This is a genomic window from Streptomyces sp. RLA131, from assembly GCF_056270125.1.
The window spans coordinates 6,307,844-6,420,999 of the sequence record NZ_JBWDOQ010000002.1; the positions used below are offsets into that span (position 1 = coordinate 6,307,844).

The following is a 113,156-nucleotide window of genomic DNA, read 5'->3' on the forward strand; positions in this document are numbered from 1 at the left end:
AGCGCACCCGTAAGAGCGTCGCAGCCAAGAGCCCGGCGAAGCGTACTGCCACCAAGACCGTCGCCACCAAGGCCGCACCGGTGAAGAAGACCGTCGCTGCCAAGACCGCCGCGTCACCTGTGGCGGCCGTGGAGACCGAAGCCGTGGGGGAGGTGGCCGACGAGGCTGCGGCTCCCGCGAGGAAGACCGTCGCCAAGAAGGCGGCGGCGAAGAAGACCACCGCCAAGAAGACCGCGGCGAAGAAGACCACCGCGGCCAAGGGCAAGGGCGACGACGCCGCGGGCGGCGAGGCCGAGGGCGACGAACTGCTCGAGGACGCCGCCCCCGGCAAGGAAGAGGAAGGCCCCGACAAGCCGGAGGCCGAGAGCTTCGTCCTGTCCGACGACGACGAGGACGACGCCCCGGCGCAGCAGGTCGCCGCGGCCGGCGCCACCGCCGACCCGGTCAAGGACTACCTCAAGCAGATCGGCAAGGTCCCCCTCCTCAACGCCGAGCAGGAGGTCGAGCTCGCCAAGCGCATCGAGGCCGGCCTGTTCGCCGAGGACAAGCTGGCCGCGGCCGACAAGCTGGCCCCCAAGCTCAAGCGTGAGCTGGAGATCATCGCCGAGGACGGCCGCTGGGCCAAGAACCACCTCCTGGAGGCCAACCTCCGTCTGGTGGTCTCGCTGGCCAAGCGCTACACCGGTCGCGGCATGCTCTTCCTGGACCTGATCCAGGAGGGCAACCTGGGCCTGATCCGTGCGGTCGAGAAGTTCGACTACACCAAGGGCTTCAAGTTCTCCACGTACGCGACCTGGTGGATCCGTCAGGCCATCACCCGAGCCATGGCCGACCAGGCCCGCACCATCCGTATCCCGGTGCACATGGTCGAGGTCATCAACAAGCTGGCCCGCGTCCAGCGCCAGATGCTCCAGGACCTGGGCCGCGAGCCCACCCCGGAGGAGCTGGCCAAGGAACTCGACATGACCCCCGAGAAGGTCATCGAGGTCCAGAAGTACGGCCGCGAGCCCATCTCCCTGCACACCCCGCTCGGCGAGGACGGTGACAGCGAGTTCGGTGACCTCATCGAGGACTCCGAGGCGGTCGTCCCGGCCGACGCGGTGAGCTTCACCCTTCTGCAGGAGCAGCTGCACTCGGTGCTGGACACGCTCAGTGAGCGTGAGGCGGGCGTGGTCTCGATGCGCTTCGGCCTCACCGACGGCCAGCCGAAGACGCTGGACGAGATCGGCAAGGTCTACGGGGTCACCCGTGAGCGGATCCGCCAGATCGAGTCCAAGACCATGTCCAAACTGCGCCATCCGTCGCGCTCGCAGGTTCTGCGTGACTACCTGGACTGATCTCCGGGCTTCCCGATACGGGCCCGTACCCGCCGTTCACCGGCGGGTACGGGCCCGTATCGTCTTTCCGCTCGGGATGCGTACTTCGGCGGCCTGTATGACTCTGGGTACACAGGCATACTCGCAGGGTCGGATTCCCCGGTGTCAGGAGAGAGTGCATGCGTTACGCGTTCCGCGCACTGCTCGGCGGGCTGGTGGCGCTGCTGCCTGCCCTGGCTCTGCCGCCGGCGGCCCATGCCGGGGAGTCGGACGGATCCGTCATCGGCGGCATCCCGGTGTCGGCGGAGCAGTATCCCTGGGCGGTGGCGATCGCCAGCAGGACCCGGTTCGGCCCGACCCGGTCGGGCCAGTTCTGCGGCGGGGCGCTGGTCGGGCCCACGACCGTGGTCACCGCGGCGCACTGCTTCGGCGAGACGGCTCTCGGCGTGCCCTGGCAGCGGGTGCCCGACCTCCGCGTGATCGCGGGGCGTACGGATCTCCGCGGCGTGGAGGGCCATGAGATCGCGCTGAGCCGGGTCTGGGTGAACCCGGGCTACGACGCGGTGACCAACAGCGGGGATGTGGCGGTCGTCACACTTTCCGAGCCACTGGCGGCTGCCTCAGCGATCCGGATGGCCGGGACCGACGATCCGCAGGACTACCTGGCGGGCACCACGGCCCATGTGTACGGCTGGGGCGACATCACGGGATACGGCGCCTACTCGTCGGTGCTGCGGGCCGCGCCTGTCACGGTGCTGGCGGACGAGGTCTGTGAGCATGCCTACCCGGGCGCCGCCGACGGCGCGTACGGACGCGGGGACATGGTCTGCGCCGGGGATCAGACGGGCGCCCACGACGCCTGTCAGGGCGACAGTGGCGGCCCCCTGGTGGCCGGGGGCAGGCTGGTCGGTCTGGTCTCCTGGGGGGCGGGCTGCGCTGACCCCTCGCATCCGGGGGTCTACACCCGTGTGGCGGCCGTGGCCGGGCTGGTCGCGGCTCATTCCTGAGGCGATCGGCGTACGCGTGAGGGCGGCCTCCACCTGGGAGACCGCCCTCACGTACGTACCGAGCTCGTCGCAGGGGCTATTCGCCGGTGCCAGGGGCGTCAGTGATCGTCGTCGGCTGTCAGGGCAGCAGGGGAGTCGGTCAGTCGACCGGTCTCGTCCTGTATTTCCGCGGCGATCTTCTTCAGTTCAGGCTCGAACTTACGCCCGTGGTGAGCGCAGAAGAGCAGCTCGCCGCCGTTGATCAGAACGACGCGCAGGTAGGCCTGGGCGCCGCAACGGTCGCAGCGGTCTGCCGCGGTCAGCGGGCTTGCGGGGGTCAGAACAGTAGTCACGTCGCCTCTTCTCTAGCTCGACGAGCTGTCGTACCAGGGTCAACATCCAACCAGGCCGAAAACGTTCCCGCTCGTGGCTTTTCCTTGAAAACAGTTCTCGTATGTGTTGGATGCTACCGATTGGCGGCGAATAGGTCTCTGGTGCGCTCGTTGTCGTTTTTGGGTTGATCTGTCCAGCTTTGTCGCCCCGGCTGGCTTGCCGGTCGATGATGAGGACGTGCCCGGAGCCTAAATGGTTCATGCCTCCAGGGGAACGTGACATGTGTATCACTCGAAAGAGGGATCGAACGTGCGATCGATCGAGGGCTAGCATGGGGCCGGAAAACCGGGTCGTGGCGAACCCGCCGCGCCGGGCCTCGGTACCCTCTCACCGAAACGGCTGAAGAACTTCATCGAGGAGACGTCCGCGTGACCGCCGAAACATCCGTGCCGTCCACCGCGCTGCTGAGCGGCGCGGACCGCGACGGTTCCAACTACACCGCGCGGCACCTCCTGGTTCTCGAAGGTCTTGAGGCGGTCCGCAAGCGTCCCGGTATGTACATCGGCTCGACCGACAGTCGCGGCCTGATGCACTGCGTGTGGGAGATCATCGACAACTCGGTCGACGAGGCGCTGGGCGGGCACTGCGACCGCATCGAGGTCGTCCTGCGCGAGGACGGCTCCGTGGAGGTCCGTGACAACGGGCGGGGCATCCCGGTCGACATCGAGCCCAAGACCGGGCTGTCCGGCATCGAGGTCGTCATGACCAAGCTGCACGCCGGCGGCAAGTTCGGCGGTGGCTCCTACGCCGCCTCCGGCGGTCTGCACGGCGTCGGCGCCTCCGTGGTCAACGCGCTCTCCGCCCGGCTCGACGTGGAGGTGGACCGCAGCGGCCACACCCACGCCATCAGCTTCCGGCGTGGCGTCCCCGGCGCCTTCACCGGAAACGGCCCGGACGCCGCCTTCGACGCCGCCAGCGGCCTCGCCAGGACCAAGAAGGTCCCCCGGGCCCGCACCGGCACCCGCGTCCGCTACTGGGCCGACCGCCAGATCTTCCTCAAGGACGCCAAGCTCTCCCTGGACCACCTTCACCAGCGGGCCCGCCAGACCGCCTTCCTGGTGCCGGGCCTGACCATCGTCGTACGCGACGAGAGGGGACCGGCGGGGGAGGGAACGGGCGGCGCAGGCGCGGACGCCCCGCTCGAAGAGGTCTTCCGCTTCGACGGCGGCATCAGCGAGTTCTGCGACTACCTGGCCCAGGACAAGCCGATCTGCGACATCCAGCGGCTGACCGGCAGCGGCACCTTCAAGGAGACCGTCCCCGTCCTCGACGACCGGGGCCACATGACCCCCACCGAGGTCACCCGTGAGCTCGGCGTCGACATCGCCCTGCGCTGGGGCACCGGATACGACTCCCTGCTGCGCTCGTTCGTCAACATCATCGCCACCCCCAAGGGCGGCACCCACGTCCGCGGCTTCGAGAGTGCCGTCACCAAGACCGTCAACGAGGTGCTGCGCGCCGGCAAGCTGCTGCGCGTAGCCGAGGACGACATCGTCAAGGACGACGCGCTGGAGGGCCTGACGGCCGTTGTCACCGTCCGGCTCGCCGAGCCGCAGTTCGAGGGCCAGACCAAGGAGGTGCTCGGCACCTCGGCGGCCAACCGCATCGTCGCCGCCGTGGTCTCCCGCGAGCTCAAGGCCTTCCTGACCTCCACCAAGCGCGACGACAAGCAGCAGGCCCGCGCGGTCCTGGAGAAGACGGTCGCCGCCGCCCGTACGCGCATCGCCGCCCGGCAGCACAAGGAGGCGCAGCGCCGTAAGACCGCCCTGGAGTCCTCGTCGCTGCCCGCCAAGCTCGCGGACTGCCGCAGTGACGACGTGGACCGCAGCGAACTCTTCATCGTGGAGGGCGACTCGGCGCTCGGCACCGCCAAGCTCGCGCGCAATTCGGAGTTCCAGGCGCTCCTGCCGATCCGCGGAAAGATTCTGAACGTCCAGAAGTCGTCCGTCTCCGACATGTTGAAGAACGCCGAATGCGGCGCGATCATCCAGGTGATAGGAGCCGGTTCCGGCCGGACCTTCGATATCGACCAGGCGCGTTACGGGAAGGTCATCTTCCTTGCGGACGCCGATGTCGACGGCGCGCACATCCGTACTCTCCTGCTCACCTTGTTCCAGCGGTACATGCGGCCGATGATCGAGGAGGGACGGGTCTTCTCGGCGGTGCCGCCCCTGCACCGGATCGAGCTGACCAACCCCCGCAAGGGTCAGGACAAGTACATCTACACCTATTCCGACAACGAGCTGCGCCAGGCCCTGATGGACCTCCAGCGCCGGAACGTCCGCTACAAGGACGGCATCCAGCGTTACAAGGGCCTCGGTGAGATGGACGCCGACCAGCTCGCGGAGACCACGATGGATCCCCGCCACCGCAGTCTGCGGCGTATCAACATCGGTGATCTGGAGGCCGCGGAGAAGGCCTTCGACCTCCTCATGGGCAATGATGTCGCGCCCCGGAAGGAATTCATCACCAATTCCGCCGCGACGCTCGACCGTTCGCGTATCGACGCCTGAACAAGCCACGCGGGGCGGTTTCTCCACACCAGGGTGCGGAGAAACCGCCCCGCTCGTTCTTCACCCCGGGGGGTCACCTGATGGGGTGAACGTTTGGGGTTGATGTACCCAAATCTTCCCGATCTGTCCATGCTGGGGCGCACGGTCAACCGGCTCCGCAGCGAGGCCGGCAGAACGAGGAGAGTCTGTGAACGAGCACGACGGGGCCGAACCGGGGGCGCTCCAGATGGACGACCCCTGGGACGACGCCTCGGCCACCGGGGGATGGCCGCAGGACGACGCCGTCCTCCTGGCGCCACCGGGCGAGGCCGCCGCGCCCGCGGCCCGTGCGGGGCACCTGGACCGGACGGCGGTCTATCTGGAGGTCCAGCGCAGCGCCGCCTTCCAGGAAGTACGCGGCCGCTACCGGCGGTTCGTGTTCCCCGCGACGGCCGCGTTTCTCGCCTGGTACCTGCTCTACGTCGTCCTGGCGACGACGGCGCCCCGGCTGATGGCCCGGCCGGTGGCAGGCGGGCTCAATGTCGCGATGATGGCCGGACTGGCGCAGTTCGCCTCGACCTTCCTGCTCACCTGGGCCTATGCGCGGCATGCGCGGCTGCGCCGGGACCGGGCCGCGCTGGAACTGCGCTGGGACACCCAGGAGCGGATGCGGTGACGGGCAACCACCAGGGCCTGGCACTGGTCCTGTTCACGGTCTTCGTCTCCGTCACCCTGGCGATCACCGCGTGGGCGGGGCGACGGCGCAGCTCGTCCGTCGAGTTCTTCGCCGGCGGCAGGCTCTTCTCGCCGATGGAGAACGGTTTCGCCATCACCGGCGACTACATCTCGGCCGGATCGCTGCTCGGGGTCTCCGGGCTGGTCGCCCTGGTCGGCTACGACGGGGTGCTGTACTGCGTGGGCTTCCTCGTGGGCTTCCTCGTGGTGCTCATGCTGATCGCCGAACTGGTGCGCAACTGCGGGCGTTTCACCATCGCCGATGTGCTCGCGGTGCGGATGCGCCAGCGGCCGGTGCGGATCGCGGTCGGTACCTCCTCGGTCGTCGTCTCCGTCATCTACCTGGTCGCGCAGATGGTGGGCGCCGGGAGCCTGGTGGCGCTGCTGCTGGGTGGTCAGGGAGCGGCCGCGCGCACCTGGACGGTGATCGGTGTGGGCGGCCTGATGGTCTTCTACGTCTCCTTCGGCGGGATGCGCGCCACGACCTGGATCCAGATCGTCAAGGCCGTTCTGCTGATGGCCGGTTCGGTCACGCTCACCGTGCTCGTCCTGATGCGTTTCCACGGCGACCCGGGCGCCCTGCTGCGCTCGGCGGCGGCGGGCAGCGGCAGCGGCGCCCGGTTCCTCGTGCCGGGTCTGAAGTACGGCGGGACGTGGACCGCCCGGCTCGACTTCATGAGCCTGGGCCTGGCGCTGGTGCTGGGCACGGCAGGGCTGCCGCACATCCTGTCGCGCTTCTACACCGTGCCGACCGCCCGTTCGGCACGCCGGTCGGTGGTGTGGGCGATCGGCCTGATCGGCTCGTTCTACCTGATGACGATCGTGCTCGGCTTCGGCGCCGCCGCGCTGGTCGGCTCGGACGCGGTGCGCAGTTCCAACCCGGCGGGCAACACCGCTATCCCGCTGCTGGCCATGCATCTGGGCGGTGGAGCGGGGTCCACAGGCGGCACAATTCTGTTCGCGGTCGTCGGCGCGGTGGCCTTCGCCACCATCCTGGCGGTCGTCGCCGGGGTCACGCTGGCCTCCTCGGCCTCGGTCGCCCACGACCTGTACGCGACGGTGCGCGGGCGCGGCGGCAGGCGCCGTGGGACGAACGAGCCCAAGTCCGGGGAGTCCAAGGAATCCAAGGAGTCCAAGGAGTCCAGGGAGTCCAAGGAACGCGAGGAGGTGCGGGTGGCGCGGCTCGCGGCCTTCGGAATCGGCGCGGTGTCGATCGCGCTCAGCCTGTTCGCGCAGGGGCAGAACGTCGCCTTCCTGGTCGGGCTGGCCTTCGCGGTCGCGGCTTCCGCCAATCTCCCGGCGCTGGTCTACACGCTGTTCTGGCGGCGCTTCACCACCCGCGGCACGCTCTGGGCGGTCTACGGCGGCCTGGGCCCGGCGGTGTTGCTCGTCATCGTCTCGCCGGTGGTCTCCGGCAGTCCCGACGCGATCTTCCCCGGTGTCGACTTCCACGTTTTCCCGCTGCAGAACCCGGGCCTGGTCTCCATCCCGCTGGGATTCCTGGCCGGCTGGCTCGGCACGGTGCTGTCGCCGGAGCCGGCCGACGCCGGCAAGCACGCCGAGGCGGAGGTCCGTTCACTGACCGGAGCGGGCGCCGTATAACCGTTCGGCCGTCCGTTCCATGTGACGGAACGGACGCGTTGCCGTCGCCGCTCGCCGGCCCGATGCTGTCCCGACACCGGACAAGGGCGGGAGCCGACGGTCATGCAGTTGTCGTCACTCACAGCGTCGTTGCGCCGCCGGGACGGAGCACCGCCGGCAGTGCGGCACCTGCTGCGTGACGAGACCGGGGTGGCCGCGGTCCTGGTGCTGCTGGTGCTCGCGGTCGGCATCGCGCACCCCGGCTTCCTGACCCGGTCCAATCTCACCGGCACCGTCCACAACGCCGCCTATGTGGGGCTGATGGCCGCCGGGATGGTCTTCGCGCTCGCCATGCGGGAGGTCGATCTGTCCGTCGGCGGGGTGTACGCGCTCGGGGTGACCGTCGGCGCGGTCTGCGTCCGCGACGGCTGGTCGCCCTGGGCCGCGGCCCTCGCCGTACTCGCCATGTCGGCGGCCCTCGGCGCGGGCAACGCGGTCATCGCGACCTCGCTGGGCCTGCCCACCTTCATCACCACTCTCGCCACCGCCATGCTCTTCCGGGGTATCGCCCTCGCGCTCGCCGAGGGCAGACAGATCAGCGGCATGCCCCAGGACCACGCCTTCTTCCGGGTCGTCGGCGGGGACGTCGCCGGGCTGCCGACCGCCGTGTGGGTGCTGCTCTTCGCGACCGCCGCGCTGGCCGTGCTGCTCACCCGTACCCGGTTCGGTGCCCAGGTCCGGGCGGTCGGCTCCAATCCCGACGCGGCGCACTTCACCGGCCTGCCGATCGTGCGCACCCGGATCAAGGCGATGGCGCTGTCCGCGTCGATGGCCGGGCTGGCCTCGGTGCTGGCACTGGCCTTCTTCATCTCCGGCGACCCGACCATCGGCCAGGGGTACGAGCTGAGCGCCATCGCCGCCGCGATCATCGGCGGCACCCCGCTCGCGGGCGGGCGGGGCTCGGTGCCGGGGGCGGTGATCGGGGCGCTGATCCTGGCGGTGGTGGCGTCGGCCCTGGTGTTCTTCAGCGTCCCGATCAACTGGACGACCTTCGCGACCGGAGCGGTGATCCTCGCCGCCGTCGCGGCCGACAGCGCACTGCGCCGCCTGCGCGAGCGGCGCGCCACCTGACCGTCCCCGTCCACCTGGAGGGCACCATGGCTCAATCCGCACGGCCGGGCCCCACCCGGAGGTTCGTCCTGATGGCCGGAGCGGCCGTCCCGCTCGGGCTGGTCGCCGCCTGCGGCGACGACAACGCCCCGGACGGCGGGAACGGCACGCTCGACATGGGCATAGCCGTCGCCAACATCGGCCTCAACTTCGCCGTGGAGATGGTCAACGGCGCCAAGACCGCCGCCGGCCACCTGGGCGGCGTGAACCTCAAGGCGGTCGGCCCGGCGAGCACCGACGGGCCGGCCGAGGTGACGCTGTTCCAGAACCTCACGCACACCGCCAGGGACGGCATCATCCTGTTCAACCTGAACCCGCCGCTGTTCGTCCGGCCCGCCGCCACCGCCATCGACTCCGGCATCCCCGTCGTGGCCCTGGACACCGCCCCGCCGGCCGGCAGCAAGATCACCTTCTATGTCGGCAACGACAACTACGAACTCGGCGTCAGACTCGCCCAGGAGGCCGTCAGGCGCCTCCCCGCCGACCCCACCGGCACCGTCGTCGTCGGCGTGCCCAACCCCGGCACCCCGGTGCTCGACAGCCGGGCCAAGGGCATCAAGGACACTTTCGCTCAGAAGGCCCCCGGGGTGAAGGTGCTCGGCCCGTACCAGACCTACAGCGACCCGGCGGAGAACTTCGGCGCCTGGCAGAGCCAGGTGCACGCCCACCCCGGGGCGCTCGCCTTCCTCGGTGTCGGGGACGCCGACAGCTACAACCTCGGCAAGATCAAGGAGAAGGAGGGCGGCGACTACCTCGTCGCCGCCGCCGACGTCGACCCCAAGACCCTCGAATACGTCAGGAGCGGCGCGAACTTCTGCACCGTGTCACCCGAGCACTTCCTCAAGGGCTATGTCTGCACCGCCCTGTTCGTCGACGCGCTGAAGAAGGGCGGGGACCTGCCCAAGGGCTGGTTCAAGACCCCCAGCCTGGTCGTCGACAAGAGCAACGTGGACGAGGTGATCACCCGTCAGAAGAGCACCAAGGCGTCGTACGCGTTCTTCAGGAGCCGGATCGACCAGCTCCTCGCCAGCCCCGAGGACAGCATCAGACCGCTGAAGGACCAGCGCTGACATGGTTCCCGTGCTGGCCGCCCACGGCCTCGTCAAGACCTACGGCGGCGTGCTCGCCCTCGACGGCGCCGGCATCGCCCTGGCGCCGGGAGAGGTGCACGCCCTGGCCGGGGAGAACGGCGCGGGCAAGTCGACCCTCGTCAGGCTGCTGCTCGGTATCGAGCGGCCCGACGCGGGCGTCGTGCGGCTGGAGGGCGAACCGCTGCCCTTCGCCGGGACGCGCAGGGCAGCGGCCGCGGGGATCGCCGTCGTCGCGCAGGAGCTCAGTCTCTTCCCGGACCTGTCCGTCCTGGAGAACCTCTTCCCCTACGGGCCGCCCCGTCGCGCCGGCCTCACCAGCTGGTCCCGGGCCCGCGACCGGGCGGGTGCCGTCCTCGACGAACTCGGCCTGTCCGGTGTCCCCCTGCGCACGCCGCTGGGCCGCCTCGACCTCGCGGACCAGCAGCTCGTCGAGATCAGCCGGGCGCTGCTGGAACGCCCCCGCGTCCTGATCCTCGACGAACCCACCTCCGCGCTGCCCGTCGACGCCGTCGAACGGCTCTTCACGGTCGTCCGCCGTCTGGTGGGCCAGGGGCTGGCCGTGCTCTACATCTCGCACTTCCTCGAAGAGGTCCGCAGCCTCGCCGACCGGATCAGCGTGCTGCGCGACGGCCGCAACGTCATGGACGGCACCCCCGTCGCGCAGGTCGGGCTCGACGCCCTGGTCGGGGCGATGCTCGGCGACACCCCACGAACGGCTGCCGCGCCCGTGGCCACTCCCGCCCCCTCGCGGACGCGGCAGCTCGGCTCCACCCAGGTCGGCTCCACCCGACTCGGCTCCACCCAGGTCGGCTTCGTCCAGGTCAGTGTCGGCCGCCGGCTGCGCGAGGTGAGCTTCGAGGCACCCGCCGGGCGGATCACCGGTTTCGCCGGGCTCCAGGGCGCCGGACACCTCGCCGCTCTGGAGGTCGTGTGCGGCAGGGCGCGCCCCACCTCCGGCGTGGTGACGCTGCCCGGCGGGGAGCCCGCGCCACGGGACGTACGCCGGGCGGTCAGGGCCGGGGTGGCATTCGTACCCAGCGACCGCAAGCGCTACGGACTGATGCTGGACCGCACGGTCTGGGAGAACACCTCGGCCGTCTCCTGGCTGGCCCGCGGTGAGGGCTCGCCGTGGCTGGACCGGGGCCGCCACCTCGCCCGCGCCGCCGTGCACGCCGAGCGGCTGCGGCTGCACGGTCACGCCCGCAGCCCCGTGGCGTCGCTGTCCGGTGGCAACCAGCAGAAGGTCGTGTTCGCCAAGTGGCTGGACATCGAGCCGCGGGTGGTCGTCCTGGACGATCCGACGCGCGGCGTGGACATCGGGGCCCGGGCCGAGATGCACGGGATCGTACGGGAGCTCGGGGCGGCCGGGAAGGCCGTCCTGGTCGCCTCGACCGACCTGGCCGAACTGGTCGAGCTGTGCGACCGGGTGCTGGTCTTCCAGCGCGGACGGATCGTCGGGGAACTGTCCGGGCCACGGCTCACCGAACGGGACCTGAGCCTCGCCATGAACGCCGGCTTCGCCGGCACGGCCGACACTTGAGGAGTCCGCGCATGGGACGTCTGGACGGAAGGGTCGCGCTGATCACGGGCGGCGGGAGCGGCATCGGGCTCGCCACCGCCCGGCTGTTCGCGGCGGAGGGCGCGTGCGTGCACCTGGTGGGCATCGACGAAGCCGCGCTGCGCGACGCGGCCGTGTCGATCGGAGCCGGCCGCTGCGCGACGTCGGTCGCCGACGTCACCCGCGCCGGCGAGGTGGAGAACGCCGTCCGGGAGTGCCTTGACCGCTTCGGCCGGCTCGACGTCGTTTTCAGCAACGCCGGTGTCGGCGGCGGGGTCGCCGCCATCGAGGACTACCCGGAGGAGGTCTTCCGGCGCGTCCTGGACGTTCATGTGGTCGGTGCCTTCCTCGTCCTCAAGCACACCCTGCCCCACCTCGGACCGGGCGCCTCCGTGATCATCAACTCCAGTGTCGTCGGCCTCACCGCCGACCCGGGGATCAGCGGCTACGCCGTCGCCAAGCACGCGCAGGTGGGGCTGATGCGGGTGGCCGCGCGGGAGGCCGCCACCCGCGGGATCCGCGTCAACAGCATCCATCCCGGGCCCACCGACACCCCGTTCATGCACCGTCTGGAGACCGCCGCCACCGGCCAGCCGGCCGAACGCGCCGCCAAGGTCTTCAACGAGGCGATCCCGCTCGGCAGGCACGCCACACCGGAGGAGATTGCCCGCACGGTGCTGTACCTGGCCGGGGACGAGTCGAGTTTCACCACGGGTGCCACGATCGCTGTCGACGGCGGAATGAGCGTATGAGCGTATGAGCACGAGAACGACGACCGCGTTGCGCGCGCTGCTGGAGATCCTGGACGACGAGGGCGTCGACCGGGTCTTCGGCAATCCCGGCACCACCGAACTGCCCCTGCTCGACGCGCTCGCCGACCCGGCGGCCCCCGAATACGTCCTGGGGGTGCAGGAGGCCTCCGTCGTCGCGATGGCCGACGGCTACGCCCGTGCCACCCGCCGGCCCGCCTTCGTGAGTCTGCACGTCGCCGCCGGTACCGCCAACGGGCTCGTCGGCATGCTCAACGCCCGCCGCTCCCGTACGCCGTTGGTCATCGTCGCCGGCCAGCAGGACCAGCGGCACCTGCTCCAGGACCCGATGCTCGCCGGTGATCTCGTGGCGCTGGCGTCGGGGGCCGTCAAGCACGCCGTGCAGGTGCACCGCCCGCAGGATCTGCCGCTCGTGCTGCGCAGGGCCTTCGCGCTGGCCCAGCGGCCGCCCCAGGGGCCGGTGTTCGTGTCGGTCCCCATGGACGTCCTGATGGACGACACGCCGGTGGAGGTGCCGGTACGGTCCCGCATGGCGCCGGCGGGAACACCGGCCGGCCTCGACCGGGCGGCGGCGCTGCTCGCGGGGGCGCGGCGGCCCGCGATCGTGGCCGGGGACGGGATCGGCCGGGACGGAGCCGTGTGCGCGCTGGTCCGGGTCGCGGAGGCACTGGGCGCGGTGACGTACCACCAGCCGATGAACGACTGCCTCGACTTCCCCGGCGGCCACCCCCTGCACGCCGGGCCGCTGCCGCCGGTCAACGCCGGTATCCACCGGGAACTGGCCGCCTACGACGCCCTGCTGATCGCCGGGTGCCGGGCCTTCACCCCGCACCACTACAGCCCCGGCCCGCCCGTCCCCGGCCACCTCACCGTCGTCCAGCTCGACACCGATCCCGCCGAGCCCGGCCGCAACTTCCCGGTCAGCCTGGGCCTGACCGGGCCGCTGGAGCCCTCGCTGGCCGCGCTCGCCGGGCATCTGCGGCAGCAGGTCCCCGAGAGCGCCGCCCGGGAGCGCACGCGGGCCGCCGAGGCCCGCCACGCCGCCGCGCGGGCCGCCGCCGACCGCGAGGCTCTCGCCGCCTACGGCCGTGCCCCGCTCGACCCGCTCGCCGCCGCGCACGCGCTCGCCGCAGCGCTGCCCGCGCAGGCCGTGCTGGTCGAGGAGGCCATCACGGTCGGGGTCCACCTGCGCCGGGTCCTGCGCCGTGACAGCCCGGGCGGTTTCGTCCACACCGTCGGCGGCGGCCTGGGCTGGGGCATCGGCGCCGCCGTCGGGCACCGGCTGGGCGCCCCGGACCGGCCGGTGGTGGCGGTGCTGGGCGACGGCTGCGCCATGTTCGGCCTGCAGGGACTGTGGACGGCGGCGCGGCTGCGGGTGCCGGTGCTCTTCGTGGTGATGGCCAACGGCGAGTACCGCACCCTGAAGGACACCCTGGACGCCGGCGGCGGCCGCTCCACCGCCCTGAACCGCTACCCCGGGCTGGACCTGGGAGAGCTGGACTGGCGCGACGCCGCGCGCTTCTTCGGGATCCCGTCGCTGCGGGCCGGCACCACCGAGGAACTGGCGTCGGCCGTCGCGTCGGTGGCCGGCCTCGACGGGCCGCTGCTGGTCGAAGTGCCCTTGCGGGGGTACGGATGAGCGGCCAGGATGCGGGCATGAGCGGTGACCCCGGTCCTCCTGGTGCCCCCGGCCTTCCCGGCGCGTCCGACGTGCCCGGTCATCCGGGCGTGTCCGGTGTACGCGGTGAATCCGGCGTATCCGATATGCCCGGTGCCCGGTCCATGCTGGCGCGCGGCGCCGCGCTGCTCCAGGCCTTCGGGGCGGGCGAGGACGAGGTCGCCCTGGCCACCCTGGCCGCCCGGACCCGGCTGCCCAAGCCCACCGTGCACCGCCTCCTGGGCCAGCTCACCGACCTCGGCCTCGTCGAGCGCGCCGAAGGCGGCGGCTACCGGCTCGGCCTCGCCCTGTTCGAGCTGGGCCAGCGGGTACCGTACCGGCGGCTGCGCGAGCAGGCGTTACCGTACCTGGAGGAGATGTACGAGGCGACGCACGAGAATGTGCACCTGGCCGTCGCGGAGGGCACCGACTCGCTCTTCCTGGACAAACTCACCGGCCACCGCTCCATGCGCATCCCCACCCACGCCGGGGCCCGGCTGCCCGCCTACTGCACCGCCACCGGCAAGGCCCTGCTGGCCTACGGCCCCGAGCGCGGTCTGGCCGGCGTCCTCGACCAGGGGCTGCGGCGCCTCACCCCCCGCACCATCGTGCTGCCCCGGCTCCTGCACGAGGACCTGGTCCGCACCCGGGCCCGCGGCTACGCCGTCAACTGGGAGGAGGCCGAGGCCGGGGTCTCCGCCGTGGCCGCCCCGGTCTTCGGGACCGGCTCCGTGCCGGTCGCCGCGATCTCCGTCACCGGGGCCACCCGGGGGCTGCGGCTGGACCGGATCGCGCCCGTGGTGTGCGCGGCGGCCCGCGCACTGTCGCATCAGCTCGCGCGCGCCCAGGCGTAGCGGTGCTCGGGGCGGCCGGTGTCGCCGTACTTGAGGGTGAGGCTGATCCGGCCCGCGCGCTCCAGATACTTCAGATAGCGCTGCGCGGTGGAGCGGCTGATGCCGGCCCGCTCGGCGACCTCGTGCGCGGACAACGGCTGTCCGGCCTCGTTGAGGACCCGGCGGATGAGGTCGGCGGTGGGCGCCGAGTGGCCCTTGGGCAGCCCGGCGGCCGGTGAGGTCTCCGTCGTGCGCAGCGCGCCGAAGATCCGGTCGACCTGCTCCTGGCCGGCCTCGCCGCGGCCGCCGCCCACGCCGTCGAGGGTGCGGCGCAGCGCCGCGTAGCCGTCGAGCTTGGCGCGCAGGCCGCCGAAGCTGAAGGGCTTGACCAGATACTGCAGTGCCCCGTAGCGCATCGCGGTCTGTACGGTCGTCACGTCCCGGGCGGCCGTCACCATGATCACGTCGGCGGTGTGCCCGAGCTGCCGCATCCGCCGCACCAGGGTGAGCCCGGTCTCGTCCGGCAGGTAGTGGTCGAGCAGGACCAGGTCGACATGGACGCGCTCCAGGGTGGCCAGCGCCTGCGCGGTGGTGTGGGCGCGGGCGGTGACCCGGAAGCCGGGGACCTTGGCCACATAGGCCGCGTTGATCTCGGCGACGCGGAAGTCGTCGTCCACGACCAGGACATCGATCATCGTGACTCTCCCACTCGTGACTCTCCCGCCGCGGCCAGTTCGGGGACGGCCAGTGCCTCCGGCAGGACGACGGTGAAGACCGCGCCGCCGCCGGCCCGGGCGGTGACCCGGGCCATGCCGCCGTACCGCTGTGCCAGTCTGCGCACCAGCGCCAGCCCCAGACCGCGGCCGCGGTGCGCGGGGGGCGCCTTGGTGGACCAGCCCTCGGCGAAGATCTGCTCGCGCATGCCGGGCGGCACCCCCGGGCCGTTGTCGCTGACCCGCAGCACGGCGGTGGTGCCCTCCGCGATCAGCTCGACCTCCACGAACGAGGCCACGTCCAGGGCGTTGTCGATCAGATTGCCCAGAACGGTGACCAGGTCGCGCGGGTCCACCACCTGGTCGGGCAGCAGCGTGTCGGGGGAGATGCGCAGCGACGCGCCCCGCTCCGCCGCGATCGCCGACTTGCCGACCAGCAGGGCCGACAGCAGCGGGTCGTGGACCCGCTCGGCGATCTGCTCGGCGGAGGCGCGATGGCCGTCCGCGACCTCGTTGACGAAGTCCACGGCCTCGTCGTGCAGGCCGAGTTCGAGCAGCCCGAGCAGGGTGTGCAGACGGTTGGCGTGTTCGTGGTCCTGCGCGCGCAGCGCGTCGAGCAGTCCGTGCGTGGAGTCCAGCTCGCGGCCCAGCAGTTCGAGTTCGGTGCGGTCGCGCAGGGTGGCCACGGCCCCGCCGTCACCGGTCGGCATGCGGTTGGCGACCAGCACGCGGCCCCCGCTGACGGTGAGCAGATCGGTGCCGCAGGTCCGGCCGGTCAGTACGTCGGTGGTGCGGCCCGGCGGCAGCACGTCGTCCAGGGCGCGCCCGGTGGCGTCCGGGCCCAGCCCCAGCAGCCGCTGAGCCTCGTCGTTGAGCAGCCGGATCCGGCCGCCCGCGTCGAGGGCGACGACGCCTTCGCGGATGCCGTGCAGCATGGCCTCGCGCTCGTCGAGCAGGGCCGAGATGTCGGCGAAGGCCAGACCGTGGGTGCGCCGCTGGAGCCGCCGTGACACCCCGAGGGCGGCCACGATGCCGACGGCCAGCGCGGCGCCCGCGTACAGCAGCAGGCTGGGCACGGTGCCCAGCAGCCGCTCGCGCACGCTGTCGTAGGCGATTCCCACCGAGACCGCGCCGACGATCCGCCCGGCGGCGTCGCGCAGCGGCACCTTGGCGCGGGCGGAGCGGCCGAGGGTGCCGTTGTCGATCTGCATGATGTCCCGGCCGGACAGGGCGACGCTGGGGTCGGTGGAGACGTGCCGGCCGATCTCGGCGGTGTTGGTGTGCGACCAGCGCGTTCCCCGGGTGTCCATGACCACGACGTAGAGCGCGCCGGTGGCTCTGCGGATCCGCTCGGCCTCGTCCTGGACCGGGCCGTGCGGCGTGGGCCGCGTGCTCACCAGGTTGCGCGCGACGGCGGGCTCGGCGGCGGTGGTCTCGGCGATGGCCAGGGCCCGCCGCATCGCCTGATCGTCGAGCTGGGCGCCGAGCGGGGCCAGGAAGAGCCCGGTCGCCAGCATGATCACGCCGGTGGTGATCGCCAGCTGCACCAGCAGGACCTGGGCGAAGACACGGCGCGGCCATCGGATCCGCATGTGTCACCCCTGCCTTCCGACGCCGGTACTCCGCCGTGCCGCGGAATGAGCTGCTCCGTTTGCTTCCCTGTGAACGCAACGTAAACGCCTGTGAGGCCCTTGCCCACCCCTCGTGGCTCTTTCGTTGTGCGACAGCGAGCAAAACGAGCAGAACGACCGGCTGTGGGCAGAAGCCGGACTTGTGACCGCAAGACTGCCGCTGTGGTCCGGGCCACACCTAGCGTCCCGCTCCATGAACAGCCAAACGAGCAGCCCCGCGATCGAGCTGCGGGGAGCGAGCAAAGCGTTCCGGACCCCGTCCGGGGCGCTCCACACCGCCGTACGGGACCTGGACCTGACCGTCGGCCGCGGCGAGTTCGTCGCGGTGGTCGGCCCCACCGGATGCGGCAAGTCGACGACCCTGACCCTGGTCAGCGGCCTGGAGGAGCCCACCGAGGGCGAGGTGCTGGTGGCCGGGGAGCCGGTCCGCGGCATCGGCGACAAGGTCGGCTTCGTCTTCCAGCAGGACGCCGTCTTCCCCTGGCGCACCGTCCTGTCCAATGTGATGGCCGGGCCCCGCTTCCGCGGTGTGGCCAAGGCCGAGGCCAGGGAACGGGCCCGTGAGTGGCTGGCCCGGGTCGGCCTGTCCTCCTTCGAGGACCGCTACCCCCACCAGCTCTCCGGCGGCCAGCGCAAGCGCGTCGCGCTCGCGGCCACCTTCGTCAACGACCCCGAGATCCTGCTCATGGACGAGCCCTTCTCGGCGCTCGACGTGCAGACCCGGGCACTGATGTCGGACGAGCTGCTGGAGCTGTGGGCCGGCACCGGCGCCTCCGTCGTCTTCGTCACCCACGACCTGGAGGAGTCCATCGCGCTCGCCGACAAGGTCGTGGTCATGACGGCCGGCCCGGCGACCGTCAAGGAGGTCTTCGAGATCGACCTGCCCCGGCCGCGCAAGGTCGAGCAGGTCCGGCTGGAGCCCCGGTTCCTGGAGATCTACCGGGAGATCTGGTCCTCGCTCGGCGAGGAAGTCCGCATCACCCGTGAGAGGGGTGCCGCCAATGCCGCCTGAGACAACGTCGCCCGAAGGGGCGGTGGCCGCCCCGGCCGTCACCGCGCCCGTCACCAGGACCGAACGTACCCAGGCCAGGGCGCGGGCCGCCCGTAACCGCAGCTTCCTGGTCTACGGCAGCCGGGTCGCCCTGCTCCTGGCCGTCATCGGCCTGTGGGAGTGGCTGGCCAGGGCCGCGGTCATCGACCCCTTCAACTTCTCGATGCCGTCGAAGATCTGGGACCAGATCCACACCTGGGTGGTGGACGGCACCGCCCAGGGCTCCCTGTGGGAGCAGATCTGGTACACCCTCTACGAGGCGCTGCTCGGCTGGATCATCGGCGTGATCGGCGGCGTGCTGCTGGGGATCGCGCTGGGCCGGATCCGCTTCCTGGCCGACGTCCTGGGGCCCTATATCAAGGTGCTCAACGCGCTGCCGCGCATCGTGCTGGCCCCGATCTTCCTGATCTGGTTCGGCCTGGGACCGGCCTCGAAGGTCGCCTCGGCGGTCGTCCTGGTCTTCTTCCCGGTCTTCTTCAACGCCTTCCAGGGCGCCCGCGAGGTCGACCGCAACCTGGTCGCCAACTCCCGCATCCTGGGCGCCAGCAACCGCCAGGTCACCTTCCAGGTGGTCATCCCCTCGGCCACCTCGTGGATCTTCACCAGCCTGCATGTGAGCTTCGGCTTCGCGCTCATCGGCGCCATCGTCGGCGAGTACATCGGCGCCACCAAGGGCCTCGGCCTGCTGGTCGCCGCCTCCCAGGGCACCTTCAACGCGGCCGGTGTCTACGCCGCCATGGTGATCCTCGCGGTCGTCGCCCTGCTCGCCGAGGGGCTGCTCACCTTCCTGGAGAAGCGGCTCTTCCGCTGGAAGCCCGCCGACGCGGGCTCCGCCCGCTGACCCCTCCGTAACCCCACTTTTCACAAGGACGTGAACAAGATGCGCGCGATCACCAGAATCTCCGCGGCCGTCGTCACCGGCACGCTCGCCCTGACCACCCTCACCGCCTGCGGCGGCGACTCCTCCGCCTCCGGCTCCTCCGGCGGCAAGGCCGGCAAGGTCAAGATCATGGTGGGCGGCCTGGACAAGGTCATCTACCTTCCGGCGATGCTCACCCAGCGGCTCGGCTACTTCGAGGACGAGGGCGTCGACGTCCAGCTGCTGACCGAGCCGGCCGGTGTGCAGGCGGAGACCGCGCTCGTCTCCGGCGACGTCCAGGGCACCGTCGGCTTCTACGACCACACGCTGGACCTGCAGGTCAAGGGCAAGCAGGTCGAATCGGTCGTGCAGTTCTCGCAGGCCCCCGGCGAGGTCGAGATCGTCTCGAACAAGGCGGCCGGCGACATCAGCACGGCCAAGGACTTCAAGGGCAAGAAGCTCGGCGTGACGGGCATCGGCTCCTCCACCGACTTCCTGACCAAGTACCTCGCGGTCAACAGCGGTGTGCAGACCAGCCAGTTCACCCCGGTCGCCGTCGGCGCGGGCCAGACCTTCATCTCCGCGCTCCAGCAGGGCTCCATCGAGGGCGGTATGACCACCGACCCGACCGTCGCCACGATCCTGGACAAGAAGCTCGGCAAGGTGCTGATCGACATGCGCACGCCGGAGGGCTCCAAGGCCGCGCTCGGCGGGCTGTATCCGTCGTCCAGCCTCTACATGCAGACCGGGTGGGTGAACAGCCACAAGGACACCGTGCAGAAGCTGGCCAACGCCTTCGTCAAGACCCTCAAGTGGATGTCCACCCACAGCGCCGACGAGATCGCCGCGAAGATGCCGTCCGACTACGCGCAGGGCGGCGGCACGAAGCTCTACGCCCAGGCGATCAAGAGCACGCTGCCGATGTTCACCACCGACGGCGTCATGCCGGCGGACGGTCCGGCCACGGTGGAGCGGGTCCTGAAGTCCTTCAACCCGAACCTGAAGAACGCCAAGGTGGACCTGGACAAGACCTACACCACGGAGTTCGTCAAGAAGGCGGGCTGACGGCCCGCACGCCGGTCACGTCCATCCGGACCGGCGTCCCAGGAGCCGCCCCGCAGCTCTCCGGCCGGGGCGGCTCCGCCGCGCGCTCGACGACGTCCACCTCCCAGACCCGGCCGTCGGTGTGCGTCACGCGGGTGCCCTCGACACCGAGCGCGTCGGCCCGGTCCTCGCCGGTCAGCGCCCGCACCGCGAGGTCCGCCGCCTGGCCGGGCCGGTCGTACGAGGACCGGCCCCGGCAGCCGTCCAGGGCCACCCGCCCCTCGCGGGCCGCGTGCAGGATCTCCTTGGCCCGGTGCGGATCCACCCGCCCGTACGCGTAGCCGTGGGGCAGCACCAGCATCGTCGGCGCGAAGCGGTGGCCGCCCAGATGTGTGGTCTCCCAGACCTCGCCCGCCCCGCCCGCCGCCAGCTCGGCCGCGAGCGGCCTGCCGTACAGCGCACAGCAGCGGTCCCGCCTGCCATTGGTGCACACCAGGGCCAGCGGTTCGCCGTCGTAGGGCTCGCCCAGTTCCCGCGGCGCCGTCAGGTCCCAGCCGAGCAGTTCGGCCGGATCGTCCACCACGGCCGTCCGCACCCAGGACCGCCCCGCCAGGAACACCCTCCGGGGCTGCGGCTGGTGGTGGTCGGCGTGCCGCCCCGGCCGCCGGATCAGCCCCGGCCGCACACCGGCCGCCCCCGCCAGCCGTTCCAGCGCGCGCCCCACCCGGGGGTCCAGGTGGCTGGCGGTCAGGTCCCTGGCGCCCCAGGGACCTGGCTGCTCCACCAGCAGCCAGGTCCGGGCGGTGGCCGCGGTGGCGCCGACGGGTTCGCCCAGTCCGGCGGAGGCGATGGCGCACATGCTCATACGGGCGAGCCTAACGGCGGCCCCGCGCGTGGCTGATCACCCCCGCCGCGCCCCGGGCCGGGGTGCGGGCCCGACTTGGAGGAGGGCCCGCCGACGCCTGCTGCGGCGGGCCACCCCATGTCCTTCCGCTCCGGCGGCACCGACCCGGGGCGCGACGGCTGCCGCGCCCCGCTGCCCTGGTCCAAGACGGCGCCCCCGTCAGGCTTCGGCGCCCCCGTACGGCTCCGGCGGCCCGGCCGCGGCCGGCCGGCGCGGTGAACGCTCACGTCCACCGCGCTGCTGAGCGACCGCCGTACGGACCGTCACACCGGTCCGGCGACCACCGCGACCGGCTTGGTCAGCGCCACGCCCGAACCGTCGCGGCGCGGGTCTTTCGGCGGCAGGTCGGCCGGCAGGCCCGTGGCGCCGGCGGCGCGGGCCGGTGTCGGGCCGGCCCAGGCCAGGACCAGCCCGGTCTCGCCGCGCAGGAAGCGCTGGCACCGGACGCCACCGGTGGCCCGGCCCTTGCGCGGGTACTGCTCGAAGGGGGTGAGCTTGGCGGTGCCCTGCTCACCGTCGAGGGTGTCCTCGGAGCGGGCCACCGTCACCACGACGGCGTCCACGGCGGGGTCGACGGCGGTGAAGGAGATCACCTTGGCACCGTCGGCCAGCTTGATGCCGGCCATGCCGCCCGCCGGACGCCCCTGGGGACGGACCTGGGAGGCCGGGTACCGCAGCAGCTGGGCGTCGTCGGTGACGAAGACCAGGTCCTCCTCGCCGGTGCGCAGCTCGACCGCGCCGACCACCGTGTCGCCGTCCCTGAGGCCGATGACCTCCAGGTCGTCCTTGTTGGCCGGGTAGTCGGGCACGACCCGCTTGACCACGCCCTGCTCGGTGCCCAGGGCCAGACCCGGCGAGGACTCGTCCAGGGTGGTCAGGCACAGCACCCGCTCACCGGTCTCCAGCGACAGGAACTCCGAGAGAGGTGCGCCGCCCGCCAGGTTCGGCGCCCCGGCGGTGTCGGGCAGCTGCGGCAGATCGATCACCGTGAGCCGCAGCAGGCGCCCGGCACTGGTGACCGCGCCGATGTCGGCCCGGGCGGTGGTGGGGACGGCGGAGACGATCACATCGTGCTTGGAGCGCTTGCCGTCGCCCGCCTCGAAGGCCACCCCGTTCATCGTGCGGGCCAGCAGCCCGGTCGAGGACAGCAGCACCCGGCACGGGTCGTCGGCGACCTCCAGCGGTACGGCGGCCACCGGCGCGCCGGCCGACTCCAGCAGGACGGTGCGCCGCTCGGTGCCGTACTTCTTCGCGACGGCGGCCAGTTCGGCCGAGACCAGCTTGCGCAGCTCCGCGTCGGAGTCGAGGATCCGGGTCAGCTCCTCGATCTCGGCGTTGAGCCGCTCGCGTTCGGACTCCAGCTCGATGCGGTCGAAGCGGGTGAGCCGCCGCAGCGGGGTGTCCAGGATGTACTGCGTCTGGATCTCCGACAGCGAGAAGCGCTCCATGAGCCGCTCCTTGGCCGCCGCCGCGTTGTCGCTGGAGCGGATGATCGCGATGACCTCGTCGATGCCGACGAGCGCCACCAGCAGGCCCTCCACCAGGTGCAGCCGGTCCTGCCGCTTGCGGCGGCGGAACTCGCTGCGCCTGCGGACCACCTCGAAGCGGTGGTCGACGTAGACCTCCAGCATCTCCTTCAGGCCCAGCGTGAGCGGCTGACCGTCCACCAGCGCCACGTTGTTGATGCCGAAGGAGTCCTCCATCGGCGTCAGCTTGTAGAGCTGCTCCAGCACCGCCTCGGGGTTGAAGCCGTTCTTGATCTCGATGACCAGCCGCAGCCCGTGCGCGCGGTCGGTCAGGTCCTTCACATCGGCGATGCCCTGCAGCCGCTTGGACCCGACCAGGTCCTTGATCTTGGAGATGACCTTCTCCGGGCCGACCGTGAACGGCAGCTCGGTGACGATCAGTCCCTTGCGCCGGGGGGTCACGTCCTCCACCGACACCGTCGCGCGGATCTTGAAGGTGCCGCGGCCGTTCTCGTACGCGTCCCGGATCCCGCCGAGCCCGATGATCCGGCCGCCGGTGGGCAGATCGGGGCCGGGCACGAAGCGCATCAGGGCGTCCAGATCCGCGTTCGGATAGCGGATGAGGTGCCGGGCCGCGGCGATGACCTCGTTCAGGTTGTGCGGCGGCATGTTGGTCGCCATCCCGACCGCGATCCCGGAGGCGCCGTTGACCAGCAGATTGGGATACGCGGCCGGAAGGACCCCCGGCTCCTGCTCCTGGCCGTCGTAGTTGGGCGAGAAGTCGACCGTGTCCTCGTCGATGGACTCGACCATCAGCTGGGCGGCGCCCGACATCCGCGCCTCGGTGTACCGCATGGCGGCGGGCAGATCGTCCAGCGAACCGAAGTTGCCGTGACCGTCGACCAGGGGCAGCCGCATCGAGAACGGCTGGGCCATGCGCACCATGGCGTCGTAGATGGAGGCGTCACCGTGCGGGTGCAGTTTGCCCATCACCTCGCCGACCACACGGGCACATTTGACGTACCCGCGCTCGGGCCGCAGGCCCATCTCGTTCATCTGGTAGACGATGCGGCGGTGGACGGGCTTGAGCCCGTCGCGGGCGTCGGGCAGCGCACGCGAGTAGATGACCGAGTAGGCGTATTCGAGGAAGGAACCCTGCATCTCGTCGACGACGTCGATATCGAGGATGCGCTCCTCGAAATCGTCCGGTGGCGGGGTCTTCGTGGTGCGGCGGGCCATCTCGGCGCTGCTCCTTCGGCTGGACCTGGGCGGGTTGTGCGGGTCGAACAGCGACCGGTGTCGGGCGGCCGGCGTCAACCGATGCGGTCCATTGTGGACCGCCCCGCTGACACCGCCGACCACACCCCCGGTCCGGTTATGCCCTGAGCGGGAACTTCGCACCGGGTCGGCACGCTGCCTAGAGTGGCAGGAGCTCAGCACCACCCGCACAGTGAACCGCTCAGCACAACGCAGAGCGCGCGACCGGAAGGACAGCTTGCCCATGGGTCACACGGCCACGCCGGAGGCACAATCCGGCGGCCTCACCGCGACCGAGCACCGCCTGGCCAACGGCCTGCGCGTGGTGCTCTCGGAGGACCACCTCACCCCGGTCGCCGCGGTCTGCCTCTGGTACGACGTCGGTTCCCGGCACGAGGTCAAGGGCCGTACCGGACTCGCCCACCTCTTCGAGCACTTGATGTTCCAGGGCTCGGGCAGCGTCAAGGGCAACGGACACTTCGAGCTCGTCCAGGGTGCCGGCGGCTCGCTCAACGGCACCACGAGCTTCGAGCGCACCAACTACTTCGAGACCATGCCGGCCCACCAGTTGGAGCTCGCGCTCTGGCTGGAGGCCGACCGCATGGGCAGCCTGCTCGCCGCGCTCGACCAGGAGAGCCTGGACAACCAGCGCGACGTCGTCAAGAACGAGCGCCGCCAGCGCTACGACAACGTCCCCTACGGCACGGCCTTCGAGCGGCTGACCGCCCTGGCCTACCCCGACGGCCACCCGTACCACCACACGCCCATCGGCTCGATGGCCGACCTGGACGCGGCCTCGCTGGAGGACGCCCAGGCCTTCTTCCGTACGTACTACGCGCCCAACAACGCGGTGCTCGCGGTCGTCGGCGACATCGACCCGGAGCAGACGCTGGCCTGGGTCGAGAAGTACTTCGGTTCCATCCCGGGCCACGACGGCAAGCCCGCGCCTCGCGACGGGTCACTCCCCGGAGTGATCGGCGGGCAGCTGCGCGAGGTGCTGGAGGAGGACGTGCCGTCCCGGGCGCTGATGGCCGCGTACCGGCTGCCGCACGACGGCACCGAGGAGGCCGACGCCGCCGACCTGGCGCTGACCATCCTGGGCGGCGGAGAGTCCTCACGGCTCCACAACCGCCTGGTGCGGCGGGACCGCTCGGCCGTCGCGGCCGGCTTCGGCCTGCTGCGGCTCGCGGGGGCGCCCTCGCTGGGCTGGCTGGACGTGAAGACCTCCAGCGGTGTCGAGGTGCCCGCCATCGAGGCGGCGGTCGACGAGGAGCTGGCCCGCTTCGCGCAGGACGGCCCCACGCCGGAGGAAATGGAGCGTGCGCAGGCCCAGCTCGAACGCGAGTGGCTGGACCGGCTGGCCACCGTCGGCGGACGCGCGGACGAGCTGTGCCGCTTCGCCGTGCTCTTCGGCGACCCCCAACTGGCGCTCAGCGCCGTACAGCGGGTCCTGGCGATCACCCCGGAGCAGGTCCAGCAGGTCGCGGCGGCGACGCTGCGGCCCGACAACCGGGCGGTGCTCGTCTACGAGCCGACCGGTGGCGCCAACGACAACGATGAGGCCCAGGACGAGGAAGGCGCCGACCAGTGACCGACGTCGCACCCACCATGACGTTCCACCCGCAGCCGCAGGCCGGCGACCCCAGGCCCTGGGACTTCCCCGCCCCCGGCCGCGGAACCCTGCCCAACGGCCTGACCGTGCTGCGCAGCCACCGCCCCGGCCAGAAGGTCGTCGCCGTCGAGGTGCTGCTCGCGGCGCCGCTCGACGCCGAGCCCGAGGGCCTGGACGGCGTGGCCACCATCATGGCCCGCGCCTTCTCCGAGGGCACCGACAAGCACAGCGCCGAGGAGTTCGCCGCCGAGCTGGAGCGCTGCGGGGCCACGCTCGACGCCGCCGCCGACCACCCCGGCGTACGGGTCTCCCTGGAGGTCCCCGCCTCCCGGCTGGACAAGGCCCTGGGCCTGCTCTCCGACGCCCTGCGCGCGCCGGCCTTCCCCGACAGCGAGGTCGAGCGGCTGGTCAACAACCGCCTCGACGAGATCCCGCACGAGCTGGCCAACCCGGCCCGGCGCGCCGCCATGGCGCTGTCCAAGGAGCTGTTCGCCCCCGCGCTGCGCTGCTCCCGGCCGCGCCAGGGCACCGAGGAGACGGTCGCCCGGATCGACGCGGCGGCGGTGCGCTCCTTCTACGACACGCATGTGCGGCCCTCCACGTCGACCGTCGTGGTCGTCGGCGACCTCACCGGCATCGACCTCGACGCGCTGCTCACCGAGACGCTGGGGGAGTGGACCGGCAAGCCCGCCGAACGCCGGCCGCTGCCGCAGATCACCTCCGACGACCACGCCCGCGTCGTCGTCGTCGACCGCCCCGGCGCCGTCCAGACCCAGGTCCTCATCGGCCGCACCGGCTCCGACCGCCACGACCCGGTCTGGGCCGCACAGGTCCTCGGCACGTACTGCCTGGGCGGCACGCTCACCTCGCGGCTCGACCGCGTCCTGCGTGAGGAGAAGGGCTACACGTACGGCGTGCGGGCCTTCGGGCAGGTCCTGCTCTCCACCCCGGAGGGCACGGGTGCCTCGCTGATCGGCATCAGCGGTTCGGTGGCCACCGACGTCACCGCCCCGGCACTGGCCGACACCTGGCAGGTGCTGAGGACGCTCCGCGAGGACGGCCTCACCGACGAGGAGCGTGACGTCGCCGTCCAGAACCTCGTGGGTGTCGCGCCGCTGCGCTACGAGACGGCTTCCGCCGTCGCCGGCACGCTCGCCGACCAGGTCGAGCAGTACCTGCCCGACGACTACCAGGCCCAGCTGTACGCCCGCCTCGCGGCCACGGGCACGGTCGAGGCCACGGCGGCCGCGGTCAGCGCCTTCCCGCTGGACCGGCTCGTCGTCGTCCTCGTCGGGGACGCGGCGGCCATCGCCGAGCCCGTCAAGGCCCTCGGTATCGGCCCGGTGACGGTCTCCACGGCCCTCTGACGGGGCCCGCTCGTCCTCGGTCGCCGGACCGGCCGATCTTCGGCCGGTCCGGACCGAGGACGACCCGGCGGACCCGGCGGACCGACCCTGAGCCTGCCCACAACCGGGTCCCGCGGGGGTTATGTGGCATCGGGCACAATTGGGGCGTTTTATTTGGTGGGGGCCGGGGGGCGCGGTTAGCGTCGTCGCTCGTTGTCCGTAAGACAAGCCGCGTCCGGCGGCACCGGAGCAACGATCGCCGAGTCCCCGCAGGGCGTGAGCCTGGGGAGCCGGGGACCCACGTCGCGTAGTCCCCCTGGGGTGAATCGGGCGAGCCGCCCGTAGGAGACCTTCCTGCTCCGAACCCGTCAGCTAACCCGGTAGGCGAGAGGGAAGGAAAGGACTCCGCCTGCCATGGCGCTCACGTTCAGCATTCGCACGACCCTGGCCTGCGCCGCCGTGCTCGCGGCGACCACCACCGCCGGAGCCGCCGAGGCGGGAGCGGCCGGGACGGCGGCTCCCGGCACCGCGTTCAGCCGGTGCGCGGCCGTGACGGACACCCTGGTCACGCAGATCGCCGCGCAGGCGGACGCCCAGCACAAGGCGGCCGACGCGGCGCGCAAGAAGGCCGAGCAGGCCCGCGCCGAGCAGGCCCGCGAGAAGGCCAGGGCGAAGGCCAGGGCCCAGGCCGCGGCGAAGGAGCGGGCGAAGAGGTCGGCGGCGGCCGGGCAGCGCGCGGCCCGGTCGGTGCCGGGTGCCCGGGGGAGTCTGACGGGCTGGATGAAGCCGGTCGCCTCGTCGATATCCACGCCGTACCACGCCACGAGCAGCCTGTGGTCCTCCGGCTATCACACCGGTTCGGACTTCGCGGCCGCGACGGGCACCCCGGTGCACGCGATCGGTCCGGCCACCGTGGTGGAGGCGGGCTGGGGCGGCTCGTACGGCAACAACGTGATCCTGCGGATGTCCGACGGGATGTACGTGCTGTACGGCCATCTGTCCTCGATCGGCGTCTCCGTCGGCGAGACGGTGACCGCCGGCCGTCAGCTCGGTCTGTCCGGCGCCACCGGCAACGTCACCGGGCCGCATCTGCACCTTGAGGTGCGCACCAGCCAGAGCTACGGCTCCGACGTCGACCCCGTCGCGTATCTGCGCAAGCACGGCGTGGCGGTCTGACCGGGCGCGTCCCCCACCGCGTCCCCCCACGGCGTCCCCACGGCGTCTCCCACGGCGTTCCCCCGCGGCGAAGGCCCCGGCTCCCCCGGCCGGGGCCTTCGTGTGTCCAAAAATACTTGCTGAATTAGGGACTCCCGTCGGAATCCCGACTGTGCTGGAATAGAGTCGCCGAAGAAACACCGATCTTCGCGTTACGCGGGGATTAAACCGGACGGGGAATGAAGGGACCGGCGATGTGGGATCGGACGTGAACGGGACGGGCGGCGCAGGGCGTCGTATTTCCGCCCAAGCGGTGTGCACGGCGATCCGTGACGACATCATCAGCGGCTTCTATCCGCCGGGCGGCCGGCTGACCGAGGAGCTGCTGGCCAAGCGCTACGGCGTGTCACGGGTCCCGGTCCGTGAGGCGCTGCGCACGCTGGAGTCCGAGGGGTTCGTGCGCACCCGCAGACACGCCGGGGCCTCGGTCGCGGAGCCCACCGAGCAGGAGGCGGCGGACCTGCTGGAGATCCGCGGTCTGCTGGAGCCGCTGGGCGCGGCGCGTGCCGCGCAGCGGCGTACGGAGGCGCACATCAAGGTGCTGCGCGGTCTGGTGCGGCTCGGGCAGGAACGTTCCCTGCAGGGGCAGTTGTCCGATCTGCCCTCGTTGGACGGCTGGTTCCACGAGACGCTGGCGCAGGCCTCCGGCAGTCCCACCCTGGTGGCTCTGCTCACGCAGCTGCGGCACAAGATCGCGTGGGTGTACGCGGTGGACTCGCCGGGGCGCGCCGTGGAGTCCTGGGAGGAGCACGGGGCGATCGTGGACGCGGTGGCCCGCGGTGACTCCGAGCGGGCCCGCAAGCTGGCGACGGCGCACGTGGAGCGGTCGGCCGGGGTGCACCGGCTGCGGCGTTCGGCGCGGGGCGCGACCGTGCGGTGAGGAACTGGAAACACGGCGTACACACGACGGGCGGCCGCGTTTAACAGAAGTGCCGTATACAACTGAGAAGAATTGCGCCGGAGCTTGCCGGAGATATTCTGATGCGTAATTCCGCTGTGCCCTGCGCGGATTTCCGGGCCGAATGACGCCCGAAAGGCGAAGTGGCGGGGCTGCGAAATCCGGACGGATTTTCGCGGCCCCGCCACCATTCGCGGAAGGCCGGGTCAGACGGTCTCCGGCAGCTCGTCGAGCCCCTTGGTGACGAGCTCGGCCAGCTGGTCGAGCGCCGCCTCGGCGCCCTCGGCGTCGGAGGCCAGCACGATCTCCTCGCCGCCCTGCGCGCCGAGGCCGAGGACGGCCAGCATGGACGCGGCGTTGGCCGGGGTGCCGCCGGGCTTGGCGATCGTCACGGGCACGCCGAGGCCCGTCACCGAACGGACGAAGATCGAAGCGGGGCGTGCGTGCAGGCCCTCCGGCCAGCCGACGGTGACGTGGCGCTCAGCCATGGTGGTGTCCTCCGGGTCGTTCCAGGTTGTCTAGACCAGTCTCCCACGAGGCGCAGCCGCGCCGGAGACCGCTTCGTCATATCGTCGCACTGATCCGGTACGTCCCCTTACGCTTGGCCCATGACCACTCCGCCGCTCTCGCGGCCGTACCCGGTGCACTGGGAGGCGGACGTCGTGCTCCGCGACGGCGGCATCGCCCATGTGCGCCCGATCACCCCGGACGACGCGGAGCGGCTGGTCAGCTTCTACGAGCAGGTCTCCGACGAGTCCAAGTACTACCGATTCTTCGCCCCCTACCCCCGGCTGTCCGACCGCGACGTGCACCGCTTCACCCACCACGACTACGACGACCGGGTCGGCCTGGCCGCCACCGTCGGCGGTGAGTTCATCGCGACCGTCCGCTACGACCGTACGGAGGAGGGCCAGGCCGAGGTCGCCTTCCTGGTCCAGGACGCGCACCAGGGGCGGGGTGTGGCATCGGCCCTGATGGAGCATGTCGCGGCGGTGGCCCGGGAGCGGGGGATCCGCCGCTTCGTCGCCGAGGTGCTGCCCGCCAACCGCAAGATGATCAAGGTCTTCACGGACGCCGGCTACACCCAGCACCGCAGCTTCACCGACGGCGTCGTACGCCTCGAACTCGACCTGCAGCCCACCGACGCCTCGCTGGCCGTCATGCGGGCCCGTGAGCAGCGCGCCGAGGCCCGTTCCGTACAGCGGCTGCTGGCCCCCCAGTCCGTCGTCGTGATCGGCGCCGGCCGCCGCCCCGGCGGGGTCGGCCGCACCCTGCTGCGCAACATCGCCGCCGCCGGCTTCACGGGCCGGCTGCACGCCGTCAACCACTCCTTCCCCGACGACCAGGGCACCGTCGACGGCGCCCCCGCCTACCGCTCGATCACCGAGATCCCCGAGCCGGTCGACCTCGCCGTGATCGCCGTGCCCGCCGAACGGGTCCCCGAGGCCGTCGCCGACTGCGGCGAGCACGGCGTGCAGGGCCTGCTGGTGGTCACCTCCGGCTACGCCGAGTCCGGCAGCCTCGAAGGACGCGAACGGCAGCGCGCCCTCGTACGGCAGGCCCGCTCGTACGGCATGCGGGTGATCGGCCCCAACGCGCTGGGCATCCTCAACACCTCGCCCGTCGTACGGCTCAACGCCTCGCTCTCGCCCGAACTGCCCCCCACCGGGCGGCTCGGGCTGTTCACCCAGTCCGGGGCGATCGGCATCGCCGTGCTGAGCAGTCTGCACCGGCGCGGCGCCGGGCTGTCGTCCTTCGTCTCGGCGGGCAACCGCGCCGACGTCTCCGGCAACGACATCCTCCAGTACTGGCACGACGACCCGTCGACGGACGCCGTGCTGATGTACCTGGAGACCATCGGCAACCCGCGCAAGTTCAACCGCCTCGCCAAGCGCACCGCCGCCGCCAAGCCGGTGGTCGTGGTCAAGGGCGCCCTGCACTCCGGCGCCGTGCCGCCCGGCCAGCTGGTCGCGCCGGCCCGGATCCCCGACAGCACGGTCTCCGCGCTCTTCCGGCAGGCCGGCGTCATCCGCGTCGACACCGTCACCGAACTGGCCGACGTCGGTCTGCTGCTGTCCTCCCAGCCCCTTCCGGCCGGCGACCGGATCGCCATCATCGGCAACTCCGAGTCCCTCGCCCTGCTGACGTACGACGCCTGCCTGACCGCCGGGCTGGCCCCCGCCGCCCCGGCCGACCTGACCACCGCCGCGACGCCCGGGCACTTCCACGACGCCCTCGCCGCCGCCCTGGAGGACCCGGACCGCGACGCCGTCGTCATCACCGCCATCCCCCGGGTCGGCTCCGAGGACAGCCCCGACCCGGAGTCCGGCGACGACCCGGCACTCGCCGAGGCACTGCGCAGGGCGGTCGTCGACACCACCAAGCCGGTGGCCGTGGTCCACCTCGCCCTGGACGGCATGGCCAAGCGCCTGGCCGCACCCGGCGCGGGCGCGCGCATCCCCGCCTTTCCCTCCGCCGAACGGGCCGCCCGGGCCCTGGCCGAGGCGGCCGCCTACGCCAAGTGGCGCCGGGACTCCGCGCAGCCCGGCAGGGTGCCCGACTTCGAGGACACCGAGGAGGGCGCCGCCCGGCAGGACGTCGCCCGGCTCCTCTCCGGCACCGGCGAGGAGGCCATCACCCTGGACGACACGGCCGCAGCGGCTCTGCTCGCGCGCTACGGCATCGTCGTACGTACCGCCCTGCCCGCCCCCGACATCGACGCCGCCTGCGATGCCGCCGTCCGGCTCGGCTACCCCGTCGCCCTGAAGACCACCGCCCCCCACCTGCGGCACCGGGCCGACCTGGGCGGCGTACGTCTCGACCTCGCCGACGAGGACGACCTGCGGCGGTCCTACGACGAGCTCACCGCCCGCCTGGGCAAGCCCGAGGAACTGCGGCCGGTCGTCCAGCCGATGGCGCCGCGCGGCGTCGACACCGTCGTACGTGCCACCGTCGACCCGGCCGCCGGAGCGGTGCTGTCCTTCGGGCTCGCCGGGGCCCCGTCCGAGCTGCTCGGCGACATGGCCCACCGGCTCGTCCCCGCCACCGACCGGGACGCGGCCGAGCTGGTCCGCTCCATCAAGGCGGCGCCGCTGCTCTTCGGCTGGCGCGGCTCCGAGCCGGTGGACACCGCCGCCCTCGAACAGCTCCTGCTCCGGGTCTCCCTTCTCGCCGACGACCTCCCCGAGGTCGTGTCGGTGGACCTCGAACCGGTGGTCGTCGCCCCGCGGGGGCTCACGGTGCTCGGCGCGACCGTGCGGCTGGCGCGGCCGCCCGCCCGTACGGACCTGGGGCCGCGGGCCCTGTCTTCGTTCTGACCGGAGTGCTGACCGGAGTGCTGACCGGAGTGCTGACCGGCGTTCCGACCGGCGTTCCGACCGGCGTTCCGACGGGGGTCCCGACCGGCGTCCCGGCCCCGGGTCCCGGCCCGGGCTTGGGGAGAACGTTCCGCACGGCGGAAGGGGCCGGGTCCGGGGCGGAGCCCCCATGCCGCGCGCCGCACTAGGATGGTGCGCATGGCGAAGACCGGTACGACGACCCAGGGGCTGCGCGCGGCGATCGAGCGCAGCGGCTACTACCCGGCCCTCGTGGCCGAGGCCGTGGAGGCCGCGGTCGGAGGGGAGCCGGTCGCGTCGTACCTGGTGCACCAGGAGACCACGTTCGACGCCAACGAGGTCCGCCGCCATGTCACCGTCCTGGTACTGACCTCGACGCGCTTCATCGTGAGCCACACCGACGAGCAGGCCGCCGACGACACCTCCCCGTCGCCGTACGCCACCACCTCCACCGAGTCGGTCAAGCTCGCCCGGATCTCCTCGGTCGTGCTGAGCCGTGTCGTGGCCAACCCCGAGTCGTACACGCCGGGCACGCTGCCCCGCGAGGTCGTGCTGACCATCGGCTGGGGCGCCGTCAGCCGCCTCGACCTGGAGCCCGCGGCCTGCGGCGACCCGAACTGCGAGGCGGACCACGGCTACACCGGCTCCTCCACCGCGGACGACCTCAGCCTGCGGGTCAGCGAGGCCGGCGACGGCCCGGAGACCGTCCGGCAGGCCCTGGCCTTCGCGCAGGCGCTGTCCGAGGCGACCGCGGCGACCCCCGCGTCCGCCGGCTGATGGTCCAGCACGTACCGGCCTACGATCCCGCGCCGCTCGACCCCCGTACCGCCCCCGCCCCGCGCTACGGCAGCGCGTCCCTCAGCGACCTGCTGCCCGCCGTCAGCGCCGGGTTCGGCCTGACCGCCGCGCCGCCGACCGGGCTCGGCCTGGCCCCCGCCGACCGGGTGTGCGTGTTCCTGGTCGACGGCATGGGCTGGGAACTGCTGCGCGCGCACCCGGACGAGGCGCCGTTCCTCAACTCCCTGCTCGGCAGCTCGCTGGGCGCCACCGGGCAGCCGCTCACCGCGGGCTTCCCGTCCACCACCGCGACCTCGCTCGCCTCGGTGGGCACCGGCCTGCCGCCCGGCGCGCACGGGTTGGCCGGCTACACCGTGCGCGACCCGGCGAGCGGCGCCCTGATGAACCAGCTGCGCTGGCAGCCGTGGACGGACCCGTACGCCTGGCAGCCGCACCCGACCGTCTTCCAACTCGCCGACGCCGCCGGGATCGAGACCTGCCAGGTCACCTCCCCGGCCTTCCAGAACACCCCGCTCACCAGGATCGCGCTCAGCGGCGGCACCTTCCACGGCCGCCTCACCGGGGACGAGCGGATGGACCTGGCCGCCGACCGGCTCGGCGCCGCCGACCGCACGCTGGTCTACACGTACTACAGCGAACTCGACGCCATGGGCCACCGGCACGGCGTCGACTCCGACGCCTGGCGCGGCCAGCTGATGATGGCCGACCGGCTCGCGCAGCGCCTCGCCGAGCAGCTGCCGCCGCGCTCGGTGCTGTACGTCACCGCCGACCACGGCATGATCGACATCCCCTTCGACCCCGAGTCTCGGATCGACTTCGACGAGGACTGGGAGCTCGGCGCCGGTGTCGCCCTCCTGGGCGGCGAGGCCCGCGCCCGCCATGTCTACGCGGTACCGGGCGCCGCCGCCGACGTGTACACCGTCTGGAGCGAGGTGCTCGGCGAGCAGATGTGGGTCGCCACCCGCGACGAGGCGATCGCGGCCGGCTGGTTCGGCCGGCCCGGCGACGGCGTCGCCGACCGGGTCCGGGACCGTATCGGCGACGTGGTCGCCGTCGCCCGTGACGACATCGCGATCGTCGCCACCCGCACCGAACCGGGGGAGTCCTCCATGGTCGGCCTGCACGGCTCGATGGCCCCCGGGGAGCAGCTCGTGCCCCTGCTCGAAGTACGCTCCTGAGACCCACCGACCCCTGCCGACCCGACTCCCGCTGTCCGAAAGGCCGCCGCCCCCTCATGCCCGAGCTCGTGTTCTTCTCCGGAACCATGGACTGCGGAAAGAGCACCCTCGCTCTGCAGATCGAGCACAACCGCTCGGCCCGCGACCTCCAGGGAATGATCTTCACCCGCAACGACCGGGCCGGTGAGGGCGTCCTGTCCTCCCGCCTGGGCCTGGAGACCCGGGCCGTCGAGGCCACCGGCGACTTCGACTTCTACGCCTACCTCGTCGCGCACCTGTCCGGCGGCGCCCGGGCCGACTACGTCCTCGTCGACGAGGCCCAGTTCTTCGCCCCCGCGCAGATCGACCAGCTGGCCCGCATCGTCGACGACCTCCGCCTGGACGTCTTCGCCTTCGGCATCACCACCGACTTCCGCACCGAACTCTTCCCCGGCTCGCGGCGCCTGGTGGAGATGGCCGACCGTATCGAGGTCCTCCAGGTCGAGGCCCTGTGCTGGTGCGGCGCCCGCGCCACCCACAACGCCCGCACGGTGGGCGGGGTGATGGTCGTCGAGGGCCGGCAGGTCGTCGTCGGCGACGTCAACGGCCAGAGCGGCGAGGTCGGTTACGAGGTGCTGTGCCGCCGGCACCACATTCGCCGGATGACCGCGGAGACGGCCGGCGCCGGCGCGCTCTCCCCGGACGTGCTGCCGGTCGGCCAGTGAGCCGCGCCACCGCCCGCCGACGGAGCCGTCAACGGGGGGTGTGGATCACGGTGAAGACCGCGCCCTCCGGATCGGCCACCGTGGCCAGCCGCCCGTACGCCGAGTCGTGCGGCGCCCGCAGCACCCGGCCGCCCAGCTCCACGGCCCGCCGGGCCGCCGCGTCGGTGTCGGCCACCGCGAAGTAGGCCATCCAGTGCGCACCGCGATCACGCGGCAGCGCCTGGCCCACACCGTGGATCCCGGCCACCGGCTGCCCCTCCAGACGCAGGGTCAGATAGTCGAGGTCGGCCGACACCACGGCCTCGGACTCGAAGCAGAACACCGCGGTGTAGAACTTCCCCACCATCGAGGACTCCCGGGTCACCAGCTCGTTCCAGGCCATCGAGCCCGGCTCGCCCAGTACCTCCGCGCCGGTGTAGCGCAGCGGCTGCCAGATCCCGAACACGGCGCCCAGCGGATCCGAGGCGATCGCCATCCGGCCGGCGTCCGAGGCGTCCAGCGGCCCGACCCCCACCGTGCCGCCGTAGTCCCTGATCCGCTCGGCGGTGGAGTCCGCGTCCGCGGTGCCGAAGTAGGTCGTCCAGGCGATCGGCATGTGGCGGTCCCGGGGCAGCTCGCCGATCCCGGCCACCGCACGGCCGTTCAGCGTGGCCCGTACGTACGGCCCGAAGGGTTGTGGCGTGGACTCGAATTCCCAGCCGAACAACTGGCTGTAGAAGTCCTGGATCGCCTCCAGGCCGTGGACCAGCAGACTGACCCAGCACGGTGCGCCCTGGGGGCGACGGGGCGGTACCTCGGTCATCGGTTCTCTCCCGGGGAGCAGCGCTCATGGCTGTGAGGTGTGTGGAGGAGGTGCCAGACTCGATGGTTCCACCACCGGGCGCCAGGTGCGCCCCGGCCGCGCCGCAAGGAACGGCTTCCCCCGGGAGAATGCCCGTTTTGATGTTTCGGGTCCGTTTCGTGATCGCGGTCGGACACGCACAATGCGCAGAAGGCTGTGGTCGGGGCGACCACAATGGGCGTATGCAGCCCATCATCACCGTGGCCGAACTGGCGCGCGAACTCCCCGATGTCGTCCTGCTGGACGTCCGTTACCGACTCGGCGGCCCGCCCGGCCGACCGGAGTACGAGGCCGGCCACATCCCCGGCGCGGTCTATGTGGACCTGGAGTCCGAACTCGCGGGCCCGCCAGGCCCGGACGGCAGGCATCCGCTCCCCGGTCCCGATGTCCTGACCGCCGCGATGCGCCGCGCGGGGGTCGGCGCCGGGCGCGAGGTCGTCACCTACGACGGCGGCCCCGGCTGGGCCGCGGCCCGCGCCTGGTGGCTGCTGCGCTGGGCCGGTCACGAACGCGTCCGGGTCCTGGACGGCGGTCTCCCCGCCTGGCTCGCCGCCGGCCACGACCTGGCCAAAGACAGCCCGGAGCCGGTCCCCGGCGACTTCACCGCGGCCCCGGGCGGGCTGCCGCTGCTGTCGGCGGACGACGCCGCCGCGCTGGCCCGGCGTGGTGTCCTGCTCGACGCGCGCGCCGGTGAGCGCTACCGCGGGGAGGTCGAGCCCATCGATCCTGTCGCGGGCCACATCCCCGGCGCGCTCAGTGCGCCCACCACGGACAACCTCGACCCCGACGGCCGTTTCCTCCCGCCCGGGGCGCTCGCCCGGCGCTTCGCGGACCTGGGTGTCGCGGCCGGTTCCGAGGTCGGGGTCTACTGCGGCTCCGGCGTCTCGGCCGCGCAGCAGATCCTCGCCCTGGCGGTGGCGGGCATCCCGGACGCGGCGCTTTACGTAGGCTCCTGGAGTGCCTGGTCCGCCGACCCGGCCCGGCCGGTGGCCACCGGCGAACACCCCGGCTGAGCCCGAGCGGGCCCAGGGGGTGTCGCCGCGCGTTACTCCTGTTTCTTGCGGCGGGAGCCGAAGACGATCTCGTCCCAGCTGGGCACCGTGGCCCTGCGGCCGGGGCGGACACCGTCCGCCTCGGCCTGGCGGTCCGTGGTGCCGACCAGCCGGTCGCGATGGCCGGCGACGGCCCGGGGCATGAGGACGTCGGCGTAGGCGGAACCGGCTCCCGCGCTGGCCGCCGGCGCGGCCGGGGCCTCCTCGGCGGCTTCGTCGTCGTCGGCGGGCTCGGTGACCGGCACCGCGTCCGGCACGGAGCCGGGGACCGGGGCGGGGGCCGGGACGACCATGTCGCCACGGAAGCTCGGCACGGCCTCCAGCAGGCTGGTGAGCGAGTCGCGCTCGTCCTCGGCCGCCGCCGGGGGCCCCGCGTCGAGCTGACGGTCCAGCGCGCGGTCCAGCGGCCGGTCGCGCGGCAGCCGCGCGATCCGGGGCACGAACGGGAAGCTCGGCTCCTTGGTGTCCGGCGCGGTCTCGCCGATCAGCGCGCGGGCCTCGTCGTCGACGGCCTGCACGAGGCGGCGCGGCGGGTCGTACGTCCAGCTCGCCGAGTGCGGCTCACCGGCGACCCGGTAGACCAGGAGCACTTCCCAGGTGCCGTCGTCACGCCGCCAGGAGTCCCACAGGACGGTGTCCTTCTCGGCGCCGCGCAGCAGCAGGCGCTCCGCCACCGCCTCACCGAGCTGCGGCCCGGTGCTCTCGCCCTGGCGCCGCACGGGTGTCTTGCGGGCCCGCTCGGCCATGAAGGCGCGCTCGGCGAGCACCGGCCCCTCGAAGCGGCGGACCCGCTCCACGGGGATGCCGGCCATCTGGGCGACCTCCTCGGCGGAGGCACCGGCTCGTATCCGCGCCTGGATGTCACGGGGCCGCAGATGACTCTCGACCTCGATCTCGATCTGCCCCAGGCGCGCACGGTCGTTGCGCACGGCGGCCCGCAGCCGCTCGTCGATGGGCAGCGTGTATTCCGTGCTGTCGGCAGCCTTGAGCACCAGACGTGTGCCGTCGTTGCTGACGGCCACGACACGCAGTTCGGGCACGGTTACCTCCCGGGTGGTGCCTGCCGACGTCACGTGCGTCGCTGCTCCCGATGGACGAGTCTGAACCTGCCCGGGTGCAGCCTGCCACAACCTTGCTGAGTTTTCCGGCGTGTCGGGCATGTGCCGTGACTCGCCGTTATGGCACGGTTACCTTTTGCAACTCTGCGTGACCAACCGAATCACCCAGTGTTACGAGCGCCGACTGAGGTCCCCTCGGACTGCCCGGGCGACCGGGGGGTTCCCGGAGCCAGGATTTGTCACAGTACTCCATTTGGGCCACGTGGGTGGGGTGCCGCGCCGCCGAACTTCTCCCGTTCCGGGGGAGTTGACCCGCGATCTTCACAGGTCCCCCGGAAGCGGGGCGACGTGACACCCCGACCGCGCTATTCGCCCAGTACGCGCCGCAGGTAGTCGTTGGCGAACAGCCGCTGCGGATCGAGCCGGTCGCGCAGCGCCGTGAACTCGCCGAAGCGCGGGTAGACCTTCGCGAGGTAGGCCGCGTCACGGGTGTGGATCTTCCCCCAGTGCGGGCGTCCCTGATGCGCGGTCATGATCCTCTCGACGTCCGTGAAGTACTCCTGATGGCGCGTGCCCCGGTACATGTGCACGGCGACGTAGGCGGTGTCCCGGGCCGAGGCCGTCGACAGCGCGATGTCGTCCGCCGGGGCGGTCCGCACCTCGACCGGGAAGCTGATCCGGAAGTCGGAGGCCTCCACCATCGCCTTGAGTTCGCGCAGCACGGTCACCGCGGCCCCCCTCGGCACCGCGTACTCCATCTCCACGAAGCGGACCCGGCGCGGGTGCGTGAAGACCTTGTACGGGATGTCGGTGTACGTACGCGCGGACAGCGCGCGGCTGCTGATCTGCGCGATCCCGGGGATGGCCGACGGCACCGCGCGGCCGACCGTGCAGGCCGCCTGGAAGACCCCGTTGGACAGCAACTCGTCGTCGATCCAGCCCCGTACGGCGGGGACCGGCGCGGCCGGGCCCTGACTGCGGTTGTTGCGCTTGGTGTTGCAGCTGTCGGTGTGCGGGAACCAGTAGAACTCGAAGTGCTCGTTCTCGGCCGCGAGCCGGTCGAACTCGCCGACGACCCGGTCGAAGGGCATCGGCTCCTCGCGGGCGTTCAGCAGGAACAGCGGCTCGACGGCGAAGGTGAGCGCGCTGATCACGCCCAGCGCGCCGATGCCGACCCGGGCCGCGGCGAAGACGTCGGGATGCTCCGTGGCCGAGCAGGTGAGCACCGAGCCGTCGGCCAGGACCAGTTCGAGTTCCTTGATCTGGGCGGCGATCGAGCCCGAGTCACGGCCGGTGCCGTGCGTTCCGGTGCTCGTGGCGCCGGCCACGGTCTGCTCCATGATGTCGCCCATATTGGTGAGCGACAGGCCCTCGGCGGCCAGTACGGCGTTCAGTTGCTTGAGCGGGACGCCGGCCTCCACCGTGATCGTCCCCGCCTCGCGGTCGATCCCCCGTATCGCGCTGAGCCGCTCCGGGCGGATCAGCACGCCGCCGGTGGCGGCGGCCGCGGTGAAGGAGTGCCCGGTCCCCACCGCCTTGGCGGTCAGCCCGTCCGCGGCGGCCTTGCGGACCTCCGCGGCCAGCTCGTCCACCGAGGCCGGGGAGACGGTCCGCCGCGGCCGGGCGACGACGTTGCCCGCCCAGTTACGCCACGCGGCCTCCCCGGCGGTCCCGCTCCTCGTGCTCCTCGTGCTCTGGGTACTGCTCATCACTGCGAGGCCCTTCCAGCTCCGGCGCCGGCCGCAGCCGGCGGTACCCCAGGAAGGCCACCACCGCGGCGAGCGCCGCTGCGGAGGCCGGTACCGCGAACGCCGCCCGGGCACCGGACGCGTCGGTGACCCAGCCGGCCAGCGAGGCGCCCAGCGCCACACCCACCGACAGTCCCGTGGTCACCCACGTCATGCCCTCGGTGAGTTTCGCGCGCGGTACCAACTGCTCGACCAGGCCCATGGCGGTGACCATCGTCGGTGCGATGGACAGGCCCGAGACGAACAGCGCCACGGCCAGGAACCACAAGTTTCCGACCAGTAGTGGCGGGATCATACTCACCGCCATGGCCGCTACGCCCAGCAGGAACCTGTGAGATGGCGGACGTTTGGGACGGAGCAGCCCGAAGATCAGTCCGGCCGCGCACGATCCGGCCGCGTACGTCGCCAGCACCAGGCTCGCGGCGGCCTTGAGCCCCAGCCCGTCGGCGAACGCCACCGTGGCGACGTCCACCGCGCCGAAGACCGCCCCGGTCGCCACGAAGGTCGCCACCAGCACCCGCAGACCCCGGGAGTCCAGCGCGGAACCGCCGCCGTCGCGCTCGCGCGGATGCGGGGGCGGCTCGGTGGAGCGCTGGGCGGTGAGCAGATACGTACCGGCGGCCAGGAAGACCGCGGCGAGCAGCGGCCCGGCCTCGGGGAACCAGACGGTGCACAGCCCGATGGACAGGATCGGGCCGAGCATGAAGCACACCTCGTCCACGACCGATTCGAGGGCGTACGCGGTGTGCAGCAGCTCCGGGGAGCCGCCGTGGATTAGCGCCCAGCGGGCCCGCACACTCGCCCCCAGGCTCGGGGCCGTCCCCGCGGCGACCGTGCACACGTACAGCGTCCAGTCCGGCGCCCCGGTCCGTACGCACACCAGCAGCGCCGCGACGGCGGCCACCGTGACCGCCGCCGCCGGGCGCAGCACGCGCCGCTGGCCGTGGCGGTCGACCAGACGGGAGACCTGCACGCCCAGCGGCGAGCCGGCCAGCGCGAGCGTCGCGGCCAGCGCCCCGGCGAGACCGTAGCGGCCGGTGACCTGGGAGATCATCGTCACGATGCCGATGCCCAGCATCGACAGCGGCATCCGTCCGACGAATCCGGCGGCGGAGAAGCCCTTCGTGCCGGGGGTCGCGAAGATCGCGCGATAGGGGCTGGGCAAGGGATCTCCACGGCATCGTCGCCGAAGGGCGGTAAGGAATGTAGCTGGCACATACAGCTTACGAAGCGCGGCAAGCGCTTTTCCCGCCCGGGTGCGGCCGGGGGCCGACACGCAAGGGTCACCGCCCGGCCGTCACCGCCGGGTGGCAGGATCGAGGACATGTCCGATCACCACGCAGCCGGTCCCTACGACGCCCTGCTCCTGCTGTCCTTCGGCGGCCCCGAAGGGCCCGACGACGTCGTGCCGTTCCTGGAGAACGTCACACGCGGCCGAGGCATCCCGCGGGAGCGACTGAAGGAGGTGGGGCAGCACTACTTCCTCTTCGGCGGCGTCAGCCCGATCAACGCGCAGAACCGCGAACTGCTCGACGCGCTGCGCAAGGACTTCTCCGAGCACGGCCTCGACCTGCCCGTCTACTGGGGCAACCGCAACTGGGCGCCCCTGGTGACCGACACCCTGCGGCAGATGACCGACGACGGCCACCGCCGCGTCCTCGTCCTCGCCACCAGTGCCTACGCCTCCTACTCCGGCTGCCGCCAGTACCGCGAGAACCTCGCCGACTCCCTCGCCGCACTGGAGGCCGAAGGCCGCCCCGTGCCGCGGGTGGACAAGCTGCGGCACTACTTCAACCACCCCGGCTTCGTGCGGCCGATGACGGACGCGGTGCTCACCGCGCTCGCCGCGCTGCCGGAGGGCGTACGGGACGGCGCGCGTCTCGCCTTCACCACCCACTCCGTCCCGACCGCGTCCGCCGACACCTCGGGCCCGCCGGAGCTGCACACGGACAACGGCGAGGGCGGCGCCTATGTCGCCCAGCACCTGGACACCGCCCGGGTGATCGCCGACGCCGTGCGCGAGGCCACCGGCGTCGACCACCCCTGGAAGCTGGTCTACCAGTCGCGCAGCGGCGCCCCCCACATCCCCTGGCTGGAGCCCGACATCTGCGACCACCTCGAGGAGCTGCACGCCGACGGCGCCCCGGCCGCCGTCATGGTGCCGATCGGCTTCGTCTCCGACCACATGGAGGTCAAGTACGACCTCGACACCGAGGCCGCCGCCAAGGCGGCCGAACTCGGCCTGCCGGTCGCCCGCGCCGCCACCGTCGGGGCCGATCCGCGGTTCGCGGCGGCCGTACGGGAACTGGTGCTGGAACGCGCCGCCGTCGAACAGGGGCTGGAGACCCGGCGCTGCGCACTGGGCTCGCTGGGCCCGAGCCACGACGTCTGCCCGGCCGGCTGCTGCCCCGCGCGCAGCCCGCGCCCCGCCGCGGCAGGTGCCGAATGATCACCACCGAGCTGACCGGCGAACTCCTGGCCATCGCCCTGGAGGCGGCCCGCCGGGCGGGCGCGCTGCTGCGCGACGGCAGACCCGCGGACCTGGGCGTCGCCGCGACCAAGAGCAGTCCGATCGACGTCGTCACCGAGATGGACATCGCCGCCGAGAAGCTGATCACCGGCTACATCCTCGGCCGCCGGCCGGACGACGGCCTGCTGGGCGAGGAGGGCGCCAGCGTCGAGGGCGTCAGCGGGGTGCGCTGGATCGTCGACCCGCTGGACGGCACCGTCAACTACCTCTACGGCCTGCCGTCGTGGTCCGTCAGCATCGCCGCCGAGGTCGACGGCGAGACCGTGGCCGGCGTCGTCGAGGCCCCGATGCGCGGCGAGACCTACCGGGCCGTGCTCGGCGGGGGTGCCCATGTCAACGCCGACCGGGCCCGGGTCCGCCCCGCGCCCGCCTTCGAGCAGGCCCTGGTCGGCACCGGATTCGGGTACCTCACCGACCGCCGCGCCGCCCAGGCCGAGATCGTCCGCGTCCTGCTGCCGAAGGTCCGCGACATCCGGCGGGCCGGCTCGGCCGCGATCGACCTGTGCGACGTGGGCTGCGGCCGGCTGGACGCGTACTACGAACGCGGGCTCAACCCGTGGGACTTCGCGGCCGGCGCGCTCTTCGCCCGTGAGGCCGGCGCCCTGACCGGCGGCCGCCCGGGCGACCCGCCCTCCGGCCGCCTCACCGTCGCCGCCCCGACCGGCCTCTTCGAGCCGCTCCAGCGCCTCCTGGACGACCTCGGCGCCTGGCACGACTGATCTACGGGCGTAGACGCGGGCACACGAACGCCCCGGCACCAGAAGGTGTCCGGGGCGGGTGGCCGGGGTGCTCCGTCAGGCGATCTTCGGAAGCACCTCGACGCCGTGCTCGGCGGCAAGGCGGCGCAGATCCTCGAGCTCGGCCTGCTCGACCTCGGCCAGGAAGTCGTCCCCCGACTCCCGGGCGAAGTGCAGGTCGGACTCAGTGCTGTGTATGCGCTGCAGGATTCCGGTGGTGAACGCGTCCATATGGCGCCCCCTCGTCGTCGTGGGTGACACAGGGTGTGTCCGAGGTGATGAAACTGTGGGGTGGTCCGTACCCCTCGGATCACGCGGCTCAGGCAGCGGCTCTGCCAAGAGACGATGACGGGACGCCTCAGGAGAGGCGCGATCGGGGGTTGCAGTCGTCCTCCCCAAGCCGGCCGGAGGGGAAACCTCAACCCGGCGAGAACTTCGGAGGAATCTCCTCCGCCTGCCCCTTACCGCTGTTTTACGGGGGTCCGGTGCAGGATGGAGGGACATTCAGCCTGCACACAGCTGACTTCGAAGTTCTGAAGAAGTGCTCAGGGAAGGAACAGCGCCTTGCGCGTACTGGTCGTCGAGGACGAGCAGCTGCTCGCCGATGCGGTAGCCACCGGACTGCGACGCGAGGCCATGGCCGTCGATGTCGTCTACGACGGAGGCGCCGCCCTGGAGCGGATCGGGGTCAACGACTACGACGTCGTGGTCCTGGACCGCGACCTTCCGGTGATCCACGGGGACGAGGTCTGCCGCAAGGTGGTGGAGCTCGGGCTGCCCGCCCGGGTGCTGATGCTGACCGCCGCCGGCGACGTCAGCGACCGCGTCGAGGGCCTGGAACTGGGCGCGGACGACTACCTGCCCAAGCCCTTCGCCTTCAGCGAGCTGACCGCCCGGGTCAGGGCGCTGGGCCGGCGTACGACGGCCCCGCTGCCGCCGGTGCTGGAGCGCTCGGGGATCCGGCTGGACCCCAACCGCCGGGAGGTGTTCCGGGACGGCAAGGAGGTGCACCTGGCGCCCAAGGAGTTCGCGGTGCTGGAGGTGCTGATGCGCAGCGAGGGTTCCGTGGTGTCGGCCGAGCAGCTGCTGGAGAAGGCCTGGGACGAGAACACCGATCCCTTCACCAACGTCGTGCGGGTCACGGTCATGACGCTGCGCCGCAAGCTCGGCGAGCCCGCCGTGATCGTCACCGTCCCCGGCTCCGGATACCGGATCTGATCCGCCGTGGCAGCCTCCGCGACCCCGCCCTCCCAGCCGTCGCCGTCGCCGGCCGCGTCGCCGTCCTCGGCCGCCGTACCGCCCAGGCCGACCTGGGACCCGCCGCCGTCGGTGCGGCAGGTCCCCCTGCTGCGGCCCACGATCCGGATACGGCTCACCGTGCTCTACGGGGGCATGTTCCTGATCGCGGGCGTCGTCCTGCTGTGGATCATCTACCTGATCGCGGCCGAGGCCCTCAGACAGGGCAGCGAGCTGCCCTTCCGGATCATCAGCGCCGAGTTCCAGGGCACCAGCGGCTCCTGCGACCTGCCCAGCGGCAACAGCGCGCTGTTCAACCAGGCGGTGGCCGCCTGTATGCAGCATCAGCGCGAGCTGGCGCTGAACACACTGCTCAGGCGGGCCCTGATGGCCCTCATCGGGCTGGCGGTACTGGCCTTCGCCGTCGGGTACCTCCTCGCCGGGCGAGTGCTGTCGCCGCTGGGGCGGATCACCCGCACCGCGCGTGCCGTCGCCGGTGCCGACCTGAAGCGCCGGATCGAGATGGAAGGCCCGGACGACGAGCTGAAGGAGCTGGCCGACACCTTCGACGAGATGCTCGAACGGCTGGACCGCTCCTTCGACGCGCAGCGCCGCTTCGTGTCCAACGCCTCGCACGAGCTGCGCACGCCGCTGGCCATCAACCGCACCCTGCTGGAGGTCCAGCTCTCCGATCCGGAGGCGTCCCTGGACCTCCAGCAGCTCGGCAGGACCCTGCTGGCCACCAACGAGCGCAGCGAGCAGCTCGTGGAGGGCCTGCTGCTGCTCGCGCGCAGCGACAACGAGCTCATGGACCGCAAGGCCGTGGACGTCGCCGAGGCGGCCTCCCAGGCCCTGGAACAGACCCGTGCGGAGGCCACCGCCAAGGGCGTGGAGCTGCGCAGCGCGCTGGAGCCCGCCGTGGTGCAGGGCAACGGGGTGCTGCTGGAGCGGATCGCGCTGAACCTGGTGCAGAACGCCGTGCGCTACAACGTCGCCGAGGACGGCTGGGTGGAGGTGACCAGCGGGGCCGAGGGCGGGCACGCGGTGCTGATTGTCTCCAACACCGGGCCGGTCGTCCCGGCGTACGAGATCGACAACCTCTTCGAGCCGTTCCGCCGGCTGCGCACCGAGCGCACCGGCAGCGACAAGGGCGTCGGGCTGGGCCTGTCGATCGCCCGTTCCGTGGCGCGGGCGCACGGCGGGTCGATCTCGGCGGTGCCGCGCGAGGGCGGCGGCCTGGTCATGAGGGTCGCGATCCCCATGTGATCCCCATGTGATCCGCAGTGATCCGCAGGTGGTCCCGCACGCGGTCAGCAGGTGGTCCCGCATGTGATCCATGTCGCACCGGAATCCGGCAGGGCCCGGGCCCTGTTCGCTTTGCGCGGAATTTTGGGGTCTGGGCACCCCTGAGGAGCCTTGTGGGCGATCACACATGCGATTTCCGCGGCGTGTACACTCCGTGATCAAGAAGATCGGAAAAAGTTCCGAAAAATCCATGTTTCCGCAGGTCATGATCACGGGAAGTACACGAGGTGGCGTGAGGAAGACGCGACAAGAGGACCGTTTCCGGCCGTGAGCGGCACCCGATGCGATCGCCTCGTCGGAGGTTCGGTTGGGTGTCGATTGAGTAACGGCACTTGATGTAAGGCAAAATCTCCGCTTCGGGTCGGGCACAAGACCGGCCTCCCACGCGTTACGTGCGCTGGAGACACCGCAGACACCCAGAGGGGGAGAGCGACACATGGCAACTGATTACGACACACCACGCAAGACCGACGATGACGTCAACGAGGACAGCATCGAGGAACTCAAGGCCAGGAGGAACGAGAAGTCCACGTCCGCAGTGGACGTCGACGAGTTCGACCAGGCCGAGTCCCTGGAACTGCCCGGGGCCGACCTGTCCGGCGAGGAACTGTCGGTCCGGGTACTGCCCCGGCAGGCCGACGAGTTCACCTGCATGAGCTGCTTCCTCGTCCATCACCGCAGCCAGCTGGCCATGGAGAAGAAGAACGGCGACCCGATCTGCCGCGACTGCGCGGCCTGAGGGGCATGGCAGGCGACGACGAGCGAGGCCGCGCGGCCTCGCTCGCGGGCGCGGCGGTCGGGGCCGGCCGCAGGGGCCTCAGCGGCCTCTCGGGCCTCGCCGAGCGGCTGATCGACGTGGCCCCGAGGATCCCCGTCCGCGACCTGCGGACGCTTCGGCGGCACTTCCCCGGCCTCGGCCCCGAGGAGATCGCCGACAAGCTGGTCAGCGGCGCCGTGCTGGGCACCGCGACCGTCGGCGCGGGCATCGGGGCGGCGGCGATGCTGCCCACACCGCCCGCGATGCCGGCGGAGCTGGCGGCGGAGACCTTCGCGGTCGCCGTCCTGGAGTACAAGCTCATCGCCGAGCTGCACGAGGTGTACGGGCTGCGCGTGCCCGGTTCCGTACGCCGGCGGGCGACCGTCTACCTCGCCGAGTGGACGGACCGGCGGGGCATCGACGTCACCAAGCCGTCCACCGTCGACATCGCGCTCGGCGGGAAGATGAAGAAGGAGCTGCGTCAGCAGCTCCTCAAGCGCAGTATGCGCAACCTCCCCAGCCTGACCCCGTTCATGGTGGGCGCGGCCATCGGTGCCGTCATGAACCGGCGGGACACCCGCAGACTCGCCGAGCGGGTCCGCAAGGACCTGCGGGCCGGGGCCGTCCCCTGGGACGAGCTGCCGCCGTCCGGCAGCCCCGCCGTGGCGCCGCCCGACGAGGCCGAGGCCCTCGACGAGGCACCCGGCGAGCCGCCCGCTATCGGACCCTGACCGCCTCCAGCGCGGCCACCAGCCGCTGCGGGGAGCGCGTGGACAGATAGGCGTACGGGGTCGGGTCGGCCGGGTCCGTGATCTCGACCTTCACCGCCGTGGGGACGTAGGCCCGCAGCAGCATGAACGCCCTCGCGTCCGCCTTGTGCCGGCGCCAGGCCAGCGCCTCGTCGGCGTCCAGCACGGTCGCCTCGCCCAGCGCCTCGACGGGGATCCGCGCGTCGCCCGCCACCAGCGAACCCGCGACCACGCGGATCCGCGCCGACCCGTACGAACTCACCGCCGCGGCGCCCAGCGCCCCACCGCCGACCAGGCCGGCCAGCATCGGCAGGGTGCCCAGCGGCAGCAGGATCAGCGCCAGCGAGACGCCCGCCCCGGCGGCCAGGAACCACCAGGAACGCGGCACGGTGAGTCGTTCGTCGTAAGGCTGCATGGCCTCAGCTTTTCACGCGTGCCCCGTCACGCGCGCCCGAGGCGGCCCCGCACCCGCTCCACGGCCCGTGACACCCGCAGCCCGGTGGCGACCTGCTTGGCCCAGTCGGTGGCGGCGGTGGGCAGCGCGGCGTCCAGGGCCGCCGCCTGACGGGCGCTGCCGCCCACCAGGTAGCGCGGCAGGGGCCGCCGCGCGGTGAGGGCCCGCAGCACGGCCAGAGCGACCGGACGGGGCCCCGGGAGGTCGCGGCGGAGCATCTCCCCGACCGCCTCGTACTGGTCGGCGTACGCGGACGCCTGCGCGTCCGGCAGCAACCCGGCGGACTGCTGCCAGATCCCGCTGGCGTACGACCCCGGTTCGACCAGCACCACCTTCACGCCGAAGGGCGCGGTCTCCATGCGCAGCGCGTCGGTCACCGCCTCCAGTCCCTGCTTGCTGGCGCAGTACCAGCCCATCATCGGCATGGAGACCCGCCCCGAGATCGACGAGATGTTGACGATCCGGCCCGAACGCCGCTCGCGCATCGCGGGCAGCACCAGCCGCGCGATCCGGGCCGGGGCGACCAGGTTGGTCTCCAGCTGCCGCCGCACCTGCTCGTCGTCCACGTCCTCGATCGCGCCGGGCTGGGCGAAACCCGCGTTGTTGACCACAGCCCAGGGCCCGCCGCCGGTCATCGTGGCGATCTCGGTGAACGCCTTCACCGTGGACGTCGCGTCGGCCACGTCCAGCAGGACGGTGCGCACCGCGGCGCCCGCCCGCTCCACCGCGGCGCGCAGCGCCCGCGCCTTGTCCTCGCTGCGCGCGGTGGCGATCACGTCGAATCCGCAGTGGGCCAGCTCCTGGGTCACCGCGAGGCCGATCCCGCTGCTGGCACCTGTGACGACGACGGACTTGAGAGTCATGGAATGACCAACGGACACCCGGCGGGAAAGGATCCCGCAGCGGGGTAGGGTCTCCCGCGTGAGTGCAGTGACCTCCCTCAGCCCGCCACCGGACGCGACCGCGCCGGTGCGGCATCCCGACGCCCCCGCGCCCGGTGAGCTCCTCGGGGCGCACTATGACCAGTGTTTCGGTTGTGGCGACTCCCAGACCCATGGACTGCACCTGGCGTCACGGGCCGGCGAAGGGGTCGAGGTCACCGCCGAGTTCACCGTCCGGCCCGCCCACCAGGGCGCGCCCGGCCTGGCCCACGGCGGGGTGCTGGCCACCGCGCTGGACGAGACGCTGGGCTCGCTCAGCTGGCTGCTGCACACCATCGCCGTCACCGGCCGCCTGGAGACCGACTTCGTACGCCCGGTACCGGTCGGCACCACCCTGCACCTGGCCGCCCGGGTCACCGCCGTCGCCGGACGCAAGATCTACGCCAGCGGCGTGGGCCGGATCGGCGGCCCCGACGGCCCGGTGGCGGTGCGCGCGGACGCCCTCTTCATCGAGGTCAAGCTCGAACACTTCACGGAGAACGGCCGAGCGGAAGAGGTCGCCGCCGCCATGGCCGACCCCGACCAGGTGCGGGTCGCCCGCGCCTTCGAGGTGAACCCGTGAGCGCGGACGGCGGGCGGCCCCCGCTCGACGTCCTGCTGCGCCGTCTCCACGACAGCGTCCCGGTTCCCTCGTACGGGCAGCCGGGGGACGCGGGCGCGGATCTGATCACCACCGAGGCCGCCGAACTCGCCCCCGGCGAGCGCGCGGTACTGCCCACCGGGGTGTCCATCGCGCTCCCCGACGGGTATGCGGCCTTCGTACATCCGCGCAGCGGACTCGCCGCCCGGTGCGGCGTCGCCATGGTGAATGCCCCGGGAACGATTGATGCCGGGTACCGTGGGGAGATCAAGGTGATCGTGGTCAACCTGGACCCGCGTGAGAGCGTGCGGTTCGAGCCGGGCGACCGGATCGCCCAGCTGGTCGTCCAGCAGGTCGAGCGGGTCCGCTTCCGGGAGGTGGCGGAGCTGCCAGGCTCTGCCAGGGGCACGGGGGGCTTCGGCTCCACCGGGGGACATCCCTCGGTTGTGGGCCGGTCGGCCACCCCTGAGACCAGCAATGGATACGCTTCGGTCATTGCAGACCGGGAAGGAAAGTGACGTGTTCCGTCGTCGTCGCAAGGAGCGCGCAGACGCCCTCGACGAGCTCGAGGCCGAGAGCCCTGACGAGCTGGCCGAAGACGCCGAGGAGTCGGACGACTCCATGGAGTCCCGTCGGTACAACCTTCCGCCCGCCCCCAGGCCCGACGGGCCCTGGGACCTGAGCGAGGTCAGGGACCCGGCCGAGGGCCGTGTCGACCTCGGCGGCCTCTTCGTACCCGGGGTCGAGGGCATGGAGCTGCGGGTCGAGGTGGCCGGTGATTCCATCGTCGCCGCGACCGTGGTGCTGAAGGACAGCGCCGTCCAGCTGCAGGCCTTCGCCGCCCCCAAGTCCGAGGGCATCTGGGGCGAGGTACGGGACGAGATCGCCGCCGGCATCACCAAGCAGGGCGGCATCGTCGACCTGGTCGAGGGACCGCTGGGCTGGGAGCTGCGGGCGCAGGTGCCCGTCCAGCTGCCGGACGGCACCAACGGCGTCCAGCTGGTGCGTTTCGTCGGTGTGGACGGCCCCCGCTGGTTCCTGCGCGGAGTCATCTCCGGCCAGGGTGCGGTCCAGCCGCAGGCCGCCGGACTGCTGGAGCAGGTCTTCCGGGACACCGTGGTGGTACGCGGCGATTCGCCGATGGCGCCCCGCGACCCGGTCGTCCTCAAGCTGCCGAACGACGCGCAGATGGTGCCCGAGGGCGTCGCCCAGGACGGCGACGGCCGGTTCTCGGACGGCATCGACCCGATGCGCCGTGGCCCGGAGATCACCGAGGTCCACTGACCGGCTGATCAGTCGTACGCCTCGGCCCCGGACCTGCGGACAGGTCCGGGGCCGAGGCGCGTCAGCGCCGGGGTACCCCGGGCGGGTGATCTCCTGGTGCGGCACGCGGCACGCGGCACGCGGCACGCAGAACGCGAAACAGGCACCGGACTAGCGGTAGTCCGTGATCTCCGGGGCGAAGACGGTCCCCAGCGGCTCGGGGCCGATGTACTGCTGGCAGCTGCAGGGGCGGGCCTCGAACTGCACGGGCTTGCGGTCGGCGTCCCACGCGGTGGGGGCCTCGACGACCTCATGGCACTTGCCCTGCTTGTCGTGCTTGGCCAGATGGTGGGTACAGCCGCAGACCGGCTCGGGCGGGCGGCCCGCCGCGTCGAGGGCGAGCTGTTTGCGCTCGGCTGCCTTGAGCAGCTCCAACTTCCGCTTGTGACGCGTCTTGAGCGCCCCGCGTACGCCTTCGGTGACCCGGCCCCCGGCGATCAGCACAACGGGAATCAGCCACCACATCCAGCCACCCATGCCGCAACCCCCATTCGACGGCTGTCCGTACCTTACCAACCCCCGGGGCCCTGGGAGCAGGGCCGGACGCCTCAGGCGTGCCCGCGGGCGGCCAGCATCGCGCACACGGCGTCCGCGCGCTGCCCCACCGTCAGGCCGCCGGTCGTGAGCCGCAGATCCGGCTCCTGCGGCTCCTGCGGCTCCTGCGGCTCCTGTGGCTCCTGTGGCTCCGGCTGCCCCTGTGGCTCGTCTGCCGCGACGTACACCTCGAAGTAGCCGGCGCCGCTCGCGCCGTGCCGGGCGCGCACCGCGCCCCGGCAGCCCGCGCAGGACGCGGCGACCGGGACGATCGCCAGGATGCCGTTGCGGGCGAGGATCTCGGCGACCAGGCCGATACGGCCGGTGCCGGTGCCGGGGTCCGCCGGGAGGAAGCGGCGGATCTCCTCGCCGTCCAGCACCTCCACCCGGCGGCCCGCGGCGCGCAGCCGCGCCGCCACGGCCCGCGCGAGGGTGGTCCTGCCGGCCCCCGGCGGCCCGGTGAGCCAGACGGTGGCGCTCATCGGCTCCCGCTCCCGTCCAGCAGTCCGGTGAAGAGGGCGGCCCACAGCGGGTGCACCGCGTCGGGCCCGAAGCCGGCGGCGGTCCTCAGGGCCGCCGCGCCCATCGAGGCGCGCAGCCGCTCGTCGCCGACGAGCCGGAGCATGGCGGCGGCCAGAGCGTCGATGTCCTCCGGCGGTACCAGGAGGCCGTCGACGCCGTCGGTGATGACGTCGGCGGGCCCGGTCGGGCAGTCGAAACTCACCACCGGCAGGGCGTGGCTCATCGCCTCGATCATCACCATGGGCAGGCCCTCGAAGCGCGAACTGAGCACGAACACGGAGGCCTTGGCCAGTTCGTCGTCGAAGCTGCGGCTGTGGCCCATGAGCAACACGTTGTTGTAGAGGTGGTGTTCCTCGATGTACTCGCGCAACTCGGCCTTCTTCTCGCCGGTGCCGTAGATCCGCAGCTGCCAGTCGGGGTGTTTGTCCGCCACCTGCCGGAAGGCGGGCAGCAGCAGGTCGAAGCCCTTCTGGGCGAAGAGCCGGCCGGCCGCCACCACGGTCCGGCTGCCGGGGGTGGCGGGCCGCTGGTCCAGGGAGTGGACGGCGTTGGGGATCCGCAGCACCCGGGAGCGGGGAAGGAGCGCCTGGTAGTCCTGCCGGTCGCGGTGGGTGAGGACCACGACGGCGTCGAAACGCGGGTAGTACCGGGCGATGGCGGCCCGTACGTCCTTGCGGTGCGTCGCCAGGTTCATGTGTTCCTGGGCGACCCGCACCACGCCGGAGGTCGCGTGGCGCGCGGCGAGGATGTTGAGGGCGGGGCGGGTGGTGACCAGGATGCCGTCGCGCAGCCGGGACAGGTAGCGGACGACCTCGGTCTCGACGTACCGGTTGAAGTAGCGGATGCCGAACTCGCCCTGCGGGATGTCCTTCGGCGGGCGCCGCTCCAGCCTGGGCCGCCGCCACGCCCGCAGCCGGCTCTCGCTGCGGTGCGGGGCGGCCGCGGCCTCCGGACGCTCGTCGACCAGTGCCGTGATCCGGATCCGGGGATCGACGGCGAACTGCGGCTCGTCCTTGCGCCGGATGACGCTGACCAGTTCCACGTCGTGCCCGGCCCCGGCCATGGCGTTGGCCTGGTTGACCACCGTACGGATCGTGCCGCCGGTGCCGTACGCGTGCAGCAGCAGATAGCGGACCTTCACGAGGCGGCCTCTTCCCGGCCTGCCGCGGGATCGGGGGCGCAGGCCACGGAGAGGTTGTTGTTGACCGTGTAGAAGGGGCGCAGCCGGGCGCGGATGCCGTCCCGGGTGGCGTACTGGGCCGGGAAGACCATGATGTTCTTCTTGCTCCGGATGTCGTCGAGGTGACGCCCGGCGCGCAACCGGCTCTCGGCCGTGCCGCGTGCCATGGCCAGATGCAGGTCCCACTTCTGCGGGCCGGACAGCCCGGCCGGCACCAGCTCGGCGACGGGGAAGGTCACCTCGAACCGCCGGGTGTCCGGGTCGGGTTCGGTGTCGTAGCGCAGCAGTACGTCCTCGCGGGCCCGCAGCACCAGCAGCAGCCGCCAGCGGGCGGGGCGGGCGGGGGGGGGGGGAGGTCGCCGTGGATGTGTCCGGTGAGCCGGATGTGTCCGTCGCGCGGCCAGATCCGCGCGATCTCTGCGTGGGCCCTCATATGCCGTAGCCCCAGGCCGTACAGATCTCCCTGAGGACGTCCGGCACGTCGTCCGGGCCGGGCAGCGGGCGGGCCTGCTGGACGCTGCCGCTGCGGATCTTGTCCGTCCAGTCGCCCAGGCCCTTCTGGAAGGAGTCCTCGGACTTGTGCTCCCAGTTCAGCATGCCCGGCTCGAACTCCAGGCCCAGGTGCTCGCACACGCGCCGCAGTTCGGCCTCGGGGTCGGCGGTGAGGTCCTCGTAGCGGACCGTGAGACCGGTCAGCCCCTTGCGGGCGCCCTCGACGGCCTTCATGTAGCGCAGGGCGTCGGCGGCGGCCTCCTCGCGGTCGCGCTTGGCGGGGTGGGCCTCGTACCAGGACTGTGCGATGGAGACCGGGTGACGCAGCAGGAAGACATAGCGGGCGTCGGGCCAGCAGGCGGAGATCCGTTGCCAGGCGAAGGCGTTGCTCGGGGTCTTCTCGACGATGTACGGCTTCTTGGCCCTGACCAGTTCGCGGTGCATGACCCGGTCCCAGAGCAGATGCTCCAGGTCTCCGCGCTCCAGGTCCAGGGCGGCCATCGACTGCTCGGCGAGCCTGGTGGAGTGGCCGACGGTCAGCCGGCGGATGTGCAGCTCGTGCGGGGCGTGCAGCTGGGAGTGCCCGTCGAGCAGCACGCGCAGCAACGTGGAGCCGGACCGTACGGGTGACATCACGAAGACCGGCCGTTGCAGCAGCCGGTCCACGCCGGGGTCGGCGGGCTCGCGGAAGGGCACCGCCTCGGGCCCGGACTTCGGCCCGGACTTCGGCCCGGACGTCGACCGGGTCTTCGGCGCGCCCTGTGGCATCGGTTTCGCCGCGGATTTCCCGGACGGGGCGGGCGCGGTGGCCCCGGCCGCGCGCTTCACCTCGAAACCAGTGGTTCTGCGCAGTGCTGTGTTGACGTTGCCGAGAAATCCCATGGATGGGGAGTTTGTTACGAGCGCATGAGGAAATATGGAGACGATCGTGAGGAATTCATTAATCCGCTTTGACCTGTCCGGCTTTGTTCGCGGGGGTGGTCCGGTGATCACGGCGGTGATCCTGTCCGCGCCGCCGGGTAGGCTTCAGGCATGAGTGGTGCCACCCGTTCGGACCGACCTGCCAGCCGCTTCCGCCGGATGCTGGACCGGCTGTCCTCCACCCAGGAGGAGCTGCACTCCGAGGAGCTGCAGGAGGACACCCTGGCGGCGGGCTGCACAAGGATCTGCGACTGCCACGACCGGCAGATCGTCAGCGTGACCGGTACACTACGCGCGGTCACCCTGCGGCCGCGTGCCGGTGTTCCGGCGCTGGAGGCGGAGCTCTTCGACGGCTCCGCCGCGCTGGACGTGGTGTGGCTGGGCCGGCGCAGCATCGTGGGCATAGAGCCGGGCCGCAGGATCATCGCGTCGGGGCGGATCTCCATGAACCGTGGCCGCCCGGTGCTGTTCAACCCCAAATACGAGTTGCGTCCGCTCGGACAGGAGTAGCCGGTGGTGTCGATCGACAAGCAGACGGACGAGTCGACGGAGGAGTCCAGGGCCGTCACCGAAGCGGCGCTCTTCGAGGCCTTCGGCGGTGTGCGCGGCATGGTGGAGACCACCGTGCCCGGTCTGGTCTTCGTCGCGATCTACACGGTCGATCGCGACATCCACATCTCCGCGATCGTCGCCCTCGGCCTGTCCCTGGTGCTGGGCCTGGCCAGACTGGCCCGCAAGGACACCCTCAAGCACGCCTTCAGCGGTGTCTTCGGGGTCGCCTTCGGCGCGGTCTTCGCGATGATGTCCGGCAACGCCAAGAACTTCTACCTGCCGGGCATGCTCTACACCCTCGGCCTCGCCGTCGCGTACTGCGTCTCGGCGCTGGCCGGCTTTCCGCTGCTGGGCCTCATCCTCGGCCCGGTCTTCAAGGAGAACCTCTCCTGGCGGGACCGCAACCCAGGCCGCCGGGTCGCCTACACCAAGGCCAGCTGGGCCTGGGGCATCATCCTGCTCGCCAAGTCCGCGATCCTCTTCCCGCTCTACCTGTGGGGCAACGCCACCCAGCTGGGCTGGGTCAAGGTCGCCCTCGGCATCCCGCCGTTCCTGCTGTGCGTCTACCTGACCTGGATCTTCCTGGCCAAGGCGCCGCCGCCGATCGACGTGATCGCCGAGATGGAGGCGGAGGAGGCGGCCGAGAAGGAGGCCGAGCGCATCCGCAAGGAAGCCGCGCAGAGCTGAGAGCAGTACGGACATGTGACGAAGGGCGGCCCGGAACCGTGACGGTTCCGGGCCGCCCTTCGTCGTGACGTGTCCGCGATCAGCTCTCGGCGGCCCCGGTCCGTACCGACAGCAGGTCCTCCAGCTGCTCCTCCCGGTGCGGAGCCGCCACGAACAGCAGCTCGTCACCGGCTTCCAGGGCGTCGTCCTTGGAGGGGGTGAGCACCCGGTGGCCGCGGATGATGGTGCACAACGAGGTGTCCTGCGGCCACTCCACGTCGCCGACCCGGGTGCCGACCAGGGCCGCCTCGGGCGGCAGCGTCAGCTCCACCAGGTTGGCGTCGCCCTGGCTGAAGCGCATCAGCCGGACCAGGTCGCCGACGCTGACGGCCTCCTCGACCAGGGCCGACATCAGACGCGGGGTGGAGACCGCGACGTCCACGCCCCAGGCCTCGTTGAACAGCCACTCGTTCTTGGGGTTGTTGACCCGGGCGACGACCCGGGGCACCCCGTACTCGGTCTTGGCCAGCAGCGAGACGACCAGATTCACCTTGTCGTCGCCGGTGGCGGCGATGACGACGTTGCAGCGCTGCAACGCGGCCTCGTCCAGCGAGGTGATCTCACAGGCGTCGGCCAGCAGCCACTCGGCCTGCGGGACCCGTTCCACCGAGATCGAGCTGGGGTTCTTGTCCACGAGGAGCACCTCGTGGCCGTTCTCCAGGAGTTCGCCCGCGATCGAACGTCCCACCGCGCCGGCTCCGGCGATAGCGACTCGCATCAGTGACCCTCCTCCGGGCCCTTGGCGAAGACCGCCTCGACCTGCTCGACCTCGTCGGTGCGCATCATGACATGCACCAGGTCGCCTTCCTGGAGCACCGTCTGTGAGGTCGGCAGCATCGCCTCGCCCAGCCGGGTGAGGAATGCCACACGCACTCCGGTCTCCTCCTGCAGTTTGCTGACCTTGTGGCCGATCCAGGCCGACGCGGTGTGCACCTCGGCGAGTTGCACACCACCGCTCGGGTCGCGCCACAGGGGCTCGGCCCCGGACGGCAGCAGCCTCCGGAGCATCTGGTCCGCGGTCCACCGCACGGTGGCCACGGTCGGGATGCCGAGGCGCTGGTAGACCTCGGCTCGTCGCGGGTCGTAGATACGGGCCGCGACGTTCTCGATGCCGAACATCTCGCGGGCCACCCGGGCGGCGATGATGTTGGAGTTGTCGCCGCTGCTGACCGCCGCGAAGGCTCCCGCCTCCTCGATTCCGGCCTCGCGCAGTGTGTCCTGGTCGAACCCGATGCCGGTCACCCGGCGCCCGCTGAACCCGGCGCCCAGGCGGCGGAACGCCGTCGGGTCCTGGTCGATCACGGCCACCGTATGACCTTGCTGTTCGAGGGAGTGCGCGAGAGTGGAACCCACTCGCCCGCATCCCATGATGACGACGTGCACGACCGTCCTTCCGGCTGTCAACTGTTCCGCTGAGCTCTTTACAGAGTCTCAGACCAGGGCCCAAGCTACACACGGAGGTAGTTCCGGGGGAGTCCCCGGTAAGTGCTCATCTTGACGAAGCCTTAACATCCAAGCGTGTCCAAACTGACCGACTTGCCGAAACGGATCCTGATCGGCCGGGCTTTGCGCAGCGACAAGCTTGGAGAAACGCTTCTCCCCAAGCGGCTCGCGCTCCCCGTCTTCGCCTCAGACCCACTGTCCTCCGTCGCGTACGCACCGGGTGAGGTCCTGCTGGTCCTGTCCATCGCCGGTGTGTCGGCCTACCGGTTCAGCCCCTGGATCGCGGTCGCCGTCGTCGTACTGATGTTCACCGTGGTGGCGTCGTACCGGCAGAACGTGCACGCGTATCCCTCCGGCGGCGGTGACTACGAGGTGGCGACCACCAACCTCGGGCCCCGCGCCGGACTGACCGTCGCCAGCGCCCTGCTCGTGGACTACGTCCTGACCGTCGCGGTCTCCGTGGCCTCGGGTGTGGAGAACCTCGGCTCGGCGGTGCCGTTCTTCGTCGAGCACAAGGTGCTGGGCGCGATCAGCATGATCGTGGTCCTGATGCTGATGAACCTGCGCGGGGTCCGGGAGTCGGGTACGGTCTTCGCCATCCCGACCTACGCCTTCGTCGTGGGCGTCTTCGCCATGATCGCCTGGGGCGTCTTCCGGATCGCCACCGGCGACGAGATGCGCGCCCCCACCGCCGGCTACACCATCCACGCCGAGCACACCGGGCTGGCCGGCTTCGCGCTGCTCTTCCTGCTGCTGCGGGCCTTCTCCTCCGGCTGTGCGGCCCTGACCGGTGTCGAGGCGATCAGCAACGGCGTACCGGCCTTCCGCAAGCCGAAGTCCAAGAACGCCGCCACGACGCTCGCCGCGATGGGCCTGCTCGCCGTCACCATGTTCTGCGGCATCATCGCCCTGGCCATGAACACCGGCGTCAGGATGGCCGAGAACCCGGCCACCGACCTGCTCCTGAACGGCAAGCCGGTCGGTGCCTCCTTCACCCAGGACCCGGTGATCGCCCAGGTCGCCGCCGCGGTCTTCGGCAGCGGCTCCATCCCGTTCGTCTTCCTGGCCGCCGTCACCGCACTGGTGCTCTTCCTGGCCGCCAACACCGCCTACAACGGCTTCCCGGTGCTCGGCTCCATCCTCGCCCAGGACCGCTACCTGCCGCGCCAGCTGCACACCCGCGGCGACCGGCTCGCCTTCAGCAACGGCATCGTGCTGCTGGCCGCCTTCGCCGCCGTGCTCGTCTACCTCTACGGCGCCGACTCGACCCGGCTGATCCAGCTCTACATCGTCGGCGTCTTCGTCTCCTTCACCCTCAGCCAGACCGGCATGGTCCGGCACTGGAACCGGCACCTGCGCGACGAGACCGACACCGCCAAGCGCCGCCGCATGATCCGCTCCCGCGCGATCAACACCTTCGGCGCCTTCTTCACCGGCCTGGTGCTGATCATCGTGCTCCTCACCAAGTTCACCCACGGCGCCTGGGTCGCGGTCCTGGGCATGGTCGGCTTCTACGCGATCATGACCGCCATCCGCCGCCACTACGACCGCGTCGCCGGCGAGCTCGCGGCGCAGGACGAGCCGGGCGAGGAGACCGTCCTGCCCTCCCGGGTGCACTCCATCGTGCTGGTCTCCAAGGTCCACAAGCCGACGCTGCGCGCGCTGTCGTACGCCAAGCTCATCCGCTCGGACACCCTGGAGGCGCTCAGCATCAACGTCGACCCCGCCGACACCAAGGCCCTCCAGGCCGAATGGCACCGGCGCGGCATCGACGTACCGCTGAAGGTCCTGGACTCGCCCTACCGCGAGATCACCCGGCCGATCGTCGAGTACGTCAAGAGCCTGCGGCGGGCCAGCCCGCGCGACGTCGTCTCCGTCTACATCCCGGAGTACGTGGTGGGCCACTGGTACGAGCACCTCCTGCACAACCAGAGCGCCCTGCGGCTCAAGGGCCGGCTGCTGTTCACGCCGGGCGTCATGGTCACCTCGGTGCCCTGGCAGCTGGAATCCTCCGAGCGCGCCAAACTGCGGCAGCGCAGGGGCGCCGAGTGGAGCGCCCCCGGGTCGGTGCGGCGCGGCGAGATCGGCCGGCCGGCCAGGCCCAAGGAGCCCAGCGCCAAGCAGTGACCGGGCGGAGCCGGCGGGACGTAGACTGGTGAGCTGTCGTCCCGCCGCTCACCCCATGCTTGGAGCCTGTTCCGTCATGCAGCACCGAACGAAGGACCAGGCTGACGTACTCGTCGGCGAGCGCTACGAGGTCGAGGTCGGCGCGGTGGCGCACGGCGGCCACTGCATCGCCAGGACCGTCCTTCCGGGACACGACCGGCCCCAGGTGCTCTTCGTCCGGCACGCGCTGCCCGGTGAGCGGGTGATCGCCGAGATCACCGAGGGCGGCCCCGACTCGCGCTTTCTGCGCGCCGACGCCGTCGAGGTCCTCCAGGCCTCCCCGGACCGGGTCGAGGCACCCTGCCCGTTCTCCGGCCCCGGCAGGTGCGGCGGCTGCGACTGGCAGCACGCGGCGCCGGGCGCCCAGCGGCGCTTCAAGGTGCAGGTCATCACCGAGCAGCTCCAGCGGCTGGCCGGGCTCACCCCCGAGGAAGCCGGCTGGGACGGCACCGTGGAGCCGGCCCCGGGCGACAAGGTCGCCAAGGGCGAGGTCCCGGCCTGGCGCACCCGCGTCCAGTACGCCGTCGACGCCGACGGGCACGCCGGACTGCGCCGCCACCGCTCGCACGAGGTCGAGCGCGTCGACCACTGCCTGATCGCCGCGCCCGGCGTGAGCGAGCTGGGCGTCGAGTCCCGTGAGTGGCCCGGCATCGCCTCGGTCGAGGCCATCGCCGCCACCGGTTCCTCCGACCGCCAGGTCATCATCACCCCGCGTCCGGGCGGCCGGCTGCCCCTCGTCGAGCTTGACCGGCCGGTCTCCGTCCTGCGCGTCGACGAGCAGGACGGCGTCCACCGCGTCCACGGCCGCGGTTTCGTCCGCGAGCGTGCCGTCGACCGCACCTGGCGGGTCGGCTCCGGCGGCTTCTGGCAGGTCCACCCGGCGGCACCGGACCTCCTGGTCGAGGCCGTCATGCAGGGGCTGATGCCGAAGAAGGGCCACACCGCCCTCGACCTGTACTGCGGCGTCGGCCTGTTCGCCGGCGCCCTGGCCGAACGGGTCGGCGAGACCGGCGCGGTGCTGGGCATCGAGTCCGGCAAGCGCGCCGTGGAGGACGCCCGCCACAACCTCGCCGACTTCGACCGCGTCCGGATCGAACACGGCAAGGTCGAATCCGTCCTCCCGCGCACCGGCATCACCGAGGTCGACCTGATCGTCCTCGACCCGCCCCGCACCGGCGCCGGCAAGACCATCGTCCGGCACCTGGCCTCGCTCGGCGCCCGTCGCATCGCCTACGTCGCCTGCGACCCGGCCGCCCTCGCCCGCGACCTCGCCTACTTCCGCGACGCCGGCTATGTGCCGCGCAGGATGCGGGCGTTCGACCTCTTCCCTATGACGCACCACGTGGAGTGCGTGGCGATCCTTGAGCCTGCGGCAAAGGCCGCCTGACCTGCGGTTTTAGCCGATGTGCATTATGTGCGTTGTGGGCGTTACGGGCGATATCTTGACGCGTATTCGACGCACGTGACGCACGTTTGACGCACGTTCTGATAGGTCGTCAGGTGACCTGAGGTACAGGTCAGGCGGCACTGAAGGCAGCTGCGTCGCGGGGGAGGCGGTCAGCGCAATGCTGGCCCCGCATCGGTGCCGGAACCTGGTCCTGGCCGACTGGAGAGGATTGTGGGGCCTGGTTCGCTGGTACCGCTTAGGCGACCGGGGTACCCACTTGCTGTGGAGGATCGAGCAGTGCAAGACCCGCAGGGTCGAAGGCGTCCCGCCCGGCGGCTGTGTATTGCATGCATCGAGGAGGACGGGCGCAGCAAGGTAGCCGGGACGGTCAAGGCTGAATCGCCCCGGGTTCGGCGTCGGGTGCTGGCTGGGAAGGGCGATCCGGAGTGCCACTCAGGATTCAAACTTGCGCACACGGCTCCGGAGGCCGTCAGCTTCCCGCGCGTTTTCGCAAAGACCCCCCGGCCGGCCAGCCGCGACGAGGTCCCCCTCAAGATCCGCATCGGACCCGTCCTGTCCGGCGACCTCGGCAAGCTGATGCTCGCCGTGGCCGCGTTCGAGGTCGGCAACGTCGCCGCGACCCTGCTGATCCTGCGCGCCTCCGACCTGCTCGCCCCCGACCACGGCACGAAGAGCGCGACCACGATCGCGCTCGCCCTCTACACCGCGTACAACGTGGCCGCCACGATCGCCTCGGTCCCGGCCGGGCGCCTGTCCGACCGGCTCGGTGCCCGCGGCCCGATCCTGGTGCTGGCCGGCGGCGTCGCGGCGTTCGCCGCCGCCTACAGCCTGTTCACCGTGGACACCACCGCGATCGCACTGCCGGCGGTGCCGTTCGTCTTGGCCGGGATCGGCATCGGCGCGGTGGAGACCGCCCAGCACTCCGCTGTCGCCGCCCTGGCCCCCAACGACCTGCGCGGCTCCGCGTTCGGCATGCTCGCCACCGTCCAGTCCCTCGGCAACCTCGCCGCCTCCACGGTGGCCGGTGTGCTGTGGAGCGCAGGCCGACGGCCGCGTTCGCCTATCTGACGGTGTGGATGGTCCTGGCGCTGGGCGGGCTACTGGTCGCGGCCCGCCCGTCGCTGTCGCGCACCGTGCAGGTCACCACGTCCTGACCCTCGGCGAGATGGGCGGCCGATCACACCGGTCAGCGAGTTCCTTCGGGAGCTACTGGCTTGTGGCAACACCCCGGCCTCCTGTCGCTCCTACGCCTATGACCTGCTGCGCTGGTTCCGGTTTCTGGCTGCGGCGGACATCGACTGGAGTCGCGCCAGGCACGTGGATGTACGCGACTTCGTACTGTGGCTGCGGACGTGCCACAACCCGGCGCGGGACCGGCGCCGCCGGGACGTACCTGCGCCGGGATCGTTGAACGCGCGCACCGGCAAGCCGTACCTGAAAGCTGGTTACGCCCCGGCGACGATCAACCATGCGGTGTCGGTGCTGGCGGCGTTCTACGACCATCACCTGCAGACCGGGCAGGGACCGCTGGTCTCGCCGGTGCCGCCGCAGTCTCGTGACGGGCGTCGGCTGGAGGCCCATCACAACCCGCTGGAGCCGTTCCGGCTGCACCGCCGGGGCGCCTACCGGCAAAAGCAGGTCGACCGTGAGCCCCGCGCGGTTCCCGTTGATGTCGTCGAGGACCTGTTCCACTCGGTGGGCTGTCACCGGGACCGGGCACTGCTCGCCATGTTCTTGTCCAGCGGCGCGCGGGCCGCCGAGATGCTGGGTATGACGATCAGCGACGTCCACCCGGGCGAGGGACGGATCTACGTGCAGACCAAGGGCCTGGGCGGAGCCAAGGAGGCGTGCCCCGCCTCCTTGGCTCCGCCTGGCTGGCGCTCTACCTCTGCGAACTGGCCCAGGACGGACACTAACCCGCCCCCGACGAGCCGGTGTGGTGGACCCTGCGCGGCCCGACGCGTCCGTTGACCTACACCGCGCTGCGGGCCGTGCTGAACCGGATCAACGCCCGGATCGGGGCGAACATCACGCTGCACGACCTGCGGCACACTCTGTGTCTGCGCCTGATCAACGACCCGGGCACCGCCCTGGCCGACACCCAGCAGGTGATGCGCCACCGGCGGATCACCACGACCAGTACCTACCTGCGGCCGAGGATCGACGAGGTCATGTCCAAGGTCCACGAGCACTACACGCGCCTCAAGCCGCCACCGCGGCCGCTGACCGGCTGGACCTACGATCCGGACGACCTCGCCGACGTGTTCGGCGGCAACTGATGGCCCGGCACGGCGGCACCGGGCGCACACCGGTCAGCCCCCGTGACCCCGCCCTGCTCGCGGACGCCCGGATACCCGGGCCGAGACCGTCCACCGGCATCAGCAACGAGCGGGCGGCTGCGCCGCGGGACGAGCTCGCGCTGCTGGCCAATTGCCTGCTCAGCGAGCCGACCGACCGCGATCTGTGGCGTCAGCAGCTGTCGCTGACCCGGGTGCTCGACTGGCTGGAGGGGTTCCCCGCCGACACCTGGCAGGACCGCTGGCTGCTGAGCGGTTCCGACGACCAGGGCTCGGCCTGGGGACCGCAGGGCCTGAGCGCCGGAACACGCTCGCGATTCACCACGGGTCTGGGCATTCTGATTGTCCTTCAGGTGGTCCGGCCCTCCTACGGGTGGCTGTTCGGCAGTCGGCTGCTGGGTGTCTACGACGCCTACCGGCGCCACAACCAGGCAGCCCTGTTCTCCGAGCTTCGGGAGCGTGCCAGCGGACGCGAGGGCTGCGACGAGCACGCGACCGACGCCCTGAACGTGCTGACTCGCATAAGCATCGTCACCGGCCAAGACCTGCTGGACCTATAGCTCGAGGACCTCACCGACTACGCCCAGACCCGTCGGGCGACCGGCTGTCGGCGTACGACCTAAGTCTTGATCCACCGATTCGATGTCTGTGGATAACTCTTCTTGAAACGAGGAAGCGCCTTGTGACCTGCGATGATGGGAGTTCTTCAGGCTTCCAGCACGCACAATCAGCAAGGCACTTCCGAGACGCGAGTTTCCCATACGCTGGCGGCGGTCTCCGTTCTGTTCGATGATCCGAATCTGATCGCGCAGGCCGGGCTGGTCCCGGTGCTGCGGCTGGCCGAGCGGTGCGGGCTGTCGCGGTTGGTGACAAAGAAGGTGAAGCTGGCCGGGGCGAAGAACGGGGCGGGTGCGGCGGCAGACGCCAAGGTCACCAGCATCGTCGCGGGTATGGCCGCGGGTGCGGACAGCATCGACGACCTGGCGATGTCGCGTCACGGGGCGATGCCGGTCGTGTTCGGCGGCATTCGCGCCCCGTCCACGCTGGGTACGTTCCTGCGTGCGTTCTCCCACGGACACGCTCTCCAACTCCACGCCGTGCACCGCAGGTTCCTTGCGGAACTGGCCGCGCACACCCCACTGCTGCCCGGCTCGGACACGATGGCGTTCATCGACGTCGACTCCACCCACAAACGCGTCTACGGCCGGACCAAGCAGGGCGCCGAGTACGGCCGGTTCAAGGGCATCCGCACCCTGCACCCCCTCCTCGCCACATTCTGCACCGCCAACTCCAGGCCTGTGATCGCCACGGTCCGGATGCGACGCGGCAAGGCAGCAGACTCCCGGGGCGCCCCGAAATTCGTGAGCGAGGCCCTGGCCACCGCCCGAGAGGCCGGCTGCTCCGGGACCCGCATCCTGCGGGCCGACTCGCAGTTCTACAACGCCGGGGTCATCTGAGCAAGGACGAGTGGCCACGTGTGAAGCCGTATCTGCCGAAGAATGGCAGGCGCGATGGTCGCTGGGTCAGCCATCGGCGGGTGGTCAACGGGATCCTGCACCGGGCGCGCACCGGTGTTCCGTGGCGGGATCTACCAGCGCGTTTCGGGCCGTGGAGCACGGTCTACAGTCGGCATCGGCGTTGGTGTGCCGACGGCACGTGGAACCGGATTCTGAGGGCCGTCCAGGCTTGCGCCGACGCCGAGGGGCGACTGGACTGGAGCCTGGCGAGCATCGACTCGACCTCCTGCCGGGCCCGTCAGCACACAGCCGGACCGTAAGGCCCCACCGCGAATCCCGGTAAAAGGGGGATCCCGAAGCAGCACCGTACCGATGAGGGGCTGGGGCGCTCGCGAGGCGGGCTGACCAGCAAGATTCACCTGGCATGTGAGGGCCGCCGTCGGCCACTGGTCCTCCTCGTCACTCCCGGACAGACTGGCGACTCAACCCAGTTCGAGGCCGTCATGGAGCGGATCAGCGTCCCCCGCCCTGCCGGCGGCAGGCCACGCACCCGTCCGGACCACGTGAGCGCCGATAAGGCCTACGGCGCCCGCAGGATCCGCGTCTACCTGCGCAAACGCGGAATCAGCCACACCATTCCCGAACCACGCGACCAGCGGGCCAACCGTCACAGACGCGGCAGCAAGGGCGGTCGGCCCACCGGCTTCGACAAGGAGATCTACAAGCGCCGCAATGAAGTCGAGCGCACGATCCATGGACTCAAAGGCTTCCGTGCGGTCGCCACTCGGTATGACAAGCGCGCCTGTGTATTCCACGGCACCGTCACCATCGCAGCGATCCGCCTGTGGCTCCGACCATGATCCGTCGCACAGAATCCAGGGCAGGTCCAGGGCCCGTCCGGCGGACAGGCCCTGGTCCGTCCGCGGTCCGGGGCGGTTTCCCGCGCGGGCTCGTGGAGCGTGGCCGGGACATTCCCGCTGGCCGAAGCCTTTCTTCCCCGCCGTGCCGGGAGCGGGCAGTCACGGGTCAACGCCCCGCGAGTCCCGGCGCAGCGGCGATGGGCGCGTCGTGGACCTCCACGGCCGCGTAGTCCGAGCCGTTGATGATGTTGCGGACGTAGGAGCTGACCCGCTCGCTGTAGAGCACCGAGGTCTTCTGGAACCAGAGCGGGATGATCGCCATGTCCTCCAGCGCGACGTCCTCCGCCGCCTGGTAGAAGCTCACGCCCTCGGCCTGGCTCCCGGCCCGGTCCCCCGCGGACACCAGCTCGTCGAAGGCCGGGTTGTCATAGAACTGCTGGTTGGCCGAGCCGCCCCGCCCGAGGATCGGGCGCAGGTAGCTCTCGGCCCAGGCGTAGTCCGGTGCCCAGGCCCGCCGGAACAGCCCGGTGTAGCCCTTCTCCTTCGCCTGGGCGAAGTAGCCGGCGAACGGCAGGTCCACCCGCAGCTCGCAGACGATGCCCAGGTGCTCCCGCAGCTGTTCGGCCACCAGAGCCAGCCACGGCTCGTGACCGCCCCCGATGTTGGAGTGCAGCGCGAGCGTGCCGCCCTGCCAGCCGCCGGCCTCCGCCAGCAGCTTCCGGGCCCGCTGCGGGTCGAAGTGGCAGTACGCGCCCGCGCCCTCCCGGTAACCGGGGAAGTTGGGGCTGAGCACGGTGCTCGCGGCCAGGTACTGGCCATCGTAGACCGTGTCGATGATCGCCTGGCGGTCGATGGCGAGCGAAAGCGCCTGGCGGAGGAACTTGTCCTGGAACTCCGGGCGGTAGAGCGGAACTCCGAGGTAGCTGAAGCTGTTGCTGGCCTGCTCGAAGATCAGGCCGGCGAACCGGGACCGGGCCTCGGAGTACCGCTCCGCCGGGATGTTGTCCATCATGTCGTGCTCCCCGGCCTCGAAGCCCGCGTAGCCGGCCTCCAGCGTCGGGTACATCCGGAACACCACCCGGTCCGTCCTCGCGGCGGGGCCGCCCCAGGCATCGAAACGGCTGAGCACGAGCCGGATCCCGCGCTGCCACTCCTCCAGCCGGTAGGGGCCGTTGCCGATCGGATGCGCCTGGAAGGCGGCGATGTCGTCGAAGGCGGCCCTGGGCAGCGGGGCGAAAGCGGAGTAGCAGAGCATGGCGGGGAAGCCCGAGTAGGGCTCGGTGAGGGTGACCTCGAAGCCGAGGTCATCGAGCTTCCGCAGGCCGGTCAGGCTCTCGCCCCCGTATCCGGCTATGCGGTGGAAGAAGCCGCGGTTGGTCTGTCCGTTGGCCTCGGCGGCGGCGAAGTTCCACGCGTCGATGAAGGAGCCGGACGTGACCGGTTCACCGTTGTGGAACTGGAAGCCCGGCCTGAGCGTCACCGCCCAGACCCGGTTGTCCTCGGAGACGGCCGACTCGGCGATCTGCGGCACCGGTGCCCCGGTGTCCCTGTCGGACTCGAAGAGGCCCTTGAAGAGCTGGCGGATGACGATGATCGCGTTCTGGTCGCCGCCCTCCGCGGGCGTGATGCCGGGCGGTTCGTAGTTGTAGACCCGCAGTTCGGTGGGCTCGACGGCCTCGGCGGGCCGCTGGGAAGGCATGGTCATGGGTCGGCTCCGCTCAGGCCACAGTGTAGGGGGCACCGACGATCCAGCCGCCGGGTCGGGGGGCGGGCAGGTCTCCGTCGACGATCTCGGCCTCGTCGCCGACCCGGATCACGCCCGGGGTGGCGACCCAGCAGTCCAGCGCGAAGCGCCCGTCGTACTTGCGGTGTATGTCGCGCAGCACGTCGAGGTCCTGCTCGCCGGTGTCCGGGTCGATGGTGGTGACGATGCAGCGGGCGCGGAGTTTGAGCATGCCGATCATCACCTCGCCGATCCGCAGAACCCGTCCTGGCCACTCCCGCTCGGCCAGCCCCGGCACACCGCCGAGCAGGATGTTGGGCCGCAACCGCCGGCCGTTGTGGCCGAGTTCGGCGATCGCCCCGTCCGTCGCGACGAGCAGGTTCAGAACGTCGAAGCGCTCCGGACCGGTGTAGCGGACCGGCTCGGCGTCCGGGCCCGCCACCGCGCGGACGGCCGCGGCGGTCTTCGGGTCGTCCCAGGGGTTGCCGTCGATCATGACCTGACCGTCCGGCCCGGTCGTGGCGGCCAGGCCCAGCAGACCGTGCCGGGTGCGGGCGGTCAGTGGGCCGAACGTCCCACGGATGTGGATCTGCCGGTCGCCCGGCACCCCGTCCCCGGTCAGCCCGACGCTGTCGAGCTGCTCCCCGCGCATCGACTTGACGGGGAAGCGCCACAGCTCCTTGACGTACATTCAGTTCTCTCCTTCGGCCGCGGAATCGGCTGCGGAGTCCACCGCCGCCGCTAAGGCCGGCTCCACCGCCGCCGGAGGCAGCTGCTTGAGCCTGCTCACCGGCGATACCGCCAGGGCGATCAGCACCGCCGCCGAACCAATCGCCGCCCAGGTCAGGGCGGACTTCGCGCCGATTCCCCCGGCCAGCAGGCCCGCGAACAGTCCGCCCAGCGAGCCGCCGCCGAAAAGCAGGGTCCGGAAGCAGGCGCTCATCCGGCCCATCATCGTCTGCGGAGTGCAGGTCTGACGCAGACTCACCATGACCACGCCGGCCACGCCCAGGCCTAGGTAGCTGACGAAGAAGGAGAGGATGAACATCGCGACCATCACCGGCCGCGGCCCGGCCGCGAACGGGAGCAGCAGCGGGCCCGCGAAGACGCCGCCCATCGAGAAAGCGTAGACCAGGCCCAGCGGGAACCGGTCGATCACCTTCCGGGACACGGTTGCCCCGATGAGTCCGCCCACCGAGGACGCCGCGAAGACGAGACCCAGCGTCGCCGCGTTCAGCTCCAGCTCCCTGGTGGCGTAGAGCAGGAACATCGTCCAGACCGTGACCAGGGAGAAGTTGCAGAATGGCGCGACCAGTGCCAGCGGCCGCAGAATCCGGTCGCCGAAGACGAACGCGACACCTTCGCGCAGCTCGGTCCACAGGTGGCGCTTGGTGCCCGCGGGCTGCGGGGCCGGTTCATCGGTGCGGATCAGCACCAGTGAGACGACCGAGACCAGGTAGGAGAAGGCGTCGACCAGCAGCGCCACCGGCGCGGTCAGCGCGCTGATCAGCACACCGGCGAGGCCGGGCCCGGCCACGTCGGCGGCCGAGGAGCTGATGCCCATCTTCGAGCTGGCCTCGACGTAGTGCTTGGGGTCCTTGACCAGGGTCGGCACGAACGACATCCAGCTCACGTCGAAGAGCACCGACGCGACGCCGATCGCACAGGCGATCACCAGCAGCGGCGCCATACTGAGGGCGTGCATCCAGTGCAGCACCGGGATCAGGGCGATCAGCACCAGCCGGGAGATGTTGGCCACCAGCATGATCGGGCGGCGACGCACCCGGTCGACCCACACGCCGAAGAGCAGGGCCAGGCCGAGGTACGGCACGAGCTGGAGGAACCGCAGCAGGCCGACCTGCTCGTCGCTGGCCCCGAAGGCGAGGATGGCCGTCAGCGGGAGGGCGAGGTTGGTGACCTGCGTGCCCAGCAGCGACAGCGACTCGCCCAGCCAGAATTTGAGGAAATCGTTGTTGTGCCACAGGGACGGGAGAGGCGGAGCCTCTTCCTCCACGAGTTGTTCGGCGCCTGTCACTGCTCTGCTCCCTGACGGTTCGAGGGTCGGCTGCCGGCGGACTGGCCGCCGCTGAGGTCCCGGGCGCGGGCGAGCGCCCGGCGGACGAGCCCCCCCATCGCGATGAGGCTGTCGCCGGTCCAGATCGAGTGGTGGGTTCCGGGCAGGGTGTGCTCGTCGAGGTCGGTGGCCACCCGGTCCCACCGCATGTACTCCGGCGGCGACTCCGCCGAGAGGATGTGCGTGACCCGGCCGTGGTACGGCTCGGCGACCTCGAAGGCGAAGAGCGCCTCGATATGCGCCCGGAACACCGCGTACCGGTCGCCGAGCAGGTCGGCGTCGAGCTCCTCGGGCAGGATGCCCGACTCCTCGACCGCCGCGAAGACCTCGCCGGAGTCCACGTCGTCCGGGCGGCCCGCGAACACCGCCGTCAGCCCGGCCGCCGCCTCCGCGGTGAGGTCGGCGATGCCCACGATGTCGTTCATGAACCGCCGCTGGATCTCCCGCTCCGGCGGCAGAGGGGCCACCCAGGGCAGCCCGGAGTCGACCAGTACGACCTGCGAGACCTCGCGCCCGGCGGCGGTCAGGCGCTGGGCCATGTCGAAGGCGATCACGCCGCCCATCGACCAGCCCAGCAGCTGGACCGGGCCCTCGGGCTGGAACTTCCGCAGGGCGTCCGCGTATTCGGCGGAGAGCGCGGGCAGCGAGCGGACGGGGGTCCGGTCGTCGTCGAATCCGGGGGCCTCGAAACCGTGGACCGGCTGCTCGGGGCCGAGCAGCCGGGCCAGGCCCGCGTAGGAGTACGCGGAGCCGGAGACCGCGTGAACGCAGAGGAGCGGCGGGAGCGAGCCGCCGGTCCGCAGGGGGACGATGCGGTCGAGGTCCTCAGGCACTGGCCTGCTCCTGTGTCTTCAGCCGTACCTTCTCGTCGACCACGGCGGCGATGCCGCTGACCGTGGTGGCGTCGTACAGCAGCCGGATACTGATCTTGATCTTGAAGCTCTTGTTGATCCGGCTGACCACCCGCATCGCCTGCAAGGAGTTGCCTCCGATCCCGAAGAAGCTGTCCTCGGCCCCGACCCGCTCCTGCGCGAGCACCTCCGCGAAGACCTCGGCGACGCGCTGCTCGGTGGGGGTGCGCGGCTCGACGAAGGTGTCGCCGCCCTCGTTCCCGACCGGGTCTGGAAGCGCCTTGCGGTTGATCTTCCAGCCGGAACTCATCGGGAACTCGTCCAGCTCGACCCAGGCGGTCGGCACCATGTACTCGGGCAGCGACTCCCTCAGGTGGCCGCGCAGGTCGTCGGGTCCGGGAGCGCCGCCTGCCGCCGGGTCTGCGGTGTAGTAGCCGACCAGCCGGTTCTCGCCCTGCCGGTCCGGGCGCATCAGCACCACCGCCCGCAGCACGCCCGGGTGCGACTGCAGGGCCGCCTCGATCTCGCCCAGTTCGATCCGCAGTCCGCGCAGTTTGACCTGGTTGTCGACCCTGCCGAGGAACTCCAGCTGGCCGCCGGCGTTCCAGCGGACGAGGTCGCCGCTGCGGTAGACCGTGCGGGAGGAGTCGAAGGGGTCGGGGACGAACTTCTCCGCCGTCATCTCCGGCTGGTTGAGGTAGCCGCGGGCCAGGCCGCCCTCCTCACCGCCGATCAGCAACTCGCCGCTGACGCCCTTGGGCACCAGGTTCCGCCACTGGTCGACGACGTGCACCTGCCGGTTGACCTCTGGCCGGCCGATCGGCGGGGAGGTCTGCCACTCGACCTGTTCGACCTTGTACTCGGTGCACGCGATGGCCGCCTCGGTCGGGCCGTAGAGGTTCACGAAGGTGCGCCCCGGCAGATTCCACCGGTTGACCAACTGGGGCGGGAGTACCTCGGCGCCGCCCATCACGTACTTCAGGTGCTCGTAGGGCTCGGCCTCCAGCACCGACAGCATGGCCGGCGGCAGGCCCGCGTAGGTGACCCGCTGTTCGCGGATCAGGGCGGTCAGCGCCTCCGGGGATTGGGCGTCCTCGGGGGCCACCGCCACCACCGTCGCCCCGGCGGCGAAGGCGGTCCACATCTCCCCCTGCGACATGTCGAAGTTGAGCGCCGGGAGTTGGAGCAGCCGGTCGGCAGGGCCGAAGTCGAAAGTGCGCCGGTACGCCTCGCAGAAGAAGGAGACCGCGCGGTGCGCGATCATCACGCCCTTCGGGGTGCCGGTGGAACCGGAGGTGTACAGGACGTAGGCCAGCGACTCCCGGGTGGCCCACTCCTCTAGCGGTTCGTCGGCGGGTACGGCCTCGATCGCGTCCCAGTCCGTGTCGGTCAGCACAGTGGTCCAGCCCGAGGACTCCGGCAGCCGGTCGGCCAGCGTCGAACGGGTCACCACCAGCGGTGCGGCGGTGTCACGGATCATGAAGTCCAGCCGGGCGGCCGGGGCCTTCGGGTCCATCATCGCGAACGCGCCACCGGCCTTGAGAACACCGAGCATGGCCACGTACGCGTCCAGGTCGCGGTCGATCACCACGGCCACGACCTGACCGGCCGACAGTCCCCGGGCGCGCAGATACCGCGCGAAGCGGTCCGCCCGCCGGTCGAACTCCGCGTACCGGAGCTCGGCCCCGCGGCACACCACGGCCACCGCGTCCGGACTGGCCGCCGCTACCCGGGCGAGCCCGACGTGCAGCGGCTCCTCGGGGTAGGCGACGACCTCGCCCTTGCTGATGCCGGCCAGCTCGGCCAGCTCGGGCGCGGTGAGCAGCGGCAGCTCCGACAGCCTGCGGCCCGGGTCCTCGGTCGCGGCGGCGAGCACCGTCTCGATGTGGCCGAGCATCGCCTCGATCCGCCACGCGTCGAACAGGTCCGAGCTGTACTCCACGGACGCCTTGAGCGAGTCGCCGGACTCGATGAAGTTGACCGACATATCGAAGCGGGCGCTGACCGAGGGCAGCAGCACATACTCGCTGGTGACGCCGGGGAAGAAGAGGTTGTCGCCGGAGGTCGCCCCGCCGAGCACCTGCACGGCCACCTGGAACAGCGGATTGCGGCCCGGCTCCCGCGGCGGCTGCACCCGGTCCACGATCTGCTGGAAGGGGACCTCCTGGTGCTCGTAGAGCTCCAGGTTGGCGTCGGCCGTGCGCTCCAGCAGCTTCGCGAAGGTGGGGTCGCCCGACAGGTCCGAGCGCAGCACCACCATGTTGATGAACAGGCCGACGACGTCCTCGAGTTCGGGCTCGGTCCGGCCCAGCATGGGGACCCCGACGGGGATGTCGTCCTGGCCCGAGTACCGGCCCAGGACCACGTTGAACGCGGCCGTGAGCACCATGAACAGGGAGACGCCGTGCTCCTGCGCCAGCCGGGTCGACCGGGCCAGCAGGCCGTCGGGGAGAGTCCTGATCACCGAGGCACCGCGATGGTTGGACGTCTGCGGCCGGGGCCGGTCGGCGGGCAGCTCCAGCACGGGCAGGCCGGCCAGCCTCCCCTCCCAGAACCGCAGCTCCTCCTCCAGTTCCTCGCCGTCGAGGCGCTCGCGCTGGGCGCCGGCGAAGGCCGTGTAGCCGGGGTCGTCCTTGGCGAAGGCCGGCTCACGGCCCTCGACCAGTGCCCCGTAGGCGGTGGAGATCTCGGCGTTGATCACGGCCGAGGACCAGCCGTCGGTGACGACGTGGTGGAAGCCCTGCACCAGCACATGGTCGTCCGCGGCCAGCTTGAGCAGCCGGAAGCGGTAGAGGGGCCCGGTCTCCAGGTCGAACGGCAGGTGCGTTTGCTCACGTATCTCCTGGTCGACTGCGGTCTCCCGGTCCACGGGCGCCAGCGCGGTGAGGTCCACCGGCGTCAGGCCGACCTCCTGCGGCGGCGGCGCGATCACCTGGAACGGCGTGCCGTCGGCGCTGTGCAGGGTCGCCCGCAGGGCCTCGTGCCGCCGCACGACCAGGGTCAGGCTGCGCCGCAGCAGGTCGACACGGAGCGGGCCGCGCAGTCGCCAGGCCAGCAGGATGTTGTACGTGGTCTCGCCCGGGGCGAGCTGGTCCAGGAACCAGAGCTGCTCCTGCCCGAAGGACAGAGGCGTCTGGACGGCGGACGTGGTCATGCTGCGGCGCTCCCTTTCGGTACGGCGTCCAGGACATGGCCGATCCGGCGCAGGCCCTCGTGGAGGATCTCCGGCTCACGTGCGAAGGCCAGCCGCACGCCGCGGACCGACCCCAGTGTCTCGGCGGGCATGATCAGTACGCCTCGGTCCAGCACCCGGCGGGCGAGGGACAGCGAGGACTCGCCGGTTGTCAGGTGCACCCAGGCGAAGGGGGTACCCTCCGGCGGCACCAGGCGCAGCTGCTCCGGGTACCGGGCGGCCCACTCGGTGAGGATGTGCAGGCCCTCGCCGGTGAGCCGGTGGTACTGCCGGGCCCACTCCTGCCAGCGCTGAAGCACGTCGACGGCCAGCGACTCGGACAGCACCGAGTTGGAAATCGAGGTCAGGTGCTTGTACTCCGCGCAGGCCGTGACCACCTCAGGCGGCCCGTACATCCAGCCGACCCGCAGGCCGGGGAAGCCGTACATCTTCGACAGGCTCGACACCGACACGAACCGGTCGCCGCGCAGCGCCGGCGAGGCGGCCAGGTCCAGCACGTACTCCTCGTCGACGACGATGTAGGCGTCGGTCCGCTCGGCCAGCGCGCTCAGCGCCTCGAACTCGCGGTACCGGATGCGGCGGCCCGTCGGGTTGCTCGGCGTGTTGAGCGTGATCAGCCGCAGGTTGGGGCCGGCCGCCGTCTCCAGCGCGTCGAGGTCGATGCTGAAGTCCTCGGCCAGGTCCAGCACCCGGACGTCGCAGCCGAGTTTGACCGGGACGTCCCAGGCCTGCTGCCAGCCGGGCCGGAACGCGATGACGCCGTCCCCGGGGCGCAGCAGTGTGCAGTAGAGGAGGTAGAGGGCCTCCTGTGCGCCGTGGGTGACGATCACCCGGTCCGTGGAGCCGAGATAGCGGTCGGCGACCAGCTCGATCAGCGCCGGGCTGCCCCGGTCGACGCCGTAGTTGAGTTCGAGATCGTCGGGCACGTGCAGCTGGCTCAGCGTGCCGCACTGGACGTGGCTGTCGCCCAGGTCGATGTCGTAGCGGCCGAGGGAGTCCTCGAACACCCACCGCCGCATCGGATAGCCCTGCTCCGCCGCGGGAGCACGGTCGATCGCTTGGGTCATGCCGGAACCTCACTGGCTGGTCGGGCCGGTCGGCGGATGCCGAGCCGGTCGCGGAACACCGGGGAAAATCCGCCGACGGACACCTGTTCCACCGGTCCGGCCATGGAAACCTCCCCGTTCCCGGCGACGGTGACCTCCAACTCGCCGCCCGGCATCCGCACCGTGACCCGGTCGTCGACCAGGTCCAGGGCGTGCGCGGCGCTGACCACCGCGCAGCCGCTGGCACCGGAGGCCAGGGTGTAGCCGGCGCCGCGCTCCCAGATCTCGATCCGGACGGTGGCGCGGTCCAGCACCTGGGCGAACTGGACGTTCGTGCGGCCCGGGAAGCGCGGGTGACCCGCGATCAGTTCGCCGAGTTCGTGGGCGAGTTCGCGGGTCGCCCGGTCCGTGAAGAGCACGGTGTGCGGGTTCCCGTTGTGCAGGGAGGTGACGGTCAGGGTCCGTCCGGCAACCTCCAGCGGCCAGCCCACCGCGGCGCCCTCCAGGTCGGTCACGCCGACGTCCGCGGCGTCGAAGGAGGGTCGCCCCATGCCGATCTGCACCACTGCGGCGGCCAGGTCGGGGGCCAGATCGCGGATCCGGACGGGCGAGTCTCCGGCCGTCGTGCGCACCTGGAACTCCGCCCCGGTGCGATCGTCCCCGGGCAGGCAGTCCCCCGGCAGGTAGCGCTCGGCGAGGTGCAGGGCGAACAGTCTGATGCCGTTGGCGCTCTTCCCGCAGGCGCTGCCGTCGGAGTTGAAGATCTGGAGCTCGATCGGGCGGCCGGGCTCGACCGGGGCCATCGGCCCGAACAGGACCCCGTCCGCGCCCACCCCGAAGTGCCGGTCGCAGAGCAGCCTCGCGGAGTCGCCGCTCGGAGTGAGCTCCACCTCGTTGGGGTCGATGATGAGGTAGTCGTTGCCCAGGGCGTGGTATTTGGCGAAATCAGGCACGGCACGGCCAATCGTCGGCGTTTGCGGCCGGGCCCGCAGAACAGGGTCCCGGGGCCGGCCGCGGACGGGCGTCACATCGTGGCTGTCTGGTCACCGGTGGCCAGCGCGGCAGCGTCGTGGTCGTCGCCGTACCACTTCTCCTTCCAGCGCGAGAACGCAACGATGAGGATGTCGCGGTGGCCGGCCTTGCCGTCCTTGGGCAGCACGTCCGTCACATCGTGGGAGATCGCCCGGTCGTCGAGCAGCACCGCCTGACCCGGGCTCACGGTCCCGTTCCAGAAGGGCTTCTCGGCGCCGTCGAGCCAGAGCCTGGTCTCACCGCCCTCGACGTTGTTCCGGACGAAGACCGAGATCATCACGAACTCGTGCCCGTCGTGGTGCACGCCCTCCGGGGTGAGCTGGCCGGGCTTCTCCGGCGTCGCCTTCGTCCGGTTCTGGTGGACGTTGATCTGCCAGTCCTCGCTGGTGTCGAGGCCGAGTTCCTCGACACCGATCCGGATCAGCGGAGTGAAGTCGACCTCGATCGGCTGGTAGGTGCGCCGGATGCCGCCGGCGACCGGGTTGAAGTGGGCGAAGGTGGTGTAGTCGCGGTGCGGCAGCAGCTCGAAGTGCCAGCCCTCGCCGTCCTTCCACGACAGCCGGTACTGGTCGAACCGCTTGTAGCGGGTCAGGTTCCCCATGTACGGGTCGAGCGGGCAGTTGTCGTAGCTGGCGATGATCTCGCCGCCGATCGGCGGGAGGTCGACCAGCGCGTATCCCTGATCGTTCAGCGGCATGGTCATACCTTCCGGTCGGCGTGGGCGGAGGCCCGCTGCAGGCGCTCGTCGAGATGACGGGCCGAGGAGTTCAGCCGCCAGAGAGTGCCGCGGGCGATGCCGTGGCGCATGTGGTCCGACGTGGCGGCGGGCAGCACGATGTTGTGGAACCAGCCTGCCGCGTGCACGGAGTCGATCGTCACGTGCAGCCGGTGGTAGATGATCCCGACGTCGGGCAGGCTGAGGCGCTCCCAGGCGCGGATCACGTTGGTGAAACGGTCCGGCACCAGCCACTCCGTCATTCCCAGGAAGCCGACGGCCTCGGGGTAGAGCGAGCGGTAGCGGCACAACAGCAGGGCGAGGTTCCCCGCGAGCAGGTCGCTGGCGGTCATCGCCGACTCCAGCTCGTCCTCGGTGATGTCGAAGACCTCGTAGATCTTGTTGAAGAGGTGGGTGTGCACCTCCTCGGGCTTGCCGTTGCCCATCTCGTCCCAGAAGTTGGACGCGATCTCCATCTTCTCCGGGCCCGAGGTTCCGACCTGCATCAGTGCCAGCAGGTCGTCGAAGCGGCCGTCGACCAGGGACTCCTGGATCACGTAGGTGCGCAGGTCGTCCGCCTGGGCGTGGTTGTTGATGAAGTCCACGTAGTACGGGTGCTTGAAGACGCGGTGCTTGCGGGCCATTCCCTTGATCCAGGACAGGAAGGGCCTGCCCTCGGCGGGCGCGGCCTCGATGGTGCCCGGCTTGATCCACCGGTCCTCCGCCTCCAGGGTGGCGTCCTCCAGCAGCCGGGTCACCTCGTGGATGATGACCGAGCCCTCCGCGTTGCGCGAGTGCGGAATGGTGGTGAGCATTCCGTATATGCGCGAGAGAAGAAGCTGCTGGTGATAGAAGGCGTCATGGTCGCCCGCCCAGGCGTCGTCATTCATCGCCATGACGGAGGCGACGATGCGCTCCCTTTCCTTCGCGAGTTCCCGATCCACCTCGGCAGCCGCCACCGGCAGCCGGGAGGAAATCTCGTCGACGAGATCCGCATAGGGTCTGCGGTTGGTCGGCATTGTTTCTTCGAGCACGATCATGTTTACTCTCCCCCTGCACCGCTCAACTTGCTGATGGACCGGCCTTCGAACCCTGTCGGCTCAACCGCATTTGACGCCGTCCCAGGTCATGCTCTGCGGGCAGACGACGGAGTGGACGCCGCCGGCACCGGCGACGGACACCGGCGCGGCGTTCCGGCCGGCGGCGGGGAGCGTCACGAGCGGGATGGAGAGAGCCGTTCCGATCACAACGGCGACCATTGAGAGCACGTGCACGAGGTACCCCTTCAAAGGCTGACGGAATCGACTGGAAGTCGAACGGGCAATTCCAGGGCCCGCGGCGGCCCCGTTTGTTCCGGGTTTCCCGATTCACTTACGGGACCCAGAGTCGCCCACGGAAAAACGCGGCACCAGTGGTTCCGCCTGTCCGACCCATGTCTGTCCGGATGCGGACAGTGATTTTACAAGTCAGGCGGCAACTGGGCCTCGGCAGCCGGAAGGAAGAGTTCCACGGTGCACCGGACGAGTTCGGAGCCGGTCCCGCACACGGTCAGGGCCCGCCCGAGGACTTCTGCCGCATACCCCTCGGCGGCTTCGACCGCGTCGGCGACCACGAACAGGATGAGGTCCGTCCCGGCGCCGGAGGCCTGCGCGTAGACGTGGACGAGGCCGGAGCCCGGCTGGGCCACGCGCCTGATCTCCTCGCACAGTGCGCTCGGCCCATCTTTCGTCCCCGCACGACCCCCGGTGATTCTGGAGCCTACGAAATACATGTCCACAACAGTGGCAACGAGTTTGACGATGTGCCAGCACGGCTGTTGCCAGAGTCCTCGGATCTTGACCGGACCGCGTCCGGTGCCGCCTCCCGGGGCGTCCTCGGCGGGTGACCCGGGGGGACGGATATGGACTCTCTTCCCAAGTCCGCAGCCGCGCCGCCGTGCGGCCGATCAAGCGCTGCCGCGCCGTCGGCCTGGCACGGTCACCCGCGTCAATGGGGGCTCCGCCGCGCCGGTGACGCACCAGCCCGACCTCGCCGTACCGCCGTGATCAGCACACTTACAAGATCAACCAGTCCCCTTGTCACCAAACTCGAAGGTGGCCGGATATTGCCTGGCCGCCACCGGCCTAGAATCATGTGCTCGTCAAGCGTTGATTGGCCTGGGGGGGAACACATGCTTGAGGCCTTTGGGGTGGATCCGGTCGCCGAAGCGGTATATCTGGCGATGTTACGACGTCCGGACGCGGCCCTGCACGAGTTGGCGGCACATCTGGAACTGGGCGAGGACACGGTCCGCTCAGCCTTCGACGAACTGGCCAGGCTGGCCCTGTTACGGCCGTCCTGGGAGGACCCGATGACACTGTGGCCGGTCACACCGGAACTCGGGCTGGAGGTCCTGCTGACCCGTCAGCAAGCCGAACTCCTGGCCCGGCAGCACCAGATCGAGCGCGGCCGGGCCGCGCTGGCCGTCGTCGTCGCCGAGACCGCGGGCGGCCGCCCGTCCAACGTCGCCGACATCGAGGAGATCACCGGGATAGACGCCATCCGCGAACGCCTGGAGAAGCTGACCGTCGGGACCCGCTTCGAGGTGCTGGCCTTCGTTCCGGGCGGCGCGCAGACAGAGGCCGCCCGCGATTCCAGCCGCCCGCTGGACCAGGCCCTGCTGGAACGTGGTGTCACCATGCGCACCGTCTACCTGGATTCCGTCCGCAACGACCCCGCGACCATCGACTACGCCCGCTGGCTCACCGAACAGGGCGGCTGGGTCCGCACTACCGCCACGCTACCGCTGCGCATGATCGTAGTCGACCGCGAGACCGCCGTCGTTCCGCTTAACCCGCAGGCTCCCGGCGCCGGCGCGGCGGTCTTGCACGGCAGCGGCGCGGTGGCCGCCATGTGCGCGCTCTTCGACCAGATCTGGGCCGGCGCCCGCCCCCTCGGCTCCGCTCGCCCGCGCGACGAACAGGGCCTCTCCGGCCAGGAGAAGGCCCTGATCCTGATGCTGGCCGAGGGGGAAACCGACGAGGCCGCGGCCCGCAAGCTCGGAGTCTCCGACCGCACCGTCCGCCGTCTTATCGCCGACCTCATGAGCAAACTCGGCGCCCGCAGCCGCTTCCAGGCCGGTTCTCTTGCCACCGAGCGCGGCTGGCTGTCCAGTTCCCCGCCGTAGAGGACGTGTCCAACCGATGCCACTGCGGGCAGGGCTCGGGGAGCGTTTGTCTGTTGTCTCTTGATCTCCGGTGCGAGGCCGCACGGTGAACAGGTGTCAAGCCCTGGGTCTTGTGGAGTGTCGGTTAGCTGGTTTTCAGGGGGTGGTCTGGGGTGCGGGTGATGCTGCGTGAAGGGCTTCGAACTCGGCCGGAGGGACATGCCCGAGCTCGCCGTGGAGCCTTCGCTGGTTGAACCAGTCGACGTACTCGGCGACGGCGATCTCGATGTCGTTGATGCCGGTCCAGGGGCCCGCGTTGCGGATCAGTTCGGCTTTAAACAGACTGTTGAATGCCTCGGCGAGGGCGTTGTCGTACGAATCGCCCCGGGATCCGACCGATGCCACGGCCGCGGCCTCGTCCAGGCGCTCGGTGTAGCGCAGGGCCCGGTATTGCACGCCACGATCGCTGTGGTGGATGAGTCCGGCCAGGTCGGCGGCGGCGTGGCGGCGTCTCCATATGCCCATCTCCAGGGCGTCCAGGGCCAGTTCGGTGTAGAGGCTGGTAGCGACCTGCCAGCCGACGACCATGCGCGAGAAGACGTCGATCACGAACGCCGCGTAGACCCGGCCCGAGTGCGTCTTGATGTAGGTGATGTCGGCCACTCGCAGCTGGTTGGGCGCATCCGCGGTGAAGTCCCGCTCGACGAGATCGCGAGGACGGTCGGTCTCCGGGGCGGGCCGGGTGGTGCGCGGGCTCTTGTCCCGGACCACCCCGCGCAGGCCGGCCGCCCGCATCAGGCGCTCGACGGTGCAGCGGGCCACCGGCCGGCCCGTGCGCCGCAGTGCGGCGTGGACCTTGCGGGCGCCGTAGACGCCGTAGTTGTCGGAGTGGACCACGCGGATCTCCTCGGTGAGCTCCCGGTCACGGGCCGCGCGGGCGGACTCGGGCCGGGTGTGGGCGGCGTAGTAGGTGCTCGATGCGATCTCGGCGTCCGTGCCTTTCAGGACGTCGCAGATCGGCTGGACGCCGAACTCCTCTTTGTGCTGGTCGATGTAGGCGACCTTCAGCGCAGTGGACGGTCCAGCTCCGCCGCGAAGAAAGTCGCCGACGACTTCAGGATCGCGTTGGCCCGGCGCAGTTCCTTGACCTCACGTTCCAGCTCCGCGATCCGCGCGGCCTCCGTGCTGGTGGTGCCGGCGCGCCGCCCGTCGTCGGTCTCGGCCCGCTTGACCCAGCCCCGCAGAGCCTCGGGGTGGACGTCGAGCTGGTCAGCGATGCGCTTGATCGCGCCGGCCCGGCCGACCGGGTCGGGCCCCTCCAACGGATGCGCGATGGCCTGCGCCTACTGCTACGTCCCCCGCCGCAAGGGCTACGCCAACCCCATCACGCTGTTCACCAACATCGAGGCGATCGTGGCCCATGTCCAGCGCCACGTACGGGTCCAGGGCCCCAAGACGGCACCCAACCAGTGCGACCCCCGGTCATGGGTCTACGACATCGGCGAGAACGGTGACTGCTCCGTCGATGCCCTGGTCTGCGACAACACCGCGGATCTCGTCGCCGCGTTCCGCGCCCTGCCGACGGCGAAGGCTTCCTTCGCGACCAAGTTCGTCAATCCGGACCTGCTCGCGTTCGACCCTCAGGGGCGTACCCGGGTGCGCTTCTCCCTCATGCCGGCCGACGATGCCCGGCTGCTGGACATCCGCACCAGTCCGGTCGCCGAGCGGATCGCCGCGGCAGCCGACTTCCTCGATGCCGGCTACGAGGTCCATTTCAATCTCTCGCCCGTCGTTCTGCGCCCGGGGTGGCAGCGGGACTGGGCCGACCTGCTCGCCCATCTCGACGACGTCCTGCCCGCCCGCGTGAAGGAGCAGGCAGCGGCCGAGATCATCATGCTCACCCACAATCAGTCGCTCCACGAGGTCAACCTCGGCTGGCACCCTCGCGCCGAGGACGTGCTGTGGCAACCGGACGCGCAGGAGACCAAGCGCTCACAGAACGGCGCCCTCAATGTTCGCTACACCCAGGAGATCAAGCAGCACTCCCTGACGCTGATGCGGCAGCTGCTGGCGGCGCACGCGCCGTGGCTGCGCATCAGGTACGCCTTTTGAAAGAGAGACCGCTCGCCTGCCGTGGTGGTCTGCCGGAACGCGCCGTGCCATGAAGGCCGGGACGGTGAAGAACGTAGCCCGTCGTGGGGGATGCCGTAGCGCCCCGGGAGGTGGCCGCGGGGCGTGAGGACGACGGCGCTCACGGTCAGCCTCCGTGCACGGTCAGGCGGTAGCCCTCGGGGCCGGTGAAGGAGAACATCGGCCCGAACGGGCTGTCCCGCAGGGGACCGACGTCCTGCGTGCCTGTCGCCACGAGCTGCTCGCGCAGCGCGCCGGCGTCCGTGGTGCGCAGCCACAGTGCTACGCCCAGGCCGGGGCGCGAGGCACCGTCCAGATCGGTGTCCGGGAGCGGCTCGCGGACGGCGAACGGGATCGGGCTGGTGGTGAAGACGACCGCGCCGGGCGGCGAGGCCGGTGCCCGGCACAGTCCGAGGCGCTCCTCGAAGAAGGCGGCCGCTGCGGGCACGTCCTTCACCTGCAGAGCGATGAAGTCGGGTCCTTGAACGGTGGCAGACACGGTTCCTCCGGAACTTTGATGTCAGGGCTTTGACATGTGCAACTGTAGGTATCGGATCCCACGCATGTCAAAATGCTGACATGGAAGACCGCGCACCTGTTCCGTTGCCCCATCCGGCGAAGGATGTCACCGAACATGTGGGATACCGCCTCAAACGCGCCTCGGCCGCCCTGCGCGGCGCCATGGACAAGGCGCTGCGCGAGCACGACCTCACCGTCCCGCAGTACTCCTGCCTCGAACTCCTCGACGAGCGTCCGGGTCTGTCCAACGCCGACCTGGCCCGCGGCACTTTCGTAACCCGGCAGTCGGCCAACGTCGTCCTTCACGGTCTCAAGGAGGCCGGCCTCATCACCCGGCCGGCCACCACGGACCACGGTCGAGCTCTACCCGTCCACCTCACCCCCGCCGGACAGAAACGGCTGCACGCGGCCCGCGGCGCCGTCTACGCCATCGAAGAGCGCATGATCAAAGCCATTCCTCCACGGCGCCTCGCCGCACTCCTGGCCGAACTCGACGCCATGACCGAGGCCCTCGCCGAGTGACCGGAGCGTGGGTCGTGCGCGGCTTGACGAGGAGGCGACCCGGCGCGTCGCCGAGGCGTTCACCGCCCACTTCGGCGACGACACGCACACGCCATCGACCGGCGGACCGCCGGCGAGGACATGAGTGGGCTACCTCAGACGTTCGGCGCGCCGTTCACGCACCGGGGCATCGGAGGCATCGACGCCGACCTGTACGCCGGGGCCGCCAGGAACGGCGCCGCAGCCCCGGCGCCTGCGGCGACCGGGGGCGGAGGCGGCCGCCGAGGCACGGCGCGGAGTCGAATCAATATCTGCGCCCGTGAGGTGAGAGTTTGATAGGCCGTACAGTGAGAGTTTATGTCGCATTGCGCGAAGCGGAATTCTGCTACCCACGCAGGCCGTGGCGGCATGCTACTGTCGATCTCAGTTGCAGTTGTGGTTCCCAAGACTTCAAGTGCCCCCACTCGGCTCCTGCCGGTGGGAGCACCTTTGTATTTCCGGTCATTTTCCGGGCGGGGTAATCATCGCGGCGACACGGCATCCGCGCGGTGCGGATGCCGATGTACTGCCCCAAAGGAGATATGACATGGCTGCTGGTACCGTGAAGTGGTTCAACGCGGAAAAGGGCTTCGGCTTCATCGAGCAGGACGGTGGCGGCGCTGACGTGTTCGCCCACTACTCGAACATCGCCGCTCAGGGCTTCCGTGAGCTGCTCGAAGGCCAGAAGGTGAACTTCGACATCGCTCAGGGCCAGAAGGGCCCGACGGCCGAGAACATCGTTCCGGCCTGACGCTGACGCGCACCTTGCAGCTGGGGCCCGCATCCTTCGGGGTGCGGGCCCCAGCTGCACACATATCCCGCAACTGATTACCCTGCGGGACGACGCGGAGGAGTCCGCGGTCTCACACCCGTGGCTTCTCCTGATTTTACGTCCCCGTCGTAATTTATTTCGGGGCCTGCGGTCCGTAGTCGTAATTCTCCGTGCCGGTCGTCGCGCGGGAATTCCCTCCGGCTGCACACATCCTCGCCCTCTCACGCCGAACCGCCCGACCCCTGGTCGGACCGTTTCTCCCCTTCTCCCTGTGAGGCCGCATGCGCTGCGTCATCGCCCGCTTCCCCTTCGAGCTCACCAAGAGCGGCGTGCTGGAATCGATGAAGGGCATCAAGCCTGAACCGGGCACCGGCGAATCCGTGATCATCGGCCGGCGCCACTACCCCGTCAAGCAGGTCGGCCAGGTCATCACCCGCCAGGACCGCCGTGACTTCAGCGCCGCCGAGGTCCTCCGGGCCATGGGACAGCTCGGCTTCACCTGCCGCGCTCTCCCCGCGGCCGCACCCGTACGCGTCCTCAGCTCGCTCCAGGGAGCTTCCGCGATGCTCGGCACCCCCGTATCCGTCTGACCGCGGAAACAGGCGCGAGCAGGCACCTGAACAGCAGTGTGGGCCCGACCGGCGCCGGTCGGGCCCACACCGCTGTGCGGCGGGTTCCCGTCGCAGTGATCGCTCAGCGGTCGGAGTAGCTGAAGTCGCCCACGGTCCAGGCGCTGACGTCCTCGATCGCGGCACGGTACATCCCGCCCGTCTCCGGGATCCCCACCGTGCCCTGCAGGATCCGGGCGACATGGAAGTGCAGATGCGTGGGCGGCCCGTTCTTCTTCGCGGGGGAATCGAAGACGGCGGAGAACTCTCCCAGGAGGTCCGAATCCGTCAGTACCTCCGACACCCTCTGCCTCCACACCGCTTCGGGAGCCAGCCGACCGGTGATGACAGCACCACCGGTGACCACGGTCAGGGACATCTGGTTGCTCTGCCCGGCTTCGACCAGGGCGGCGACGTCAACGAGCAGCTCGTCAGGCTTCGACATGAGACAGATTATATTCACCGGCCATCCAGCTGCTTGGGCGGCGGCGCCGTCGGGTGGGCCGGGCGCTCACGGTCTTGTCGCCGGAGCCCCGGCGGGTGACCGCGGTGGCGCGGCGCGTGCGAGGCGGTTGACCATGGGCCGGCCGCCCCCCCCGGTGCCGCCGTTCAGGTCAGGGGCGCGCATGCGCGGCGCCTGCCGACGCCACGGCCGGCTGTCGCCGGCATTCGAGGAAGGCGCGTGCCGTATCGCGTGCGCCGGCAACGGCCGTCGTGGAACGCACGGTTGTGGCGTTGACGGTCAGGGCCGGGATCGATCGTCAAGGCCGGCGCAGGCCCTCGTGCCTCGCCCGTCACCGGCCCGCCTGTCGGGAGTGTCACGGCCGGAAGCATGAGATGCCCGGCGGTGCCCGGTACCCGTCGGCGGTAACCGCGGCGCAGTCGGCGGCGTCACGGGAAGCGCGACGGGCTGCGGGGCCGGTGGGTCACTCCGAGCGCCGGACCTGAGCTTCGGGGCTGCTCCGATCATCCATAGTCCGGTCGAGGTGGGTTACCTCAACTTCGAGTGCGCGGAAATCTATGCCCGTCGGAGTAGACATTGGGTGCTGGTGTGGTTATGGTTTCTCTTGTAGCCGAGATCGAGCAGGGCCTGGCAGAGACGAACTGCCGGGCAGTTGTATCTGTAGTCGCAGTGCGCAGGACGGTGCGGTGGTGGAGTTCCGAAGCCAGGGTTGTCGCAGGACGGTGACGGGACTGATGACCGGACCGGGTGGCCCGCAGTAGTCAGGGGCCGCCGTGAGCAGTACCGCAGTTGAGGCAGTGGCAGTTCGGCAGTTGCGGTTGTTGTCGGTACCAGCAGTGCGGTGATCAGTGGTTCCTCGGTAAAGGCGTCGGCTGCGGGCGCGCGTGCCGGGAGGTTCGGCAGTGGGGTTCCAAGCCAGAGCAGACGCAGGACGGGCGACGGGGCTGGCTGCCGAAGAGTGGCGCTGCGCGAGGCCACCAGCAGTTCGCGGTATCAGCAGTACGCAGTACCCGTTTGGTAAGTGCTTGGTTCAGAGGGAAGAACGGAGGAGCTCAGCGCCATCAGGATCGTTCGGGCGGAAGTCTTGAGCCCGGTACCGCAGGACATCGACAGGTAGGTGGTCTCCGGTCACGCATCCGCTATCCCCGCATTCCCTGCCCTCTCCCGGGCGGGCCCGCGGAACAAACAGGCCGGCGCAGCACTGGGGCCGGCAGATGGTGTAGCAGTTCCTTCGGGGCCCTGGTGCGAGTACGGCGCCAGGGCCCCTCCACGCGTGTTCCACAGAGAGGTGAGATGACAGCGGACGATTTCTTCGGTCGTCTGGACGATGACGACTACCCCGCCTACACCATGGGTCGGGCCGCCGAGATGCTCGGCACCACCCCCAACTTCCTCCGCGCGATCGGTGAGGCCCGGCTGATCACCCCGCTCCGCTCGGAGGGCGGCCACCGCCGCTACTCCCGGTACCAGCTGCGCATCGCCGCCCGTGCCCGGGAACTCGTCGACCAAGGCACCCCCATCGAGGCTGCCTGTCGCATCGTCATTCTCGAAGACCAGCTCGAAGAAGCCCAGCGCCTCAACGCCGAACACCGCCGCACCGCCGGATCGGCCAACCCCTCGGCCGCGGCGTGAGATGAGTGTGCCCGCCGGGTATCGGCGGGCGCAGCACGCACGCTCCAGGTGCGCGGCGTGATCGTTCCTGTGGTGACGTGGTGTGCGTTCGGAGTTCCCCCTCGCCCACGCTTTCGGCGTGGGCGTTCTGCTGTGCTGTGCCGCGAGAACCAGGCCGGTCACCGCTGCCTTCCACATGGAGTGCGGGGCGTTCATCGACTGGACGTCAACCCGGCCCGACCTCTCCGCCTTGCCCGAGGGATCGCGCACGCCGCGTCCGATGACTGCCGTGTACAGCGGTAGTTGGTGGGACTGGTCCTGGGACGGCCGCCGTGGCCCCGGTCGGTGCCGGCGCTACCGGGTGAGGAGGGCGCTGACGGTTCGCCGCCGGCCGCCTTGCGGGTTACGTCGGTGGCGCGGGCGAGGCGGTTGACCAGGCCTGTGGCGGTCGCCCCGGTGATGATCGCCCTGTGCCCGGCCCGTGTCGCTGTCCGAGGTTGATTACCTCTCTGTCGAACGCGCAAAAATCTATGGTGGCTGGAGTAGACATTGGGCGCTGGTGTGGTTATGGTTTCTCTTGTAGCCGAGATCGAGCAGGGCCTGGCAGAGACGAACTGCCGGGCAGTTGTATCTGTAGTCGCAGTGCGCAGGACGGTGCGGTGGTGGAGTTCCGAAGCCAGGGCTGTCGCAGGACGGCGACGGGGCTGACGACCGGACCGGGTGGCCCGCAGTGATCAGGGGCCGCCGTGAGCAGTACCGCAGTCAGAGCAGTCAGAGCAGTGGTAGTACCGGTAAGTGCAGTTCGCAGTACCCAGCAGTGGAAGTCAGTGAGCAGCACCTCGGTGAAGGCGTCGGCTGCGGGCGCGCGCACCGGGAGGTTCGGCAGTGGGGTTCCAAGCCAGAGCAGACGCAGGACGGGCGACGGGGCTGGCTGTCGAAGAGTGGCGCTGTGGCAGGCCGCTGAGCAGTTCGCATCACCAGTAGTACGCAGTGCCCGTTCGGTAAGTGATTGTTCCCAGAGGGAAGAACGGAGGAGCGAGGCGCCATCAGGATCGCCCGGGCGGAAGTCTTGAGCCCGGGTACCGCAGGACATCGATAGTGAGGTGGTCTCCGGTCAAGCAACCGCGATCCCCGTACATCCGACAGCATCTCGGTCGGGTCTGCGGAAACAGAAGGCCGGCGCAGTATCAGGGCCGGCAGATGGTGTAGCAGTTCCTTCGGGGCCCTGGTGCGATATGGCACCAGGGCCCCTCCACGCGTTCCACAGACAGATGCGATGACCGCAGGCGCTTTGTTCGGGGGCGGACCTCAGGAAGCATCGGCGATGCTTGCGCGTAGGCGAGCGGAGATGCCCGTCCTGGAGCCCTGGTGGTTTTATGACCGGCCGATCTCCTCGGCTCCGGCGGGCCCCATCGGCGGCAGCAACAGGGCTGGGGTTCACACGGTGGTGGCATGGCCCATGCCGGCGATCCGGGCCTGGAGTTGGGGCCCCTCCGATCATGCTGTCCGGGTGAGGTCTCGTAGCATGACCGCATGGTTGCCAGTGACGCCCAGAAGTCCGAGGGAGGACGGGAAGCTGTGTCCCGCGACGCCGCCGAAGTCGAATGTAGTCAGGTCGCGTCAGCGCTTGGAGAATGCCGTGAAAACGGGCTGCCCTGCGGATCACAAGGTGCCGATGCGGGGGAGAAGGCTCACTCGATCGCGGCTCTGGTGGAGCGGGCGGCCGACCTGGCCGAACCGATCAAGCCGAGGTTGCGTGGCTGGCTCCATGCCGGAATGGTCCCTGCCGCACTGATCGCGGGCGTCGTACTCATCTGCCTGGCCCGTACTCCGCAGGCGGTCCTGGCCTGTGCCGTGTATTCGGTCACCGCCTGGCTGCTGTTCGCAACGAGCGCCATCTACCACCGCGGTACCTGGGGGCCGCTCGGCGAGGCTCTTCTGCGACGCCTCGACCATGCCAACATCTTCCTGATCATCGCCGGCACCTGCACCCCCCTGGCCGTGCTCCTCCTCCCGCCGGACCAGCGGTCCGTGCTGCTGTGGATCGTGTGGGCGGGTGCCTTGGCCGGTATCGCGTTCCGGGTCCTGTGGGTCGGAGCTCCGCGCTGGCTCTACACCCCGTGTTACCTGGCCCTGGGATGGGCACCGGTGCGCTACCTGCCTGACTTCCTGCACACCGGCGGAGTGGCCGTACTCGTCCTGATCGTTGCCGGCGGTCTCCTCTACAGCGCGGGTGCGGTGGTCTACGCCCTCCAGCGGCCCGACCCCTCACCCCGCTGGTTCGGCTTCCACGAGGTCTTCCACGCCCTGACCGTGGCGGCTTTCACCGCGCACTACACCGCCATCTCCCTGGCCACCAACTGACCGCGACTATGTGACTCTCTACTGGTCATCACGGGCATCGTGCCCGGCATCCGTCCCGCCTGTTGGTCATCGGTGTGGTGGTTCCGGTCGCCGGCTACGTCCTACTCGGACTGCGCCCGCGGCGGCGGCCAGGGGCCGGCCGAGCCGGCTACCGGAGCAGCCCTTGAGTCAGTGCCCAGGAGTGGCCGCCCCGTCCGTGACGGTGCAGAGGCGTCGGCGAGGTCGGCGCCGGTGTCGGCGTCGCGTTGGGAGTGGCCGGTGCCGTGCCAGTCCAGGCACATGACGGTGGCGTCGTCCTGCAGGTGGCCGTGGTGGGCGTCGGCGATCGCCGCGATGAGGGTGCGGGCGGCTTCGCGGGGGTGGAGTTCGCGGGTGTGGATGATCAGGTCGGACAGGTCGAGGCTGTGGGGGTTGCGTTCCAGCATGCCGTCGGTGAGCATGACCAGCCGGTCGCCGGGTTGCAGGTCCAGCGATTGGACGCGGTAGGTGTGGGGGATCTGGAAGCCGAACGGCAGATCGATTTCTGGAACGATTTCCTGGACGTGTCCGTGGCGCATGCGCAGTGGCCAGGGGTGGCCGGCGTTGATGAACTCGGTGCTGCCGTCGAGCAGGCTGATGCGCAGGAGCTGGCCGGTGGCGTAGCCCTGGCGGCCGTGTTCGCGCATGGCCTGGTCGGCCTGGCGGGCCTGTTCGGCGAGGTCGGCGCCGGCTCTGCGGGCCCGGCGCAGGGCGCCCACCAGGAGGGTGGCCAGTAGTGCGGCCTCGACGTCGTGGCCCATGGCGTCGGTGACGGAGAGCTGGACGGTGTCCCGGTCGATGACGTAGTCGAAGGTGTCGCCTCCGACGTGGTCGGCGGGTTCCAGCGCGCCGGCGACCGCGAACTGGGCGGCCTCGCAGGCCAGCGACGCCGGGAGCAGCCGGTGCTGGATCTCGGCGGCCAGGCTCAGCGGGGTGGTGCGGCGGCCCCACTGGTAGACGTCGGTGAAGGACCGGTTGGCGATGACGATGTATGCCAGGGCGTGCGCGGTCTCGCCGATCTCCCGCATCACCTGCGCGTCGGGCGTGGCGGGCAGGAACAGCTCCAGGAGCCCGATGGCGTCCCCGCGGTTGGTCACCGGGGCCACGATCCGCGCCACCGCCCCGGCGCCCATGTCCTCCACGCTCGGCCGCTGGGTGCGGATCACGTCGTCGTACACGGTGCCCCGCAACGAGATGCGCCGGGCCGGCTCATCGGTATCGACGCTGCCCGCCACCCCCAGCCGTACCACCGAACTGCCGGTGAAGTCGGTGATCAGGAACGACACCGACACGGCCCCGAGGTGCTCCTTGAGCATGCACGCGACCACATCGAGCGACTCCACGGGCGCCGCGCTCTCCGCCGCCGCCAGCGTCACCGCCAACGTCATCGCCCCGGCCCGGCGACTCCCGTCCTCGGGAAGACGAGGGGTCTGGCCACCGTCCCCGTCAGGCCCGCGTACGGTCACGGCGACTCCTCGCTGCTCGCTTGTGCTCAGGGTTTGGGCTCGGGTACTGGAGGGACCGTCGCCAGGCCCGGTCCGAGGCAGATGTCATTGCACCACAGAGCCCCTGAACGGATACGCCTGTTGGCGGACCGCTCCTCGGGCGTTCCGCCGCAGCCATGCGGAACGCCCGGGACGACTTCCCTCTCTCATCGCCTCCGGGTCGGAGGCGGCACCGCATCCCGCGACCACCGGCTCACCTGCCGTCCGAGCAGTGGTGTGACGGTCACAAGGACCAGAGGCGCGCACCGCCGGGTGCACCGACTCGGCGAGGCGGGACAGGCCGTCGGCCATGACGCTCGTTCGACGCGCTGAGCGCCTGACACGGTGGAGGCACGACCCGCAGAATGCCTCTGCCCCGGTGGTCCGGTGTTTCCCCCGGTGCGAACGCGATGACATCCTTTCGATGACCCACCACGTGGAATGCGTGGCGATCCTGGAGCCCGCGGCCAAGAGCGCCTGAGCTGCGCGCACTTCCCGCGCTCCAACTGGCGAGCCGGGCACCGATCCGAAGATCGGCGGCTGCGCAACACCACCCCCGGGAGCGGCGAGGACTCACGAAGGGGAAGCCCCGCGCGTCCGCACAGCCCTTAGCGGTGGGCGAGGCCGTCGATCATCAGGGCGACGGTGAAGTCGAACCGGCCGTGGCCCTCGCCGGCGGTGAGTTCGGCCGCGTAGCGGGTGGTGTGAGGGAAGGTCCCGGCAGGCAGCGCGGTCAGTCGGCGCTGGAGCTCGTCGGTGTCGAGGACCCAGTCCGCCTCGTCCTGGACCTTGCGCTGCTTCACGATGGAGATCTCCAGGCAGTAGGCGGCCACGTACAGCAACAGGGCGTCGATGGCCCAGGCGGCGGCCTGCGGGGCGACGCCGCCGGCGAGGAGGACGGCCAGCATTCCTTCGCTGACGCGCAGGGTCTCCAGGTCGGTGGGGGCCATCGCGAGCGCGGCGCGGGAGATTCCGGGGTATTTCAGGTACTGGTCGCGCATCTGGGTGCACACGCCGCGGATCTGCTCCCGCCAGGCCGCGGGGGCGGGTTCGGGTAGTACGAGCTCCGCGCACAGCCGCCCGATGAGCAGCTCGTCGAGGTCGGCCTTGTTGACCACGTGGGCGTAGAGCGAGGCGGGTCCGGTGTCGAGCGCGCCGGCCAGCCGTCGCATGGTCAGTGCCTCGTAGCCCTCCGTGGCGATGACGCCCAGCGCGGTGTCGATGACCTGCTCCACGGTGATCGGGGCCTTGCGGCGCCGCGGGCTGGGGGCAGCGGCTTCGACCTCGGGGTTCGGCGGCTGGTGGCGCGCCGCGCGTCGCTCTCTCGGGTTCACCCGACCACTATAACTTGACGCGAACACTGTTCGGGCATAGAACACTGTTCGTGAATATGAACATGGGCATGAATCTGAACCAGGACATGGACGTGACCGTGGTCGGAGCCGGGCCGGTCGGCCTCGTGCTCGCCGCGGAGCTGGCACTCTCCGGGGCGACGGTGCAGGTGCTGGAGCGACGGGCCGAGCCGGACCAGGCGATGAAGGCGCAGTTGATCAACATGCCGACGGCCGAGGCACTCGACCGCCGCGGCCTGCTGCCTGCCGCCGAGGCGGTGCAGCGGGAGATACTCGAGCGGATGGGATCGTTCGCCGGCGTGGCCGACGACCGGACGCCCGGTGAGGGCGGGCGAGCGCCCGACTCGCGGTTCACCGGCCACTTCGCGGGAATGATCCTCGACGCCGGCCTCGTGGACTGGTCCGATCCCGACCTCGCCGCGCACACCGCGGCCGACGGAGCGCGGTTGGTGCCGCAGCGTGAGCTGGAGGCGCTGCTCGCCGAGCACGTCGCGCGACTCGGCGTACCCGTGCGTCGCGGGGTGGAGGTCACCGCCCTGGAGGACACCGGCGACGGCGTGCTCGTCGGCACTACCGCCGGCACGGTGCGCACCGGGTGGCTGGTCGGGTGCGACGGCGGGCACAGCACCGTACGCCGCCTCGCGGGGATCGACTTCCCCGGCACCGACCCCGAACTCACCGGGTACCAGGCGGTCGTCGACATCGCCGACCCGTCGATGCTCGCGAACGGATGGACGTGGTCGGCCCGAGGGGCGTACCGCTACGGGCCACAGCCGGGACGGGTGGCCACCGTGGAGTTCGACGGCGCTCCCGCGGACCTCCCCCACGCTCGGCTTCTCCCCCACTCTCGGCTTCGCTCGAGCGGGGGGACCCCCATGCGCGGGGGAACCCCCATGGCGCCGGTCACCCTTGAGGAGCTGCAGGCCAGCCTGCGCCGGGTCTCGGGCACCGACGTCACGCTGACCGCGCTGCGCGCCACCCCGACCCGCTGGACCGACAACGCCCGCCAGGCCGCGACCTACCGGTCGGGGCGGGTGCTGCTGGCCGGTGACGCCGCGCACGTGCACCCGCCGTTCGGCGGTCAGGGGCTCAACCTCGGGGCCGGCGACGCGATGAACCTCGGGTGGAAGCTCGGTGCCGTGGTCGCCGGGTGGGCACCCGAAGGGCTGCTGGACACCTACGACGCCGAGCGTCGTCCCGTTGGCGCCTGGGTGCTGGACTGGACGCGGGCCCAGATCGGGGTGCTGCGCGGGGACGCCAAGTCGGCCGCGCTGCGGGGGATCGTGGCCGATCTGCTGAGCACTCGGGCGGGCACGACCTACGTGGTCAAGAAGATCTCGGGAGTCGACCAGCGCATCGAACTGCCCGGCGACCACCCGCTGGTCGGGCGCTACGTCCCCGACCTGTGGCTGACGGACGGCTCCCGACTGGCCGACCACGGTCACGGCGGCGGGTTCCTGCTGCTCGACCGCACCGCGGACGGCGCGTTCGCCCGCCTCGCCGCGACCTGGGCCGGGCGGGTGAGCAGCGTGACCGACGGCCACGTGACGCCGGCCACCCCGGCCGGGGTGTTGGTACGCCCGGACGGGGTGGTCGCCTGGGCCTGCGACACCACCGACAGCGACAGCGACACCGACAGCGACACCGACAGCGCCGCCGCCGGCCTCGAAGCCGTCCTGCACCGATGGGCCGGCGCGCCCTCGTCCGCACCCGAACACGAGCCGGTGGGCTGAACCGGGTGGGGCTACGCGGCCGCGTCAGGAGGGGTGGGCCGACGGCGGTTCCCCGGTCCGGGATTTCTCAGCGGGGTCGCCGCGGGTCCGTTCTCCGAGCTGACCCGGCGCTTCGACGACAGCGTCGGTGAAGCGGTGGAAGAGGAGCTGGAAGGCGTCGCGGACGCCTGGATCCGCAGGCTCTGAAGGCGCGGGCCGCGCGCCGCGGTCGTGCCGGAGCCCCGTTCCGCTGCGGAACGGGGCTCCGGCACGACGGGCGTCCGCAGGGCCTCAGACGTTCTCGCGTGTTCCGTTCGGCAGGGGGCCGGGCGCCGGCCCGGTGACCTCGACGGGCCGCTCCCCGGACGCCGCGGACGCGGACGCGGCGGACGCGGCGGACGCGGTCTCGCGTGCGAGGAACGAGCCCAGTTCCCCGATGGTGCTCATCAGGGGGGCGGGGAAGACGACGGTGGTGTTCTTGTCCACGCCGATCTCCACCAGGCTCTGCAGATTGCGCAGTTGGAGGGCGAGCGGGTGGTCCATCATGATGTCCGAGGCCTCACCGAGTGCCGCGGCGGCGAGTGACTCGCCCTGAGCGTTGATGATCTTCGCTCGCTTCTCGCGCTCGGCCTCCGCCTGACGGGCCATCGCGCGTTTCATACTGTCGGGCAACTGGATGTCCTTGAGCTCGACGAGGGTCACCTCGACGCCCCACTCCGCGGTCGTCACATCGAGAATCTCGCGGATGCCCAGATTGATGCGGTCCGTCTCCGACAGCGTCTCGTCCAGGGTGTGCTGACCCACGACCTTGCGCAGCGTGGTCTGGGCGATCTGGTTGATCGCCGTGTGGACGTTCTCGATCGCGATGACCGACTTCACCGCGTCGACCACCCGGAAGTAGGCGACGGCCGAGACATCGACGCTGACGTTGTCCCGGGTGATGATGCCCTGCGACTGGATCGGCATCGTGACGATCCGCAGCGACACCCGGTGCAGGACATCGACGAACGGAACGATGAACCGCAGACCGGGCGGGCGGGAACCCACCAGCCGGCCGAACCGGAACAGCACGCCCTGCTCGAACTGCTTGACGACCTTGACGGACATGGCGATCGTCACGACGGCCAGGACGGCCACCACGACCATCAGGAAAACGAGTACTCCCACGTGCTGCTCCTCGGGTAGGGCACGAGACCCCCGCGCCCCGCGAAGTGGCCCACGGCAGTGGGTCGGCGGGGCTCGCGGTCCGTACCGTGTTCCGAGCATGGCCCGTACACCCGCGGCGGCGGCAGGGGCCGAACGGTCCCCTGGTGCGGGCCGGGCGCTGCCGGACGCCGCGCGACGCGGTGGGCGACTGCGGCCGGGTCACCGGCCGGTGGTGGCGGCGGTTCGGGCCGCGGCGGCCAGATGGGCCGAGCCCCACTGCCGGGCGACCGCCTCGGCACGGGCGAACTGCCGCAGCGCCGCGGGCTCGTCGCCGAGCAGGCGGTACAGCTCACCCAGGGGATGGGCGAGCGGCCGCAGCACGTAGCAGGTACTGGCGGCGCCGGCGAGCTGGTCGCTGATCGGCAGCAGCAGCCGGGCCAGCTGCACCGCCGCGGCCCGGTCACGCAGCAGATAGGCCAGCTGCGCGCGGATGGAGAGATCCAGACCGTACAGGTGGTCGGGCAGGGGGGAGGGGGAGCCGTAGGAGATGGCGCGGGCCTGGTCGGTCTTGCCCTGGAGGGCCAGGACGAGGCCGAGGGTGTGACCGATTCCCGGGATGGAGATGTCGTACAGCGCCCAGAGCAGCGGCTCGATCTCCGCGAGGCGTCCCTGGCTGAGCCGGATCGTGATGAGCCCCAGGGCGTACATGTAGTCGCCCTGCGGGGACCCGGTGCCCCGCAGCCGGCGCCGCACATCGGCGTAGGCCACGTCCGCCGCCTCGAAACGGCCCTCCACATGGGCGAGCATGGCCAGGGCCGACAGGTTGGCGGCCTCCGCCTCCACCATCCGGTACCTGCGGGCGAGCGTGAGGCCTTCCTCGGCGTGCCGGCGGACTCCCGCGGCGTCGTTGCGGGCGCCGGCGACCATGCCGGCGGCGTGCTCGCACGCCCACCGGTACGCGGGTAGGTCATGTGCGTCCGTGAGTGTCCTGAGCTCGGCCACCAGGGGCTCCCGCCGGGCCGCCTGGAACTCGTGCGGCGTGGGCTTGGCCATCGTCGCCAGGGCGGAGGCGAGAAGCAGCGGGTCGCCGGCCGCGCGGGCGACGGCCAGCTGCCGCTCCGCGGCCTGTGTCACCCGCGCGCCGTCCACACCGTCCCTGCCGTTGAGTTCGTCCACGAGGGTCTGCAGCAGGCGGGCCAGGGTCACCCGGTCCAGGTCGGTGCGGGCGGTCAGCCGGTCGAGGGTGTCGACCGTGGCCGGGTCGAAGTACCCGAGGGGGCGGCTCTGCCACGGAGTCGGCTCGCTCCACGCGGCGAACGCCGTGGCCACCAGTTCGTCGCGCTCGGTCCGTTCGGCCGTCTCGACGGCGCGCCGGCGGGTGTCCCGCGCCGCCACGATCGCCCCGGCCCGGATCTGCGCCCGCATCAGCCGCCCGTACAGACCGACCGTCGTCCGGGCCCGCTCGTCGGGCCCGGTGGGCACCAGGGCGTATGCCTCGATGGCCTGTTGGATCAGTTCGACGGCGGTGTCGTAGGCGTACCGCCGCTCGGCCAGTTCGGCCGCGCGCAGCGAGTAGTCGACGGCCGGCGCGGCCGTCTCCGCCGTCCCCGACCGGGCGAAATGGTGTGCCAGAGCCGCCAGGTCGTCCGGTCTCCGCTCCCGCAGGACGTGCGCCAGCCGGGCGTGCAGGCGTCCGCGGCGCACCCCGACCAGATCGGTGTACAGGGTGTCGCGGACCAGGGCGTGGGCGAACCTGATCCGACCGGGTCCCGGCTCGGTCAGCAGCCCCGCCACGACCCCCGCCTCCAGCCCGTCGAGGACCTCCTGCTCGTCCGCTCCGGCGGCGTCGACGAGTACGCCCACCTCGCTCTCGCGGCCGACGACCGAAGCGAGCTGGAGCAGCGCCAGCGCCCCGGGGGAGAGCTGCCGCAGCCGCCTGCGCAGCACGTCCCGCACCCCCTGGGGGACTTCCGAGGTGGCCACCAGGGCACCTTCGCAGGCCAGCAGACGGGCGCTCTCCCGTACGTAGAAGGGGTTGCCGCCGGTCCGCTCGGCGAGCGCCGCCACCGTGCCCGCGTCGACCGGGGCCCCGCACACCGCGCCGACCAGCGTGCCCACGTCGCCGGGGGGAAGCCCGTCCAGAGCCAGCCGGTGCGGTGAGCGGCGTGCCAGCTCGGCAAGCGTCTCCGTCAGCCGGCCCTCGGCGTCGGCTTCGGCGTCGGCCGGGCGGTACGCCGCGACCGTCAGCACCGGAGCACCGGCCAGGTCCGCGGCGCGTGCCAGCAGCGCCATCGTCTCCCCGTCCGCGCGGTGCAGGTCGTCGATGATCACGGCCAGCGGAGCCCCGGCGGCCGCCGCCCGCAACCACGAGCCGAAGGCCCGGTGGAGCCGGAAACGGCCGGCGCCGGCGTCGTCGTCGCGCGGCGGACGGCCCTGCGGGTCGGCCAGCAGCGGGGCGAGGGGGCCCGGGTCGGAAGGGGGCGCCGTCCGGGCCAGTTCAGTGAGTGCCTCGACCCATGCCCAGGCGGGCGGCGCGCCGTCGGACTCGGGGCAGCGGCCCACCGCGACGGTCCAGCCCTCGGCCCGCAGCCGTCGGCCGAACTGGCCGAGCAGCGCCGACTTTCCGGCTCCCGCCTCACCGGTGACCAGGACGACGCCGCCGCCGTGCCGGGCGGCCCGCGCGGCCGCGTCCAGGGTCCGCAGCTCGGCCGCCCGGCCGACGAACAGTTCCTCAGCCCCTTCGGGCGGGGCGGCGGGGCGGTCCGGGCTGCCGCTGGGCACGGCGGGCACGGCGGGCACGGTGTCCGGCCGCGCGGAGGCCCGCGCACCCACGATCACCGGCGCGGGCCCCGGTACCGCCGCGCGCAGTACCTCCAGCCGCTGGGTGAGGACGGCCTGCTTCAGGTCGGTCAGGGCGGGACCGGGGTCCAGTCCGAGTTCGTCAGCGAGGACCGCGGCCGCCCTGCGCAGCGCGGCCAGGGCGTCGGCCCGGCGGCCGCACGCCCACAGGGCGAGGGCGAGCAGCCGCCAGGCCTCCTCCCGTAGCGGCTCCTCGCGGGCGAGCGCCTCGGCCGCCGGGACCGCCGGCCCGGGACGGCCAGTCCCCAGGGTCGCCGCTATGGCGAGTTCCCTTGCCACCAGGCGCAGTTCGCCCAGCCGGGCGACCTCCGCGCCGGCCCACCGCTCGTCGGCCCACTCGGCGTACGCGGGCCCCCGCCACCAGCCGAGTGCCTCCTCCAGCAGGCGCCTGGCCTCCCCGGGAGGTGCGTCACCGGCCCGCCGTACCGCGGCCTCGAACCGCCAGGCGTCCACCGCGTCGTCGGGCAGGTGCAGGGCGTACCCCGGAGGGCGGCGGACGAGGACCCCGGCGGGGCCGCGCGGCGGCCGGCCGGGCTCCAGAAGCCGGCGCAGATTGGAGACATAGACGTGCAGGGACGCCACGGCCTTGTCCGAGGCCTGGCCGCGCCACAGCTGGTCGATGATCCGGTCGACCGACACGATGTGGCCTCTGCCCGTCAGCAGCAGCGCCAGAACCGCCCGTTGCCGGGGCCTGCCGAGGCGGATCGGCGCACCGTCGATCCCGGCATCGAGCGGTCCCAGGACCCGCACACGCAGCATGACGCGCAAATGTACAGCGCCCCGGGCCGCCACCCGTTCCCGCCGTCCGCCATCCGCCGCCCGCTGTCCCGCTCCTGACGCGGGAGGTCCAAGCGCACGTCGGGCGGGTGCCGGGTCACGCGGCGGATCATCCGCGTATCGTCCGGCCGTACCGACCGGATGCCCGCGCCCGAGAGCCTGTGACCCCGGAGGGACACCGAGTGCAACCTTTGCCCTCGGATGTCCGTCTTCTGATGCAGAGGGCATTCGCGTGGCGAGCGGGGAGGCATCCATGGCCGGTAACGGTGGCGGGATACGACGCGGAGTGGGGCTGGGGGCGGCGGTCGTGGGGCTGCTGGTGCCGGCGGGGGTGATGGCGGGGGCGGGGAGCGCCGAGGCGGCCACGTGCACGACGGCGACCGGGCCGTACCAGAAGCAGGTGGAGAAGTTCCTCGGGCGGCCGGTGGACGGGCGGCAGTCCGCCGCCGACTGCCGGGCCACCCGCGCCTTCCAGACCAAGTACGGCATCAGCCCCGCCATCGGCTACGCGGGGCCCGTCACCTGGGGCGTGATGGACCTGATGAACAAGCAGAAGGCCGTGGGGAACAAGCCGAACAAGAACCACAAGTGCCCGACCGACAAGGGCCGGATCGCCTGTGTGAATCTCACTCTCCAGATCAGCTGGGTGCAGGACGGCGCGGATCTGGTCCTCGGGCCGCTGCCGATCCGCAGCGGGCGCAACGGCTACGAGACCAGGACCGGGCTGAAGAAGATCTACTGGCGGGACAGGCACCACGTCTCCTCGATCTACAACGTGGCCATGCCCTACAGCCAGTTCTTCGACGGCGGCCAGGCGTTCCACTCCATCTCCGGCAGCGTCTGGTCACCGCCCGGCTCGCACGGCTGTGTCAACATGCGCGGCGCCGACGCGGCCCGCTACTGGGACCTGCTCAAGACCGGTGACGACGTCTATGTGTACGGGCGCAAGCCCGGTACGTGACCGAGCCGGAGAGCCGGAGCCAGGCGGTGACCGGAATCTGAATTGGTATCTAGGATGCGTATTAGCTAGTCTGTCCCCGTGAGACTCACCAAGAGCACCGACATCGCGTTGCGCATCGCCATGCGCCTCGCCGTGCTCGACGACGAGGCCAATCCCACCACGCGGGAGGTCGCCGACGCGGTCGCCGTTCCGTACAACCACGCGGCGAAGGTGGTCAGCCGGCTCCAGCACCTGGGCGTCGTCGAGGCCCGGCGCGGCCGGGGTGGTGGCCTGGTGCTCACCCCGGCCGGGCGGAACGGTTCGCTGGGGCGGCTGGTCCGGGAGCTGGAGGGGGTGGGTGATGTCGTCGGCTGCGAGGACGAGCCGCCCTGCCCGCTGCGCGGCGCCTGTCTGCTGCGGGGCGCGCTGCGCACCGCGCAGGAGGCCTTCTACTCCGCCCTGGATCCGCTGACCGTCGGCGATCTCGTGGCGTCGCCCACCGGTCCGGTGCTGGTGGGCCTCTCGGCCCGGCCGGGGGGCTGAGCCGGGCCGCTCTCGCGGCGCGGGTGCCTTCCGCGCGTTTCTTCACACCCTTTAATACGCATATCAAATGCACATTTGGAGCCGTCGATGCTGACCCCCACGTCCGCCGAGACCGTCCGAGCGACCCTGCCCGCAGTGGGCGCCGCGATCGGCGACATCACGCCGCTGTTCTACGAGAAGCTGTTCGCCGCCCACCCCGAGCTGCTGCGCGACCTGTTCAACCGGGGCAACCAGGCCAACGGCAGCCAGCGCCAGGCACTGGCGGGCGCCTTCGCCGCCTTCGCCGCGGCCCTCGTCGACCACCCCGGCAGCCGCCCCGACGCCATGCTCGCCCGGATCGCGCACAAGCACGCGTCGATCGGCATCACCGCGCAGCAGTACGAGATCGTGCACCGCCACCTGTTCGCCGCCATCGCCGAGGTTTTGGGCGAGGCTGTCACCCCGCAGGTCGCGGCGGCCTGGGACGAGGTCTACTGGCTGATGGCCAACGCCCTCATCGCCATCGAGAAGGGCCTCTACCGGCGGACCGGGGTGCTCCTCGGCGACACCTGGCGGCAGCACCGGGTGATCGCCCGGTTCCAGGAGACCCAGGACGTCGCCACCTTCCTGGTCGCACCGGCGGGCGGCGGCGACGTACCGGCCTCGCGGCCCGGCCAGTACGTCTCCGTACAGGTCGAACTGCCGGACGGGGCACGGCAGATCCGCCAGTACAGCCTGTCCGGGCGGCCCGACGGCGCGCTGCAGTTCTCGGTCAAGCGGGTTCACGGCGACCCGGCCGGAGAGGTGTCCAACCACCTGCACGACCAGGTCGACCCGGGGGACGAACTGCTGGTCAGCGCCCCCTTCGGGGATGTGTCACTGGCCGACGGCGAGGGCCCGGTGCTCCTCGCCTCGGCCGGCATCGGCTGCACCCCGATGATCGGCATGCTGGCCCACCTCGCGGCCACCGCCGACCCCCGCCCGGTCATCGCCGTCCACGGCGACCGCGACGAGTTCAGCCACGCCTTCCGCGCCGACCTCAGCCGCTTCGTCCGTACCCTCCCCGACGCCACCGCGCACGTCTGGTACGAGCGCCCGGTGGGTGAACGTCCCGCCGAGCGCACCGGCACCGTCGACCTGGCCACCGTCCCCGTCCCCGCCGGGACCACCGCCTATCTGTGCGGCCCGCTGCCGTTCATGCGGGCCGTGCGCGGCCAGCTGCTCGACGCGGGGGTGCGCCCCGCCGACATCCACTACGAGGTGTTCGGCCCGGACTCCTGGTTCCCGGGAGCGGCGGCCGGCGAGAACTGAGCCGGCTACGGGGCGTCCGCGAGGGCGGCCAGTCTGGTCACGGTGTTCCAGTTGCGGGCGGTGGCGATCAGGCCGAGGCGTTTTTCCCACAGGGCCTGCGAGAGCCTGGTCTTCCGGATGCCCTCCGGGCAGTGCACATAGATCTCGCGCTCCCCGGCGCGGAAGTCGTCCGGCGCGAAAGCGGCTGGGTCCAGGTCCTTCAGCCGGCCGGCGTCGACCGGCCCGGACAGGAAGGTCACCAGGAAACGCGCCGGATCGATCACCGCCATGTCGTACGGATTCCGCTGGATGACTCCGCGCAGCGCCGACGCCTCCAGCACGATGCACGGAACGGTCAGCCCGAGGGCGCCGGCGATACGGTCACGCAGTTCCTCCGCGAGCCGCTCGGGGCCGACGGGATCGTGGTCGAAGAGCGCGTTGCCGCTCTGGAGGTGCGTGCGCACCGCCGTCGCCCCCATACCGTCGAGCAGCTCGCGCAGCGCGGCCATCGGCAGCCGGTTGCCGCGCCCGACGTTGATGCCGCGCAGCAGAGCCACGTACCTGGTCGTACTCGTGGTGTTGGTCGTCCCCATACCGGCACCGTAGCCCCGTACCGCCCGGGACGGGCGTCAATGACGAGCGCGCGATTGGTCCCTCCGGTGGTCGTCCGTTAGGAGGACCGGGGACTGGCGAAACGGTTCGCCGTCCGGGGGCGTCGATATCGTTCGCGGGCATGAGCCCGAAGAGCGAGCGTCCGAACGTCACCGAGCTGCGGCTGTCCGCCTTCAAGTCGCACCGCGGCGCGAGCTTCGCGCTCGGCCCGATCACCCTGCTCGCGGGGCCGAGCGGAACGGGCAAGTCGAGTGTCCTGGAGGCCCTGGCCGCCCTGGGCCGTCTCGCCGGCGGCGACGAACTGGGGGACGTGTTCGCGGTGGACGCCGGCGTCGTGCGCGGCGGCGTCGGGGCCTGCGTACCGCACGGGGCGCGGCCGGACGCCGAGGGGCGCCGGGGATTCAGGATCGGCTGTACGGCCGACGGCCCGGTGGGACCGGTGCGGCTCGACGTCGCCGTACAGACCGAACCCGAACTGCGCATCGTGGGCGAGCGGCTCACCGGCGCCGGCGAGACCCTGCTGACCACCGCGCTGCGCGACCCGGGACGGCGCCAGGTGCAGGCCGCCTGGCACACGGCCGGGGCGGTGCCGGTGACCAGGGCGCCGCTGCCGGACGACCGGCTCGCCACCGCCCTGCTGCCGCTGCGCGTGGCCGGGACCACGCAGGGGCAGCGGCTGGTGCTGGCCGCGGCCGAGCAGATGGTGGTGGCGCTGCGCGGGGTGTTCGCCGTCGAGCCGCAGCCGCACCGGATGCGGACGCCGGTGCGGGTCAAGGACGGCATGCTGCGCAAGGCCTGCGACAACCTGTCGGCGGTACTGCACCGCACCCAGGGTGAATGCCGGACCCGGCACGCCGCCCTGGTGCGCGCGATGCGGGAGGTGTGCAGCGGGCCGGTCGAAGGGCTGACCACGGTGAGCGTCGGTCCGCAGCGAGGGGGAGCGGGCGCGGCGGACGGTGTCCCCGGGCTCGTCGCGGGCGCGCTCCCCGGTGGCGTACTCGGTGGCCTGCCCGGCGGTGTGCACGGCGCCGGGGGTGTCCTGGCGGTCGTCGACCGGGGGGCGTCCGGACTGGTCCCGGTGGACCGGCTGGGCGACGGCGAACTGCGCTTCCTGGCGCTCGCCCTGGTGCTGCTCACCGGCCCCGACGTGCTGGAGGTCGACACCAGCGGAGAGCTGCTGCCCGCCTCCCAGGTGCTCACCGTGCTCGCCGACGGCCTCGACCTGGGGCTCGACCGTGCCCAGAGCCGTGAACTGCTCGGGCTGGCGGGTCAGGCGGCCCAGCGCGGGCACATCCGGCTGCTCGCCACCGTCCACGACCCCGCGGTCGCCGAGGGCCTGGGCGGGGTTTCGGTGGTCGGCTTCGGCCGCTCCCCGTCCCGGGTGCCCGCCCAGGGCGAAGCACGCCCGGTCGCCGCGATGCGGTAGACCTGAGCGGTGTGACCGACGACGGTGTGACCGACGACCTGGATCTGCCCACGCTGCAACGCAGACTGGCCGCGTTCGCGGCGGCCCGCCGCTGGCAGCCCTTCCACACGCCCAAGAACCTCGCCGTGGCGCTGAGCGTCGAGGCCTCCGAGCTGCTGGAGATCTTCCAGTGGCTGACCCCGGAGGAGGCCGCCGGGGTCATGGCCGACGACGGCACGGCGCACCGGGTCAAGGACGAGGTGGCGGACGTACTGGCGTATCTGCTGCAGTTCTGCGAGGTGCTGGCCATCGATCCGCTGGAGGCGCTGGCAGCCAAGATCGACCGCAACGAGCTGCGTTTTCCCGTCCCGGGGGAGGGCGGCTGACCCGGTTCGCCCGAGTTATCCACAGGCCGGCGGGAGGACCTTCCCTTCCTGAAGCTGATCCGTCACTCTGAGTGAGGAAATCGGTCACGGAGAGGAGCGGATCATGGACGCGGTACGACTCATCGGCAACACCCGGAGCGCGCTCGGGCAGATCAGCGGTGAGCAGGAGCTGCTTGCCGCGGCCTGGCAGGCCCGGGCCCTGGCGGAGGCGGTCATCAGCCGCCTCGGGCCGGAGGGGAATGGCTCGCCGGGGCCGCCACCGGCCCGCGTCGCCGGGCTCACCGGCGTCAGGGATCCGCTCCAGGCCCTGCGGGAGCTGGACGACCTGCTGTCGGAGCTGGCGGACGTGCTGGTGTCGGCCGCCTGCTCCACGGAGGACGAGACGGTCCACGGGCAGTGCGTCGAGGCGCTGGACGGCGCCGCCGACTGCCGTGAGCGGGTCCGCGCGCTGCTCAGCGAGGACGCGGTGGGGGCGGACCCGGCCGGTGCGACGCCTGAGCAGACGCGATGAGGCAGGCCAGGCGTGACGTGAGCCGGCGCGGCCGGGTGCCCGCCACCGCGGAGGGCGGCCCGGTCCCGCCCGAGCCGGCGACCACCAGATCCGCCTGGTTCACCAGATCCACCTGCTGCACCTGGCTCACCTGGTTCCGAGCGGTTCGTACTCGGTACGGGCACCCGCGGCGATCACCGCGGTGTTTCGCCGACGATCGCTTTCCGTCCGGTGCGGTGCAGGATGGGAGGCATGGATCTCCGCATCTTCACCGAGCCCCAGCAGGGGGCCACCTACGACACGCTCCTCACCGTGGCCAAGGCCACCAAGGAACTCGGCTTCGATGCCTTCTTCCGCTCGGACCACTACCTCAGGATGGGAGCAGGAGACGGCCTGCCCGGGCCCACCGACGCCTGGATCACCCTGGCCGGACTGGCCCGCGAGACCAGCCGAATACGGCTCGGCACACTGATGACGGCCGGCACCTTCCGGCTGCCCGGTGTGCTCGCCATCCAGGTCGCCCAGGTGGACCAGATGTCCGGCGGCCGGGTCGAGTTCGGTCTGGGTGCCGGCTGGCACGAGGAGGAGCACACCGCCTACGGCATCCCCTTCCCCAAGGAGAAGTTCGCCCGTCTGGAGGAGCAGTTGGCGATCATCACCGGCCTGTGGTCCACCCAGGTCGGCCGTACCTTCGACTTCGACGGCACCTACTACCAGCTCAAGAACTCGCCCGCGCTGCCCAAGCCGGCCCAGGCGAAGATCCCCGTCCTGATCGGCGGCCACGGCGCCAAGCGGACCCCGCGGCTCGCGGCGCGCTACGCCGACGAGTTCAACATTCCGTTCGCCTCGGTGGAGGACTCGGCCACCCAGTTCGACCGGGTCCGTGAGGCGGCCGACGCATACGGCCGCAAGGCCGGCGACATCGTCTACTCCAACGCGCTCGTGGCGTGCGTCGGCAAGGACGACGCGGAGGTCGCCCGCCGCGCCGCCGCCATCGGCCGTGAGGCCGGCGAGCTGCGGGCCAACGGACTGGCCGGCACCCCGGCGGAGGTCATCGACAAGATCGGCCGCTATGCGGAGCTGGGCGTCACCCGCTTCTATCTCCAGATTCTGGACCTCGACGACATCGATCACCTGGAACTGATTTCCTCGGAAGTCCAGTCGCACCTCGACTGAGCACGAACAGCAAGGAGCACCCGCGATGACCGCCCCTACGATTCCGCTCGCCGCGGCCCTCGCCGAGGGCCCCGTCGTTCTCGACGGCGGCCTGTCCAACCAGCTCGCCGACCAGGGCTGCGACCTGTCCGACGAGCTGTGGTCCGCCAGGCTGCTCGCCGACGCGCCGGAGCAGATCCAGGCCGCCCACGCGGCCTATGTGCGGGCGGGCGCGCGGGTGCTCATCACCTCCAGCTACCAGGCCACCTACGAGGGATTCGGCAAACGCGGCATCGGCCGCGAGGAGACCACCGAGCTCCTGCGGCGCAGCGTCGAGCTGGCCCGGCTGGCCGCCGGTGACCGGGGCACCGAGGAAGGCGTGTGGGTCGCGGCGTCCGTCGGCCCGTACGGGGCGATGCTCGCCGACGGCAGCGAGTACCGGGGCCGGTACGGACTGAGCGTGAAGGAGCTGGAAGCCTTCCACCGTCCCCGGATCGAGGCCCTGGCCGAGGCCCGTCCCGATGTGCTGGCCATCGAGACGATCCCCGACACCGACGAGGCCGAGGCGCTGCTCCGCGCCATCGACGGCATCGGCATCCCGGCCTGGCTCACCTACACCGTCGACGGCGACCGCACCCGGGCCGGCCAGCCGCTGGAGGAGGCCTTCACGCTGGCCGCCGCCTCCGACGACGTCATCGCCGTCGGGGTCAACTGCTGCATACCGCAGGACGCGGACCGGGCCGTGGCCATCGCCGCCGGGGCGTCCGGCAAGCCCGTCGTCGTCTACCCCAACAGCGGTGAGGCGTGGGACGCCACGGCCCGTGACTGGAAGGGCGGCTCCACCTTCGACCCGGCCCGGGTGGACCACTGGGAGCAGGCGGGCGCCAGGCTCATCGGCGGCTGCTGCCGCGTCGGCCCCGGGGAGATCGCCGAGCTGGCCGCCGTACTGGCCCGCCGGCCCTGACCCCACCCGCCCCGATCCTGCCGGCCTTGACCCCGTCCGGCGGAAAACCCATGGTCGGCGGCGGCGTCCACGCACAATACTCGGACGTGTGTTCCTGACGATCTCCACCACCGGCGACAGCGCCCTTCCCGCCACCGACCTCGGCTTCCTGCTGCACAAGCATCCGGACAGGGCCCAGGCCTTCTCCACCTCCTACGGCGACGCGCACGTCTTCTACCCCGAGGCGTCGGACGAGCGCTGCACCGCGGCCCTGCTGCTGGAGGTGGATCCGGTGGCGCTGGTCCGACGAGGCAAGGGCAAGGGCGGCAGGGGCCGGACGGCGGCGCCCGATGCGTCGCTGGCGCAGTATGTGAACGACCGGCCGTATGCCGCGTCGTCGCTGCTGGCGGTGGCGTTGCGGACGGTGTTCGCGAGCGCCCTGCGCGGCGTGTGCGCCACCCGGCCCGAGCGGGCGGCGGCCCCGATGCCGCTGCGGATCGAGGTGCCGGTGCTGCCCGCCCGGGGCGGCGCACCGCTGGTGCGGCGGCTGTTCGAGCCGCTGGGCTGGACGGTGCGGGCCGAGCCGATCGCGCTGGACCGGCGGTTCCCCGAGTGGGGCGACTCGCGTTATGTACAGCTGGTGCTGGAGGGCGAACTGCGGCTCGCCGAGGCCCTGCGGCACCTGTATGTCCTGCTGCCGGTGCTGGACGACGCCAAGCACTACTGGGTCGCGCCCGACGAGGTCGACAAGCTGCTGCGGATGGGCGACGGCTGGCTGCCGGACCACCCGGAGCAGAAGCTGATCACCAGCCGCTATCTGTCGCGGCGCTGGGCGCTGACCCGGCAGGCGCTGGAGCGGCTGGAGCTGGCCAGGCTCGCCGAGGCCGACGACACCGAGGCAGAGGAGATCGACAACGCGATCGACGAGGAGGCGGACACCGAGGAGAAGCCGGTACCGCTGGCCGTGCGGCGCCGGGAGGCGGTCCTGGAGGCGCTTCGCACCGCCGGGGCGAGCCGGGTGCTGGACCTCGGCTGCGGCCAGGGACAGCTGATCGGCGCGCTGCTGAAGGATGTGCGCTTCACCGAGATCGTCGGCGTCGACGTGTCGGTGCGGGCACTGGGCGAGGCGGCACGGCGGCTGCGCCTGGAGCGCATGGGGGAGCGGCAGTCGTCGCGCCTCACGCTGCTGCAGGGCTCGCTGGCCTACACCGACAGCCGCCTCAAGGGCTATGACGCGGCGGTGCTCAGCGAGGTCGTCGAGCACCTGGACCTGCCGCGGCTGCCCGCCCTGGAGTACGCGGTCTTCGGCTCGGCCCGCCCGGCGACCGTGATCGTGACCACGCCCAACGTCGAGTACAACGTGCGCTGGGAGACCCTGCCGGCCGGGCACGTCAGGCACGCCGACCACCGCTTCGAATGGACCCGCGAGGAGTTCCGCTCCTGGGCCCACGACGTCGCGCGGCGCCACGGATACGGCGTCCGGTTCGTCCCCGTCGGACCCGAGGACCCCGAGGTCGGACCCCCGACCCAGATGGCCGTGTTCGCCCTGGACACCACGACCGCGAAGGAGGCGGCGGCATGAACGCACGACCGGCGGGACGCACCCTTCCCGTCACCGACCTGTCCCTGGTGGTCCTGGTCGGCAGCACCGGCTCGGGCAAGTCCACCTTCGCCCGCAGGCACTTCAGGCCCACCGAGGTGATCTCCTCCGACTTCTGCCGGGGCCTGGTCGCCGACGACGAGAACGACCAGAGCGCCAGCGCCGACGCCTTCGACGTCCTGCACCACATCGCGGGCAAACGGCTGGCCGCCGGACGCCTCACCGTCGTCGACGCCACCAGCGTCCAGCCGGAGAGCCGCGGGCAGCTGGTCCGGCTGGCCCGCGAACACGACGTGCTGCCCATCGCCATCGTCCTGGACGTCCCCGAGCAGATCTGCGCGCAGCGCAACGCGACCCGCGCCGACCGGGCGGACCTCCCGCGCCATGTGATCCAGCGTCAGCAGCGCGAGCTGCGCCGTTCGCTCAAGCACCTGGAACGCGAGGGCTTCCGCAAGGTCTTCCACCTGCGCGGCGTCGAGGAGATCGAGGCCGCCGAAGTCGTCCTGGAGCGCCGCTACAACGACCTGCGGCACCTCACCGGCCCGTTCGACATCATCGGCGACATCCACGGCTGCGCCTCCGAACTGGAGAGCCTGCTCGCCCGGCTCGGCTACGCCGACGGCGTCCACCCCGACGGCCGCACCGCCGTCTTCGTCGGCGACCTCGTCGACCGGGGCCCGGACAGCCCCGACGTGCTGCGCCGGGTCATGGGCATGACCGCCGCCGGCACCGCGCTGTGCGTACCGGGCAACCACGAGAACAAGCTGGGCCGCTGGCTGCGCGGCAAGAAGGTCCAGCACACCCACGGCCTCGCGGAGACCATCGAGCAGCTGACCGCCGAGGAAGAAAAGGACCCGGCCTTCAAGGAGCGGGTGCGGGACTTCATCGAGGGCCTGGTCAGCCACTACGTCCTCGACGGCGGCAAACTGGTGGTCTGCCACGCCGGCCTGCCCGAGAAGTACCACGGCCGGACCTCGGGCCGGGTGCGCGGCTTCGCGCTCTACGGGGACACCACCGGCGAGACCGACGAGTACGGCCTGCCGGTCCGCTACCCGTGGGCCGAGGACTACCGGGGCCGCGCCGCCGTGGTTTACGGGCACACCCCGAACCCGTCGGCGACCTGGCTCAACAACACCATCTGCCTCGACACCGGCTGCGTCTTCGGCGGCCGGATGACCGCGCTGCGCTGGCCCGAGCGCGAACTGGTCGACGTACCCGCCGAGCAGGTCTGGTACGAGCCGGCCAAGCCGCTCGGCGGTGAGGCACCGGGCGGCCACGACGGCCGTCCGCTCGACCTCGCCGACGTCACGGGGCGGCGCGTGGTGGAGACCACCCACCACGGCCGGGTCGCCGTCCGCGAGGAGAACGCGGCTGCCGCGCTGGAGGTCATGAGCCGGTTCGCGGTCGACCCGAGGCTGCTCGCCTACCTCCCGCCGACCATGGCGCCCTGCGCCACCTCGCAGCTCGACGGCTACCTGGAGCACCCGCGCGAGGCCTTCGCCGCCTACCGTGAGGACGGTGTGCGCCAGGTCGTCTGCGAGGAGAAGCACATGGGCTCCCGGGCGGTCGCGCTGGTCTGCCGGGACGAGCGGACCGCCGCCGACCGCTTCGGCGTCACGGCCGACGGCGTCACCGGCGCCCTGCACACCCGCACCGGGCGGCCGTTCTTCGACGAACCGGCCGCCACCGAGCAGGTCCTGGAACGGCTGCGCGAGGCGATATCGGCCGCCGGGCTCTGGGACGAGCTGGAGACCGACTGGCTGCTGCTCGACGCCGAGCTGCTGCCCTGGTCGCTCAAGGCCACCGGGCTGCTGCGCCGGCAGTACGCCGCGGTGGGTGCCGCGTCCGGCGCGGTCTTTCCCGGCGCCATCGCCGCCCTCGAAGCGGCCGCCGCCCGGGGCGCCCAGGTGGAAGGACTGCTCGCCCGCCAGCGGGAGCGCTCCGCCGACGCCGCCGCCTTCACCGAGGCGTACCGCCGCTACTGCTGGACGACCGACGGCCTGGAGGGGGTGCGTCTGGCGCCCTTCCAGATCCTGGCCGTCCAAGGCCGCAGCCTCGCGGCGCTCCCGCACGACCGGCAGCTCGCCGTCATCGACCGCATGGTCGCGGCCGACCCCACCGGGCTGCTGCGGGAGACCCGGCGGGTCCTGGTCGACACCGGGGACGACGCCTCCGTGGCCGCCGGCACCGACTGGTGGCTGGAACTCACGGCGGCCGGCGGTGAGGGCATGGTGGTCAAGCCGCTCCAGGCCCTCGTACGCGGGGAGTCCGGGGCGCGGCTGGTACAGCCCGGCATCAAGTGCCGCGGCCGGGAGTATCTGCGGATCATCTACGGTCCCGAGTACACCCGGCCCGACCACCTCGTCCGGCTGCGTTCGCGGGCCCTGGGCCACAAGCGCTCGCTGGCGCTCCGCGAGTACGCGCTGGGACTGGAGGCGCTGGACCGGCTGGCCGCCGGTGAACCCCTGTGGCGGGTCCACGAAGCGGTCTTCGCGGTCCTCGCCCTGGAGTCGGAGCCCGTCGACCCCCGGCTGTGATCACATCTTCCGGCGCCGGGCGGGGCACTTGGCGCCGGAGGATGTGACATCCGCCCCTGCCGTACGATCCGACCGCTAATTCCCACCCGGAGTGGGAAGGTCATTCCCATGGGCTTCCACGTGGACTCCGAGGCCGGGCGGCTGCGCCGTGTCATCCTGCACCGGCCCGATCTCGAACTGAAGCGGCTGACGCCGTCGAACAAGGACGCGCTGCTCTTCGACGACGTGCTGTGGGTGCGCCGGGCGCGCGCCGAGCACGACGGTTTCGCGGACGTGCTGCGCGACCGGGGCGTGGAGGTCCACCTCTTCGGCGACCTGCTGCGCGAGACGCTGACCCTGCCGCCGGCGCGGGCGATGGTCCTGGACCGGGTCTTCGACGAGAAGGAGTACGGCCCGGTGGTCACCGACCACCTGCGGGCGGCCTTCGACGAGCTGTCCGCCCCCGACCTGGTGGAGGCGCTGGTCGGCGGCATGACCAAGCGCGAGTTCCTGGAGCGCTTCGCCGAGCCCACCTCGGTGCGCTTCCACGTCATGGAGCCCGACGACTTCCTGCTCAACCCGCTCCCCAACCACCTCTTCACCCGCGACACCTCCGCCTGGGTCTACGACGGCGTCAGCATCAACGCCATGCGCTGGCCCGCCCGCTGGCACGAGACCATCCACTACGAGGCGGTCTACCAGCACCATCCGCTCTTCGCGCCGGGCGGCTTCCACGTCTGGTCCGAGGGGCAGGCCGCCTATCCCTCGACCATCGAGGGCGGCGACGTGCTGGTCATCGGCAACGGCGCGGTGCTGATCGGGATGAGCGAGCGGACCACTCCGCAGGCCGTGGAGATGCTGGCCCAACGGCTGTTCGCGGCCGGCTCGGCCCGCAGCATCGTCGCCCTGGACATGCCGAAGCGCCGGGCGTTCATGCACCTGGACACGGTGATGACGATGATCGACGGCGGGACCTTCACCAAGTACGCCGGGCTCGGCATGCTGCGCTCGTACACCATCGAGCCGGGCGCCGGTGAGCGTGACCTCAAGGTCACCGACCATCCGCCGCTCAAGGTCACCGACCATCCGCCCGAGCACATGCACCGGGCCGTCGCGGCCGCCCTGGGCCTGGACGACATCCGGGTGCTGACCGCCACCCAGGACGTGCACGCGGCAGAACGCGAGCAGTGGGACGACGGCTGCAACGTGCTGGCCCTGGAACCGGGCGTGGTGCTGGCCTACGAGCGCAATGTCACCAGCAACACCTATCTGCGCAAGCGCGGCATCGAGGTGATAGAGATCCCCGGCAGCGAGCTGGGGCGGGGGCGCGGCGGCCCGCGCTGTATGAGCTGCCCGATCGAACGCGACGCCGTCTGAGCGGCGCCCGCGCGGCCACCCCCGGCTCCGTATAAGGATGCGAATCATCGTATAGACTTCCAGAGTCTTCATACGTACGACCGCGACCTAGGAGCCCCCATGGCCGTCGACCTCACGGGCCGCCACTTCCTCAAGGAGCTCGACTTCACCCCCGGGGAGTTCCGCCACCTGGTGGAGCTGGCCGCCGAGCTCAAGGCGGCCAAGCGCGCGGGCACCGAGGTCCAGCGGCTGAGGGGCAGGAACATCGCCCTGGTCTTCGAGAAGACCTCCACCCGAACCCGCTGCTCCTTCGAGGTCGCGGCGGCGGACCAGGGTGCCTCCACCACCTACCTGGACCCCGCCGGCTCGCAGATCGGCCACAAGGAGTCGGTCAAGGACACCGCACGCGTCCTAGGCCGGATGTTCGACGGAATCGAGTACCGGGGCAGCGGTCAGCAGATCGTCGAGGAGCTGGCCGCCCATGCGGGCGTGCCCGTCTGGAACGGCCTCACCGACGAGTGGCACCCCACCCAGATGCTGGCCGACGTGCTCACGATGACCGAGCACAGCGCGAAGCCGCTGGAGGAGATCGCGTACGCCTACCTCGGCGACGCCCGCTCCAACATGGGCAACTCGCTCCTGGTCACCGGTGCCCTCCTGGGCATGGACGTGCGGATCGTCGCCCCCCGGCGGCTCTGGCCGGACGACACCGTCGTCGCCGAGGCGCGCCGCCTGGCCGCGGACACCGGCGCCCGGGTCACGCTCACCGAGGACGTGGCCGAGGGGGTGCGCGGCGCGGACTTCGTCCACACCGACGTCTGGGTGTCGATGGGTGAACCCAAGGAGGTCTGGGACGAGCGGATCGAGCTGCTCGGCGGGTACGCCGTGACCGCGCGGGTCATGGAGGCCACCGGGAACCCGCAGGCGCGGTTCATGCACTGCCTGCCCGCCTACCACGACCTGGGCACCAAGGTCGGCCGGGAGATCCACGAGCAGTACGGGCTGACGTACCTGGAGGTCAGCGACGAGGTCTTCGAGTCGGAGCGGTCCGTCGTCTTCGACCAGGCCGAGAACCGGATGCACACCATCAAGGCGGTCCTGGTGGCAACCTTGGCCTGACCCCGGCCCCACTCCGGACCGATAATGCCGTATGCCGTATGCCGTATGCCGTATGCCGTATGCCGTATGCCGTATGCCGTATGCCGTATGCCGTATGCCGTATGCCGTATGCCGTATGGCGTATGACGCCATCGTGACGGCAGTCACAAAGCAGTGATAACTTGCTGCCCATGGGCCCTTGGCAGCACCTGCGGGTCGAACGTGCCGACGGGATCGTCACCGTCACCCTGGACCGGCCGGACCGACTCAACGCACTCACCTTCGGCGTCTACGAGGATCTGCGCGACCTGTTCACCACCCTGCCGCACGACGGGGACACCAAGGTCCTGGTCCTCGGCGGGGCCGGCCGCGGCTTCTGCTCCGGAGGTGACGTCGACGAGATCATCGGCGCCACCCTCCACATGGACGCGCGCCGGCTCCTCGACTTCAACCGGATGACCGGCCAGGTCGTACGGGCCGTCCGCGCGGCCCCCTTCCCCGTCATCGCCGCCGTCCACGGCGTCGCGGCGGGCGCGGGCGCGGTGCTGGCCCTCGCCGCCGACTTCCGGATCGTCGAGCGCGGCGCCCGGTTCGCCTTCCTCTTCACCCGCGTCGGCCTGGCCGGCGCCGACATGGGCGCCGCCTATCTGCTGCCCCGCGTCGTCGGCCTCGGCCACGCCACCCGGCTGCTGATGCTGGGCGACACCGTCGGCGCCGCCGAAGCCGAACGCATCGGCCTGGTCAGCGAGTTGACCGAGCCCGGTGAGGCCGACGCGGCCGCCGCCGCCCTCGCCGCACGCCTCGCCGCCGGCCCGTCCCTCGCCTACGCCCAGACCAAGGCCCTGCTCACCGCCGAACTCGACATGCCGCTCGCCGCCTCCGTCGAGATGGACGCCGCCACCCAGGCCCTCCTGATGACCAGCGACGACTACGCCGAGTTCCACGCCGCCTTCACCGGCAGGCGGCCGCCGGACTGGAAGGGCCACTGACCGCCGTGCGCATCGCCATCATCGGCGGCGGCCCCGGCGGCCTGTACGCGGCGGTCCTGCTCAAACGCCTCGACCCGGACCGCCGGATCACCCTGTGGGAACGCGGCGCCCCCCAGGACACCTTCGGCTTCGGCGTCGTGCTCTCCGACGAGACCCTCGGCACCATCGAGCACGCCGACCCCGCCGTGCACCGCGCCCTGGAAGCGGCCTTCACCCGCTGGGACGCCATCGACGTACACCACCGCGGCACCGTCACCACCTCCCGCGGGCACGGCTTCGCCGCCCTCGACCGGCGCCGCCTGCTGACCGTCCTGCACGACCGCTGCCGCGAACTGGGCGTCACCGTTCACACCCGTCACGCCGCCCCGGCCGCGAGTGAACTGGCCGCCGGACACGACCTGGTGATCGCCGCCGACGGCGCGGGCAGCGCCACCCGCCGGGCCCACGCCGACGTCTTCCGCCCCACCCTCACCGACCACCGCTGCCGCTACATCTGGCTCGCCACCGACCTCGTCCTCGACGCCTTCCGCTTCGAGACCGCCGAGACCCGGCACGGCGTCGTCCAGGCCCACGGCTATCCCTACCGCGGCGACGCCAGCACCTTCATCGTCGAGACCCACGAGGACGTGTGGCGCCGGGCCGGCCTGGACCGGCTCGACGAGGCCGGGTCCGTCGCCCGCTGCGAGAGGCTCTTCGCCCCCGCCCTGCGGGGCCACCGCCTGCGCGGAAACCGCTCCCGCTGGGCCGCGTTCACCACCGTCACCAACGAACGCTGGCGGCACGGCCGCATCGTCCTGCTCGGCGACGCCGCCCACACCGCCCACTTCTCCATCGGCTCCGGCACCAAACTCGCCATGGAGGACGCCCTCGCCCTCGCCGCCTGCCTGGCCGAACACCCCGCCGTACCCGAGGCGCTGGCCGCGTACGAAGCCGAACGCAGGCCCGTCGTGGAGAGCACCCAGCGCGCCGCCCGCGCCAGCCTGGAATGGTTCGAACGGCTCGGCCAGTACACGGACCAGCCGCAACGGCAGTTCGCCTTCAACCTGCTCACCCGCAGCCGCCGCGTCACCCACGGCAACCTGCGGCTGCGCGACGCGGAGTTCACCGGCGCCGTCGAGCACGACTTCGGCACCGACGAGCGCACCCCGCCCATGTTCACCCCCTTCCGGCTGCGCGGACTCACCCTGCGCAACCGTGTCGTCGTATCGCCCATGGACATCTACTCCGCCACCGACGGCACCCCCGGCGACCTCCACCT

The 113,156-nt window shown here is 71.3% G+C and carries 105 protein-coding genes, 2 pseudogenes and 1 riboswitch (2 of these 108 running past the window's edge); of the genes and pseudogenes, 67 read left to right on the forward strand and 40 right to left on the reverse strand.

What is annotated here, in order from left to right:
• Together RWE79_RS29465 and RWE79_RS29470 are read left to right on the forward strand one after the other, a co-directional pair.
• Positions 1-1,337, forward strand: partial view of an RNA polymerase sigma factor gene (locus RWE79_RS29465; protein ID WP_475943098.1) — the 3' portion only. Its footprint begins 238 nt before the window's first position; only the last 1,337 of its 1,575 coding nucleotides appear in the window; its start codon lies beyond the left edge, outside the window; its stop codon occupies positions 1,335-1,337.
• Positions 1,338-1,495: 158 nt separating this feature from the next.
• Complete coding sequence (locus tag RWE79_RS29470; protein ID WP_475943099.1) at positions 1,496-2,323, forward strand: S1 family peptidase; 828 nt, start codon at positions 1,496-1,498, stop codon at positions 2,321-2,323.
• 98 nt (positions 2,324-2,421) lie between these two features.
• Here the strand turns inward: RWE79_RS29470 and RWE79_RS29475 are convergent, their stop codons facing one another.
• On the reverse strand, positions 2,422-2,655 hold the full coding sequence (locus RWE79_RS29475) for a DUF7455 domain-containing protein (RefSeq protein ID WP_475943100.1): 234 nt from the start codon (positions 2,653-2,655) through the stop codon (positions 2,422-2,424).
• A gap of 408 nt (positions 2,656-3,063) precedes the next feature.
• On the opposite strand from RWE79_RS29475, the gene RWE79_RS29480 reads away from it, so the two are divergent.
• The 9 genes from RWE79_RS29480 (at position 3,064) to RWE79_RS29520 (ending at position 14,603) form a co-directional block, all read left to right on the forward strand.
• Positions 3,064-5,208, forward strand: a complete 2,145-nt coding sequence (locus RWE79_RS29480) for a DNA gyrase/topoisomerase IV subunit B (RefSeq protein ID WP_475943101.1) — start codon at positions 3,064-3,066, stop codon at positions 5,206-5,208.
• A 187-nt stretch (positions 5,209-5,395) separates the two neighbouring features.
• On the forward strand, positions 5,396-5,863 hold the full coding sequence (locus tag RWE79_RS29485) for a DUF485 domain-containing protein (protein ID WP_475943102.1): 468 nt from the start codon (positions 5,396-5,398) through the stop codon (positions 5,861-5,863).
• Positions 5,860-7,524 carry a solute symporter family protein gene (locus RWE79_RS29490; RefSeq protein WP_475943103.1) on the forward strand — a complete coding sequence of 555 codons (1,665 nt, stop codon included), beginning with the start codon at positions 5,860-5,862 and terminating at the stop codon, positions 7,522-7,524. The genes RWE79_RS29485 and RWE79_RS29490 overlap by 4 nt, the downstream gene beginning before the upstream one ends.
• A gap of 102 nt (positions 7,525-7,626) precedes the next feature.
• Entirely contained in the window at positions 7,627-8,634 is a 1,008-nt protein-coding gene (locus RWE79_RS29495) for an ABC transporter permease (protein ID WP_475943104.1), read from the forward strand.
• 26 nt (positions 8,635-8,660) lie between these two features.
• Positions 8,661-9,743 (forward strand): sugar ABC transporter substrate-binding protein, encoded by a 1,083-nt coding sequence (locus RWE79_RS29500; protein ID WP_475943105.1) that lies wholly within the window; start codon positions 8,661-8,663, stop codon positions 9,741-9,743.
• 1 nt (position 9,744) lies between these two features.
• Positions 9,745-11,304, forward strand: coding sequence for a sugar ABC transporter ATP-binding protein (locus tag RWE79_RS29505; RefSeq protein WP_475943106.1), 1,560 nt, complete (start codon positions 9,745-9,747; stop codon positions 11,302-11,304).
• Positions 11,305-11,315: 11 nt separating this feature from the next.
• Positions 11,316-12,074 (forward strand): SDR family NAD(P)-dependent oxidoreductase, encoded by a 759-nt coding sequence (locus RWE79_RS29510; protein WP_475943107.1) that lies wholly within the window; start codon positions 11,316-11,318, stop codon positions 12,072-12,074.
• A 4-nt stretch (positions 12,075-12,078) separates the two neighbouring features.
• The gene (locus tag RWE79_RS29515) at positions 12,079-13,731 is read left to right on the forward strand and encodes a thiamine pyrophosphate-binding protein (protein WP_475943108.1); all 1,653 of its coding nucleotides are present in this window, start codon (positions 12,079-12,081) and stop codon (positions 13,729-13,731) included.
• Positions 13,732-13,874: 143 nt separating this feature from the next.
• The gene (locus tag RWE79_RS29520) at positions 13,875-14,603 is read left to right on the forward strand and encodes an IclR family transcriptional regulator (protein WP_475943109.1); all 729 of its coding nucleotides are present in this window, start codon (positions 13,875-13,877) and stop codon (positions 14,601-14,603) included.
• On the opposite strand, the gene RWE79_RS29525 is transcribed toward RWE79_RS29520, so the two are convergent.
• Positions 14,579-15,277 carry a response regulator gene (locus RWE79_RS29525; protein ID WP_475943110.1) on the reverse strand — a complete coding sequence of 233 codons (699 nt, stop codon included), beginning with the start codon at positions 15,275-15,277 and terminating at the stop codon, positions 14,579-14,581. The genes RWE79_RS29520 and RWE79_RS29525 overlap by 25 nt on opposite strands.
• A complete protein-coding gene (locus RWE79_RS29530; protein ID WP_475943111.1) occupies positions 15,274-16,887 on the reverse strand; it encodes an ATP-binding protein in 1,614 nt (537 codons plus the stop codon). Before RWE79_RS29530 ends, RWE79_RS29525 begins: the two co-directional genes overlap by 4 nt.
• A gap of 232 nt (positions 16,888-17,119) precedes the next feature.
• On the opposite strand from RWE79_RS29530, the gene RWE79_RS29535 reads away from it, so the two are divergent.
• The 3 genes from RWE79_RS29535 to RWE79_RS29545 are packed head-to-tail and all read left to right on the forward strand — an operon-like array spanning position 17,120 to position 19,901.
• On the forward strand, positions 17,120-17,938 hold the full coding sequence (locus RWE79_RS29535) for an ABC transporter ATP-binding protein (protein WP_475943112.1): 819 nt from the start codon (positions 17,120-17,122) through the stop codon (positions 17,936-17,938).
• Positions 17,928-18,818 (forward strand): ABC transporter permease, encoded by an 891-nt coding sequence (locus RWE79_RS29540; RefSeq protein WP_475943113.1) that lies wholly within the window; start codon positions 17,928-17,930, stop codon positions 18,816-18,818. The genes RWE79_RS29535 and RWE79_RS29540 overlap by 11 nt, the downstream gene beginning before the upstream one ends.
• Positions 18,819-18,857: 39 nt before the next feature.
• A complete protein-coding gene (locus RWE79_RS29545; protein ID WP_475943114.1) occupies positions 18,858-19,901 on the forward strand; it encodes an ABC transporter substrate-binding protein in 1,044 nt (347 codons plus the stop codon).
• On the opposite strand, the gene RWE79_RS29550 is transcribed toward RWE79_RS29545, so the two are convergent.
• Together RWE79_RS29550 and RWE79_RS29555 are read right to left on the reverse strand one after the other, a co-directional pair.
• Positions 19,885-20,745 (reverse strand): sucrase ferredoxin, encoded by an 861-nt coding sequence (locus RWE79_RS29550; RefSeq protein ID WP_475943115.1) that lies wholly within the window; start codon positions 20,743-20,745, stop codon positions 19,885-19,887. The genes RWE79_RS29545 and RWE79_RS29550 overlap by 17 nt on opposite strands.
• A 302-nt stretch (positions 20,746-21,047) precedes the next feature.
• Positions 21,048-23,489: a DNA gyrase/topoisomerase IV subunit A gene (locus RWE79_RS29555; RefSeq protein ID WP_475943116.1), complete on the reverse strand. Its 2,442-nt coding sequence runs from the start codon at positions 23,487-23,489 to the stop codon at positions 21,048-21,050.
• A 262-nt stretch (positions 23,490-23,751) separates the two neighbouring features.
• Between RWE79_RS29555 and RWE79_RS29560 the strand changes: the two genes are divergently transcribed.
• The 4 genes from RWE79_RS29560 (at position 23,752) to RWE79_RS29575 (ending at position 28,560) form a co-directional block, all read left to right on the forward strand.
• Positions 23,752-25,098, forward strand: coding sequence for a M16 family metallopeptidase (locus RWE79_RS29560; protein ID WP_475943117.1), 1,347 nt, complete (start codon positions 23,752-23,754; stop codon positions 25,096-25,098).
• Positions 25,095-26,486, forward strand: a complete 1,392-nt coding sequence (locus RWE79_RS29565; protein WP_475943118.1) for a M16 family metallopeptidase — start codon at positions 25,095-25,097, stop codon at positions 26,484-26,486. The genes RWE79_RS29560 and RWE79_RS29565 overlap by 4 nt, the downstream gene beginning before the upstream one ends.
• A 226-nt stretch (positions 26,487-26,712) precedes the next feature.
• Positions 26,713-26,867, forward strand: a riboswitch (cyclic di-AMP (ydaO/yuaA leader).
• Between the two features lie 12 nt (positions 26,868-26,879).
• A complete protein-coding gene (locus tag RWE79_RS29570; RefSeq protein WP_475943119.1) occupies positions 26,880-27,641 on the forward strand; it encodes a M23 family metallopeptidase in 762 nt (253 codons plus the stop codon).
• A 235-nt stretch (positions 27,642-27,876) separates the two neighbouring features.
• A complete protein-coding gene (locus tag RWE79_RS29575; protein WP_475943120.1) occupies positions 27,877-28,560 on the forward strand; it encodes a GntR family transcriptional regulator in 684 nt (227 codons plus the stop codon).
• Positions 28,561-28,784: 224 nt separating this feature from the next.
• On the opposite strand, the gene RWE79_RS29580 is transcribed toward RWE79_RS29575, so the two are convergent.
• Positions 28,785-29,066, reverse strand: coding sequence for an HPr family phosphocarrier protein (locus RWE79_RS29580; RefSeq protein WP_475943121.1), 282 nt, complete (start codon positions 29,064-29,066; stop codon positions 28,785-28,787).
• A 120-nt stretch (positions 29,067-29,186) separates the two neighbouring features.
• Here RWE79_RS29580 and RWE79_RS29585 point away from each other — a divergent pair, with 120 nt between their 5' ends.
• The 4 genes from RWE79_RS29585 to RWE79_RS29600 all read left to right on the forward strand — a co-directional run bounded on the left by RWE79_RS29585 (position 29,187) and on the right by RWE79_RS29600 (position 34,593).
• On the forward strand, positions 29,187-31,895 hold the full coding sequence (locus tag RWE79_RS29585) for a bifunctional acetate--CoA ligase family protein/GNAT family N-acetyltransferase (RefSeq protein WP_475943122.1): 2,709 nt from the start codon (positions 29,187-29,189) through the stop codon (positions 31,893-31,895).
• Between the two features lie 198 nt (positions 31,896-32,093).
• Positions 32,094-32,690, forward strand: a complete 597-nt coding sequence (locus RWE79_RS29590; RefSeq protein ID WP_475943123.1) for a DUF5998 family protein — start codon at positions 32,094-32,096, stop codon at positions 32,688-32,690.
• The gene (locus RWE79_RS29595) at positions 32,690-33,889 is read left to right on the forward strand and encodes an alkaline phosphatase family protein (RefSeq protein ID WP_475943124.1); all 1,200 of its coding nucleotides are present in this window, start codon (positions 32,690-32,692) and stop codon (positions 33,887-33,889) included. The genes RWE79_RS29590 and RWE79_RS29595 overlap by 1 nt, the downstream gene beginning before the upstream one ends.
• Positions 33,890-33,945: 56 nt before the next feature.
• Complete coding sequence (locus RWE79_RS29600) at positions 33,946-34,593, forward strand: thymidine kinase (RefSeq protein ID WP_475943125.1); 648 nt, start codon at positions 33,946-33,948, stop codon at positions 34,591-34,593.
• 28 nt (positions 34,594-34,621) lie between these two features.
• Here the strand turns inward: RWE79_RS29600 and RWE79_RS29605 are convergent, their stop codons facing one another.
• Complete coding sequence (locus RWE79_RS29605; protein WP_475943126.1) at positions 34,622-35,395, reverse strand: VOC family protein; 774 nt, start codon at positions 35,393-35,395, stop codon at positions 34,622-34,624.
• A gap of 221 nt (positions 35,396-35,616) precedes the next feature.
• Here RWE79_RS29605 and RWE79_RS29610 point away from each other — a divergent pair, with 221 nt between their 5' ends.
• Positions 35,617-36,447, forward strand: a complete 831-nt coding sequence (locus tag RWE79_RS29610; protein WP_475943127.1) for a sulfurtransferase — start codon at positions 35,617-35,619, stop codon at positions 36,445-36,447.
• A 32-nt stretch (positions 36,448-36,479) separates the two neighbouring features.
• On the opposite strand, the gene sepH is transcribed toward RWE79_RS29610, so the two are convergent.
• The 3 genes from sepH to RWE79_RS29625 form a co-directional block, all read right to left on the reverse strand.
• Entirely contained in the window at positions 36,480-37,559 is a 1,080-nt protein-coding gene (gene sepH, locus RWE79_RS29615; protein ID WP_475943128.1) for a septation protein SepH, read from the reverse strand.
• Positions 37,560-37,909: 350 nt separating this feature from the next.
• Positions 37,910-39,253 carry a D-arabinono-1,4-lactone oxidase gene (locus tag RWE79_RS29620; protein ID WP_475943129.1) on the reverse strand — a complete coding sequence of 448 codons (1,344 nt, stop codon included), beginning with the start codon at positions 39,251-39,253 and terminating at the stop codon, positions 37,910-37,912.
• Positions 39,189-40,457 carry an MFS transporter gene (locus RWE79_RS29625; RefSeq protein WP_475943130.1) on the reverse strand — a complete coding sequence of 423 codons (1,269 nt, stop codon included), beginning with the start codon at positions 40,455-40,457 and terminating at the stop codon, positions 39,189-39,191. Before RWE79_RS29625 ends, RWE79_RS29620 begins: the two co-directional genes overlap by 65 nt.
• Positions 40,458-40,616: 159 nt before the next feature.
• Between RWE79_RS29625 and RWE79_RS29630 the strand changes: the two genes are divergently transcribed.
• Positions 40,617-41,741 carry a ferrochelatase gene (locus RWE79_RS29630; protein WP_475943131.1) on the forward strand — a complete coding sequence of 375 codons (1,125 nt, stop codon included), beginning with the start codon at positions 40,617-40,619 and terminating at the stop codon, positions 41,739-41,741.
• Positions 41,738-42,541: an inositol monophosphatase family protein gene (locus RWE79_RS29635; protein ID WP_475943132.1), complete on the forward strand. Its 804-nt coding sequence runs from the start codon at positions 41,738-41,740 to the stop codon at positions 42,539-42,541. Before RWE79_RS29630 ends, RWE79_RS29635 begins: the two co-directional genes overlap by 4 nt.
• Before the next feature lie 75 nt (positions 42,542-42,616).
• On the opposite strand, the gene RWE79_RS29640 is transcribed toward RWE79_RS29635, so the two are convergent.
• Entirely contained in the window at positions 42,617-42,790 is a 174-nt protein-coding gene (locus RWE79_RS29640; protein ID WP_475943133.1) for a hypothetical protein, read from the reverse strand.
• A gap of 333 nt (positions 42,791-43,123) precedes the next feature.
• On the opposite strand from RWE79_RS29640, the gene RWE79_RS29645 reads away from it, so the two are divergent.
• The 4 genes from RWE79_RS29645 (at position 43,124) to RWE79_RS29660 (ending at position 46,588) form a co-directional block, all read left to right on the forward strand.
• Positions 43,124-43,777, forward strand: coding sequence for a response regulator transcription factor (locus RWE79_RS29645; protein ID WP_475943134.1), 654 nt, complete (start codon positions 43,124-43,126; stop codon positions 43,775-43,777).
• 6 nt (positions 43,778-43,783) lie between these two features.
• A complete protein-coding gene (locus RWE79_RS29650) occupies positions 43,784-45,061 on the forward strand; it encodes a sensor histidine kinase (RefSeq protein WP_475943135.1) in 1,278 nt (425 codons plus the stop codon).
• Positions 45,062-45,536: 475 nt separating this feature from the next.
• Positions 45,537-45,839: a DUF4193 domain-containing protein gene (locus tag RWE79_RS29655; RefSeq protein WP_475943136.1), complete on the forward strand. Its 303-nt coding sequence runs from the start codon at positions 45,537-45,539 to the stop codon at positions 45,837-45,839.
• Complete coding sequence (locus RWE79_RS29660; RefSeq protein ID WP_475946181.1) at positions 45,758-46,588, forward strand: hypothetical protein; 831 nt, start codon at positions 45,758-45,760, stop codon at positions 46,586-46,588. The genes RWE79_RS29655 and RWE79_RS29660 overlap by 82 nt, the downstream gene beginning before the upstream one ends.
• On the opposite strand, the gene RWE79_RS29665 is transcribed toward RWE79_RS29660, so the two are convergent.
• A complete protein-coding gene (locus tag RWE79_RS29665; RefSeq protein ID WP_475943137.1) occupies positions 46,575-47,021 on the reverse strand; it encodes a DUF3093 domain-containing protein in 447 nt (148 codons plus the stop codon). The genes RWE79_RS29660 and RWE79_RS29665 overlap by 14 nt on opposite strands.
• A gap of 26 nt (positions 47,022-47,047) precedes the next feature.
• Positions 47,048-47,923, reverse strand: coding sequence for an SDR family oxidoreductase (locus RWE79_RS29670; RefSeq protein WP_475943138.1), 876 nt, complete (start codon positions 47,921-47,923; stop codon positions 47,048-47,050).
• 58 nt (positions 47,924-47,981) lie between these two features.
• Here RWE79_RS29670 and RWE79_RS29675 point away from each other — a divergent pair, with 58 nt between their 5' ends.
• Genes RWE79_RS29675 through RWE79_RS29685 form a run of 3 tightly spaced genes read left to right on the forward strand, consistent with a single transcriptional unit; the run spans position 47,982 to position 49,865 of the window.
• Positions 47,982-48,563, forward strand: coding sequence for a PaaI family thioesterase (locus RWE79_RS29675; RefSeq protein ID WP_475943139.1), 582 nt, complete (start codon positions 47,982-47,984; stop codon positions 48,561-48,563).
• Positions 48,560-49,099 carry a dUTP diphosphatase gene (gene dut, locus RWE79_RS29680; protein WP_475943140.1) on the forward strand — a complete coding sequence of 180 codons (540 nt, stop codon included), beginning with the start codon at positions 48,560-48,562 and terminating at the stop codon, positions 49,097-49,099. The genes RWE79_RS29675 and dut overlap by 4 nt, the downstream gene beginning before the upstream one ends.
• A gap of 1 nt (position 49,100) precedes the next feature.
• The gene (locus tag RWE79_RS29685) at positions 49,101-49,865 is read left to right on the forward strand and encodes a DUF3710 domain-containing protein (protein ID WP_475943141.1); all 765 of its coding nucleotides are present in this window, start codon (positions 49,101-49,103) and stop codon (positions 49,863-49,865) included.
• Positions 49,866-50,015: 150 nt separating this feature from the next.
• On the opposite strand, the gene RWE79_RS29690 is transcribed toward RWE79_RS29685, so the two are convergent.
• The 5 genes from RWE79_RS29690 to RWE79_RS29710 form a co-directional block, all read right to left on the reverse strand.
• Complete coding sequence (locus tag RWE79_RS29690) at positions 50,016-50,381, reverse strand: hypothetical protein (RefSeq protein ID WP_475943142.1); 366 nt, start codon at positions 50,379-50,381, stop codon at positions 50,016-50,018.
• A gap of 71 nt (positions 50,382-50,452) precedes the next feature.
• Positions 50,453-50,920 (reverse strand): adenylyl-sulfate kinase, encoded by a 468-nt coding sequence (locus RWE79_RS29695; protein ID WP_475943143.1) that lies wholly within the window; start codon positions 50,918-50,920, stop codon positions 50,453-50,455.
• The gene (locus RWE79_RS29700) at positions 50,917-52,101 is read right to left on the reverse strand and encodes a glycosyltransferase family 4 protein (RefSeq protein WP_475943144.1); all 1,185 of its coding nucleotides are present in this window, start codon (positions 52,099-52,101) and stop codon (positions 50,917-50,919) included. The genes RWE79_RS29695 and RWE79_RS29700 overlap by 4 nt, the downstream gene beginning before the upstream one ends.
• The gene (locus RWE79_RS29705; RefSeq protein ID WP_475943145.1) at positions 52,098-52,451 is read right to left on the reverse strand and encodes a hypothetical protein; all 354 of its coding nucleotides are present in this window, start codon (positions 52,449-52,451) and stop codon (positions 52,098-52,100) included. The genes RWE79_RS29700 and RWE79_RS29705 overlap by 4 nt, the downstream gene beginning before the upstream one ends.
• 118 nt (positions 52,452-52,569) lie before the next feature.
• Positions 52,570-53,514, reverse strand: coding sequence for a sulfotransferase family protein (locus RWE79_RS29710; protein ID WP_475943146.1), 945 nt, complete (start codon positions 53,512-53,514; stop codon positions 52,570-52,572).
• Positions 53,515-53,664: 150 nt separating this feature from the next.
• On the opposite strand from RWE79_RS29710, the gene RWE79_RS29715 reads away from it, so the two are divergent.
• Together RWE79_RS29715 and RWE79_RS29720 are read left to right on the forward strand one after the other, a co-directional pair.
• Positions 53,665-54,063, forward strand: coding sequence for an OB-fold nucleic acid binding domain-containing protein (locus tag RWE79_RS29715; protein WP_475943147.1), 399 nt, complete (start codon positions 53,665-53,667; stop codon positions 54,061-54,063).
• Positions 54,064-54,066: 3 nt separating this feature from the next.
• Positions 54,067-54,792: a DUF3159 domain-containing protein gene (locus tag RWE79_RS29720; RefSeq protein ID WP_475943148.1), complete on the forward strand. Its 726-nt coding sequence runs from the start codon at positions 54,067-54,069 to the stop codon at positions 54,790-54,792.
• Positions 54,793-54,871: 79 nt separating this feature from the next.
• Here the strand turns inward: RWE79_RS29720 and RWE79_RS29725 are convergent, their stop codons facing one another.
• A complete protein-coding gene (locus tag RWE79_RS29725; RefSeq protein ID WP_475943149.1) occupies positions 54,872-55,549 on the reverse strand; it encodes a potassium channel family protein in 678 nt (225 codons plus the stop codon).
• Positions 55,549-56,214, reverse strand: a complete 666-nt coding sequence (locus tag RWE79_RS29730; RefSeq protein WP_475943150.1) for a potassium channel family protein — start codon at positions 56,212-56,214, stop codon at positions 55,549-55,551. Before RWE79_RS29730 ends, RWE79_RS29725 begins: the two co-directional genes overlap by 1 nt.
• Positions 56,215-56,349: 135 nt before the next feature.
• Here RWE79_RS29730 and RWE79_RS29735 point away from each other — a divergent pair, with 135 nt between their 5' ends.
• The 10 genes and pseudogenes from RWE79_RS29735 to RWE79_RS29780 all read left to right on the forward strand — a co-directional run bounded on the left by RWE79_RS29735 (position 56,350) and on the right by RWE79_RS29780 (position 64,462).
• Positions 56,350-58,401, forward strand: a complete 2,052-nt coding sequence (locus RWE79_RS29735; RefSeq protein WP_475943151.1) for an APC family permease — start codon at positions 56,350-56,352, stop codon at positions 58,399-58,401.
• A gap of 76 nt (positions 58,402-58,477) precedes the next feature.
• The gene (locus RWE79_RS29740) at positions 58,478-59,827 is read left to right on the forward strand and encodes a class I SAM-dependent RNA methyltransferase (RefSeq protein ID WP_475943152.1); all 1,350 of its coding nucleotides are present in this window, start codon (positions 58,478-58,480) and stop codon (positions 59,825-59,827) included.
• 420 nt (positions 59,828-60,247) lie between these two features.
• The gene (locus tag RWE79_RS29745; protein ID WP_475943153.1) at positions 60,248-60,916 is read left to right on the forward strand and encodes an MFS transporter; all 669 of its coding nucleotides are present in this window, start codon (positions 60,248-60,250) and stop codon (positions 60,914-60,916) included.
• On the forward strand, positions 60,880-61,002 hold the full coding sequence (locus tag RWE79_RS29750; protein WP_475943154.1) for a hypothetical protein: 123 nt from the start codon (positions 60,880-60,882) through the stop codon (positions 61,000-61,002). Before RWE79_RS29745 ends, RWE79_RS29750 begins: the two co-directional genes overlap by 37 nt.
• Before the next feature lie 22 nt (positions 61,003-61,024).
• Positions 61,025-61,186 (forward strand): annotated as a pseudogene (locus RWE79_RS29755) (site-specific integrase); the annotation flags it as partial.
• Between the two features lie 69 nt (positions 61,187-61,255).
• Entirely contained in the window at positions 61,256-61,819 is a 564-nt protein-coding gene (locus tag RWE79_RS29760) for a hypothetical protein (RefSeq protein ID WP_475943155.1), read from the forward strand.
• Positions 61,816-62,127: a tyrosine-type recombinase/integrase gene (locus RWE79_RS29765; RefSeq protein WP_475943156.1), complete on the forward strand. Its 312-nt coding sequence runs from the start codon at positions 61,816-61,818 to the stop codon at positions 62,125-62,127. The genes RWE79_RS29760 and RWE79_RS29765 overlap by 4 nt, the downstream gene beginning before the upstream one ends.
• Complete coding sequence (locus RWE79_RS29770; RefSeq protein ID WP_475943157.1) at positions 62,127-62,705, forward strand: hypothetical protein; 579 nt, start codon at positions 62,127-62,129, stop codon at positions 62,703-62,705. Before RWE79_RS29765 ends, RWE79_RS29770 begins: the two co-directional genes overlap by 1 nt.
• 135 nt (positions 62,706-62,840) lie before the next feature.
• On the forward strand, positions 62,841-63,602 hold the full coding sequence (locus tag RWE79_RS29775) for a transposase (protein ID WP_475943158.1): 762 nt from the start codon (positions 62,841-62,843) through the stop codon (positions 63,600-63,602).
• Positions 63,599-64,462 (forward strand): annotated as a pseudogene (locus RWE79_RS29780) (IS5 family transposase). The gene RWE79_RS29775 and the pseudogene RWE79_RS29780 overlap by 4 nt, the downstream one beginning before the upstream one ends.
• A gap of 166 nt (positions 64,463-64,628) precedes the next feature.
• Here the strand turns inward: RWE79_RS29780 and RWE79_RS29785 are convergent.
• From RWE79_RS29785 to RWE79_RS29835, 11 genes are all read right to left on the reverse strand, one after another.
• Positions 64,629-66,167 (reverse strand): peptide ABC transporter substrate-binding protein, encoded by a 1,539-nt coding sequence (locus tag RWE79_RS29785; protein WP_475943159.1) that lies wholly within the window; start codon positions 66,165-66,167, stop codon positions 64,629-64,631.
• 13 nt (positions 66,168-66,180) lie between these two features.
• Complete coding sequence (locus RWE79_RS29790) at positions 66,181-66,876, reverse strand: MOSC domain-containing protein (protein WP_475943160.1); 696 nt, start codon at positions 66,874-66,876, stop codon at positions 66,181-66,183.
• Positions 66,877-68,220: an MFS transporter gene (locus tag RWE79_RS29795; RefSeq protein ID WP_475943161.1), complete on the reverse strand. Its 1,344-nt coding sequence runs from the start codon at positions 68,218-68,220 to the stop codon at positions 66,877-66,879.
• Positions 68,217-69,092 (reverse strand): thioesterase domain-containing protein, encoded by an 876-nt coding sequence (locus tag RWE79_RS29800; RefSeq protein WP_475943162.1) that lies wholly within the window; start codon positions 69,090-69,092, stop codon positions 68,217-68,219. The genes RWE79_RS29795 and RWE79_RS29800 overlap by 4 nt, the downstream gene beginning before the upstream one ends.
• A complete protein-coding gene (locus tag RWE79_RS29805; protein ID WP_475943163.1) occupies positions 69,085-72,264 on the reverse strand; it encodes a non-ribosomal peptide synthetase in 3,180 nt (1,059 codons plus the stop codon). The genes RWE79_RS29800 and RWE79_RS29805 overlap by 8 nt, the downstream gene beginning before the upstream one ends.
• Positions 72,261-73,370 carry a pyridoxal phosphate-dependent aminotransferase gene (locus RWE79_RS29810; protein ID WP_475943164.1) on the reverse strand — a complete coding sequence of 370 codons (1,110 nt, stop codon included), beginning with the start codon at positions 73,368-73,370 and terminating at the stop codon, positions 72,261-72,263. Before RWE79_RS29810 ends, RWE79_RS29805 begins: the two co-directional genes overlap by 4 nt.
• Positions 73,367-74,302 (reverse strand): diaminopimelate epimerase, encoded by a 936-nt coding sequence (gene dapF, locus RWE79_RS29815; protein ID WP_475943165.1) that lies wholly within the window; start codon positions 74,300-74,302, stop codon positions 73,367-73,369. The genes RWE79_RS29810 and dapF overlap by 4 nt, the downstream gene beginning before the upstream one ends.
• Before the next feature lie 71 nt (positions 74,303-74,373).
• Positions 74,374-75,078 carry a 2OG-Fe dioxygenase family protein gene (locus tag RWE79_RS29820; RefSeq protein ID WP_475943166.1) on the reverse strand — a complete coding sequence of 235 codons (705 nt, stop codon included), beginning with the start codon at positions 75,076-75,078 and terminating at the stop codon, positions 74,374-74,376.
• 2 nt (positions 75,079-75,080) lie between these two features.
• Positions 75,081-76,136 (reverse strand): iron-containing redox enzyme family protein, encoded by a 1,056-nt coding sequence (locus RWE79_RS29825; protein WP_475943167.1) that lies wholly within the window; start codon positions 76,134-76,136, stop codon positions 75,081-75,083.
• A 60-nt stretch (positions 76,137-76,196) separates the two neighbouring features.
• A complete protein-coding gene (locus tag RWE79_RS29830) occupies positions 76,197-76,370 on the reverse strand; it encodes a hypothetical protein (protein WP_475943168.1) in 174 nt (57 codons plus the stop codon).
• Between the two features lie 185 nt (positions 76,371-76,555).
• Positions 76,556-76,783 (reverse strand): hypothetical protein, encoded by a 228-nt coding sequence (locus RWE79_RS29835; RefSeq protein ID WP_475943169.1) that lies wholly within the window; start codon positions 76,781-76,783, stop codon positions 76,556-76,558.
• A 483-nt stretch (positions 76,784-77,266) separates the two neighbouring features.
• Here RWE79_RS29835 and RWE79_RS29840 point away from each other — a divergent pair, with 483 nt between their 5' ends.
• Positions 77,267-78,262 carry a LuxR C-terminal-related transcriptional regulator gene (locus tag RWE79_RS29840; RefSeq protein WP_475943170.1) on the forward strand — a complete coding sequence of 332 codons (996 nt, stop codon included), beginning with the start codon at positions 77,267-77,269 and terminating at the stop codon, positions 78,260-78,262.
• A 135-nt stretch (positions 78,263-78,397) separates the two neighbouring features.
• Here RWE79_RS29840 and RWE79_RS29845 read toward each other — a convergent pair whose 3' ends face one another.
• Both RWE79_RS29845 and RWE79_RS29850 read right to left on the reverse strand, forming a co-directional pair.
• Complete coding sequence (locus RWE79_RS29845; RefSeq protein ID WP_475946183.1) at positions 78,398-79,309, reverse strand: IS3 family transposase; 912 nt, start codon at positions 79,307-79,309, stop codon at positions 78,398-78,400.
• Complete coding sequence (locus RWE79_RS29850) at positions 79,306-79,563, reverse strand: transposase (RefSeq protein WP_475943171.1); 258 nt, start codon at positions 79,561-79,563, stop codon at positions 79,306-79,308. Before RWE79_RS29850 ends, RWE79_RS29845 begins: the two co-directional genes overlap by 4 nt.
• Positions 79,564-79,573: 10 nt before the next feature.
• On the opposite strand from RWE79_RS29850, the gene RWE79_RS29855 reads away from it, so the two are divergent.
• Positions 79,574-80,353: a spore photoproduct lyase family protein gene (locus RWE79_RS29855; RefSeq protein ID WP_475943172.1), complete on the forward strand. Its 780-nt coding sequence runs from the start codon at positions 79,574-79,576 to the stop codon at positions 80,351-80,353.
• 145 nt (positions 80,354-80,498) lie between these two features.
• On the opposite strand, the gene RWE79_RS29860 is transcribed toward RWE79_RS29855, so the two are convergent.
• Positions 80,499-80,870 (reverse strand): VOC family protein, encoded by a 372-nt coding sequence (locus tag RWE79_RS29860; RefSeq protein WP_475943173.1) that lies wholly within the window; start codon positions 80,868-80,870, stop codon positions 80,499-80,501.
• An 80-nt stretch (positions 80,871-80,950) separates the two neighbouring features.
• Between RWE79_RS29860 and RWE79_RS29865 the strand changes: the two genes are divergently transcribed.
• From RWE79_RS29865 to RWE79_RS29875, 3 genes are all read left to right on the forward strand, one after another.
• Positions 80,951-81,412, forward strand: coding sequence for a MarR family winged helix-turn-helix transcriptional regulator (locus RWE79_RS29865; RefSeq protein WP_475943174.1), 462 nt, complete (start codon positions 80,951-80,953; stop codon positions 81,410-81,412).
• Positions 81,413-81,977: 565 nt separating this feature from the next.
• Positions 81,978-82,181 carry a cold-shock protein gene (locus RWE79_RS29870; protein ID WP_003973099.1) on the forward strand — a complete coding sequence of 68 codons (204 nt, stop codon included), beginning with the start codon at positions 81,978-81,980 and terminating at the stop codon, positions 82,179-82,181.
• Between the two features lie 302 nt (positions 82,182-82,483).
• Entirely contained in the window at positions 82,484-82,792 is a 309-nt protein-coding gene (locus RWE79_RS29875; protein WP_475943175.1) for an SCO5918 family protein, read from the forward strand.
• 103 nt (positions 82,793-82,895) lie between these two features.
• Here RWE79_RS29875 and RWE79_RS29880 read toward each other — a convergent pair whose 3' ends face one another.
• Positions 82,896-83,255: a hypothetical protein gene (locus tag RWE79_RS29880; RefSeq protein WP_475943176.1), complete on the reverse strand. Its 360-nt coding sequence runs from the start codon at positions 83,253-83,255 to the stop codon at positions 82,896-82,898.
• A 1,311-nt stretch (positions 83,256-84,566) separates the two neighbouring features.
• Here RWE79_RS29880 and RWE79_RS29885 point away from each other — a divergent pair.
• The gene (locus tag RWE79_RS29885; RefSeq protein ID WP_475943177.1) at positions 84,567-84,905 is read left to right on the forward strand and encodes a MerR family transcriptional regulator; all 339 of its coding nucleotides are present in this window, start codon (positions 84,567-84,569) and stop codon (positions 84,903-84,905) included.
• 1,557 nt (positions 84,906-86,462) lie between these two features.
• The gene (gene trhA / locus RWE79_RS29890) at positions 86,463-87,248 is read left to right on the forward strand and encodes a PAQR family membrane homeostasis protein TrhA (RefSeq protein WP_475946185.1); all 786 of its coding nucleotides are present in this window, start codon (positions 86,463-86,465) and stop codon (positions 87,246-87,248) included.
• A 101-nt stretch (positions 87,249-87,349) separates the two neighbouring features.
• Here trhA and RWE79_RS29895 read toward each other — a convergent pair whose 3' ends face one another.
• Positions 87,350-88,654 (reverse strand): PP2C family protein-serine/threonine phosphatase, encoded by a 1,305-nt coding sequence (locus tag RWE79_RS29895; RefSeq protein WP_475946187.1) that lies wholly within the window; start codon positions 88,652-88,654, stop codon positions 87,350-87,352.
• Positions 88,655-89,358: 704 nt separating this feature from the next.
• A complete protein-coding gene (locus RWE79_RS29900; protein ID WP_475943178.1) occupies positions 89,359-90,084 on the reverse strand; it encodes a TetR/AcrR family transcriptional regulator in 726 nt (241 codons plus the stop codon).
• Between the two features lie 68 nt (positions 90,085-90,152).
• Here RWE79_RS29900 and RWE79_RS29905 point away from each other — a divergent pair, with 68 nt between their 5' ends.
• Complete coding sequence (locus RWE79_RS29905; protein ID WP_475943179.1) at positions 90,153-91,835, forward strand: FAD-dependent monooxygenase; 1,683 nt, start codon at positions 90,153-90,155, stop codon at positions 91,833-91,835.
• A 33-nt stretch (positions 91,836-91,868) separates the two neighbouring features.
• A complete protein-coding gene (locus RWE79_RS29910; RefSeq protein ID WP_475943180.1) occupies positions 91,869-92,021 on the forward strand; it encodes a hypothetical protein in 153 nt (50 codons plus the stop codon).
• An 84-nt stretch (positions 92,022-92,105) separates the two neighbouring features.
• Here RWE79_RS29910 and RWE79_RS29915 read toward each other — a convergent pair whose 3' ends face one another.
• A complete protein-coding gene (locus RWE79_RS29915) occupies positions 92,106-92,981 on the reverse strand; it encodes a slipin family protein (protein ID WP_475943181.1) in 876 nt (291 codons plus the stop codon).
• A 198-nt stretch (positions 92,982-93,179) separates the two neighbouring features.
• Positions 93,180-96,578: a BTAD domain-containing putative transcriptional regulator gene (locus RWE79_RS29920; RefSeq protein ID WP_475943182.1), complete on the reverse strand. Its 3,399-nt coding sequence runs from the start codon at positions 96,576-96,578 to the stop codon at positions 93,180-93,182.
• A gap of 271 nt (positions 96,579-96,849) precedes the next feature.
• On the opposite strand from RWE79_RS29920, the gene RWE79_RS29925 reads away from it, so the two are divergent.
• The 3 genes from RWE79_RS29925 to RWE79_RS29935 all read left to right on the forward strand — a co-directional run bounded on the left by RWE79_RS29925 (position 96,850) and on the right by RWE79_RS29935 (position 99,369).
• Complete coding sequence (locus tag RWE79_RS29925) at positions 96,850-97,557, forward strand: L,D-transpeptidase family protein (protein WP_475943183.1); 708 nt, start codon at positions 96,850-96,852, stop codon at positions 97,555-97,557.
• Positions 97,558-97,635: 78 nt separating this feature from the next.
• Entirely contained in the window at positions 97,636-98,079 is a 444-nt protein-coding gene (locus RWE79_RS29930; RefSeq protein ID WP_475943184.1) for an RrF2 family transcriptional regulator, read from the forward strand.
• Positions 98,080-98,166: 87 nt separating this feature from the next.
• On the forward strand, positions 98,167-99,369 hold the full coding sequence (locus tag RWE79_RS29935) for a globin domain-containing protein (protein ID WP_475943185.1): 1,203 nt from the start codon (positions 98,167-98,169) through the stop codon (positions 99,367-99,369).
• Positions 99,370-99,374: 5 nt separating this feature from the next.
• On the opposite strand, the gene RWE79_RS29940 is transcribed toward RWE79_RS29935, so the two are convergent.
• Positions 99,375-99,941, reverse strand: coding sequence for a DUF1697 domain-containing protein (locus tag RWE79_RS29940; RefSeq protein WP_475943186.1), 567 nt, complete (start codon positions 99,939-99,941; stop codon positions 99,375-99,377).
• A gap of 140 nt (positions 99,942-100,081) precedes the next feature.
• Here RWE79_RS29940 and RWE79_RS29945 point away from each other — a divergent pair, with 140 nt between their 5' ends.
• The 11 genes from RWE79_RS29945 to RWE79_RS29995 form a co-directional block, all read left to right on the forward strand.
• On the forward strand, positions 100,082-101,386 hold the full coding sequence (locus tag RWE79_RS29945; RefSeq protein WP_475943187.1) for an AAA family ATPase: 1,305 nt from the start codon (positions 100,082-100,084) through the stop codon (positions 101,384-101,386).
• A 26-nt stretch (positions 101,387-101,412) separates the two neighbouring features.
• Positions 101,413-101,751, forward strand: a complete 339-nt coding sequence (locus RWE79_RS29950; RefSeq protein WP_475946189.1) for a nucleotide pyrophosphohydrolase — start codon at positions 101,413-101,415, stop codon at positions 101,749-101,751.
• Positions 101,752-101,854: 103 nt separating this feature from the next.
• Complete coding sequence (locus tag RWE79_RS29955; RefSeq protein WP_475943188.1) at positions 101,855-102,262, forward strand: DUF6099 family protein; 408 nt, start codon at positions 101,855-101,857, stop codon at positions 102,260-102,262.
• Positions 102,263-102,493: 231 nt separating this feature from the next.
• Positions 102,494-103,417 carry an LLM class F420-dependent oxidoreductase gene (locus RWE79_RS29960; RefSeq protein ID WP_475943189.1) on the forward strand — a complete coding sequence of 308 codons (924 nt, stop codon included), beginning with the start codon at positions 102,494-102,496 and terminating at the stop codon, positions 103,415-103,417.
• Between the two features lie 25 nt (positions 103,418-103,442).
• On the forward strand, positions 103,443-104,360 hold the full coding sequence (gene mmuM / locus RWE79_RS29965) for a homocysteine S-methyltransferase (protein ID WP_475943190.1): 918 nt from the start codon (positions 103,443-103,445) through the stop codon (positions 104,358-104,360).
• Between the two features lie 88 nt (positions 104,361-104,448).
• Entirely contained in the window at positions 104,449-105,921 is a 1,473-nt protein-coding gene (locus tag RWE79_RS29970) for a 3' terminal RNA ribose 2'-O-methyltransferase Hen1 (protein ID WP_475943191.1), read from the forward strand.
• Positions 105,918-108,476 carry a polynucleotide kinase-phosphatase gene (locus tag RWE79_RS29975; protein ID WP_475943192.1) on the forward strand — a complete coding sequence of 853 codons (2,559 nt, stop codon included), beginning with the start codon at positions 105,918-105,920 and terminating at the stop codon, positions 108,474-108,476. The genes RWE79_RS29970 and RWE79_RS29975 overlap by 4 nt, the downstream gene beginning before the upstream one ends.
• A 108-nt stretch (positions 108,477-108,584) precedes the next feature.
• Positions 108,585-109,832, forward strand: a complete 1,248-nt coding sequence (locus RWE79_RS29980) for an arginine deiminase (RefSeq protein ID WP_475943193.1) — start codon at positions 108,585-108,587, stop codon at positions 109,830-109,832.
• 99 nt (positions 109,833-109,931) lie between these two features.
• Positions 109,932-110,930, forward strand: coding sequence for an ornithine carbamoyltransferase (gene argF / locus RWE79_RS29985; RefSeq protein ID WP_475943194.1), 999 nt, complete (start codon positions 109,932-109,934; stop codon positions 110,928-110,930).
• A gap of 170 nt (positions 110,931-111,100) precedes the next feature.
• Positions 111,101-111,898: an enoyl-CoA hydratase family protein gene (locus RWE79_RS29990; RefSeq protein WP_475943195.1), complete on the forward strand. Its 798-nt coding sequence runs from the start codon at positions 111,101-111,103 to the stop codon at positions 111,896-111,898.
• A gap of 5 nt (positions 111,899-111,903) precedes the next feature.
• Positions 111,904-113,156: the 5' portion of a bifunctional salicylyl-CoA 5-hydroxylase/oxidoreductase gene (locus tag RWE79_RS29995; protein WP_475943196.1), read on the forward strand. It continues 1,024 nt past the right edge of the window; the window shows 1,253 of its 2,277 coding nt (coding positions 1-1,253); it begins with the start codon at positions 111,904-111,906; the stop codon falls past the right edge of the window.

Excerpts from the sequence above, each read along its gene's own strand:
- RWE79_RS29470 (WP_475943099.1), top strand. The coding sequence starts at position 1,496 with ATGCGTTACGCGTTCCGCGCACTGCTCGGCGGGCTGGTGGCGCTGCTG.
- RWE79_RS29495 (WP_475943104.1), top strand. The coding sequence starts at position 7,627 with ATGCAGTTGTCGTCACTCACAGCGTCGTTGCGCCGCCGGGACGGAGCA.
- RWE79_RS29500 (WP_475943105.1), top strand. The coding sequence starts at position 8,661 with ATGGCTCAATCCGCACGGCCGGGCCCCACCCGGAGGTTCGTCCTGATG.
- RWE79_RS29505 (WP_475943106.1), top strand. The coding sequence starts at position 9,745 with ATGGTTCCCGTGCTGGCCGCCCACGGCCTCGTCAAGACCTACGGCGGC.
- RWE79_RS29510 (WP_475943107.1), top strand. The coding sequence starts at position 11,316 with ATGGGACGTCTGGACGGAAGGGTCGCGCTGATCACGGGCGGCGGGAGC.
- RWE79_RS29515 (WP_475943108.1), top strand. The coding sequence starts at position 12,079 with ATGAGCACGAGAACGACGACCGCGTTGCGCGCGCTGCTGGAGATCCTG.
- RWE79_RS29520 (WP_475943109.1), top strand. The coding sequence starts at position 13,875 with ATGCTGGCGCGCGGCGCCGCGCTGCTCCAGGCCTTCGGGGCGGGCGAG.
- RWE79_RS29525 (WP_475943110.1), bottom strand. The coding sequence starts at position 15,277 with ATGATCGATGTCCTGGTCGTGGACGACGACTTCCGCGTCGCCGAGATC.
- RWE79_RS29530 (WP_475943111.1), bottom strand. The coding sequence starts at position 16,887 with ATGCGGATCCGATGGCCGCGCCGTGTCTTCGCCCAGGTCCTGCTGGTG.
- RWE79_RS29535 (WP_475943112.1), top strand. The coding sequence starts at position 17,120 with ATGAACAGCCAAACGAGCAGCCCCGCGATCGAGCTGCGGGGAGCGAGC.
- RWE79_RS29540 (WP_475943113.1), top strand. The coding sequence starts at position 17,928 with ATGCCGCCTGAGACAACGTCGCCCGAAGGGGCGGTGGCCGCCCCGGCC.
- RWE79_RS29545 (WP_475943114.1), top strand. The coding sequence starts at position 18,858 with ATGCGCGCGATCACCAGAATCTCCGCGGCCGTCGTCACCGGCACGCTC.
- RWE79_RS29550 (WP_475943115.1), bottom strand. The coding sequence starts at position 20,745 with ATGAGCATGTGCGCCATCGCCTCCGCCGGACTGGGCGAACCCGTCGGC.
- RWE79_RS29555 (WP_475943116.1), bottom strand. The coding sequence starts at position 23,489 with ATGGCCCGCCGCACCACGAAGACCCCGCCACCGGACGATTTCGAGGAG.
- RWE79_RS29560 (WP_475943117.1), top strand. The coding sequence starts at position 23,752 with ATGGGTCACACGGCCACGCCGGAGGCACAATCCGGCGGCCTCACCGCG.
- RWE79_RS29570 (WP_475943119.1), top strand. The coding sequence starts at position 26,880 with ATGGCGCTCACGTTCAGCATTCGCACGACCCTGGCCTGCGCCGCCGTG.
- RWE79_RS29580 (WP_475943121.1), bottom strand. The coding sequence starts at position 29,066 with ATGGCTGAGCGCCACGTCACCGTCGGCTGGCCGGAGGGCCTGCACGCA.
- RWE79_RS29585 (WP_475943122.1), top strand. The coding sequence starts at position 29,187 with ATGACCACTCCGCCGCTCTCGCGGCCGTACCCGGTGCACTGGGAGGCG.
- RWE79_RS29590 (WP_475943123.1), top strand. The coding sequence starts at position 32,094 with ATGGCGAAGACCGGTACGACGACCCAGGGGCTGCGCGCGGCGATCGAG.
- RWE79_RS29595 (WP_475943124.1), top strand. The coding sequence starts at position 32,690 with ATGGTCCAGCACGTACCGGCCTACGATCCCGCGCCGCTCGACCCCCGT.
- RWE79_RS29600 (WP_475943125.1), top strand. The coding sequence starts at position 33,946 with ATGCCCGAGCTCGTGTTCTTCTCCGGAACCATGGACTGCGGAAAGAGC.
- RWE79_RS29605 (WP_475943126.1), bottom strand. The coding sequence starts at position 35,395 with ATGACCGAGGTACCGCCCCGTCGCCCCCAGGGCGCACCGTGCTGGGTC.
- RWE79_RS29610 (WP_475943127.1), top strand. The coding sequence starts at position 35,617 with ATGCAGCCCATCATCACCGTGGCCGAACTGGCGCGCGAACTCCCCGAT.
- RWE79_RS29620 (WP_475943129.1), bottom strand. The coding sequence starts at position 39,253 with ATGAGCAGTACCCAGAGCACGAGGAGCACGAGGAGCGGGACCGCCGGG.
- RWE79_RS29630 (WP_475943131.1), top strand. The coding sequence starts at position 40,617 with ATGTCCGATCACCACGCAGCCGGTCCCTACGACGCCCTGCTCCTGCTG.
- RWE79_RS29635 (WP_475943132.1), top strand. The coding sequence starts at position 41,738 with ATGATCACCACCGAGCTGACCGGCGAACTCCTGGCCATCGCCCTGGAG.
- RWE79_RS29640 (WP_475943133.1), bottom strand. The coding sequence starts at position 42,790 with ATGGACGCGTTCACCACCGGAATCCTGCAGCGCATACACAGCACTGAG.
- RWE79_RS29655 (WP_475943136.1), top strand. The coding sequence starts at position 45,537 with ATGGCAACTGATTACGACACACCACGCAAGACCGACGATGACGTCAAC.
- RWE79_RS29665 (WP_475943137.1), bottom strand. The coding sequence starts at position 47,021 with ATGCAGCCTTACGACGAACGACTCACCGTGCCGCGTTCCTGGTGGTTC.
- RWE79_RS29670 (WP_475943138.1), bottom strand. The coding sequence starts at position 47,923 with ATGACTCTCAAGTCCGTCGTCGTCACAGGTGCCAGCAGCGGGATCGGC.
- RWE79_RS29690 (WP_475943142.1), bottom strand. The coding sequence starts at position 50,381 with ATGGGTGGCTGGATGTGGTGGCTGATTCCCGTTGTGCTGATCGCCGGG.
- RWE79_RS29695 (WP_475943143.1), bottom strand. The coding sequence starts at position 50,920 with ATGAGCGCCACCGTCTGGCTCACCGGGCCGCCGGGGGCCGGCAGGACC.
- RWE79_RS29710 (WP_475943146.1), bottom strand. The coding sequence starts at position 53,514 with ATGGGATTTCTCGGCAACGTCAACACAGCACTGCGCAGAACCACTGGT.
- RWE79_RS29715 (WP_475943147.1), top strand. The coding sequence starts at position 53,665 with ATGAGTGGTGCCACCCGTTCGGACCGACCTGCCAGCCGCTTCCGCCGG.
- RWE79_RS29725 (WP_475943149.1), bottom strand. The coding sequence starts at position 55,549 with ATGCGAGTCGCTATCGCCGGAGCCGGCGCGGTGGGACGTTCGATCGCG.
- RWE79_RS29740 (WP_475943152.1), top strand. The coding sequence starts at position 58,478 with ATGCAGCACCGAACGAAGGACCAGGCTGACGTACTCGTCGGCGAGCGC.
- RWE79_RS29770 (WP_475943157.1), top strand. The coding sequence starts at position 62,127 with ATGGCCCGGCACGGCGGCACCGGGCGCACACCGGTCAGCCCCCGTGAC.
- RWE79_RS29775 (WP_475943158.1), top strand. The coding sequence starts at position 62,841 with ATGGGAGTTCTTCAGGCTTCCAGCACGCACAATCAGCAAGGCACTTCC.
- RWE79_RS29785 (WP_475943159.1), bottom strand. The coding sequence starts at position 66,167 with ATGACCATGCCTTCCCAGCGGCCCGCCGAGGCCGTCGAGCCCACCGAA.
- RWE79_RS29790 (WP_475943160.1), bottom strand. The coding sequence starts at position 66,876 with ATGTACGTCAAGGAGCTGTGGCGCTTCCCCGTCAAGTCGATGCGCGGG.
- RWE79_RS29805 (WP_475943163.1), bottom strand. The coding sequence starts at position 72,264 with ATGACCACGTCCGCCGTCCAGACGCCTCTGTCCTTCGGGCAGGAGCAG.
- RWE79_RS29810 (WP_475943164.1), bottom strand. The coding sequence starts at position 73,370 with ATGACCCAAGCGATCGACCGTGCTCCCGCGGCGGAGCAGGGCTATCCG.
- RWE79_RS29820 (WP_475943166.1), bottom strand. The coding sequence starts at position 75,078 with ATGCCGCTGAACGATCAGGGATACGCGCTGGTCGACCTCCCGCCGATC.
- RWE79_RS29825 (WP_475943167.1), bottom strand. The coding sequence starts at position 76,136 with ATGATCGTGCTCGAAGAAACAATGCCGACCAACCGCAGACCCTATGCG.
- RWE79_RS29840 (WP_475943170.1), top strand. The coding sequence starts at position 77,267 with ATGCTTGAGGCCTTTGGGGTGGATCCGGTCGCCGAAGCGGTATATCTG.
- RWE79_RS29855 (WP_475943172.1), top strand. The coding sequence starts at position 79,574 with ATGGCCTGCGCCTACTGCTACGTCCCCCGCCGCAAGGGCTACGCCAAC.
- RWE79_RS29865 (WP_475943174.1), top strand. The coding sequence starts at position 80,951 with ATGGAAGACCGCGCACCTGTTCCGTTGCCCCATCCGGCGAAGGATGTC.
- RWE79_RS29870 (WP_003973099.1), top strand. The coding sequence starts at position 81,978 with ATGGCTGCTGGTACCGTGAAGTGGTTCAACGCGGAAAAGGGCTTCGGC.
- RWE79_RS29875 (WP_475943175.1), top strand. The coding sequence starts at position 82,484 with ATGCGCTGCGTCATCGCCCGCTTCCCCTTCGAGCTCACCAAGAGCGGC.
- RWE79_RS29880 (WP_475943176.1), bottom strand. The coding sequence starts at position 83,255 with ATGTCGAAGCCTGACGAGCTGCTCGTTGACGTCGCCGCCCTGGTCGAA.
- RWE79_RS29885 (WP_475943177.1), top strand. The coding sequence starts at position 84,567 with ATGACAGCGGACGATTTCTTCGGTCGTCTGGACGATGACGACTACCCC.
- RWE79_RS29895 (WP_475946187.1), bottom strand. The coding sequence starts at position 88,654 with ATGACGTTGGCGGTGACGCTGGCGGCGGCGGAGAGCGCGGCGCCCGTG.
- RWE79_RS29905 (WP_475943179.1), top strand. The coding sequence starts at position 90,153 with ATGAATCTGAACCAGGACATGGACGTGACCGTGGTCGGAGCCGGGCCG.
- RWE79_RS29920 (WP_475943182.1), bottom strand. The coding sequence starts at position 96,578 with ATGCTGCGTGTGCGGGTCCTGGGACCGCTCGATGCCGGGATCGACGGT.
- RWE79_RS29925 (WP_475943183.1), top strand. The coding sequence starts at position 96,850 with ATGGCCGGTAACGGTGGCGGGATACGACGCGGAGTGGGGCTGGGGGCG.
- RWE79_RS29935 (WP_475943185.1), top strand. The coding sequence starts at position 98,167 with ATGCTGACCCCCACGTCCGCCGAGACCGTCCGAGCGACCCTGCCCGCA.
- RWE79_RS29940 (WP_475943186.1), bottom strand. The coding sequence starts at position 99,941 with ATGGGGACGACCAACACCACGAGTACGACCAGGTACGTGGCTCTGCTG.
- RWE79_RS29945 (WP_475943187.1), top strand. The coding sequence starts at position 100,082 with ATGAGCCCGAAGAGCGAGCGTCCGAACGTCACCGAGCTGCGGCTGTCC.
- RWE79_RS29955 (WP_475943188.1), top strand. The coding sequence starts at position 101,855 with ATGGACGCGGTACGACTCATCGGCAACACCCGGAGCGCGCTCGGGCAG.
- RWE79_RS29960 (WP_475943189.1), top strand. The coding sequence starts at position 102,494 with ATGGATCTCCGCATCTTCACCGAGCCCCAGCAGGGGGCCACCTACGAC.
- mmuM (WP_475943190.1), top strand. The coding sequence starts at position 103,443 with ATGACCGCCCCTACGATTCCGCTCGCCGCGGCCCTCGCCGAGGGCCCC.
- RWE79_RS29975 (WP_475943192.1), top strand. The coding sequence starts at position 105,918 with ATGAACGCACGACCGGCGGGACGCACCCTTCCCGTCACCGACCTGTCC.
- RWE79_RS29980 (WP_475943193.1), top strand. The coding sequence starts at position 108,585 with ATGGGCTTCCACGTGGACTCCGAGGCCGGGCGGCTGCGCCGTGTCATC.
- argF (WP_475943194.1), top strand. The coding sequence starts at position 109,932 with ATGGCCGTCGACCTCACGGGCCGCCACTTCCTCAAGGAGCTCGACTTC.
- RWE79_RS29990 (WP_475943195.1), top strand. The coding sequence starts at position 111,101 with ATGGGCCCTTGGCAGCACCTGCGGGTCGAACGTGCCGACGGGATCGTC.